We start from the raw sequence: 88626 nt of genomic DNA, 5'->3' as shown, positions 1-88626 counted from the left end.
GTTACGGGGTGGGGTGGGTGCAGGTGACGCACGGGCCCGCGGCCCACCACTCCCCGACCTCGGCCAGCGCTTCGTCACCGAACGGGTTCACCCCCGGACCGGCGGCGAGCGCGTGGGCAGCGTGCACGTGCAGGCACTTGACCCGACCGGGCATGCCGCCTGCGCTGACGTTGGTGCCGAGCGAGTCGATCGCGTCCCGCTCGGCCAGGTAGGCCTCGTGTGCCCGCTGGTAGGCCGCGGCCAGCTCGGGGTCCTGCGCGAGCCGTTCGGTCATCTCCCGCATCCGGCCCTCGGCCTCGAGCGTGCCGAGCCGGGCCGCGAGCCGGGAGCAGGTCAGGTAGTAGAGCGTGGGGAACGGCGTGCCGTCCTCGAGCCGCGGCGCGGTCTGCACGACCGACGGCAGTCCGCACGGGCAGCGGTGCGCGACCGCGCGGACCGCCCGCGGCGGGCGGCCGAGCTGCGCCGCGACGGCCGCGGCGTCGTCGGCGCCGAGGCCGGGGGTAGTGGGAGATTCGGGGGAAGTCATCGGGGACCTTCTGAGACGTCGCGCCACAACCGCCGGTACCAGGGCTCCTGCGCGAGCGGATCGACCGCCGGGGCGGTAGCGGCCGACGGCGGCAACTGCACGATGTAGGGCACCTCGCCCGGCCGCACGTATCCGAGTCGGGACCGCGCCTCCGCCGCGACCTGCTCCGGGTCGGACAGCTGTGCGCGCTGCCGGGTCAGGCTGTCGACCTCGGCGGCCAGCGCCCGCTGTTGCTCGGAGACCGCGGACAGCTCCTGGCGCTGGGCGACGTAGTTGCGCAGCGGCACGGCGACGGTCAGGGCGAGCGCGCACACGACGAGCGCGAGCACGGCGGCCCTGCGGGTCGAGGACAGCCCGAGCAGCCCGGTCGTCGCCGCCACCATCCCGGCGGCCCGCGACCGGGTCCGGCTCAGCTGTGGCTTCTCCCGGACGCGGCGCCCGGCGGCCGAGGACCGGGGGCGGGCCGAACCACGGCCCAGCCGGGCCCGGTCACCCCGGACCCGTCCGCGTTCCTCGGCCACGGGCACCGTCCTCAGGCCTCGGACTGCGGCACCGAGTAGCGCGGGAAGGCCAGCTCGCCGGCGTAGCGTGCGGCGTCGCCGAGGGCCTCCTCGATGCGCAGCAGCTGGTTGTACTTGGCCACCCGCTCGGACCGGGCCGGGGCGCCGGTCTTGATCTGGCCGCAGCCGGTGGCGACGGCGAGGTCGGCGATCGTGGTGTCCTCGGTCTCGCCGGAGCGGTGGCTCATCATGCAGCGGTAGCCGCAGGAGTGGGCCAGGGTCACCGCGTCGAGGGTCTCCGACAGCGTGCCGATCTGGTTGACCTTGACCAGCAGCGCGTTCGCGGCGCCGCGGGCGATGCCCTCCTCGAGCCGCTCCGGGTTGGTGACGAACAGGTCGTCGCCGACCAGCTGCACCTTGTCCCCGAGCGCCTCGGTGAGCGCCACCCAGCCGTCCCAGTCGTCCTCGGCCAGCGGGTCCTCGATCGACACCAGCGGGTAGGTCTCGACCAGCTCGGCGTAGACCTTGGCGAGGTCGGCGGAGGTGAGCTCCTTGCCCTCGTAGTGGTACTTGCCGTCCTTGTAGAACTCGGTAGCGGCGACGTCCAGCGCGAGGACGATGTCGCGGCCCAGCGCGAAGCCGGCCTTCTGGACGGCCTCGGCGATGAGGTCCAGCGCCGCCTTGGTGCCGCCCTCCAGGTCGGGGGCGAACCCGCCCTCGTCGCCGAGCCCGGTGGCCAGGCCCTTCTCCTTGAGCACCGCCTTGAGCGCGTGGTAGACCTCGGCGCCCCAGCGCACCGCCTCGCGGAACGACTCCGCGCCGATCGGGGCGATCATGAACTCCTGCACGTCGACGGACGTGTCGGCGTGCGCACCGCCGTTGAGGATGTTCATCATCGGCACCGGCAGCACGTGCGCGTTCGGCCCGCCGACGTAGCGGAACAGCTCCAGCCCGGACGACTCCGCGGCCGCCTTGGCCACCGCGAGGGACACCCCGAGCAGCGCGTTGGCGCCGAGCCGGGACTTGTCCGGAGTGCCGTCGAGGTCGACCAGACGCTGGTCGACCAGGCGCTGGTCGACCGCCTCCATGCCCGTCAGCTCGGGACCGATCTCGTCGAGCACCGCGGCGACGGCCTTCTCCACGCCCTTGCCGCCGTAGCGGGCCGCGTCGCCGTCACGCAGCTCGACCGCCTCGTGCTCACCGGTCGAGGCACCGGACGGGACGGCCGCCCGCGCCAGCGTCCCGTCGTCGAGTGCGACCTCGACCTCGACCGTCGGATTGCCCCGCGAATCGAGGATCTCGCGTGCCCCGACCTGCTCGATGACCGCCACCAGTGCTCCCGTCCAGCGTCCGATCTCCTGACCCGGTGCGCCAGCGTAACCGCCGTGCCCGACGACGCCGCGCAGGAACCCGCGTGACATCGCCCCGTCGCGTTGTCAACCCCTCGCGGATCTTGCGCTCGCCACCTAACGTAGGGACGACCATGACGAGCCAGCCGGGGTCCGACAACGTCTTCGAGCAGTTCCGCCGTGCCGAGATGCTGCTCGCCGACCGGCGCCCGCTCGACGCGTTGCAGGCCCTGCTCCCCGTGCTCGACAGCCAGCCCAACAGCGCCTCGGTGCACCTGCTCGCGGGTCGCGCCTACCTCAACTCCGCGCAGCTGCACCGGGCCGAGGAGGCGTTCGCCAAGGTGCTCGACCTGGACCCGGCCGACCACTACGCGCGGTTCGCGCTGGGCAAGGCGCTGCAACGGCAGAGCCGGCTCAGCGAGGCGCTGGCCCAGCTGAAGATGGCCGCTGCGATGGACCCGCGCCCGGAGTACCAGGAGGCCCTCGGGGAGGTCCTGGCCCGGATCGCCGTGGACCGCGCCGAACCGGCCTGACCCGCGAGTCGGCAGTTCCGGGCACCCGAGTCGGCGGTTCCGGGAGAGAGATTGGCTCTCCTGAAAAGGACGACTCACCCTCCGAAAAAGGGCGACTCGCGGGGTCAGGGAGTGGTCGTTGCGGCGGCGTAGCGGTCGGCGGCGGCCCAGACCAGCCGGGCGTAGTTCACCGACCGGTTGTAGGTGAGCACGCCGTCCCACCAGCCCTCGCCGCTGGCGATGTCGCGGCCCTCGGCGCACAGGTAGGCGGCGGCCGCGCGGGCGGCGTCGTCGATCTGGTGCGGGTCGGCGATACCGTCGCCGTTGCCGTCGGCGCCGTAGCGGGCCCAGGTCGCCGGCAGGAACTGCATCGGGCCGACCGCCCGGTCGTAGACGCTGTCCCCGTCAAGCCGGCCGCCGTCGGTGTCCCGGATCTCGGCGACGCCGTCCGAGCCGTCCAGCGGCACTCCGATGATCCTCGGCCGGACCACCCCGTCGGCGTCCAAGGCGGCCCCGCCGAAGCGGCCGTGGTCGGACTCGACGCGCCCGATGCCGGCCAGCGTCGTCCAGGACAGCCTGCAGCCCGGACCCGCCGCGCGCTGGGCCAGTTCGGCGGCGGCGTAGGCCTGCAACGCCCGGGCCGGGATCATCGTCCGGCCGGCGAGCTCGGTGGACCAGGTGCGCAGATCCACCGCCGCGGTCAGCGGCACGCCCTGCGCGACGGGGGTGTCGCGGTCGACCCGGGCCGGGCTCAACCCGTCACCGCGTTGGGAGCCGGCCCCGGAGCGCCGGTCCTGAGCCAGCACCACCACCGTCACCAGGAACACCGCGAACGCGGCGAGAGAACCCACCAAGATCGACGCCGGTCGCACCACTTCACCGTACGGACGGCGGCTGAGAACGATCTCAGCCTGCAAGACCGCGACTCGCACGCCGATTTCTGCCGACTCGCACGCCGACTTCTGCCGACTCGCGCGCCGATTTCCGCCGACTCGCGGGCGGCCTCAGCCCGGCTCGCGGGCGGGTTCGGACCGGCTCGCGGGCCAGTGCCGGTGCCAGGCCTCGGGGTCGAGCGCGTGCGGGTCGAGTCCCTCGTCGCGGGCCGCGCGCTCGGCGTCGCGGACCGTGTCGGCGAACCGGCGGGCCACGCCGCGCAGCGCCGCCTCCGGGTCGAGCCCGGCCAGCTTGGCTTTGGCCGCCAGCGCGAACAGCTGCTCCCCCACGGTGCAGCCGTCGGGTAGCAGGTCGGCGGGCAGCCCGGCGCGCGCCGTGCGGCTGGTGAGTTTCGCGGCCAGCGCGACCGCGGGCTGCCCGAGGGGGACGCCGTCGACGGACGACTCGCGCTGCTTCTCCACCCGCTTGAGCTCCTCCCAGCGGTGCTGCTGGCGCTCGGCGGTGTCGATGCGCTCCGTGCCGGCGAACACGTGCGGGTGCCGGCCGACCAGCTTGGCGACCAGCTCACCGGCGACGTCGTCGATGTCGAACGGCTTGCCGTCGGCCCCCTCGGCCGCGACCCGGGCATGGAACAGCACCTGGAGCAGCACGTCGCCGAGCTCCTCGCGGATCGCGTCCCGCTCGCCGTCCTCGATCGCCTGGTAGAGCTCGTAGGCCTCCTCGACCAGGTACTGCAGCAGCGAGGTGTGCGTCTGCTCGGCATCCCACGGGCAGCCACCCGGGGAGCGCAGCCGGTCCATCACCGCGACCGCGTCGAGCAGCGACGCACCGGCCGGCTCCGGCGTCGTGATCACCTCGGCGGCACCGGCGATGGCGGGATGGGCCGGATCGGTGGTGAGCAGCACGGCGTCGGCGGGCACCGGCCCGCCGAGCGGTTCCGCGCCCGCCGCGGCGACCAGGTCCGCGGGCACGTCCGCGGCGGCGAGCACGACCGGCGCGGTGCGCAGCGCCGGCAACGCCGCGGCCGGCAGCACGGCGCCCAGCCGCGGGGACAGGACAACGACGGTTCGGGACACGGATCAGCCGGCCGTCGGGGTCATGATCGTGCCGGCCTCCTGGCCCTGGGCGACGACGCGCAACTGGATCGGATCCCACACCCCGTAGCGCGGGTTGACCCGCACCCCGAGCTCATCGGCCATCGGCTGCAGCAGCCGCTCCCCGATCTTCACCAGGGTGGCCTGGTCGATCTGGTTGGCGACCGACGGGCCGGCCGGTGTCGCGTCGGTGCGGCGGTCGACCACCCGCATCACGATCCAGCTGCTCTGGGAGGGAGCCGGCTGGAAGACCGCGATCTTGCCTGCGGTGGTGCCGAACAACGCGCCCGATGCGGCCTCGGGGTCGGCGGCCGCGCTGAACTTCAGGCCCTTCTGGGCGTTGGTGCTGAAGACGGCGTCGGCCGCGGGCCCACCGGCTGCGATCGCGCGGGCTTTGGCCTCGGCGTCCGCGCGGGACGTCGCAGCGGCCACGTCCACGGTGACGGTCAGCCGGTCGACGTAGCGGCGGGCGAGCTCGGCCGCAGTGATCTCGTCACGGACCCGTTCGCGCAACGCGGAGAGGTTGTACAGCGAGGACTGGGTGGCCGCGTCGGCGCCGCCGATCGCGGCGAGCGCGGCGTCGACCTGCTGGTCGCCGACGACGATGCCCTCGTTGGCCGCGGCGCGCTGCAGCAGGTCGTGCACGACGGCTCGGGAGACGACGTCACGCGCGATGTCATCGGTGCCGACCCCTTGGTAAGCCAGCTGGGACACCGCCGCCGTCTTGCCGAGCGCGACGTCGAGCTGGGACTGGACCTGTGACAGCGGAACGGCATCCGACCCCACAATGACTGCGGAGCCGACCTGGCTGGGGCCGCTGCCACATCCGCTGACCACGGCGCCGACGACCGCAACGGCCCCGGCGACACGCCCCACCTGAGTGCGCACGATCACCACTTTCTCACGCTCAACGGTCACCACCTCCGGCGCCCGGCCCGTGCGACCGCCCGCGGCGGTGACCCGACCGCCCGCCGCAGTGACACAGGCCCCACCGCCCATCCCTGAGAACCCGGTGGCGCCACTCGGCCGAGCGGGGACGGCCGTCAGGCGGAGCGGGGCGGCCCGTCGTCGCGCCGGCCGGCACACCCGCCGCGGCCGCGCAACCCCCGTTCTCAGGACCGGAGCCCGGCCCGGTGTCGCTACCTAGCCTCGCCGGATGCGACGACACGTGAGCGCTGCGCCACCCGCCCGGGATGGACTGGCCCGTGCCTCGCAATCAGACCCGTGCAGCCGGCACGCCGCTCCCCACCCCGGTCCGTCGCCACGGACCTGCCGGCCACGGAGCGCCCCCGTCCCCGAGAGGTGATCCCACGTGCGCCCCCGCACACCGAGACCCACCCTGCTAGTCGTCCTGCTCGCCGCCGCACTGCTGATCGGCGGGGCGGGCGTCTACGCCGCACTGCCCAGTGCCGACGCCGCTCCCCAGGCCGCCGCGGCCGCGATGCAGGACCACCCGTCCGGCGCGGAGCGGGCGGAGAAGAAGGCCGTCGGCATGAACACCGCTCCCGCGGTGAACGCGAACTGCACCCTGATGGTTCCCCCGGCCCCGCTGACCGCAGCCGGGCTGGCCACGCCGTACCGCCTCACGGCCACCGATCGCAACGCCGGGCCGTGCCACGAGGCCAACATGAACCAGTCGGCCTTCGTCGAGGCGACGATCCTCGACCCGGCGACGGGCAAGTTGTCGATCTACCGGCCGCTCGTGATCGACGACCGCAGCACCCCGGCCGCCGCGCCCGTGCAGCCGACGCTGCCCGCCGGTGCCGTCGTCGGCATCTGGTTCGGCTTCCAGGGTGATGTGCTGACGCTGCGCACCCAGCAGGCCGACGCCGCGAGCTGCGTCAACGGTGTGCACGGCTCGCCGTTCGGGCAGTTCGGGTACTGCAACGCGCCGCAGTTCTTCGCCGCCGCCAACACCGCGATCCAGGCCGGCAAGCTCACTGTGCCCCCGCTCGGGACGGCCAAGGACGGGAAGCCGTGCCCCACGACCCGTGACTTCAGCGTGGTCGACCAGGACCAGAGTGACAACCTGGTGACGGAGTACCTGGCGACGCGTGACGGGCGCATCGCTCAGAACACGCCGGCCAACGCCGGAATGGGCGCGACCACGCTGCTGACGAACGCCTCGGACAACGGCCTGCTGGTGCAGCGGATCTACCCGACGCTGGGCTGCCAGCCCTTCACCGCCCCGGACATGACCTCCGGCGGGACCCCGGCGGCCTCGCTCGCACTCAACGAGTTGCAGGCCGCGGCCCACCAGCCGGCCCCGGTGGCGCTGGTGCCGCCGAACGACCCGATGGCGCAGGTCAACAAGAACCCGAACACCACCAAGGCGAACCTGTACCGGGCGGGTGTGGACCAGCCGCCGCTGAACCCGGCCGTCGACACCGGCAAGGCCTACTGCCAGAACATCGCCGACATCGCCCCCGCCCGGCTGCTCCTGGACAAGCCGTTCACGGCCGCCGCGGCCTCGCCGGACCCGGCCATGGCGACGACCCTGTTCGGGTTCCTCGCCCAGCGGCTGACGGCGACCTGGACGAACCTGGGCTGCCAGCAGCTGCTGCACCGGGGGCCGCCGCTGCAGACGATGGCCGACGGCACCGGCAAGGTCACCGACGCCAAGCAGGGTCAGGGCAACAACCAGGCCCAGCCCAACCAGGCCCAGCCCAACCAGGCCCAGCCCAACCAGGCCCAGCCCAACCAGGCCCAGGCGAACCAGAAGACCCCCGCGCAGACCAACCAGCGCCAGGGTCGCAACGGCGCGGGCAACCAGGGCAACCACGGCTGATCACCGGCCGTCCTCCCGAATCCGCCCGACCGCGGCGCCGGCCCACTTCGGGCGGGCGCCGCGGCGCGTTCAGCCGTCCGCGCGGACGACGAGGGTGTTGCAGACCTTGTCGGCGAACGTCTGGCGCCGCTCGTCCCAGAGCGGCCACAGGTAGCCGAGGTAGAACGGGAGCCCGTCGAGGATGTGCGCGAGCTGCCGGCCGATGGCGAGGCCGAACCCGACCGGCTGCCCGGTCGCGGCCGTGACCAGCCGGGTTCCGACGATCTTCTTTCCGACGCTTTGCCCGGTGGTGCCCTGCCGGTAGCCGCTGTTCCAGATCGTGAAGCCCAGCACGGCCAGGAACAGCAGCAACGATCCGATCAAGGTGACGCCCAGGTCGCCGGACATCGAGATCGGGATCGTCAGGATCGCTGCGATGGCGGTCGGGATGAGACCGTCGATGAGCGCGCTGCCCACCCGTGCACCCCAGGACGCGAAGGCGCCTCTCGGCGGGGCCGGGTAGCCGGGGAGCGGCGCCGGATACCCCGGCTGCCCGTACGGCGGCGGGCCGTACCCCGCGGGACCCGGCTGAGGGTGGGGCTGCTGGTTGTACTGCGGCCGGCCGTAGGGCTGCGGGCCGGGCTGGGCGTAGGGGTCGTGCGGCGGGGTCACGGTCACGGGGGCCTCCGGGGCGGGGTCGGTGAGCCTGCGCCCTGGGGCGACGCACGCGCTCACGATCTCCTCGCAGCGACGCCCGATTTGTTGCGGTTGTCACGGCTCGGAGCGGCTTGTGTCGGTCGTTCGCTCGACACCCGGGACGAGGGCCGGGCGCCGGCGTGCCAACGGGACCGGTGCGATCGGGGCGGGGGCGTGCATGGGGCACTGCCGTGCATGGGGCACTGCCGTGCATGGGGCACTGCCGTGCATGGGGCACTGCCGTGCATGGGGCACTGCCGTGCATGGGGCACTGCGCGGACAAGCCGCGGCGGCGACGGCCCGCTACGCCGGCGTCACAGCCCGGCGGGATCCACCAACCCGTCCTGCAGTGCCCGCGCCCGCCTTCGTGGTGGCCGGGCGGCCGGCCTCGGCGTACTTCGCGCGAACCCGCGGCGGAGGCGATCGCCGGGATCAGGTGCTCGGGGCCCTCGGCCTTGGTCAGGTAGGTGACGGCGCCGAGTTCCAGGAACCGCAGCGCGGTGTCGCTGTCGGCGTGCTGGGAGTGGACGACCACTCGGCGGCCGTCCGCCGCGAGCCGGGCCAGCTCCCGGAAAGCCGGTGGGCCCGGACCGAGCTGCAGGTCGAAGAGCACGACGTCGGCGCCCGCACCCCGTCGATGATGGCCGGATTGTCGTCCAGGATCACCAGTTGGAGCACGGTCAGCCCGACGAACGCGGCGAGGAACGCCAGCACGTCGCGGACGCCGGTCTCGGTGACCAGCAGCCCCGCCGCAGCTGAGTCGTTCGGTCGCGAGCGGCCGTTATGTCACTCGCACATCCGGGCACTCACCGTGACCTCGCGCGGTGCGCACACGCTCAGTCCCCGGCCGCCGCCGCGGCCGGCACCTTCGCGGGCGTCACCAGGTCGTTCAGCAGCCGGGTCACCCAGTCGAGCAGCGCGACGTCGCGCAGCGGCGCCCCGGCGATCCGGTTGCCCTCCACCGGCTTGGGCACCGTGACCAGCCGTGCGGCCGGCTTGTAGGTGCCCTTGGGGTGCAGCCGCTTGAACCGCATCTGCGCGGAGTCCGGCAGGTCGACCGGCCCGACCCGGATCAGGTTCCCGGCCGCCGCGACCTCGTTGATGCCGAGCCGGCGGCAGGCCTGCCGGAACGCGGCGACGGCGAGCAGGTTGCGCACCGGCGTGGGCGGCTCGCCGTAGCGGTCGGTGAGCTCCTCGACGATCGCGTCCAGCGCCGCCTGGTCACCCGCCTCGGCGATCTTGCGATACACCTCGAGGCGCAGCCGCTCGCCGGTCACGTAGTCGTGCGGCACGTGCGCGTCGACCGGCAGGTCGACCCGCACCTCGGCCAGCGCCTCCTCCTGAGGGGCGGTCGACCCGGCCTGCTGGCGGAACGCCGCGACGGCCTCGCCGACCAGCCGGATGTAGAGGTCGAACCCGACGCCCGCGATGTGCCCGGACTGCTCCGCACCGAGGATGTTGCCCGCGCCGCGGATCTCCAGGTCCTTCATCGCGACGGCGGCACCCGAGCCCAGCTCGGAGTGCTGGGCGATCGTGGCGAGCCGGTCGTGCGCGGTCTCGGTGAGCGGGTGCTCGGGCGGGAACAGGAAGTACGCGTACCCGCGCTCCCGGCCGCGGCCGACCCGGCCGCGCAGCTGGTGCAGCTGGGACAGGCCCAGGGTGTCGCTGCGCTCGACGATCAGAGTGTTCGCGTTGGAGATGTCGAGCCCGTTCTCGACGATCGTCGTGCAGACCAGCACGTCGAACTCGCGGTGCCAGAACCCGTTGACGGTGCGCTCGAGCACGTCCTCGTTCATCTGCCCGTGCGCGACGGCGATCCGCGCCTCGGGGACGAGCTCCTGGATCTTCCGCGCGGCCTTGTCGATCGTCGACACCCGGTTGTGCACGTAGAACACCTGGCCGTCGCGCAGCAGCTCACGACGAATGGACGCGGCGACCTGCTTGTCGTCGTGGGCGCCGACGTAGGTGAGGGTGGGGTGCCGGTCCTCCGGCGGGGTCGCGATCGTGGACATCTCGCGGATCCCGGCGAGGCTCATCTCCAGCGTCCGCGGGATCGGCGTGGCGGAGAGCGTGAGGACGTCGACGTGCGTGCGCAGCGCCGTGATGTGCTCCTTGTGCTCGACGCCGAAGCGCTGCTCCTCGTCGACGATCACCAGCCCGAGGTCCTTCCAGCGCACCCCGTTCTGCAGCAGCCGGTGGGTGCCGACGACGACGTCGACGGTGCCCTCGGCGAGCCCGGTGATCGTCTCCTTGGCCTCGCCCGGGTCGGTGAACCGGGACAGCCCGCGCACCGTCACCGGGAACGCCCGCATCCGGTCGGCGAAGGTCTGCAGGTGCTGGGTGGCCAGCAGCGTCGTCGGCACCAGCACGGCGACCTGCTTGCCGTCCTGCACCGCCTTGAACGCGGCGCGCACCGCGATCTCGGTCTTGCCGAACCCGACGTCTCCGGAGACCACCCGGTCCATCGGCACCGGGCGTTCCATGTCCGCCTTGACCTCGTCGATCGCGGCCAGCTGGTCGGGTGTCTCGGTGTAGGGGAAGGCGTCCTCGAGCTCGCGCTGCCACGGCGTGTCCGGCCCGAAGGCATGCCCGGGGGCGGACTGCCGCGCCGCGTAGAGCTGCACCAGCCCGGCGGCGATGTCGCGGACGGCCTTGCGGGCGCGGCCCTTGGTCTTCGCCCAGTCGGCGCCGCCCAGCTTGTTCAGCGTGGGCATCTCACCGCCGACGTAGCGGCTGACCTCGTCGAGCGCGTCGGTCGGGACGAACAGCCGGTCAGCCGGCTGGCCCCGCTTGCTCGACGCGTACTCGAGCACCAGGTACTCGCGCGTCGCGCCCTGGACGGTCCGCTCCCGCATCTCGATGAACTTGCCGATGCCGTGCTGGTTGTGCACGACGAAGTCACCGGGCTGGAGCACGGCAAGGTCGACGGCGTTGCGCCGCCGGGCCGGCATCTTGCGGGCGGCCCCGTCCATGCCCGCCCGGCTGCCGGTCAGGTCGGCCTCGCTCAGGACGACCAGCCCGATGTCCGTGGCGGTGAACCCGTCCGCGACCCGGCCGCAGGTGACGGTGACCAGGCCCTTCTCGGGTTCGTCGGTGAGCTCCTCGACGAACGTGGTCGCGACGTCTGCCTCGCGCAGCTGCTCCAGCGAACGCTGCGCGGTGCCCTGCCCGGCGACGATCAGCACGGCGGCGCCGCCCGCAGCGGTGTGCGCGCGCAGATCGACCAGGGCCCGGTCGGTGTCGCCGCGGTAGGACTCGATCTCGTGGACCGCCGGGACGATCGCGTCACCGTCACCGCTGATCAACGGGCTGAGGCTGATGACGGGCCGGCCGCTCGCCGCGGCGTGAGCCAGCACGTCGCCGAGGTCGCGGTAGGCGGAGGCGCCGACGTCGATGGGTGCCTGCCCACCGGTGCCGGCGGCCAGCCAGGACGCCTCGAGGAACTCCTGCCCGGTGCGGACGAGGTCGTGGGAGCGGGTGCGGATCCGCTCGGGGTCGGCGAGCAGCACCACGCTGCCGGCCGGCAGCAGATCGGTGAGCAGCTCCAGCTCCGACCCGACCAGGGCCGGGATCAACGACTCCATGCCCTCGGCCGGGATGCCCTCGGCGAGGTGCTGCAGCAGCTCCCGCAGCTGCGGGTTGTTCTCGTGCTCGCGGGCGAGCTCGGCGGCGCGGTTGCGCACCGGCTCGGTGAGCAGCAGCTCCCGGCAGGCCGGGGCGACAACCTCCTCGGCGGGCTCGACCGAGCGTTGGTCGGCGACCGCGAACGAGCGGATCTCGCTGACCTCGTCGCCCCAGAACTCGATGCGCACCGGGTGGTCGGCGGTGGGCGGGAAGACGTCGACGATGCCGCCGCGAACCGCGAACTCACCGCGCGCGGTGACCATCTCGACGCGGGTGTAGGCCAGCTCGACCAGGCGCACCAGCACCTGGTCGAAGTCGTGCTCCTCGCCGACGCGCAGCCGGATGGGGTCGAGCGAACCCAGGCCCGGCGCGATCGGCTGGATGAGGCTGCGCGCCGCCGCGACGACGACCCGCAGGCCGCTGTCCTGCTCGCTCAGCCTGCGGAGGATCGTCAGCCGTCGGCCGACGGTGTCCGGCCGCGGCGACAGCCGCTCGTGCGGCAGCGTCTCCCAGGAGGGCAGCACGACGACCGCTCCGTTGTCGCCGCCTCCGAGCAGGTCGGCGGCCGCGGAACCGAGGTCCTCGGCCTCGCGGTCGGTCGCGGTGACGGCGAGGACGGTGCGCCCGGCCCCGCCGGCCGCCTCGGGTGCGGCCAGCGCCGCCGCGAGGAAGGGCCGCAGCGCGGCCGGGCCCTCGACGCGGACGGACGGGACCTCGGCCCGGCCGGCCGGCGAACCGGCCGCCTCGGTGACGGCGCGGAGGCCGGGATCGGACAGGGTGGAGCCGAGCAGACCGGACAGGGTGGGCGGGCGAGTGGCCACGTCAGGGCATCCCTCGATAAGACAACGCATGCGGACAGACCCCGGCCCGGGACCTCGGCCCGTCGGGGGTACCTGACCCCAGAATACGCCGGACGGCCGATGTGCCGCCGGGCGCCGGCAACCCGACGCGCGCAGCGTAACGGCAGCCGCCGGGCCGTCGTTGTCGGGGACAAGGGCTCATCATCGGCGATGGCCGTCATCGCGATGCGGCAGAACTGCGGGGGACACCATGGTCAATGTCCATATCGACCCGTCTTTCGACGACGCGGAACGGCGCCGGCGCGTCTACGCCGGCGACATCGTCGTCTACTCGAATGTTCCCGAGGTCGCCGATTTCGCGGCCTTCACCCGCGGGCTGATCACCGACGTCTTCGCGCCGCACGAGCCCACCGGGATCCACGACGTGCACACGCCGGACGAACTGGCCGACACCCTGATCGACTTCAAGCCGCAGTTCATCCACCACCCGGAGTCGATCGGGCACGTGCGGCGCATCGTTGCCGCGCTGGGCGCCGATCCCGCGCAGGTACACGCCGACGTCCCCAAACTGCGCACCGCGTTCCCACAGGGTGGGCTGAGCACCGGCATCGCCTATGCGTTCCAGGCGCACCGCGACACCTGGTACGGCGCCCCGCCGCAGCAGATCAACTGGTGGATGCCGGTGTGGCCGGCCGCGGCCGACAATGTCATGGAGTTCTTCCCGCGCGGATTCGGCAATTGCGTGGAGAACAATTCGGCGGAGTACAACTACTACGTCGCCAACGCCTGGCGCGGCCGGATCAAGGACTTCAGCGGGGGCAAGGACGTCCGGGTGCACCCGGCGCCGGTCGAGCCGCTCGGCCCGGACGAGCCGCGGCTGACCCTGGTGCCGCCGGTGGGCGGCATCATGCTGTTCTCCGGCGACCAGCTGCACGCGAGCATCCCGAACACGAGCGGGCGCACGCGCTACAGCATCGACTTCCGCACCGTGGACGTCGCCGACGTGCACAGCGGGGTGGGCGCACCGCGCGCGGACGTGGCCTGCACCGGCACCGCGTTGCGGGACTTCCGCCGGCTGACCGACGGGGCCGAGTTCACCGAGGGCGAGGTCGCCCCCTACGACACCGAGGGCGCCGAGGGGATCAAGGTCTTCATCCCGAGCTGACCCCCGGTCCCGGGCTCAGCCGTGCGCCCAGGCGTGGGACGCGGCGACGACGCCGGCCACCGTGTCCAGCTCCGCGTCGTCGCGGGGGCCGAAGAGCATCACCATGCCCGGGGTGAGCCGGACACCGGCCAGCGGGTGCGCGACGCCCCAGCCCTGCGCGACGACGTCGGCCGCGAGGGCCGGCGGCAGCGCCAGGTGCAGCGACCCGTCGTGCTCCGGGTGCAGGTGTGCGAATTCCCGGGCCGCGGGCACGAGGAAGGCGTCGACCGGCCCGTTCGGAGTGCCGGAGTCCGCGAGCATGAACCCGCGCGCGCCCGGCACCGAGATCGCGGACTGGCGGCTCGTCACGCCGTCGAGCGCGGCGAGCCGGCCGAACAACCGCTCCTGCAGCGCCGCGGGGGCGTTCTGACCCCGCTGCTCCTGCGGGATGGTCGAACTGACGTCCGGCCGGGGCCCGCGCCGCGGGGGCAGCACGCCCCCTGGCAGCGTCGGCCACTGGACCTGTGCCACCGGCCCGACCGGTGCCGGTCCGTGCGCGGCCAGGTGGTCCAGCCGCTCCCGCAGCCACTGCGCGAGGTCGCCGACAGCGGCGGCAGCCGGCCCGTGCCCACCCGGGTAGCGCCCGGCGAGCGCGGGCGCCCCGGACTCACCCAGCAGCCAGCTCCAGGTCCGGTCGAGCAGCTCACGCGGGATCACGGTGTCCTGCTCGCCCTGGGCCACGAAGACGGGCAGCCCGGCGAGCCGCGCCGGGGTGAGCGGCACACCGGCGTCGAACGGCAGGGTGCCGTAGAGGACCGCGGCACCGGCGAAGCGGGCCGGCCCGCCCAGGATCAGGCCGCCGGCGAACGCGGCACCCCCGCTGAACCCGATGAGCACCACGGGCCGCCCGGGCGGCGCGACCTCGTCGAGCCAACGACGGAACCACGCCATCGTCTCGGCGAGCGACTCCGCGACGGGGCGCCCGATGCCCCGGTTGGCGAACCAGGCGTACCCGCCGCCCTCGCCGATCGGGGCGCGCACGGCCGCGAACGCGGTCGGCCGGCCGGTGGGCAGGTGTTCGGCCAGCGCGATGATGTCGTTCTCGTTCGAGCCGCGCCCGTGCAACAGGACGACGAGCGGCGCGTCCGGGTCGTCCGAACCGCGCCAGGTCACGGACGGTGCGGCGAACGGGGCGCTCACTGCGCCGCCGTCCCACCGGCCTGCGTGGCCGCGACCTCGGCGACGGTGCGCACGCCGGACCAGCGCCGCAGCTCGGCCGGCAGGTCCAGCGGCTCGACCGGCGCGGAATTCTCGTACTCGCCCCACGCCGCGCGCGGCAGCATCCACATGATCTCGAACTCGTTGCCGTCCGGGTCGGCCCCGTAGAGGCTCTTGGTGGCGCCGTGGCTGGAGGCGCCTGTCAGCGCACCGGCCTCGGCGAGCGACCGCATGGCTTCGGCCAGCTCATCGATGGTGTCCACCTGCCAGGCGAGGTGGTAGAGCCCGATCCCGCCCGGCCGCTTGGGGGCGGCGCCGGCACCGATGCCGAAGAGGCCGAGGTCGTGGTGGTTGCCCGAGCGGTCCAGCCGCAGGAACGCGGCGTTCGCCCGGGGCTCTCGCGCGGCCACGGTCATGTCGAAGGTGCCGGTGTAGAAGGCGACCGCCCGCTCCAGGTCGGACACGAAGAGCACGGCGTGGTTGAGGCGTACGGCGCGGACGGACATGGTCAACTCCCTGACGCAGCATTATCTGACTAATCAGATATTGCGCGCGCAGACACTTCCAGGTCAAGTAGTGTGGCGGGCATGACGGCGGAGGACCCGCTCATCGACGACGAGCGCATCACCGCCTTCGGGCGGCTGGTCGAGGTGCACGCCCGACTGGAACGGCTGCTGGGCCGCGAGCTCGAGGCCGACGCCGACCTGCCGTTGAGCTGGTTCGAGGCGCTGCTGCGGTTGGCCCGCTCGCCCGACGGCGAGCTGTCCTCCGGCGAGCTCTCCCGGCAGATCGCGCTCACCAGCGGCGGCGTCACCCGGCTGGTCGACCGGCTCAGCACGGCCGGACTCGTGGAGCGCCGCCCCTCCCCCGCGGACCGCCGCTCCCAGCTTGTCACGATCACCGAGCAGGGCCGCGCCGCGCTCGGCCGGGCCTGCGCCGTGCACGTCCGCGGCCTCGACGAGCACGTGTTCTCCCGGCTCACCGACCGCGACGTGCGCGACCTGGAGCGGGTACTGGACCGGCTGCGGCCGGACCGGTGACGCCGCGCCACGGCCCGTCCCGGTAGCCGCCCGGCCCGGGGCGCGACCCCGCGGCCGCGCCCCGGGCGCGACTACGGCCGCGGCGGCAGCTCCGGGCGGCGCCGCGACGGGCGCGTCGCCGGATCCGGCGGACGCACCGCGGGGCGCTCCCGCAGCGCCGCCAGCGCCAGCTCGATCGCCTTCTCCAGCTGCGGGTCGCGGCCGGCCACCCAGTCCTGCGGAGTGATCACGACCTCGACGTCGGGTTCGACACCGTGGTTCTCCACCTCCCACGCCACGTCGTCGAACCAGAACGAGTAGCGCGGCTGGGTCACCCGGGTGCCGTCGACGAGGCCGTAGCGGCTGTCGATCCCGATCACGCCGCCCCAGGTGCGGACCCCGACCACCGGGCCGATCTTCATCCGCCTGAACGCGGCGGTGACGATGTCGCCGTCGGAGCCGGAGTGCTCGTCGGCCAGCGCGACCACCGGCCCGCGCGGCGCGTCGGCGGGGTAGGTCTCCGGCTGCCGGTGCCGCACGACGTCCCAGCCGATCACCTTGCGGGCCAGCTTCTCGATCACCAGCTGCGAGGTGTGCCCGCCGCTGTTGCCGCGCACGTCGACGATCAGACCGTCGCGGCGGGTCTCGCGGCCCAGGTCACGGTGCAGCTGCGCCCAGCCGCTGGCCACCATGTCGGGCACGTGCAGGTAGCCCAGCCGCCCGCCGGAACGCTCGGCGACGAACGCGCGCCGACCGGCCACCCAGTCCTGGTAGCGCAGCGCGAGGTCGTCGGCCAGCGGCCGCACGACGATCCGCCGGACCTCACCGCCGTCGCGGCCGGGGCCGGTCTGCACCGTCAGCTCGACCAACTGCTCGGCGGTGCCCACCAGCAGCGGCGCGGGCCCGAGGTCGGGGTCGACCGGCTTCCCGGCGACCTCCAGGATCAGGTCGCCCTCCCGGACGTCGACGCCCGGCCCGGCCAGCGGGCTGCGGGCCCGGGCCGCGGACGTCTCCGGCGGCAGCACCCGGGCCACCCGCCAGTGCCCCGCGCCGTCGGGCTCGAGGTCGGCGCCGAGCAGGCCGGGCCGCCCCGACGGGTCGCCACCGTCACCGCCGCCGATCACGTAGGCGTGCGAGGATCCGAGCTCGCCCTGCAACTCCCACAGCAGGTCGACCAGGTCGTCGTGGCTGCCGACCGCGTCGACCAGCGGCCGGTAGCGGTCCAGCTCGCCGGCCCAGTCCACATCGGCCATGTCCTCGACCCAGAAGTGGTCGCGCATCAACCGGCCGGCCTCGTCGAACATCTGCCGCCACTCGGCCGTCGGGTCCACCGTCACGGTGATCCGGCGGGTGTCGATCTCGAACTCGTCGGCGTCGTTCTCGCCGGGGGCGCCGGAGCCGGCCCGGTCGGTGCGCAGTACCCGCAGCGTCGAGCCGTCCCGGACCACCAGCCGGGTCCCGTCGCCGCTGACCTCGTAGGCGCTGACCGGATCGGCGATCACGTCCAGCTTGCGGCGCACCAGGTCGTAGCGCTCCAGCACCGGCCGCGGCCCCCTGTCCCCGGTGATCGCCCGGCCCTCGCCGAGGATCCCGGCGACCGGCGAGCGGAACCACAGCAGGCAGTCCTTGGCCGCCCCGAGCCCGCTCAGCCGGCCCTCTGCGACGGGGACCGCGACGACCCGGGCCGCCAGCCCGTCGACGTCGACGACCACCTCCGGCGGCGCCTCCTTCTTCTTGTCCTCGGCCCCCTTGGCGTCCTTGGCGTCCTTGGCTTCCGTCACGTCGCCGTCGCCGCCCTCGGCGGTCGCCGCGTCGCCGTCCACGGCGGGCAGGTCCTCCGGGCCCTCGTCGGCGGCGGAGGTCGGCCGCCCGTCCGGGCTGGCCCCGAACGGCGACGGCGTTCGCGCGGCCAGTGGCACCAGGAACGGCCGCCACGACGCCGGGAAGGTGAGGTCGAACGAGTGCTGGTCGTAGATCGGGTCGAAGCTGCGCAGCGACAGGAACGCCAGGTACTTGCCGTCGGCGGTGAACACCGGGTGCTGGTCGACGAACCGGGGCGCGGTCACCTCGACCAGGGTCTCGTCGGCCAGCCGGGCGATCATGATGCGGCTCAGGCCGGCCTCGGCCGGGTCGGCGTAGGCCAGCCAGGCGCTGTCCGGGGAGTAGTTCAGCCCGGACATCTCACCGGCCGCCCCGCGTGCGAGCTCGCGCAGCGCGCCCGTGGCGGTGTCGAGGACCAGCAGCCGGCCGTCGTGCGTGGCCAGCGCGGCGGTCGTGCCGTCGGGCGCGGCGACCAGCTCGAGCACCCGGCCGATCTCACCGGCGCCGTGGCGGGCGGGTCCCGGCGCCCCATCGGCCCGGGAGTCGATCGGGGCGATGCACACGGCGTCCTCGCCCGCGGCGTCGTCGATCCAGACCGCGCGGTCCTCACCCAGCGGCTGGGCCAGCCGGGCCCGGACGCCGGGCTCGGCGAGCAGCGTGCGGGCCGGGCCGTCCCGATGGGTGAGCCGATGCACCGTGCCCCGGACCTGGGCGATGCTGGTCCGGCCGCTGCGGTCCGGAACGGCGCGGGTCAGCCAGCGCGCGGCGTCGACCCGGAACGGCTCGCGGGCGGTGCGCGGCCCGCCGAGGCGGATGTCGAGCCGGCGCGGCTGCGCGTCGTCGGACAGGTTCTCCAGCAGCCACAGCTCACCGGCGGACTCGTAGATCACCCGGGTGCCGTCGGTGGTGGCGTGCCGGGCGTAGAACGCGGGCGCGCCCGCTCCCCCGTGATCGGTGTGCCGGCGCAGCCCGGCGAGGTCGCCGTCGAAGGGGAGCGAGTAGAGATTGCCCCAGCCCTCGTGATCGGACAGGAACGCGATGCGGGCCGCGTCCCCGGCGCCGACGATCATCGGCGAGTCGAGCTGCCCGTTCAGCTCGGCCGCGAGCCGGCTGAACCGCCCCGATCCGGCCGGGTCCCACCACAGCTTGCCTGCGGTGCCCCCGCGGTAACGCTTCCACCAGGCCATGTCCCGCGACATCGTCGTGCCCAGGAGCACCGCCGGGCCACCGTCGACCGGCAGTGCCAGGTCCGAGACCGGCCCGTAGTCCAGCCGGCGCGGCGCCCCGGACGCGGCCGGGATCGCGTGCGCCCAGCTTCGCCGGGCCGACGCCTGCCCCGCCGCGGTCACGGCGAGGGCGTCGCCGCCGGGGGTCCAGCCGACCGTCCGTGTCCGCGGGTCGCCCCAGTAGGTCAGCCGGCGCGCACCGCCGCCCTCGGCCTCGGCCACGAACACCTCGGGCACGCCCTCCCGCCATGACGTCCACGCCACCTGGGCTCCATCCGGGGACAGTCGCGGGTTGGCGGCGGGCACACCGTCGGCGGTCAGCCGGTAGGCCCGCCCGCCGGACAGCGGCGCCGACCAGACGTCGTCCTCGGCCACGAAGACCGCGGTGTCGCCGTGCAGGTGAGGGAAGCGGAGGTAACTGCGGGGCATGGGCCAGACGGTATAAGGCCGGTCGGACATCCGGCCGTCGCGACGCGGGTCCGGGCCTGACCGGACATACTGCGTCTTCGCGGTCGTATCGGGGAGAATGCGGACCATGCTGCGATCGCGGGCACGCCGGTTCGTCTGGATCCCGGCGTCGATCGCGCTGGCGCTGGCCGGGTGCTCGGCCGATGCCGGATCGGTCGCAGACGGTGCCGCCGGGGCCGCCCCCGCCGCCCAGGGGGCCGCGTCGGCGCCCACCCGGACCGGCACCCCGCAGTTGCGCGTGAGCACCGTCGCCGCCGGCCTCGCCCACCCCTGGGACCTGGGGCTCCTGCCCGACGGCCAGGTACTGGTCAGCGAGCGCGGCGGCCGGCTCGCCCTGGTCTCCGGGACAGCCCCCGGAGCCATCGTCACGCCGGTCGCGGCCGACTTCGGCGACGTGCTGGTCCGCGGCGAGGGCGGGCTGATGGGACTCGTCGTGCACCCCGACTTCGCGCAGAGCCGGCGCTTCACCACCTGCCAGACGCACACCGGGGGCGGCGGGGACGTCCGGCTGATCACCTGGCAGCTCGCGGTCGACGGCCGGTCCGCGGCCCGGGTCGCCGACCCGCTGGTCGGCGGGCTGCCGGTGAGCCCCTCGGGCCGCCACTCCGGCTGCCGGCCCACACTGGCCGCCGACGGCGCGCTGCTCGTGGGCACCGGCGACACCGCCCGCAGCACCGTCCCCCAGGACCTCACCTCGATGGGCGGCAAGGTGTTGCGGGTGGACCTGGCGACGGGCGGCCCGGCGGCGGGCAACCCGTTCGCCGACGCCGCCGCCGCGGCCCAGCGGCTGATCTGGACCTACGGGCACCGCAACGTGCAGGGCGTCGCCGTCCGGCCCGGCACCGGCGAGGTCTACACCGCCGAGCACGGCCCGGGCACCGACGACGAGGTGAACCGGCTGCGGGCCGGCGGGAACTACGGCTGGGACCCGTCGCAGGGCGGCACGGTGGGCGGCTACGACGAGTCGGTGCCGATGACCGACCTGGCCCGCTTCCCGGACGCCGTCCCGGCGATGTGGAGCTCCGGTCGCCCGGTGGAGGCGATCGCGGGCGCGGCATTCATCGACGGGCCGCAGTGGGGCGCGCTGGACGGCGCACTGGCGGTCGCGGCGCTGCGCGGCAGCAAACTCCTGATCATGACGCTGGGCCGGGACGGCGCGGTCGCGTCGGTCGGTGTGCCCATTGAACTGGACGGCACCTTCGGTCGGCTGCGCGCGGTGCGCACCGGACCCGACGGCGCGTTGTTCGTCACCAGCTCGAACGGCTCCGGGGACGTTCTGCTCCGGATCACCCCGGTCTGACCGACTCATTCTACTAAGTCGATTAGTAGCTACTATCATTCCTAGTAGGCAGCGCAGAAGCTACTATTCTCGTTCGTAGGAAACCGCCCAGCTCTCATCAGGTAGCCTCGCCGCAGGGCCGAATAAGCGGACAGAGACGAGGAACAGGCGTTGATCACGCTCTACCTGAATCGACAGATCGCGGACGACGATCGGCGTGAATCGCTGTTCGCCGGGAACTTCTATCTGTACACCGGACTGGCCGGCGCCAACGCCCTCGCGGAGCACGCGAAGTCCCTCATCAGCGAGGCTTTTTCCGGACTGGACCCGGAGCGGGCGCAGTACGAGATGAGCGTCGACGAATTCGTGAAGCGGGTCGGCCCGCTGAAGTCCGAGTTCACCAACGGCCAGCGCACCAAGGAGCTGTGCCAGCAGTTCGCCGTCGAGCTGGGCGTCGACCCCGAGCTCACCTACTTCGACATCCCGCGACTGCGGGTTATTCCTGCGGACAACTATCTCTCCGCGGGCGTGAGCTACAACTACAAGGCGCACCGCGATATGTGGTACGGCCACCCGCAGCAGCTGGTGAACTACTGGGTTCCGGTGTTTCCCGTGGTCGGGGACAATGTTATGAGCATGTTCACCGACTATTTCGACAAGCCCGTGCGGAACGGTTCCAACGCCTACGACTACGACGAGTGGGTCGCCAAGCACCGGCACGCCGCGGCCGAGAAGACGACCAAGGACGACCGGCCGCACCCGCTGCCGCTGGAGGAGATCGACTCCCGCGGGGAGATCCGGATCGCCGGCGGCTCCGGGGACGTCATGATGTTCTCGTCGAACCACCTGCACGCCTCGGCCCCGAACCTGTCCGGCGTCACCCGGTTCTCCTACGACCTGCGGACGATCAACATCGAGGACGTCCGGGCCGGGCGCGGCCCGCGCAACGTCGACAGCGGCGCCACCGGCACCACGCTGGGCGACTTCCTGCGCGTCTGCGACCTCGCCCCGCTGCAGGCCGACGAGTTCAGCAGCGCGCTCTCCGGCGCCTGACCCGGAACACGGCGCCGGGCCGCCCCCGGAAGCGGGGACGGCCCGGCGCCGGGGCGATCGGCGTCAGCCGACGACGCGCATCGACCCGTCGAGCGTGCCCGCCTGCTGCCGCCCGGACAGCACCGCGAGGCGGGTGAAGCGCTTGTCGAACGCCTCCTGGGTGAGCCCGCGGGCGCGGTACTCGTCGGCCAGCTGCCGGGCGCCGGCCGGGATCGTCCACTGTGCCTCGAAGTCGAGCTCCTTGCGGGCCCGGGAGAAGTCCACCCGGTAGGAGCGGGGGTCGTTGCCCGCCTCGCCGGTGATCAGCAACTCGGAGCCCGGCACCGCCTCGACGACGGCCTGCGCGATCTCGGCGACGGTCCGGTTGTTCTTCTCGGTGCCGACGTTGTACGCCTTGCCTCGAACGACGTCCGCGGGGGCGGCCAGCGCAGCCACGACGGCACCGGCGATGTCCTCGGCGTGCGCCAGCGGGCGCCACGGGGTGCCGTCGGAGAGCACCTTGACGACGCCGGTGAGGATCGCGTGCCCGACCAGGTTGTTGAGCACGATGTCGGCGCGCAGCCGCGGCGAGAACCCGAACGCGGTGGCGTTGCGCAGCGAGACCGGCACGAAGCCGGAGTCGGCCAGCTCGGCGAGGTCGTCCTCCACACGCACCTTGGAGATCGCGTACGGGGTCACCGGCTTGAGCGGGGCATCCTCGTCGACCAGGTCGTCACCGGACTGGGCACCGTAGACCGAGCAGGTGGACGCGTACGCGAAGCGCTTGACCCCGGCCTCCTTGGCCAGCCTGGCCAGCCGCGTCGACGCGTGGTGGTTGATGTCGTAGGTGATCTCGGGGGCCAGCGAACCCAGCGGGTCGTTCGACAGCGCCGCCATGTGCACGACGGCGTCGAAGCCCGTCAGCTGCTCGACGGTGACGTCGCGCAGGTCGACGGCCAGGCCGGGCACGTCCGGCGCGTCGAGCGAGCCCAGCACGCAGTCGGCGAACAGCCCGCTGTCCAGACCCACCACGTCGTGCCCGGCGGCGGTCAGGATCGGCGCCATCACGGTACCCAGGTAACCCTGGTGGCCGGTCAGCAGAACACGCACGAGAGAAGTCCCCCTCTGATCGTCAGTCGACCGGGTCGAGCCCGGTCAGCGGTGCCACTCCGAGCACCATCTTGGACACGTGGAAAGCCTCGGCGTAGCGAGCGTGACACTGCACACCACGGATGCGGGCCAGGCCGCCGAAGGCCTCGGCGTCGAACCAGCTGCGGTCCCGCTGGGAGCCGTAGTGCTCGTGCAGCTTCGCGATCTTCTCCCGCAGCACGGGCTCGGCCAGCGGGAGGAACACCTGCGGCTGGACGAGGTCGCTCTCCCACTTCAGGATCTCGTACCCCAGCGTCAGGTGGTCGCGGAACACGGTCGGCACCATCCGGGCCAGCGTCCGGTGGTCCTGGTGGGCGTCGTGCGGGGACGGCGCGAAGATCAGGTCCGGCTCGCCGCGCTGGCGCAGGTCCTCGAGGGCCTGCTTGGCCCGCTCCCAGCGGGTCGGCACCCGGCCGTCGGGCAGGTCGAGGACGGCGATCTCCAGCTGCGCGCCGGGGCAGAACGCGGCCAGCGCGGCCCGTTCCTCCTCCTCACGCAGCGACCCGCCGCCGGTCAGGACCAGCGCCGAGACCCGGACGCCGGGGTGCGAACGGCACAGTTCGAGCAGCGAGCCGCCCGCCCCGATCGCGATGTCGTCACAGTGCGCGCCGAGCAGCAGCATCCGGTCCAGCCGCTCGGGCAGGAGGCTCAGCATCGTTATCGCACGCCTATCGCTCGAGGTGAGCCTGGTTGAGCGCCGCGATCGCGGCCTGCAGCGGGTCCCGGTCGGGGGCCTCCCAGAGCATCCACGGCCGGGTGCCGCCCTGGTAGGCCGCCTCCAGCGCGGTGCGCTCCTTGACGGTGTCGGCCGGCTGCCAGAAGCCGCGGTGCCGGTAGGCCATCATCCGGCCCTCCTTCGCGAGCGGGGCGCAGGCGTCGGCGATCAGGTCGCCGTTCTCCGGGAGGTACTCGAAGATCTCCGGCCGCAACACGAAGTAGCCGCCGTTCTCCCACAGCGGCATCTCCTGCAGCGTGGTGATCGAGGCGATCTTGTCGCCGTCCCCGACGTCGACGCAGTGGAACGCCGACTGCGGCGGCACCGCGAGCAGCGCGCCGACCGAATCGGTGCCCCGGAACTGCTCGATCATGTCGTTGAGCGGCATGTCGGTGAGCACGTCGGCGTAGTTGGCCAGGAACATCTCCTCGCCCTCCACCAGTGCCCGCACCCGGCGCAGCCGCTCGCCGATCGGCGAGTCCAGCCCGGTGTGCACGAACGTGATCGTCCAGTCCTGGATGTCGCTGCCGAGCAGCTCCACGTCGCCGCCGCGCAGCACGAAGTCGTTGGACGCCGTCTCGTCGTAGTTGAGGAAGAAGTCCTTGATGTGGTGCGCGCCGTAACCCAGACACAGCACGAAGTCCTTGTGCCCGAAGTGCGCGTAGTAGCGCATCACGTGCCAGATCAGCGGGCGCGGACCGACCGGGTGCATGGGCTTGGGCAGGTCGGACACGCCGTCGCGCATCCGCATGCCGTAGCCGCCGCAGAACAGGACGACCTTCACAGCGTCAGACCACCTCGAGCGTCGGGATCGGGAAGACCAGCCGCCCACCCCACTCGCGCACGTAGGCGAGCTGCTCGGTGAGCTCGGTGCGCAGGTTCCAGGGCAGGATCAGCACGTAGTCCGGGCGGTCCTCGGCGATCTGCACGGGGGCCAGCACGGGGACGCGCGTACCAGGGGTGTAGCGGCCGTGCTTGTAGGGGTTGCGGTCGACGGTGTACGCGAGCAGATCGGGCCGGATGCCGCAGTAGTTCAGCAGCGTGTTGCCCTTGCCCGGCGCGCCGTAGCCGACCACCTTCTTGCCCTCGCGGCGCGCATCGATCAGGAAGCTCACCAGGTCGTCGCGAACCCGGGAGACGGCGGCGGCGAACCCGTCGTGGCCCTCGGCGGTGTGCAGCCCGGCGGCCTCCTCGGCCGCGAGCACGTCGCGGACCGCCTGCGAGGGCTCCGCGGCGATCTCGGCCGGGCGCGCCCACAGCCGGATCGACCCGCCGTGGGTGTCGAGCAGTTCGACGTCGACCAGGGCCAGCCCACCGGAGGCGAGCGCGCGCTGCGCGGTGAGCACCGTGTAGTACTGGAAATGCTCGTGGTAGATCGTGTCGAACTGGGTGCGCTCGACCAGCGTGAGCAGGTGCTGCACCTCGATCGACACCCAGCCGTCGTCGGCGACCATGGACCGCAGGCCCTTGGTGAAGCCGATCACGTCAGGGATGTGCGCGTAGACGTTGTTCAGCGCGACCAGGTCGGCGGGCCCGTGCTCGGCGCGCACCTGCGCACCGGTCTCCGGGGTGAGGAACGCGGTGAGCGTCGGGACGCCCTTCTCACGCGCGGCCTCACCGACGTTCACCGACGGCTCGATACCCAGGCAACGGATTCCGCGGCCGACCACGTGCTGCAGCAGATAGCCGTCGTTACTGGCGACCTCGACGACGAACGAGTCCGGCCCCAGTCCGAGCCGCTCCACCGCGCCCGCGACGAACCGCTCCGCGTGCTGCACCCAGGACGTGGAGAACGAGGAGAAGTAGGCGTACTCGGTGAACGTCTCCTCGGGGGTGATCAACGGCGGCAACTGCGCGAGCAGGCACCGGTCGCACACCCGCACGTGCAGCGGGTATGTCGTCTCCGGCTGCTCCAGCGCCGCGGCCGGGAGGAAGAGCTCGCAGGGCGGGGTGGCGCCGAGATCGAGGAAGCTGCGCAGCTCTGCGGATCCACAGAGCCGGCAGGTCAGCAGGGGGTCGCCCACCGACGAGGCGTCGAGCGCCTGTGTCGCGCTGTCGGCCGCCGTCACGATGACCTCACCGACGCGTCGCGGGGCAGTCCGAGATCAGGGGTGAACACGGCGGTCAGTGTTCCACGAACGGCGCAGCGCTCACCCGGGGGTGGGTCACCCACCCGCGCCGAAGGCACCACTTGCCTCGTTTGCGCACCTCACGCCATTCGGGCGGCCCAAATGGGTCGAAGAGTGCCACTCGGATGGCTTCAACCGGTCATTTCGTGCATTTCCGGCGGGATCAGCTATTGCTGATCTTGGCGAGCCTGCGGGTCGTCGGCCAGCGCACCTCGTGGGCCCAGCCGAAGCGCTCGAACAGCCAGATCACCCGCGCCGAGATGTCGATCTGCCCGCGCAGCACGCCGTGCCGGGCACAGGTGGGGTCCGCGTGATGCAGGTTGTGCCAGGACTCGCCCATGGACAGGATCGCCAGCGGCCAGAAGTTGCGGGACTTGTCGCGGGAACGGAACGGGCGCTCGCCGACCATGTGGCAGACCGAGTTGATCGACCAGGTCACGTGGTGCAGTACACCCATACGGACCAGTCCGCCCCAGAAGAACCCGGTCAGCGCGCCGGCCCAGGACCACGTGATCAACCCGCCGAGTGCGGCGGGCAGCACCAGGCTCATCGCGACCCAGAGCCCGAACAGTTTGCTGACCCGGCGCACCGCCCGGTCGGCCAGCAGGTCGGGGATGAATCGCTCGTAGTTGGACTTCCGGCGGTCGAACAGCCACCCGATGTGCGCCCAGAAGAATCCCTTCGCCACCGCCAGCGGCGAGGTGCCGTAGCGCCACGGCGAATGCGGGTCGCCCTCCTTGTCGGAGAACGCGTGGTGGCGCCGATGATCGGCCACCCAGGCGAGCACCGAGCCCTGAATCGCCAGCGACCCGCTGATCGCGAGCGCCACGCGCAGCCACGGCCGGGCCTTGAACGACTTGTGCGTGAAATGCCGGTGGTAACCAACAGTCACACCCAGGATGCCGATCACGTAGAACGTCGCCGCGATCACGACGTCGTGCCAGCCCAGGCCCCATCCCCAGACCGCGGGCACCGACGCGACCAGCGCGAGCATCGGCACGATCACGAAAGCCCAGACGAGGCCCTGCTGCCAGTTCGTTCGGTTCAGTCCGAGCAGCGGTTTCGCACCTGCGGGCGCGGCCGCGCCGTCGGCACCGCGAGGGGTCGTAGGGTTGTCGACTGCAGCGGCCTCAGTGGGCATGCGGGGTCACCTCTGGGTCGGGAGCACTCGGTGCAGGGTGCGCTCGACGTGACCGCACCTCCCGGAGAGTAATCGAGCCGATGCGCAACGCGCAGCGCCGCATCCGGACATTTCCGGTCGTGGACCCCGCACGTTAATCACGCCGACAGGGATACCCGGACGGCGGTGGATGCAGGACCCGCATGACCGGCATGTCAGGATGGGGGCCTGTCCGCCGTGGTGTAACGGCAGCACCTCGGATTTTGGTTCCGATGGTCCAGGTTCGAATCCTGGCGGCGGAGCGCGTGCTCGATATCAGGTTCGGCCACACGTCCCGACATGACGACGGGGTGACCCACCGCAACGGTGGAATCACCCCGTGGTCGTCGATGCGGAACGGGGATGCCTCCCCGGCCGCGGCTGGGTCAGCGCCCGCCCGAGGGCTGCGGCTCCGGCTCAGGCCGGCCGTTCCCGGTGCACCTCACGTCGACTCCTCTCCCGACCGCTCGCCCCCGCTGCACGGGTGGAACTCACTCCAGCGCAGCGTCGAGCGTGATCGTCGTACCGGCCAGCGCCTTGCTGACCGGGCACTGCTCCTTGGCCGCCTCCGCGACCTGTTCGAAACCCGCGGCGTCGAGGCCGTTGACCTCGCCACGCACGGTGATGTTGATCCCGGTGATGGCGAACCCGCCCTTCGGGTCCGGGCCCAGCGAGACGGCCGCGGTGACGTCGAGCGCCTCCGGCGTGCCGCCCGCCTCCGCGATGAGCGCGGAGAGCTGCATCGCGTAGCAGGACGAGTGCGCGGCGGCGATGAGCTCCTCCGGGCTCGTCCAGCCGCCGGCGTCGTCAGCGGCCCGCTTGGGGAAGCTGACGTCGAACGTACCGACCTTGCTGCTGCTCAGTTCGACCTGCCCGGCCCCCTGCTCCAGGGTCCCGTTCCATGCCGTGCGAGCGGTGCGAGTGGGCATGTGGCCTCCTTCGGTTGCTCGATCCCGATCAACCCGTCAGACGCCCCGGCCATGCCCGCCCTCACAGATCTTGAGACGACCGGTCGGCAGCGAACGACGAGCGGGGCGACGGCGGGGTGGACGGCAACCGGCTCGCGACAACGATCAGCGGACCTGGACCCTGTCGTCGACCTGCAGGAAATCGTAGAACGCACTGGCGTCCGCGGTGGAGAGCCGAACGCAGCCGGCCGAGGGCGTCGAGAGGTTGCCCTCGTGGAATGCGATGCCCCCCGGCGCGAAGAACACCGCGAACGGCATCGGCGCGTCGTTGAACTCCGCGCTGCGGTGGCTCTTGTTCTTCCACTCGACCCGGAAGTCGCCCCGCGGCGTCTCGTGGCCGGGCCCGCCGGAACTCATCGGGACCGGCCCGCGCACGACCTTGCCGTCGCCGATCAGCCACGCCTTCTTGGCCCCGAGGTCCACACAGGCGCGTGCCGCCGCGGTACACGGGGTGCCCGCGACGGGCGCGGCCCCGGCCGGCGCCGGCGCGCTCTCCGCGTGCCCGACACCCGCCGAGCCGAGGGTGCCGGCGCCCACCAGACCGGCCGCGAACGCCGTCCGGACCCGGGGCCGCCGGGTCTTGCTGTGCTTGCCCATCCAGGTCCTTTGTCCGCTCCGCGTCGGCCGGGCGGATCAACGACCCCGGCCGGGGATGGTTACGAGCGGTACCGCGGGCACCCTGCGCAGGTCCGCCGGGCCTGCTCCAGGGGAGGGGCCGGGCCCGGTTCGGACACCGTAGGATCCGCGTCGTCGCCGACGCCGAGTCCGCCGAGTCACCGCAGAGCCACGAGCGGCCCCGCCGTTCCGGCGACGGTGCCGTCGCACGGACGCAACGAGCCAGGGAGTGGGGACGATGCCCGATCGTCACGGCGGGCCCGATCGCACCGGAGCAGCCTCCGGGCCCGGCGGAGTGACGGACCCGAGCGGGACGAACCGACCGGCGGCAGCGATCGTGCTCGCCGCCGGCGAGGGGACCCGAATGCGGTCTGCGATCCCCAAGGTCCTGCACCCCATCGGGGGGCGCAGCCTGCTGGGGCACGCCGTGTACGCCGCCGCGGCGCTGGAGCCCGAGCACCTGGTGGTGGTCGTCGGGCACGCCCGCGAGCAGGTCGGCGAGGCCGTCGACGGACTCGGCGCGGAGCTCGCCCGCCCGGTGCTGACCGCCGTGCAGGAGCAGCCGCTCGGCACCGGGGACGCGGTGCGCAGCGGGCTGGCGGCGCTGCCGGCCGACCTGACGGGCACCGTGCTCGTCAGCTGCGGCGACGTCCCGCTGCTGGACGCCGCGACGCTCGGCGCGCTGCTGGCCGAGCACGACACGGTCGGCGCGGCGGTCACCCTGCTGACCACCGACCTGGCCGACCCGACCGGCTACGGGCGCATCCTGCGCGAGGGCCCACGCGACGGCAGCGCCGCCGGGCGGGTCACCGGGATCGTCGAGCAGAACGACGCCGACCCGGCCCAGCTGGCGATCACCGAGGTGAACTCGGGCGTCTACGCGTTCGACGCGGCCTTCCTGGCCGCCGCGATCGGCCGGCTGGACACCGAGAACAGCAAGCGCGAGCTGTACCTGACCGACCTGATCGGGATCGCCGCCGCCGACGGCGCCCCGGTCGGCGCGGTCCGCTGCGCCGACCCGTGGCTGCTCCGCGGCGTGAACGACCGGGTGCAGCTCGCGGCCATCCGTGCCGAGCTGAACCGGCGGGTGCTGGAGCGGTGGATGCTCGCCGGGGTCACCGTGGTCGACCCGGCCACGACCTGGGTGGACGTCCAGGTCCGGCTGGGCGTCGACGTGCTGCTGCACCCGGGCACCCAGCTGCACGGCACCACGGTCGTCGCCGACGGCGCGCAGATCGGCCCGGACACCACGCTGACCGACACCGAGATCGGCGCCGGTGCCACCGTCATCCGCACGCACGGCAGCTCCGCGGTGATCGGGCCCGGCGCGTCGGTCGGCCCGTTCGCCTACCTGCGTCCCGGCGCCCGGCTCGGCGAGCGCGGCAAGATCGGCACTTTCGTCGAGGTGAAGAACGCCGACATCGGCGCGGGCAGCAAGGTGCCGCACCTGACCTACGTCGGCGACGCCTCGATCGGCGAGATGAGCAACATCGGCGCCTCGTCGGTGTTCGTCAACTACGACGGCGTCCGCAAGCACCGGACGGTGATCGGATCCCACGTGCGGACCGGCTCGGACACCATGTTCATCGCCCCCGTACAGGTCGGCGACGGTGCGTACACGGGCGCAGGCACCGTGTTACGCCAGGACGTACCACCGGGGGCGCTGGCCGTGTCGGCCGGGTCACAGCGGACCATTGAGGGCTGGGTCCGGAAGAACCGCCCGGGCACCCCGGCGGCCGAAGCCGCCGAGCGGGCCGACGACGCCTCGGTGTCGGCGACCGTCGCCTCGGCGCCCTCCGGCCCCGGCACACACGCAGCGGACGAGGCCGGCGACACCGGTCGAGGAGGCACAACACGGTGAGCGCGATCTCGGCCACCCCGAAGAAGAACCTCATGCTCTTCTCCGGACGGGCCCATCCCGAACTGGCCGAGCAGGTGGCCAAGGAGCTGGACGTCACCATCACCCCCCAGTCGGCGTACTCCTTCGCCAACGGGGAGATCTTCGTGCGTTTCGAGGAGTCGGTGCGTGGCTGCGACGCGTTCGTCCTGCAGTCGCACTCCGCCCCGATCAACGACGCGATCATGGAGCAGCTGATCATGGTCGACGCGCTCAAGCGCGCGTCGGCCAAGCGGATCACCGTGGTCATGCCGTTCTACGGCTACGCCCGGCAGGACAAGAAGCACCGCGGCCGGGAGCCGATCTCCGCGCGGCTGGTCGCCGACATGTTCAAGACCGCCGGTGCCGACCGGATCATGACGGTCGACCTGCACACCTCGCAGATCCAGGGCTTCTTCGACGGCCCGGTGGACCACCTGTTCGCGCTGCCGGTGCTCGCCGACTACATCAAGCGCACCTACTCCACCCGCGAGCTCGCGGTCGTCTCCCCCGACTCGGGGCGCGTGCGGCTGGCCGAGCGGTGGGCGGACACGCTCGGTGGCACACCGCTGGCGTTCATCCACAAGACGCGCGACCCGATGAAGCCGAACGAGGCGGTGGCCAACCGCGTCGTCGGCGACATCCAGGGCCGGCTCTGCGTGGTGATCGACGACATGATCGACACCGGTGGCACGGTGGCCAAGGCGGTCGAGGCACTGCTGGCGGAGGGTGCGTCCGACGTGATCGTCGCGGCGACGCACGGCGTGCTCTCGGGGCCGGCGACCGAGCGGCTCTCGACGTGCGGCGCCCGCGAGGTGATCTTCACCGACACGCTGCCGATCCCGGACGAGAAGCGGTTCCCGACCATGACGGTGCTGCCCATCGCGCCGCTGGTGGCCCGCGCGATCCACGAGGTCTTCGACGACGGATCGGTGACCAGCCTGTTCGACGGCAACGCCTGAGGCCCACCGGTCGGCGCCGGGGCATCGGCGCCGACCCCGGGGGCCGAGGGGCCCAGCCTCGTCGCGTATCCTCATCTGCAGTTCCGCGGCGAGGGCGGGCGTTGTTCAGCCCGCCGTGATCGACGCTGGGCCGGTCCCACCGGCTCCTCGCCGCGCGTCAATTTTCGCAGAACGCAGATCGAGGAGAAGTACCGTGGCCGAGGCCCGTATCGACGCCGAGACCCGCACGGAGTTCGGCAAGGGCGCCGCCCGCCGCGCCCGCCGTGCAGGCAAGATCCCCGCCGTGCTCTACGGGCACGGCACCGACCCGCAGCACCTCGCGCTCCCGTCGCTGGAGTTCGCCCGGGTCGTCCGTGAGCAGGGCCGCAACGCCGTGCTCGAGCTCAACATCGCCGGTGCCGCGCCGCAGCTGGCGCTGACCAAGACCGTGGTCGTGCACCCCATCCGCCCGTACATCGAGCACGTCGACCTGCTGGTGATCAAGCGCGGCGAGAAGGTCGTCGTGGAGATCCCGCTCGTGATCACCGGGGACGCCGCGCCCGGCACCCTGATCACCCAGGACCTCAACGCCGTCGAGGTCGAGGCCGACGTGCTGAACATCCCGGAGCACCTCGAGGTCTCCGTGGAGGGCGCCGAGGCGGGCACCCAGATCCTCGCCGGCCAGCTGCCCCTGCCGAGCGGCGTGGAGCTGCGCACCGACGCCGAGCACCTGGTGGTCAACGTCGTCGCCGCGCCGACCGCCGAGGAGCTGGAGGGCGAGGTCGACCTGGAGGGCGCCGGCGTGGTCGAGGAGGCCCCGGCGGCCGAGACCGGGGCCCCGGCTGCGGGCTCCGACGAGTCCGGTTCCTCGGGCAGCTGACCCATGGCGCCGGGCCCTGCCCTGGTGGTCGGGCTCGGCAACCCCGGGCCCGACTACGCCGAGACCCGGCACAACGTCGGCTTCCGCGTCGTCGACCTGTTGGCGGCGCGGGCCGGCGGTGGCCGGTTCAAGGGACACAAGACCAACGCCGACGTGCTCGAGGGCCGGCTGGCCGGGCGGCGCGTCATCCTGGCCAAGCCGCGGACGTACATGAACGTCTCCGGCGGGCCGGTCGCCGGGCTCCTGAAGTACTACGCGGTGCCACCGGAAGACCTCGTCGTGGTGCACGACGACCTCGACCTGGGCTTCGGCGTCGTCCGGCTCAAGCGGGGCGGCGGCGAGGGCGGCCACAACGGACTGCGCTCGATCAGCTCGGCGATCGGCACCAAGGACTACCTGCGGGTCCGGTTCGGCATCGGCCGCCCACCGGGCCGTCAGGACCCGGCCGACTTCGTGCTCAAGCGGTTCTCGGGCGCGGAGCGCAAGGACCTGGAGTTCGCCGTCGATCTCGCCGCGGACGCCGCCGAGGCGCTGCTGCACGACGGCCTCGAACCCACCCAGAACCGCTTCCACGCGCTGTCGGGCTGACCCCGATCCGCCATGAAGGGGGCTTTCGCTGCATCCAGCGCAGCGAAAGCCCCCTTCGCGTCGTTCAGGCGTGGGCGGCGAGCAGGTCCCGGGTCGCGGCGCGGCGGAGCTTTCCCGAGGGCGTCTTGGGCAGGCTGCCGGGCTTCAGCACGACGACCTCGGCGGGGCGCACCCCGACCGCCGACACCACCCGCGAGATCACGTCCTTGCGGATGAGCTGTTCGGCCTCCGCGTCGCCGGCCCGGCGCGACTCCACCGCCACCAGGAACGACTCGCGGTGCCGGCCCTCCCCTGCGGTCAGCCGCACCGCCACCGTGTTGCCGGCCCGCACGCCGTCGGTGCCGGCCGCGGCGCGCTCGATGTCGGTCGGGTAGATGTTGCGCCCGGCCATGATGATCACGTCCTTGCGCCGGCCGCAGACCACCACGGTGCCGCCGGCCAGGTAGCCCTCGTCCCCCGTGTCCAGCCAGCCGTCTGCGTCCTGTGTGGACTGCGGCCCGTGGACGGTCAGGTAGCCGGGGGTCACCGACTCGCCGCGCAGCTGCAGCACCCCGACCTCGCGCTCGCCGAGGACCGTCCCGTCGTCGCCGACCACCCGCACCTCGATACCGGGCAGCGGCGGGCCCAGCTTGGGGAAGCGGCGCACCGGGCCGTAGCTCGCGGGCACCGCGCGGCGATGTTTCTCGAGCTGCTCAGCGTCGACGTGGTCGATCTGCAGCCCGGTGTCGCACGGCGCGAACGACACTCCGAGGGCGGTCTCGGCCATCCCGTAGGCGCACACCACCGAGTCCGGGCTGAGCCCGTACCGGGCACCCGCCGTGGTGAACGCGACAACCGCGTCGGGGTCGATCGGCTCGGCGCCGTTGAGCGCGAACCGCATGCTCGACAGATCCAGCGTGCCCTCGGCCCGGGCGAGCTGGCGGGCGAGCACGGCATAGGCGAAGTTCGGCGCGGCGGTGACGGTGCCGCGGTACTTCGAGATCAGCTCGGCCCACAGCAGCGGCCGGGACAGGAAGTCCGACGGGGTCACGGTCACCAGCTCGAGCCCGGTCGCCATGGGCACGGTCAGGAACCCGACCATCCCCATGTCGTGGAACAGCGGCAGCCAGGACACCATCACGTCGCGGGAGATGTCGAGGCAGGCCGCCTCGACCATCGCGCCGATGTTGGCGAACAGGTTGCGGTGGGTGATCCGTACTGCCTTGGGCTCAGCGGTGGACCCGCTGGTCAGCTGCAGCAGCGCGGTGTCGTCCTCCCCCGCGACGTCCGCGGAGGGGGTGGCCAGGCCGCTCGGATCGGCGTCCAGGTCGGCCAGCCTGCGGAACGCGATGCCGCGCTCGGTGAGCACCGGGGCCAGCGCGTCGAACGGGGCGCCCAGCAGGATCAGTTGCGCGTCGATCATCTCCAGCACGGTGACCGTGTCCTCGGCCCACGCGGCCAGGTCGGTCCGCGGGGTCGGCTGGTGCAGCATCGTCACACTGCCGCCGGAGAGCCACACCGCCTGCGCGGCCGGGGCGATCGTGGCCGGCTCGCCGGCCAGCACGGCCACCGCCGCGCCGCGGCTCAGCCCCCGCACGCCGTCGCCGCCCGCCTGCAGCGCCGCGGCCATCCGCAGCGCCGTCGCGTGCACCTCGGGCCACGTACGGCGGACCGGATCGCCCGGTTCTCCTGTGGTCATCCCGCGGTCGGATCGGGTGGCCGTGTCCAGCAACATCGTGAGGAACCGGGACATGGGCGCGAGCCTACGTGTCGCCGGGTGGCCGATGGTGAAGACCGCTCGGCGTAGCATCTTCTGGCGTGCCGGACCCGCGTGAGAACCTCGCCGCCGCCGTGACCGATGCCCTGCCCGCCGCCCGGGCCGACCTCGAGCGACTGGTACGCATCCCGAGCATCTGGGCCGACCCCGCACACGCCGAGGACACCCGCCGCAGTGCCGAGACCGTGGCCGAGCTGGCCCGCGCGGCCGGCGCCGCGGCCGTGCAGATCGTCGCCGCCGAGGGCGGGGCACCGGCCGTCGTCGCGCAGTGGCCGGCGCCCGAGGGCCAGCCGACCGTGCTGCTCTACGCCCACCACGACGTCCAGCCCACCGGCGGCGACGAGCACTGGACCAGCCCGCCGTTCGAACCGACCGAGCGTGACGGCCGGCTCTACGGCCGCGGGGCCGCCGACGACAAGGCCGGCGTGATGACGCACCTGGCCGTGCTGCGCGCCTACCAGGGCCACCCGCCGGTCGGGGTCACGCTGTTCATCGAGGGCGAGGAGGAGTCCGGCTCCCCCACCCTGCCGGCGCTGTTGCGCTCCCACCACGAACTGCTCACCGCCGACGTCATCGTCATCGCCGACGCGGCCAACCCCGCCGTCGACGTCCCGGCCCTGACCACCAGCCTGCGCGGCCTGGTCGACGTCACCGTCGAGGTCGCGATGCTGGAGCGCCCGGTGCACTCCGGGGTCTACGGCGGGCCGGTCGGCGACGCCCTGACCGCGCTGTGCACGACGCTCGGTGCGCTGCACGACGCCAAGGGCGAGGTCGCGATCCCCGGCCTGGCCCGCGGGCACTCCGACGCCCCCGACATGGACGAGGCCACGTTCCGCTCCGACGCCGGCCTGCTCGACGGTGTCGAGCTGCTCGGCACCGGGACGCTTCCCGAGCGGACTTGGCTCAAGCCCGCCGTCGCGGTGCTCGGCATCGACGCGCCGCGGGTCGCGGAGGCGTCCAATGTGCTCGTCCCGCGGGCCCGGGCCATGGTCAGCATGCGGATCGCGCCGGGCGAGGACGCCCTCGCCGCCCAACGCGCGCTGGCTGCGCACCTGGAGTCGCACGTGCCGTGGGGCGCGCAGGTCACCGTCACCCCCGGCCCGGGGATCGCCGAGCCGTTCACCCTCGACGGCACCGGCGCCGCCTACGACGCCGCCCGCCGCGCGTTCTCCGAGGCCTACGGCAACGCCGCGGTGGAGACCGGGATCGGCGGCTCGATCCCGTTCATCGCCGAGTTCGCCCGGACCTTCCCGGGCGCCGCGGTGCTCGTCACCGGGGTCGGTGACCCGGCGAGTCGCTGGCACGGCATCGACGAGAGCCTGCACCTCGAGATGTTCGGCAAGGGCGTACTCGCCGAAGCCCTCCTCCTGGCCGAACTCACCCGCCCCTAACCCGCGAGTCGGCAGTTCCGGGACCGCGAGTCGGCAGTTCCGGAAGGCCGAGTCGGCGGTTCCGGGAGCTCCGGGTTGCGGGAGAACACGCATCGGCTCACCAGAAGTTGCCGACTCACCCTCCTGAAACTGCCGACTCGCGGGTCAGCTCTCGGCCAGTTCGGCGGCGGCCAGCCACTCCAGCTCGACGCTCTCCCGCTCGGCCACCACGGCCTTGAGCTCGGCATCGAGCTCGAGGAGCCGCTTGGGGTCGGTCGCGGCCTCGGCGAGCTTGGCGTGCAGCTTCTCCTCCTTGCCGGTCAGCGTCTCCATCCGCCGCTCCAGCCGGGCGGCCTCCTTGCGGGCCGCGCGCTGCTCGGCCGCCGACACCCCGGTCGACGCCGAGGGCGCCGCGGGGCGCACAGCGGTGGCCACCGGCGCACCGTTGCCCGCGGCCGCCCGCCGGGCCAGGTACTCCTCGATCCCGCCGGGCAGGTGCGTGATGCGGCCGTCGCCGAACAGCGCGACCACGGTGTCGCACACCCGCTCCACCAGATACCGGTCGTGACTGACGACGACCAGCGTCCCCGGCCATCCGTCGAGCAGGTCCTCCAGGTTGGCCAGCGTGTCGACGTCGAGATCGTTCGTCGGCTCGTCGAGCAGCAGCACGTTGGGCTCGGCCATGAGCAACCGGGTCAGCTGCAGCCGCCGCCGCTCGCCACCGGAGAGCTGGCCCACCGGCGTCCACTGGCGGGACGCGGGGAAGCCCAGCCGCTCCAACACCTGCGACGCCGTCATCTCCTGCTTGCCCAGGCGCACGTACTTCGCGACGGCCTCGGTCGCCTCGAGCACCCGCATGTCCTTCGGCAGGTCGACGAGCTCCTGCGTCAGCTCCGCGAGTTGCACCGTCGTGCCCTGCACGCGCTCACCGCCGGCGAGCGGCCGCTCCCCGGTCAGCGAACGCAGCAGGGTGGTCTTGCCCGAGCCGTTGACCCCGACGATCCCGATGCGGTCACCCGGCCCGAGCCGCCAGGTCACCCCGTCCAGCAGCACCCGGTCGCCGATCCGCACCGTGGCGTCCTCGAGCTCCAGTACGGTCTTGCCGAGCCGGTTGGTGGCGAACCCGAGCAGTTCGACGGTGTTGCGCGGCGGCGGCACGTCGGCGATCAGGGCCTCGGCGGCCTCGATCCGGAACCGCGGCTTGGACGTGCGGGCCGGGGCGCCGCGACGCAGCCAGGCCAGCTCCTTGCGCGCGAGGTTGCGCCGGCGGGCCTCCGCGGCGTCGACCTGCCGGGCCCGCTCGGCGCGGGCGTAGACCCAGTCGGCGTAGCCGCCCAGGTAGCTCTCGACGCGCCCGCCCGCGACCTCCCAGGTCCGCGTGCACACCGCATCGAGGAACCAGCGATCGTGCGTCACGACCACGACGCCGCACCGGCGGGACAGCAGATGCTGGGCCAGCCAGCCGACCCCCTCGACGTCGAGGTGGTTGGTCGGCTCGTCGAGCACGACGAGGTCGGGGTCGCCGACGAGCGCCGCGGCCAGCGCGACGCGGCGCTTCTCCCCGCCGGACAGCCCGTCGACGGTGCGGTCCAGGTCGTTGATGCCCAGCCCGGACAGCACGTCGCGAACCTTCGCGTCGGCCGCCCACTCGTGGTCGGCGGCACCGTCCCACTCGGCCAGCACGATGTCGCGGATCCGGGCACCGGCAGGCAGCGCGTCGCCCTGCGCGAGGTGCGCGAGCTTCAGCCCGCCGAGCCTGCTGACCCGGCCGCCCTGCGGCGCCCGGCGGCCGGACAGGATGTCGAGCAGCGTGGTCTTGCCGCCGCCGTTGAGCCCGACGACGCCGATCCGCTCGCCGCGCTCGACGCCGAGCGACACCGCGTCGAGCAGCACGCGCGAGGCGTCACCGGGAACGTGCGCGGTGACCGCCTCGAGATTGATCAGATTCTGCCCCGCCATCAGGCACGCACCGGGGGCCAGGAGCCGGTCGGCGGACCGGACGGGCCCGGCGGTGGATCGTGCGCGTCGACGACGCGAGCACCGGGCACGGGCCCGTGCGCGACCCGCACGGTGCGGCACACTCCGGCCCCGGCCAGTTCGGTGGCCACCTCGATCGCGGCATCGGCGTCGGTGCACAGGAACGCGCAGGTCGGCCCGGAACCGGACACGATGCCGGCCAGCGCGCCGGCGTTCACCCCGGCGCGCAGGGTGCGGCGCAACTCCGGTGCCATGCTCACCGCGGCCGCCTGCAGGTCGTTGCCCAGTGACAGCGCGAGCTGGCGCGGGTCCCCGCCCGCGAGCGCCTCGAGCACCGGTTCGACCGGGCGCTCCAGCGGCTCGGCGTCGCCGCGCAACCGGTCGAGCTCACCGAAGACTGCGGGTGTGGACAGGCCCTGGCGGTGCAGCGCGATCACCCAGTGCTGGTTGTGCCGGGACAGCACCGGAACGATCTGCTCGCCGCGGCCGGTGCCCAGCGCGGTCCCGCCGTGCAGGCCGAACGTGACGTCGCTGCCGAGTGCAGCGGCCATCTCGGAGAGTTCGTCGCGGGTCAGGTCGAGCTTCCACAGCGCAGACAGCGCGACGAGCGTGCCCGCCGCGTCGGCGCTGCCGCCGGCCATCCCACCGGCGACCGGGATGCCCTTGCGCAGCACCACCCGGACGTCCGGATCGCGGTCGGCGTGCCGGGCGAGCAACTGGACGGCGCGCCAGGCCAGGTTGGTGTCGTCGACGGGGACCTCTGCCACACCCTCGCCGTACACCTCGATCCCGGGTTCGTCGGCGGCGACCACGGTGATCTCGTCGAACAAGCTCACCGCGTGGAAGACGGTGACCAGGTCGTGGAACCCGTCCGGGCGCAGTCCGCCGACGGCCAGATGCAAGTTGATCTTCCCGGGGACGCGCACGGTGACGGGGGGCGGTACGGCGGACAGCACCTTTCAACCCTACGTGCGCCGACGCCGGACGGCCCGTGACCGTGGCCGACACCGCCCGTCGCGCCTGGGTGATCGGTCCGGAACCTCACTCGGGACGGGCCGCGGCGAGCCGGGCGAAGTCAGCGATGCCGAGCCGTTCGGCGCGGACCAGCGGGTCGATCCCGGCGGTGCGCAGCGCCTGCTCGGCCGCGGCCGGTGAGCCCGCCCAGCCCGACAACGCCGAGCGCAATGCCTTGCGGCGCTGGGCGAACGCGGCGTCGACGAGCGCGAACACAACGGCGCGCGACGGCCCGGCCGGCGGCTCCCGGCGGGTGAACGCCAGCAGCCCGGAATCGACATTGGGCACCGGCCAGAACACCGCGCGCGGGACCGGACCGGTCCGGCGCGCCTCGGCGAACCAGGCGAGCTTCGCGCTCGGCACCCCGTAGGTGCGGCTGCCGGGCGGGGCGGCGAGCCGTTCGGCCACCTCGGCCTGCACCATGACCAGCCCCCGGCGCAGCCCCGGCAACTCGGCGAGCAGGTGCAGCAGCACCGGCACCCCGACGTTGTAGGGCAGGTTGGCGACGATCGCGGTCGGCGACGGGAGCCCGTCGAGGTCCGCGGCCCGCACCCGCAGCGCGTCGGTGTTGATCACGGTAAGCCGGTCGGCCAGCGCCGGGGCCCGTTCGGCGGCGGTCCCGGGCAGCGCGGCCGCCAGCACCGGGTCGATCTCGACGGCGTGCACCGCGGCCACGGCAGGCAGCAGGGCCAGGGTCAGCGACCCGAGCCCGGGGCCGACCTCGAGCACCACGTCGTCGCTGGTGAGCTCGGCCGACCGCACGATCCGGCGGACCGTGTTCGGGTCGTGCACGAAGTTCTGCCCGAGGCGCTTGGTCGGCCGCAGGTCGAGCCGCTCGGCCAGCGCTCGGACCTCGGCAGGCCCGAGCAGCCGCGACGCCAACGCCTCCGGAGTGCTACTCACACCCCCATCATTCCGGGCGCTGACCAGCACTCACCGGGGCAGGCCCAGTTTCCTCGCGCAGGCCGGCCAGGCGCCGTACCCGCCGCGGTCGTCGCGGACCTTCGACGCCACCGTGATCTGCTCCTCGCGGCTGGCCTGGTTGGGCAGCGGCGCGTACTGGGTGCCGCCGTTGGCCGCCCAGGTCTGGGCGTCGAACTGCAGGCCACCGTAGTAACCGTTGCCGGAGCTGATCGCCCAGTTCCCGCCCGCCTCGCACTTGGCCAGCAGGTCCCAGACAGTGCCGTCGGAGATCACGGGCAGCTGCGGCTTGGCGTCGTTGGTCCCGACCTTGATCACCCGAGGAGTGGGCGGCGTGCTCGAACCGGCCCGGATCTGCTCGCGCCGGACCTCCTGGCCGTTCTGCACCCACACCCGCATCACGACGGTCTGCTCCCCGGCCTTGCCCGGGTCGACGACCTGCCTCGTACCGCGTGGCAGATCGGGGTCGTCGATGGTCTGCACGGGCGGGTCGATCGGGCGCACCTCGACGACCTCGCCGACGCCGTTGCGCACGATGTGCACGGCCAGGCCGTCGGTCAGTTCGGTCTCCGCGCTGGGCACCGAGACGTCGTCCGGGCCGAGCTGGATGCCCTTCTCGGCCAGCAGCCCGCCGACGGTGCCGGCCATTGTGGTGATCTGCTGCGGGGCGCCGTTCCCGTCGGTGAGCGCGACGGTGCGCGGCACGCGCAGCTCGACCTGCAGGCCGCTCAGCGGGATCGCCGTGTTCGGGGACGTCGACATCTGGATCGGCTGGGCCTCGATGCCCATGCTCTGCAGCGCCTCACCGACCGTCGGGGCGGTGGTCCAGACCCTCCGCTGTTCGCCGCCCTCGACCAGGGTGATCGGGCGGGCCCGGTTCAGGATGACCTGGTCGCCGTCGGCGAGGTCGGTGGACAGCGCGGGCTCCACGCGGTCCTGCGGGGCGGCGACCAGGCCGGCGGAGTCGAGCGCCCCGGCCACGTTCCCGGCGAAGGTGTGCAGGATCCGGTTCTGGCCGTCGACGGTGATCGTGATGGTCTTGTCCATGGCCAGCGCGGTGGCGCCGCTCGCGGTGAGCGTGAGCAGCGCGGCCAGCGCGGTCGCCTTGGCCAGCAGCCGCCGGCGCCCGGTGTGCGCCGGGCCGGGCGGGATGGGCTCCGGAGCCGGCTCGGCGACGCTCGCAGCGGTGGCGCCGACCGGCTCGGCCTCTGCGTCCTGCTGTGGCTCGGCCACCGGCTCGGACTCGGCGAGCGGTGGGGCCGTGACCGCGGAGGTCACGGCGGTGACCTCGGTGGCCTCGGTGGTCTCGGCCGCCGGGACGGCGGCGAAGGGTTCGGTCCGCGGCTCGTCCGGCACGATCGGGATGGGCCCGGTCGGCGTGTCGTCGGCGAACAGGTCCGCGGCGTGGCGGGTGATCCCCGCCGGCTGCCCGGCGAGCGCCGCATCGGCGCCGGGGCTCCGCAGCGGTCCGGTCGCCGGCTCGGCCGGCACGACGGTGATCGGTCCGGTCGCCGGCTCGGCCGGCACCACGGTGATCGGGCCGGTCGGTGGGTCGGTGGTGACGTCAGCGGGGAGGCCGACGCGGCCCGTGCCGCGCAGCTCCTCGACGGCGGGAAGCTCGGCCTGTTCCTGCGCCGCGGGCGCCGAGGGCGTCGGGAAGAACTCCGCCTCGGCGTTGCCGTACCAATCGGCGTACGGGTCGTCGGAGGGTGCAGCCACGACCGGGCTCGGGGTGGGGACCAATCCGAGCCGGGCGCGGGCGGCTCGGCGTTGCGCGCGCGCGGATACGTCGACCACTGGCATCCAGACCTCGTCGGACCGGGCAGGGGAGGAAGAGCGTCGACGGTGGCCGGAGCCGTGATGCGGGGAGTGCCCCGACCACCGTGTCCGCCGTGCTGGGGAGCGTCCCCACCCCGGCTTTAGCGATCACGGAACCGTAACGGGGGGCCGGGGACGGCACCCACTCGCGACACCCTGTGAGCGCTGAGTGGACTCTCAGCTACGCCGAGCGAGCATCTTCAGCGCCAGGCGTGACGCTGCGCACGACCGGCGGCAACTCCTCGAGCCGGAACACCCGCTCGGCGTTGCGTTCGGCGCTCTCGGCGATCCGCTCGTCGGAAACCCCTCGTAGAGCCGCCAACGCGCGCACGGTCCACGGCAGGCAGTACGGCTCGTTGGCCCGCCCGCGGTGGGGGTGCGGGGTCAGGAACGGCGCATCCGTCTCCACCAGCAGCAGGTCCTCGGGGACCACGACGGCCGCCTCCTGCAGCTCCCGGGCGTTGCGGAACGTGACCGGCCCGGCGAAGGACATGAGGTAACCGGCTTCGGCGCAGCGCCGGGCCATCTCCGCGTCCCCGGAGAAGCAGTGGAAGATCACCTCGTCCGGCGCCCCCTCCTCCGAGAGGATGCGCAGGACGTCCTCGTGGGCCTCCCGGTCGTGGATCATCAGCGGCTTGCCCAGCCGCTTGGCCAGATCGATGTGCCGGCGGAAGGACTCCTGCTGGGCCTGCGGCGGGGAGTGATCCCAGTAGTAGTCGAGGCCGGTCTCCCCGACCGCGACGACCCGCGGGTCCCGGGCGAGCCGCTCGATCTCGGCGTGATCGTCCTCGGTGAGCGCAGCGGTGCGGGTCGGGTGCAGCGCGACGGCAGCGGCAACCCGGTCGTCCCAGTGCGCGGCCTGGACCGCCCACCGGGCCGCGGGCAGGTCGTCGGCGATCGTCACCACCCGGGTGACCCCGACCGCGGCCGCCCGGTCCATGGCGGTGGCGACGTCGGCGGCCTCGACGCAACCGCACGCGTCGAGGTGGGTGTGCGCGTCGACCGTCGGCACCGGCAACGGCTCCGGCGGCTCCGGCCGCTCCCGGCGGTTCGCTGCGCTCACTGTGGCGGCTCCGCCGCTCGTGCGCGGAAATAGTCGCTGCAGCGACTATTTCCGCGCACAGGCGCGTCAGCGCTCAATGGGGGCCCATTCCGGGCCGGTCTCGCCCAACTCCGGGGGGAGCTTGGAGAAGATCGGCGTCGGCTTCTGCAACGGGCGGCCGACCTGGATCGGCGTGGAGACCCAGCGGGCCTGCTCCCGGGTGTAGTCGCCGGTCAGGATCGGATTGATCCGGCCCGGGATGTCGAGGTCGGGCACGTCGAGCAGCTCGGGCTGGGCGGCCCAGATCCCGGTTCCGCCCAGCGCCTCGTGCACCTTCTGCGCCGCGTGCGGCAGGAACGGGGTGAGCAGCGTGTTCGCGTCCTGCACGACCTGCAGCGCGGTGTGCAGGACCGTGTCCCGCCGCTCCGGGTCGTCCTTCAGCTTCCAGGGCTCCTGCTCGGACAGGTACTTGTTCGCCGCCCCGACGACCCGCATCGCCTCGGTGATCGCGGCCCGGAACCGTGACCGCTGCAGGTGCCCGCCGACCGTGTCGAACGCCGCGCGGGACAGCGCGAGCAGTTCCTCGTCGGCCGCCGTCGGCCTCGGCGCTGCAGGGATGGCGCCGTTGTTCTTGTACGCCATCGAGATCGACCGGTTGACGAGGTTGCCCCACTCGTTGTTCAGCTCGAAGTTCACCCGGCGGACGAACTCGTCCCAGGTGAAGTCGACGTCCTGGGTCTCCGGGCCGGCGGCGGAGATGAAGTACCGCAGGGAGTCCGGCCCGAACTCGCGCAGGAAGTCGTGCAGGTAGATCACCGTGCCGCGGGAGGTGGAGAACTTCGACCCGCTCATCGTGAGGAACTCGCTCGAGGCGATCTCGGTGGGCAGGTTCAGCAGGCCGTACGGGCCGGGCTCACCGCCGCGGTCGCCTTGCCCGTTGTGCCCGAGCAGCAGGGCCGGCCAGATCTGGGCGTGGAAGGTGATGTTGTCCTTGCCCATGAAGTGCACGACCTCCGCGTCCGGGTCGTTCCACCACGCCTTCCAGGCGTCCGGGTCGCCGCTGCGCCGGGCCCACTCGACGCTGGCCGAGAAGTAGCCGATCACCGCGTCGAACCACACGTAGAACCGCTTGAGGGGCTGGTCGCGCCAGCCGTCCAGCGGGATCGTCACACCCCAGTCGAGGTCGCGGGTGATCGGCCGCGGCCGCATGTCGTCGACCAGGTTCTTGGTGAAGTTCAGAACGTTGGGCCGCCAGCCGGTCTTGGTCGACAGCCACTTGCCCAGCGTCTCGGTGAACGCCGGCAGGTCGAGGAACAGGTGCTCGGTCTCGACGAACTTCGGCACCTCGCCGTTGATCCGCGAGCGCGGGTTGATCAGCTCGGCCGCGTCGAGCTGGTTGCCGCAGTTGTCGCACTGGTCGCCGCGCGCGCCGTCGTAGCCGCAGATGGGGCAGGTGCCCTCGACGTAGCGGTCGGGCAGCGTGCGCCCGGTCGACGGGCTGATCGCGCCGGTCGTGGTCTTCGGGATGACGTAGCCGTTGCGGTACAGCGCCTTGAAGATCTCCTGGACCACCTGGGCGTGGTTGCCGGTGGTGGTGCGGGTGTAGAGGTCGTAGGTGACCCCCAGCCCGCGCAGGTCCTCGGAGATGATCCGGTGGTACTTGTCGACGGTCTGCTGCGGCGTCAGGCCCTCCTTATCGGCCTGCACCGTGATCGGGGTCCCGTGCTCGTCGCTGCCGGAGACCATGAGCACCCGGTTGCCGGCCATCCGCTGGTAGCGGGAGAACACATCGGAGGGCACACCGATACCGGAGACATGGCCGATGTGCCGGGGGCCGTTGGCGTAGGGCCACGCCACGGCGGTCAGCACGTGGGAACTCATGGCTACCAGCGTATTCCAGTCCGCGAAGTACGTTTCCGCGCGGGCGCCGCCCCCGGCCGGGTGGGACGCGACTGCGCGCTCCCCGCGCGGGGAGATCGACCCCGGATCGACGCGGACCCCGGCGACGTCGCGCGGATGTCGGAGTCGATGTCAGCCGAGGCGGCTCGCCGCTGCCCCGGGCGCGCCGGCACCGCTGCGCGACCAGGCCGGAGGCTGCGGCAGCACGACCGGCTCCCCGGCGGCCCTGCGGAACGCGGCCGTCGCCCGCGGGTGGTAGCGCCACCGCCCGCGCGGCAGCCGCCACAGTGCGCGCAGCGCGCCGAGCAGCAGCCGCAGCCGGGCCGCGCGGGCCCGCGTCCACCGCTCGCCCAGCGTCGCGCGCACCGCGGGCGGCAGCGTGCCTACGGTGAGCAGCCAGTGCAGCCTCACCGCGGGCAGGCGCAGCAGCCGCCACAGCGGGGCCGGCAGCCCGCGCAGCGGCGGGGGCGGCGGCGGGTCGGCGAATGCGGCGACCAGCCGGCGGGCCGCCGGGGTCAGCTCCAGCACGTGCGCGCAGTGGCGCGAGAAGTACTCCTCGAACGCGCGCCGATCGGCCGGGACCGGTCGCATCGACATCCCGTAGAGCCGCCACCACTGCACGCCCTCGGCGTGCAGCCGGTCGAGTTCGTCGTCGCGCAACCGGCGGTGGAAGGTCTCGGCGTGGGTGCGCACGCCCTCGACGAACGTCGCGTGCGCCCAGTAGAACGTCGCCGGGTCGAGCGCGTGGTAGCGCGCGCCGTCGGGCCGTAAGCCCTTGATCGCGGTGTGGTGGCCGCGGACGGCGGCGGCGGTCGCCGCGGCGTCGGGGCCGTCGTAGACCACGCCGAAGATCTCGAACAGCGAGCGCCACAACCGCGCGAACGGCTCGTCGAACACCGCCGAGTGCTCGGCCACACCGGCTCCCAGCGCGGGATCCATGACCTGCAGCAGGGTGGCCCGCCCGGTGAACACGAACGCCACCCACTCGCCGAAGTACCGCCAGGTCAGGGAGTCCGGACCCAGCGGCTCCGGGGGCTGCGCCATGATCGCCAGTATCGATCCGGCGCCGGCCCCTGTCCACCGGCCGTGATCCGGGATGGGCTCACGAGTCGGGAATCCGCCAGCCGTACTTCCCGGGCAGCTGCAGCGCCTCGCGCGGCCCCCACGACCGCCGCGGATAGATCTTGGGCTTCGGCGGGCTGTGCAGCAGCGGGTCGACCAGCTCCCAGATCAACTCCACCTCTTCGGTGCTGGTGAACAGCGTCGGGTCACCGCGCATCACGTCGAGCAGCAGCCGCTCGTAGGCCTCCAGCGGCTCCGCGCCGGGGAACGCCTCCATGAGGTCGACCTTCATCCGGCCGCGGCCCAGCTTCAGCTCGGGCCCCGGGATCTTGGCACGCAGGTCCGCGAAGATCTTCGGATCGTCGGTGAGCTCCAGGACCAGCTCGTTGCACTGGTCGTCGACGTCCCCGGGGAACATCCTCAGCGGCGGTTCCTGGAACCCGAGGGTGACGGTCCGCCTGCTCTCGGCCATCGCCTTCCCCGTGCGCAGGTAGAAGGGGATGCCGTACCAGCGCCAGTCGTCGACGAAGACCTCCATCGCGACGAACGTCTCGACCTCTGAGGACTTGTTCACGCCCTCCTCGTCGCGGTACCCCTCGTACTGCCCGTACACGACGCGGTCCGGGGCCAGCGGCCGGATCGCCCGGAACACCTTGGTCTTCTCGTCGTGCAGGGACTCCGCGTCCAGGCGCACCGGCGGCTCCAGCGCCACGAATCCGAGCAGCTGGAACAGGTGTGTCACGATCATGTCACGGAACGTCCCGGTGGACTCCATGAAGTCCGCCCGGCCCTGGATGTCGATCTCCTCGGGCACGTCGATCTCCACATAGCAGACGTGCTGATGGTTCCACACCGGCTCGAAGATCCCGTTGGCGAAGCGCAGCGCGAGGATGTTCTGGACGGCTTCCTTGCCGAGAAAGTGATCGATTCGGAAGATCTGCCCCTCGTCGAACACCTCGTGCAACGTGGCGTCGAGCCGCTTCGCGGACCGCAGGTCGGTGCCGAACGGTTTCTCCAGCACCAGCCTGGCCCGCTCGTTCAGGTCGAACTTGCCCAACATGCGCACCATCGACTCGGTCGCCGACGGCGGAACCGCCATGTAGAGCAGCCGTCTGGTGTCCGGCCCCAGCTCCCGCTCGGCGCCCCGTACCGCATCGGCCAGCTCACCGCTGTCCTCGTCCGAGGCGACCACGAAGCTGATCCGCGCCGCGAACCGGCGCCACGCCTCGTGGTCGATCTCGCCGCGGAACATCTCCACGGCGTGGTGGACCATGTCCCGGAACTGCTCCTCGGTCCCGGGTGCGGTCCGGCTGGAGCCGATGATCCGGAACCGCTCCGGCATGAGGTCGCGCTGCCACAGGTGGAACAGGCCCGGGAACAGCTTGCGACGGGCCAGATCACCGGTGGCACCGAAGATGACGAACACGTGTGGGTCGAGATCAGTCGGCGCCATGGCGGCCCGGTTACCCATGTACGAGCGGCCGGAACCACATCACCGGCTACCGTTGGTCCGGTGAATGTCGAGGTGACGCCTTTGCCCGGGATCGGGGTGCGCAAGGACTTCGCGATCAAGGCCGGCCGTCGGATCGGCGTCGTGACCCACCGGGACGGGAAGATCGAGCTCATCGTGTCGAAGTCGGACGACCCGGACGCGGCGCTCGCCGCGCTGCCCCTGACCGTCGACGAGGCGAGCGCGCTGGCCAACCTGCTCGGCGCACCCCAGCTGGTGGCGCAGCTGACCGAGGAGCACCGCGACCTGCCGGGCATCCACACCCGCCAGCTGCCGATCTCGGACGGCTCGGTCTTCGACGGCCGCACCCTCGGCGACACCGCACTGCGCACCCGGACCGGCGTGTCCGTCGTGGCCGTGATGCGGGCCGGCCAGGTGCACGCGTCACCGACGCCGGAGTTCACCCTCACCGCCGGGGACCTGTTGGTGGCCGTCGGGACGTCGGAGGCTCTCGAGAACGCCGCGAAGATCCTCGCCCGCGGCTGATGGATCACACCGCCCTCGAACTCCTCGAACTCGGCGCCCTGTTCTTCGGGCTGGGCCTGCTGGGCAGGCTCGCCGCGCGGATCGGGATGTCGCCGATCCCGCTCTACCTGCTCGGTGGCCTCGCGTTCGGCCAGGGCGGTCTCTTCCCGCTCGGCGACATCGGCGACTTCACCTCGCTCGCCGGCGAGGTGGGCGTGGTGCTGCTGCTCCTGCTGCTGGGACTCGAGTACACCGCCCAGGAACTGATCACCGGGCTGAAACGCTCCTGGATGGCCGGCGTCGCCGACATCGTGCTCAACTCCGCCCCGGGCGCGGCGGTCGCGCTGATCCTCGGCTGGGGGCCGGTCGGGGCGCTGGTCATGGCCGGGGTCACCTACATCTCGTCGTCGGGCATCGTCGCCAAGGTGCTCAGCGACCTCGGCCGGCTGGGCAACCGCGAGACCCCGGTCGTGCTGTCGATCCTCGTGTTCGAGGACCTCGTGATGGCGCTGTACCTGCCGATCCTCACCGCGCTGCTGATCGGGGTGAGCTTCTTCGGCGGACTCGCCGCGGTCGGCATCTCGCTGACGGTGATCACCGTGGTGCTCGTCGTCGCACTGCGGTACGGCCGGTTCGTCTCCGCGATCGTCGACAGCCCGGACCGCGAGGTGTTCCTGCTCAAGGTGCTCGGTGCGGCTCTGCTGGTGGCCGGGTTCGCCTCGGCGATGCAGGTCTCCGCGGCGGTGGGCGCGTTCCTGCTGGGCATCGCGATCTCCGGATCCACCGCGGAGAACGCGACCAAGCTGCTGGAGCCGCTGCGCGACCTGTTCGCCGCGGTGTTCTTCGTGGTGTTCGGGCTGAACACCGACCCGCGCAGCATCCCGCCGGTACTGGGCTGGGCCGTCGCGCTGGCGGTTGTCACCTCCCTGACGAAGATCGCGACCGGATGGTGGGCCGCGCGCCGGGTGGGCATCGGCCCGCTCGGCCGGGCCCGCGCCGGTGCCGCGCTGGTGGCCCGCGGCGAGTTCTCGATCGTGATCGCCGGGCTGGCCGTCGGCTACGCGGCGGTGGACGACGAGCTGGCCGCGCTGGCCACCGCGTACGTGCTGATCATGGCCGTGCTCGGCCCCGTCGCAGCCCGCTTCGTGGAGCCGCTGGCCCGCAGACTCCGGCGCACCCCGAAGCAGACCCCCGCCGCCCTCGCCTCGAGTTCGGGCTGAGCGCCGGCGCCCAGGTCAGTCGCGGGCGGCCAGCGCGGCGTTGTAGAGCTCCCGCTTTCCGACCCCTGCGGCCTCCGCCACCGCGGCCACGGCGTCCTTGAGCCGCTCCCCCGCGTCGACGCGCTCCTGGACCGCCCCGACCAGCGACCCGACGGCCGGGGCCGCGGACGGTTCCGCCCCGGCCAGCACGACCGTGATCTCGCCCCGGACCGGGCCCTCCTGCGCCCACTCGGCCAGCTCGGACAGCGGCCCGCGGAGGACCTCCTCGTGCTTCTTCGTCAGCTCCCGGCAGACGGCGGCCTTGCGCGACGGGCCCAGCACCGCGACCGCCTCGGTCAACGTCTCGGCCAGCCGGTGCGGCGACTCGAAGAACACCGCCGCCCGCGGCTCGGCGACCAGCGTCTCCAGCCAGCGCCGCCGCTCCCCACCCTTGCGCGGCGCGAAGCCCTCGAAGCAGAACCGCTCACAGGGCAGCCCGGAGAGCACCAGCGCCGTGGTCACAGCGGACGGGCCGGGCAGGCACGTCACCGGCAGTCCCTCGGCCGCGGCGGCCGCCACCAGCCGGTAGCCGGGGTCCGACACCGCGGGCATCCCGGCGTCGGTGACCACGAGGACGGTCTTGCCGTCGCGGATGTCCGCGAGCAGCCCGGGCAGCCGGGTCGCCTCGACGGCGTCGTAGTGGCTGACCACCCGCCCGCTGACCGTCACCCCGAGCGCCGCGGCCAGCGCGCGCAGCCGGCGGGTGTCCTCCGCGGCGATGACGTCCGCGCCGGCCAGCGCCTCGAGCAGCCGCCCGGAGGCGTCCCTCGAGTCGCCCAGCGGGGTCGCGGCGAGCACCAGGCCACCGGCTCCGTCCGGATCGGTGTGCGGTGCTGCTCCAGTCGACATGCAGGGAGCCTACGATCGGCGCGCGTGGGACATCGCACCGTCGTCGCGGATCAGGCCTCCCGGGACGTCGCGGTCGACGACGACGCGCCCACCCCCGGCGCGGAACCGCTGGGCATGCGGCCCGCGCTGACGGCCCCGTCGTCGGAGCCGCTGCAGCGGCTGGGCACGCCGCCGCCGACCGACCGGCTTCGCGGCTGGCTGGTCGCGGTCGGGTTGGCGGTGCTCGGCGGGGTGTTGCGCTTCGTCGGTCTCGGCTACCCGACCGACGGGGGCACCCCGGTCTTCGACGAGAAGCACTACGTGCCGCAGGCGTGGCAGATGGTGCGCAACGGCGGGTTCGAGGACAACCCCGGCTACGAGCTCGTCGTGCACCCGCCGCTGGCCAAACAGCTCATCGCCATCAGCGAGATGCTCTTCGGCTACGACCCGGTCGGCTGGCGCGCGGCATCGGCGCTGGCCGGCACGCTGTGCATCCTGCTGATCGTCCGCTCGACCCGGCGGCTGACCCGCTCGACGCTGCTCGGCGGCATCGCCGGGGTCCTGCTGATCTGCGACGGCATGAGCCACGTGCAGTCCCGGATGGGCATGCTCGACGTGTTCTCCGCACTGTTCGTGCTGGCCGCGTTCGCGACGCTGCTCATCGACCGCGACGACGTGCGGGCCCGGATGGCCGTCGTGATCACCGAGGGCCGGGTGGGCGACTCACCGTACGGACCCCGGTTCGGGGTGCGCTGGTGGCGGCTGGCCACCGGGGTGCTGCTCGGGCTGGGCTGCGCGGTGAAGTGGTCCGGGGTGTACTGGCTCGTCGCGTTCGCCGTGCTCACCGTGCTGTGGGACGTCACCGCGCGCCGCGCCGCCGGGGTGCGGCGGCCCTGGGCCGGCACCCTCGTCCGCGACGTCGGCCCGGCCCTCTGGGCGCTCGTGCTCGTCCCGGTGCTGGCCTATCTGGCGGGCTGGTGGGCGTGGTTCGGCAGCGAGACCGGGATCGACCGGCACGAGGTCGGCATCGGGATCGGCACCGGCGGGCCCTGGTCGTTCGCGCCGGACGCGCTGCGCTCGCTGTGGTACTACAGCGGCCACGTGCTGGCCTTCCACGAGAGTCTCGACACCCCGCCCGGCAACCCGCACCCGTGGGAGTCCAAGCCCTGGACGTGGCCGATGGGGCTGCGCCCGATGCTCTACTACTACGCGTCCGGGCAGAACGTCAACGGCTGCGGCGGCCCGGACTGCGTGAGCGCGGTGATGCTCGTCGGCACCCCGGCGCTGTGGTGGCCGGCGATCCCGGTGCTGGGGTACTCGCTGTGGCGGCTCGTCACCCGGGCCGACTGGCGCTACGCCGCGGTGCTGGTCGGCTACGGCGCGGGCGTGCTGCCGTGGTTCCTCAACATCAACCGGCAGATGTACTTCTTCTACATGACGCCGGTGGCGCCGTTCCTCGTCATGGCGACGGTGCTGGTGATGGGCGAGATCATGGGCCCGGCCGGGGCGTCGAAGGAACGCCGGCAGACCGGGCTGCTCGTGGTCGCCCTGTGGGTCGGTGCGGTGGTCGCGAACTTCGTGTGGCTGTGGCCGATCCTGGTCGGGCTGCCGATCACCCCGGAGCACTGGAACGCCGAACTCTGGCTGCCGTCCTGGCGGTGAGCGGCGCCCGGGCGTTCAGTGCTCGTCGGGCAGCGCGAACAGCCCGCCGCGCTTGAGCGTCGCGGCGATCAGCGACGAGTCCAGCGCACTGACCTTCTCCAGCCACGGTGCGCCGGTCAGGAAGTCGTGCAGGGCGTCGACGCTGGGCAGCGCGACCTCGGCCATGAGCTGACGGTCGCCGGAGATGCAGCTGGCGTAGCGCACCCAGGGCTCACGGCCCAGGCCCGCCGCCACCGCGTCGACGTCGCGCGGGGCGGCCCGCGCCCACACCATCGCCCGCACCCCGAAGCCCAGCCGCACCGGGTCGACCACGGCCCGGATCAGCAACCGGCCCTCCCAACGCAGCCGTTCCACCCGGCGCCGCACCGCGGCCTCCGACAACCCGGTCACGTGCGCCAGCTCGGCGAAGTCACGGCGGGCGTCCCGCTGCAGCGACGCGAGCAGCATCTGGTCGGCCCGGTTGACCCCCTTGACCTCGCCGAAGGGCACGTGCTCGGGTGATGGCAGGTACGCGGTGAGCGCGTCGCGCTCCTCGGGACCGATCAGCCCGGGCTGCCACTGGTGCGAGGTGCGGATGTAGCGCAGCACGGTCCAGGTGACGCTGTCGACGAGCCCGGGCAGTGCCGGCAGCTCGTCGACGACGAGTTCCGCTAGACGCCGAGGCGGGCAGTCGATCTCCGCGACGCAGCCGAGGGGCCCGGCCAGCACGTGCGCGTAGCGGGTGTCGCGACGGCGGGCCAGAGCGAGGGCGACGAGCCGTTCCTGCCCGGGCCGGCAGCGGATCCCGACGATGGTGCCCGCCGCCGGGGCGGGCAGCCCGGTGACGCGCACGACGCCGGAGCCGAGCAGCCGCTCGCCGCGCTCGGTGACGGTGCGTTCGGGCTCGCCGAGCACCGCGGCGATGCGGGACCAGGAGGCGCGGCCGTCGACCTGCAGTGCCCCGACGATCCGGCGATCGAGCGCATCAAGGGTGCCGGCCACCGAACACCCCGCTGTTCTCGCTCGCGACACCCCCGTGCCGATCCCGGATCCGGTCGGGACAGTCTGCCGGATCGCCGGCATCGCGCCTGCGGCGCCACGCGGGACCGGGGCCGGGCGTCACCCACCCGAGGCCAGCAGGACGCTCGCGGTGAGCGCGAGGCCGACGCTGGTGAGCTGCAGCCCGGTCAGCCGCTCGCGCAGCACGATCCGGGCCAGCAGCACGACGACCACGGGGTAGAGCGAGACCAGCACGGCGCTGACGCTGAGTGAGCCGGTCCGGGTGGCCAGCAGGAACAGCACGTTGGCCCCGCTGTCCAGCACTCCGCTGGCGATCATCAGCCGCCGCCCGCGGAACGGCCCGCCGCGCTGCCCCCGGGCGGCGACGACGATCGCGAGCAGCGCCGTCGACAGCATCCGGCCGGCCAGCAACGGCCACAGCCCGGAGTCGGGTGGCGTGGCGTCGAGGGCGATGAAGAACAAGCCGAACCCGATCCCGGACCCCAGCCCCAGCGCGAGCCCGGTGCCGGCGGCGGCGTCCCGGCGGGTGCCCGCGGTGGCGAGCACGATCGCCACCAGGGCCACGAGCATCCCGATGAGCATCGCCGGGCCCGGTCGCTCGCCGAGCAGCACCCCGACGACCAGCGGCAGCCCCGCCCCGACCACCGCCGACAACGGGGCCACCACTCCCATCGGCCCGACCGCCAGGCCACGGAAGTACAGCAGCAGACCCGTGACACCCGCGAGGCCGGCGAGCATCCCGATCCCCAGCGCGGCCGCGGACGGGTGGCCCGGCAGCACCCACACGGCCGGGACGAGGGCGAGCAGGCCGGCGAACTGCGCGACCGCGGTGACCCGCAGGGCGGACGTACCGCGGGCGGCCAGCCCGCCGGCGAAGTCGGCCACGCCGTAGGCCAGCGCGGCCGGGCCCGCGAACACGGCGGGCATCAACGACGCACCGGACGTACCGCTGAACGTGGTGAGGAGATCATCGTGGTGGACGTTAACCGGCCCCGGGCCGATGATCCAGATCGAGACGACGGCGCGGTGCGCCGTCCCGGCCGGGCTCAGCAGCTGTCGAGACGCAGCGGGCGGTGCACCGGATCGACCGCGAGGGTCAGCCGGTCGACGTGCGACCGGTAGCCGCAGCCACCGCGGGCGACCACCTCGACCTCGTCGTCGCCGTGGAACCGGATGTCCGCCGGTGGGGCGCCGTTCCGCAGGCCTTGCCACACCAGCGCGTCCTGGGCGAACGGGCCGCTGCCGGTGCGCAGCCGCACCGCGTAGATCGGGTCGGCCGCGAACACCGCGCCCTGGACCGTCACGAGCCGATAGTCACCCGCCGCCGTCTCGCCCACCACCCGTTCCGGCCCGCGTAGCTGCGCGAGCAGCCAGACGAACGCACTCCAGCCCAGCACCAGGACCACGCCGGCCACCACGAGCAGCACCCGCATCGCCCGCCGCCGCAGCAGACCGGCCAGCCACACCGTGGCCAGCACGATCGTCACCGTGACGAGAACCCCGACGTACCAGGGCGCCAGCAGCAGGTGGAACGGGTCGGCGGCGGCCAGCACGGCCAGACCGGTGGCCACGACGGTGGCGATCCCCAGGGCCCGGCGCCGGCGAGTCGGCAACGTCACGACCTCCCGGAGAACGAGTCAGCCCCGACCGGATCCGGTCGGGGCTGATGGGTACCACCTGGGTGGTGGAGCTGAGGGGAATCGAACCCCTGACCTACTCGATGCGAACGAGTCGCGCTACCAACTGCGCCACAGCCCCTTGCCCTACCCGTCCTGTCGGCCGGGCAGGAACGACCTTATCAGGCCCTCATTGGCCCGCTGCACGGCGGTAGTCCGGTCGCACCGGGGCGTCGAGTTCGCTCAGCTCGGCGTCCTCCTCGTCGACCTCGACCAGCGTCGTTCCCGCAGGCAGCGGCGGCGGCGGGGCCGGCTGCAGCCGAGGCAGCGCGGAGTCCGGCTCGGCCGCCTCGTCGAGATCGTCGTCCTCTCCGTCACCGCCGGTCTTCACGGTGCGGCAGCGGGCCGGCAGCACCCCCAGCGGCTCCCCGGTGCCACGGACGCGGGCGGGGTCGTCGTCGGCGTCGTCCGCCCAGTTCCCGCCGTGCTCCTCGGCCTCGTCGGCCGCCTGCTCCCCGGCGGGGTCCTCCGCCTCGGGCTCGGCCTCGTCGGCGGCCGCGTCGGGCGCCTCGGCCACCACCTGCGGACGACCGGCCTCGCGACCGCGGTCGGCCCACTCGTCGAGCTCGGGGTCGTCGGCCGCGGGCGGACGGCGGGTGCCGGCCATCCGTGCAGCGCGGCGCGCCCGGATGGTCTCCTCCATGCGCACCTGGCGGCGCAGGTAGACGAGGTAGCCGACGAGCGCGAGATCGATGAGCGCGTGCAGCCACCACAGTGTGGGCATCGCGATCCCGGCCACCAGGGCGGTGATTCCGGCGAGCGCGAGCAGGCTGAGCACGATGCGCTGCCGGATGGCGTAGCGGGCCCGGGCGGCCAGCGCCGCGGCCTCCGGGTCGAAGCCGCCGCGGCCGGGACGGTAGCGGGCGGGCGGACGCTCCCAGTGCCGCTCGTCCTCGTCGGCCGGCACCCGGGCATCGGTGGTCCGGCCCGCCGTGCGGGTCTGCTCGGCGCGCTCGGGCTGGGTCGCCACCGGCCGGGGGTCCTCCGCCTGCTCCACCTGTCCCACCTCCTGGGTCCGGCGCCGCTGAATCGGCCGCTCGAGCACTCGTCCGGAGAGCGCGGCCGGGCTCAGCCGCGCCACCTCCTGCTGGCGCCGGGCGACCGCCGGGACGAGGATCAGCAGCCAGATCACCACCAGTCCCGCGAAGATCAGCGAGCTGGGCACGGCTGCCTCCTCCCCCCGTCGGCGCAGTCCGGACGCGACCCGGCCACCGGCCGAGATCGCGCCCGAGCAGACACGCTAGCCAGGGCGAACACGAGAATTCGAGGCGACGCGCCGTGACCGGTCAGATCACCGGAGTTTCGACCGGGACGGGTGTGACCTATGGGGTTTCCGTGGGTGGAAGGGCCGACGCGACCCGGTAGCTCTGGGTGGGCAGGCCCGGGTGCCCTCAGGACCGTTCGGCCCGTCCCCGCTCGACCAACCGGCCGACGAGCCCGCCGACCGGGACCTCCTCCACGGTCAGCGCGAAGCAGAGGTGGTCACGCCAGGCACCGTCGACGTCGAGGTATCGCTGGAACAGTCCCTCTTCGCGGAAGCCCAGCTTCTCGAGCACCCGCATGCTGGCCCGGTTCTCCGGGCGCACGGTGGCTTCCAGCCGGTGCAGCCCGACCGGGCCGAAGCAGTGGTCGGCCACCATCGCGACGGCCGCGGTCGTCACCCCGCAGCCGTTGACGCGCGCGTCGCACCAGTAGCCCACGTAGGCCGACAGCAGCGGCTCGCGCACGATGTTGCCGACCATCACCTGACCTACCAGCCGGCCGTCCAGGGTGATCGCGAACGGCAGCGCCACGCCGCGCCGCCCGGCCGCACGCAGCACCGCCCAGCGCCCGGGCCACTCGGTGACGGCATTGCGCTGCACCCAGCTGCCGGGCGCGCTGGGCTCCCAGGGGGCCAGGTTGCGCTCGTCGCGAATGCGGATCGCCGACCAGGCCGAGCCGTCGCGCAGGCGCACCGGCCGCAGTTCGACGACCCCCGCCGACACCCGCAGGGCACCGATCTTCGCCGGCCAGCCGGGATGCCGTCCGGTCCGCTGCGACAGCGCGTGCGCCACGTCGGGTCCGCCGGATCCGTCAGGGCGCTCAGCCGCGGGGGGGCGGCAGGAAGGCCACGCTGACCTGCTGGTCCACGGCGGCGTCGGTGACGTCGTCGGGCACGACGATCAACCCGTTCGCGTCGGCCAGCGACGAGAGCAGGTGCGTGCCGGAGGTGCCGAGCGGCTGCACCAGATAGTCGCCGGTGGCCTGCTCCCGCAGCAGCCGGCCGCGGACGTAGCCCCGCCGGCCCGCCCTGGACGCCACCGGCGCGGTCAGCCGGGCGCTGATCATCCGGCGGTACGGGTCGGTGCGGCCCAGCTCGAGCCGGATCAGCGGCCGGATGAGCACCTCGAACAGCACGAGCGCGGTGCCCGGGTGCGACGGGAACAGGAACGTCGGCACGGCGTCGGCGCCGAGCAGGCCGAACGCCTGCGTGGAGCCGGGATGCATGGCGACCCGGGTGAAGTCCAGCTCGCCGAGCCCGGCGAACGCGGCGCGCACCTCGGCGCCGGCCTTCCCGGCCACCCCGCCGCACACCACGATGATCTCGCTGAACGGCAGCAGGTCCTCGATCGCAGCGCACAGCTCCCGGGCGTCGCAGCGGACCAGCCGGGAACGCGCGGGCTCCGCACCGGCCTCGCGGGCGGCGGCGATGAGCGCGTGCGAGCACACGTCGGCGACCTGGCCGGCGCCCGGGGTGCGCGCGAGATCGACCAGTTCGTCGCCGACCGACAGCACCGAGACCCGGGGCCGCGGCTGCACGAGCAGCTTGTCGCGCCCGGCCGCGGCGAGCAGCCCGACCTGGGCCGCACCGACGATCTGGTCGCGGCGCACGGCGACGTCGCCGGGCTGGACGTCCTCGCCGACCCGCCGGACGAACGCGGCGGAGGGCACCCCGCGGTGCACCCGCAGCCGCGCGCTCCCGCCGTCGGTGTGGTCCACGGGCACCACGGCGTCGGCCAGCGTGGGCAGCGGCGCCCCGGCCACGACGCGGACGGCCTGGCCGGGCTGCAGCCGCAGCGGCTGCCGGGATCCGGCCGGGATCTCCCCCACCACCGGTATCGACACCGGATCGTCGTCGGTCGCACCGACGAGATCGACACTGCGTACGGCGTAGCCGTCGATCGCCGCCTGGTCGAAGCCCGGCAGTGGCCGCGACGCGACGACCTCCTCCGCGGACCGCAGACCCTGGGCATCGGAGATCGCCACCCGTACCGGTGCCGGCCGGACTGCGGCGTTCAGTACCCGGGCCAGTTGCTCGTCGACCGACCGCACGCCTGCCTATCCCTCCAGCCGAGCGGCGAGCCAGCTGCGCAGCTCGGGCCCATAGTCCGGGTGCTGCAGCGCGAAGTCCACGAAGGCCCGCACGTAGCCGCCGGGGTTGCCCAGGTCGTGCCGGCCACCGCGGTGGACGACCACGTGCACCGGGTGTCCCTCGGAGATCAGCAGCGCGACGGCGTCGGTGAGCTGCAGCTCGCCACCGGCACCGGGGGTGATGCGCTCGAGTGCGTCGAAGATCGCCCGGTCGAGGATGTAGCGCCCGGCCGCGGCGAAGGTGGACGGCGCCTGGTCGGCCGGCGGCTTCTCCACCATTCCGTGCACCTTCTTGACGTCCGGGTCGTCGGTGTCGCTGACGTCGAACACCCCGTAGGCGGAGATCTCCGCACGCGGGATGTCGAACGCGCACAGCACGCTGCCGCCGAACTCCGCGCGGACCGCGGCCATCCGGCTCAGCACTCCGGTGGGCAGCACCAGGTCGTCGGGCAGCAGCACCGCGACGGCCTGCTCGTCGTCCGCGAGCGCGTCGGCGGCGCACGCCACGGCGTGCCCGAGGCCCTTCGGCTCGTACTGGGTGACGGTCCGGACCGTGATCAGCTCAGCGGCGCGACGCACCTTGGCCAGCAGCGCGTCCTTGCCGCGCGCCGCCAGGGTCGCCTCGAGCTCGGGCTGCGGCGCGAAGTACGCCGCGACCGCATCCTTGCCCGGCGAGGTGACGATGAGCAGTTGGCTGGCCCCGGCCTCCGCGGCCTCGGCGGCGACCAGTTCGATCCCCGGCGTGTCGACCACCGGAAGGAGTTCCTTGGGGACCGACTTCGTGGTCGGCAGGAACCGGGTCCCCAGGCCGGCGGCGGGTACGACGGCGGAGCGGAACGGCAGCGACTCGCTCATGAGCGGCGAGCCTATCGGCGCCGGTAGCGTGCCCGCGTGACGGCTCGCGCTGAACCACCCGGTCCGGCAGCCGGGAGCACCCCCGGCGCGCCCGGCGGTGGCCCGGACGATCCCGCCGGGAAGCGCGCCTGGCGCCGGCGGCTGCTCGCGGCGCGCCGCGCACTGAGCGACGAGGAGCGCGCGGCGCGGGCAGCGGCGCTGGCGGCGGCCGGGGTGCGGCTGACGGCCGGGATCGACGCACCGGTGTGCGCCTACCTGCCGGTAGGGGTCGAACCCGGCTCGGTGGCCGGCCTCGACGCGCTGCGGGCGACCGGCCACGAGGTGCTGCTGCCGGTGGTCCCCGACGCCGACGGTCCGCTCGACTGGGCCCGTTACGACGGCCCGGACACGCTGGCCGACGGGCCGTTGGGACTGCGGCAGCCGACCGGCCCGCGCCTGGGTGTGAACAGCATCACCCGGGCGGGCATCGTGCTGATCCCGGCGCTGGCCGCGGACCGCCGGGGGGTGCGCCTCGGCCGTGGCGGCGGCTACTACGACCGGACATTGCCGCTGGCCCGGCCGGATACGCCGCTGGTGGTGCTGCTCAACGACGAGGAGCTCGTCCCGGAACTGCCGGCGGAGCCGCACGACGTCCGGGTGACCGCGGCGCTCCTGCCGGGCGCCGGTGTGGTGAGGCTCGGCGGCACGAACTGAACGGGCGAGCTAGACTGGCACTCTCTGTGTGGGAGTGCCAGTTGCGGAGGATTTCGTGCCGACCTACCAGTACGCCTGCACCGCCTGCGACCATCGGTTCGAGGCAGTGCAGTCCTTCTCCGACGACTCGTTGACGGTGTGCCCGGTGTGCGAGGGCCCGCTGCGCAAGGTCTTCTCGTCGGTCGGGATCGTGTTCAAGGGCAGCGGCTTCTACCGCACCGACAGCCGCTCGGGCGCCGGATCGGGCGTGGTCAGCAGCTCGTCGAACGGGAGCAAGGAGTCCGCCTCGACGTCCTCGTCGTCCAGCGACTCCGGCTCCTCCAGCAGCTCGAGCTCGACGAGCGGCTCGTCGAGCAGCGCCGCCCCGGCCGCCGCAGCGTCCTGACCCCGCCCCCGGGCATCCTGGCACGTCGGCCCGACGGTGGTCGGGCACGACGCCGCTGCGGCTGCCGGATTGTCCACATGCCCTCACCGTTGTCCACAGCCCGGGGCGAGAGTCCCGGCGCGGCACGCTGACCGCCCTACCGTCGAACCGGCATCCACCGGGACCGACGGGAGGCGCGGATGGTCGAGTCGACGCCGAACTCCGCACGGAACTCCACGCCGCCGCCCCGGGTGAGGCGCCGGCCGACGGCGCTGTCCCCGCGGTTGCGCCACCGCGTCGCCGACCTGCTGCACGGCCCCGGCTGGCGGCGGGTCGCCCTCGCCCGGCGAGCCGGCGCCGCCCTGCTCGCCGTTCTCGCGCTGGTCCTCGCCCTGTCCCCACGCGCCGACGGCGGAGTCGGGCTGCTGGTGGCCGCCCGTGATCTGGCCGCCGGCTCCACCCTGCGCACCGAGGACCTCGCCGTGCGCCAGTGGCCGGCGGACCTGGTGCCGGCGGGCGCACTGCGTGATCCGGAGCAGGCCGACGGGCGGATGCTGGCCGGCGCCGCGCGGGCCGGTGAGCCGATCACCGACCTGCGCCTCGCCGGCGCCGAGCTCGCCGTCCGGGCCACCGGCTCCCCCGATGCGGCGACCGTTCCGATCCGGCTCGCCGACGCGGGCGTCGCCGGCCTGCTCACGCCGGGCAGCACGGTCGACGTCGTGATGGCCGGCCCGAGCGCCGATGAGCCGGTCGTGCTGGCCAGCCGGGCCGTCGTGCTCGCCGTGCTGCCGCCCGAGACCGGGCCGGGGATCTCACCCGGGGGACGGGGCCGCCTCGTCCTGGTCGCGCTGCCCCGGGAGAGCGCGACGCGGGTGGCGGCGGCCGCACTGTCCGAACAGGTCGCCCTTACCCTGCGCTGACCGGCGTTCACCGGGCCGGCCGATCACGAGAGGAACGACGTGCTCAAGGGCTTCAATGGCTTCATCGACTCCAAAGGCCTCAAGGGCTTCAAGGACTTCATCCTGCGCGGCAACGTGGTCGACCTCGCGGTCGCCGTCGTCATCGGCGCCGCGTTCAGCACCATCGTGACCTCGTTCACGAACAAGGTCATCCAGCCACTGGTGAACTCCATCACGCCCCCGACCAGCCCCGGCCTGGGAATTCAGCTCATCGGCGGCAAGGAGAGCACCTACATCGACTTCGCAGCGGTGATCACGGCTGCGTTGAACTTCCTGATCGTCGCCGCGGTCGTCTACTTCGTGATCGTGCTCCCGCTGAACACCCTCAAGGCGCGGCGCAAGCGCGGCGAGGAGCCGGGCCCGGCCGAGCCCACCGACGTGGAGCTGCTGGCCGAGATCCGCGACCTGCTCAAGGTCGCGGCCGGCGACGGCACGCAGGTCACCAGCGACGGCAAGCACAAGGCCTGATGCTGCCGGGGGCGTGACGCCGGGCCGGCTCAGTCCCGGTCGTGATGCGGCGGGCGGTTGGCGCGCAGCCACTCCTCGTTCGACGGGGCCGCGCCGTCGTCGTCCGCGGTCGAGCCCCGTTCACCGATCTCGTCCCGGGTGACCGAGGGCAACACGTCGCCGAATATCTCGTCGATCTTGCGACGCACCCGGTCGGGGAGTTCTGCCACGGATCCATGGTGCCCGACCGGCCCGGAACGCCCAACGGTGCCACCATGGCGGGCGGGCGTCGCCCGGCGCTCGGGGCGGATCGGGGGTCGACATGGGATTCACCGAGAAGGCGAAAGACCTCGCCGACAAGGCGAAGGACAGGGCCGAGGCCTACACCGGGACGGCCCGGGAGAAGGCCGGTGAGTACGGCGGCACCGCCAGGGGGAAGGCAGGCGAGTACTCCGGCAGGGCCCGCGAGCTGGCCGAGGAGTACGGCGAGACCGCGAAGGAGAAGACCGTCGAGTTCGCCGAGAAGGCCGCCGAGCTCGCGGCCAGGAGTGTCGAACGCGCCGCGGCGGAGATCGACAAGGCCACCGGCGGGCGGTTCCACGACACGATCGAGACCGTGGCCACGAAGGTCGAGGAGGCCCTCGAGCGGGCCCGTCCGGCGCACGACGGCGGACACGCCCCGAGCGGGCCCGTCACCCCGGCTGCGCCCACCGGCGGCGCCGCGGGCACGACACCGGCCCGGCCCACGTCGACCGGGTCGCCGATCACCCCGGCAGCCCCGGCGAGCGGGGCGGCGGCGACGGACCCGACCGGGGGGAATCCGAGCCAGTAGGGCGCCTTGAGGCGCCCCGCACCGCTCAGTCGGAGTCGAGCCCGGACAGCTCGGCGATCACATGCGCGACCAGCGGGGTGAGCGTGGCCATGCCGTCACGGACGGCGGCGCGCGACGGGGCCAGGTTGACCACCAGCGTGCTCCCGGAGACCCCGACGAGACCGCGGGAGAGCCCGGCATCCACGGCACCGGCGGCGAGACCGGAGGCCCGGATCGCCTCGGCGATGCCCGGGATGGGACGGTCGAGCACTCCCGCGGTGGCGTCCGCGGTGACATCGCGCGGGGAGACCCCGGTGCCGCCGACTGTGATCACCAGGTCGACGCCACCGATCACCGCGGTGTTGAGCGCGTTGCGGATCGCGACCGACTCGCCGGGGACGACGACGACCGCGTCCACGACGAAGTGCGCTTCCTCGAGCAGTTCAATGACCAGCGGGCCGGTGTTGTCGTCGCGTTCACCGTGGCTCACCCGGTCGTCCACGATCACCACGAGGGCTCGGCCGATCTGGGGCGGCGCCATTTCCATGCGCTCACCGTAGCGGGGCGGCCACTGTCACGGTTCGTGCGCTCCCGTCATTCGCGCCATGGGAGGCCGCGCCGACGCTGGGAGGGGGTACCGGCGTCGACGCGGCCCTTGTGTCTCGGTCCACGGGGCACCACGAACCGAGACGGCCGGAACCACAGCAGATACCCACCAGCCGCGTCAACGAAACCGCGACGAAGGTCGCGTCGCGTGCGTCGACCGGTTGCGGTCGGCTCAGCCTGCCTCGCCCAGCGTCACCTCGACCGTCCGGTCGCTCAGCTGGACCTGGACGGCCTCGCCGGGCGCCCGCGAGCGGACCGCCGCCTGCAGTTCCAGGCCGGTCGCCACGCGCTTGTCCCCGAGCCGGATGACGACGTCGCCGGGCCGGATGCCCGCCGCCTGGGCGGCGCCACCGGGGACCACGCTCTGGATGCGGGCCCCGGTCACCTGCGGGTCGTCGATCAGCGCCACCCCGAGCACGGCGCGGGTGGCCTTCCCGGTGCGCTCGAGTTGCTCGGCGATGCGCTTGGCCTGGTTGATCGGGATCGAGAACCCGACGCCGATCGAGCCGCCCTGCGCGCCGGTCGTCGCGATGGCCGAGTTGATGCCGATCACCTTGCCGCCCATGTCCACCAGCGGGCCGCCGGAGTTGCCGGGGTTGATCGCGGCGTCGGTCTGCAGCGCGTTGAGCACGGTGGCTTCGCTCGCCTGCGAGTCGCCGCCCACGGTCACCGCGCGGTCCAGCGCGCTGATGATGCCGGTGGTCACCGTGCCGCCCAGCCCCAGCGGCGAGCCGAAGGCCACCACCTGCTGGCCGACCCGCACCGACGAGGAGTTGCCGAGCTCGACCGGGGTGAGCCCGGAGATGCCCTGCGCGCGGATGACGGCGAGATCGGAGTTCGGGTCGCGGCCGACGATGCGCGCGGGCGCGGTCCGGCCGTCCTGGAACACCGCGGCCACCGCGCCGCCGTCCGCCGCCGACTCGACGACGTGGTTGTTCGTCAGGATCAGCCCGTCGCCGCTGAGCACCATGCCCGAGCCCTCGCCGGTGGCCCCCCGGCCCTCGACCCGCAACTGCACGACGCTCGGCAGCACCCGCTGCGCGACCGCTTCGACCGGGCCGAGCGGCGTCGCCGCCGGGTCGACCTCGGGCAGCGGCTGGCTGAGCACGCCGCTGGAGCCACCGCTGCCGCTGCGCTCGGCGAGCGAGTAGCCGACCCCGCCGCCGACGAGACCACCCACCAGCGCGGTGGTCAGCGCGACGGCGACGATCCCGCCCAGGCCGCCGCGGCGCCGCTCCGGTGCCGCGGCGATGTGCTGCGTCGCAAGCCCCTGCCAGTGCGGCGCGCCCACCGGATAACCCCCGCCGTACGGCTGCGTGGTGTACGGGTGCGACTGCGGGACGCCATAGCCCTGGTCGGGGTTCCCCCAGGCCTGCGCAGGCCGGCTGTACCGGGCCCACGGGTCCGGATTCGCCCAGTGGGCGGCCGGACCGGTGGTGTCGGGCGCCGGCTCGACAGCACGCTCCGGCACGGGCGGGCTCGTCGCCGCGCCTGCGCCCGGCTCGGCACCGCGGTCCTGCGCGGCTGCGGGCTCGGCGACGGGCGGCGCCCACGGCGACCGTCCGGCACCGGCCGGATCCCCCGCGTTCGCCGGCCGGTCTCGAGCCTGCGCCGGTCCCTCGGGCGTCAGCTCGGCGGGGCCGTCGGGGGTGTCGTTCGCCATGACCTCACCGTGTTCGAAGGAGCGATTGCCGCATCTCGGACACCGAGCCTAGGAGGTGGGCCGGGGACGCGCCCTGGCGCCGGGCGTCGCCCGCGGCGGTCAACCGGTCGGGCGGCGGCCCGGCAGGCGCAGCGCGAGCAGCGCCCCGCCCTCGGGCGCGCGCCCGGCCCACACCGCACCGCCGTGCCGGCCCGCGACCTGCTTCACGATCGCCAGTCCCAGCCCGGAGCCGGGCATCGTCCGGGCGCCGTCGGCCCGGTAGAAGCGGTCGAACACCCGCGGCAGGTCCTCCTCGGCAATCCCGGGCCCCGCGTCGGCCACCTCGATGACGACCGTCCACTCGTCCAGCTGGATCATCTGCACGCGCACGGTGGCCCCGGGCGGGCTCCACTTGGCCGCGTTGTCCAGCAGGTTGAGCACAGCGCGTTCCAGCGCGGTCGCGTCGCCGATCAGCGTCCACGGGGTCAGCATGGCCACGAACTCGACGTCGCCGGCCCGGCGCCGGGCGCGCTCCAGCGCCCGCTCGACGACGTCGGTGAGCTCGACCGGCTCGTGCAGGACCATCGGCGGGTCCTCGCGGGCCAGCTCCACCAGGTCGCCGACGAGCTGGGACAGCTCCGCGACCTGCGCACGGACGTCGTCGAGGATCTCCGCGCGGTCCGACTCGGGCAGCGTGGGCGCGCCCGGCTGGTCGGCCGCGGCGAGCAGTTCGAGGTTCGTGCGCAGTGAGGTGAGCGGGGTTCGAAGCTCGTGGCCGGCGTCGGCGACGAGCCGCCGCTGTTGCTCCTGCGATGCGGCGAGCGCGCCGAGCATCTCGTTGAAGCTGTGGGTGAGCCGGCCCAGCTCGTCGGATCCGCTGCCGTGGATCGGGCGCAGATCGCCGGTGGCGGCGACCCGTTCGGTGGCCGCGGTGAGCCGCTGCACCGGCCGCAACCCGGCCCGGGCCACGGCGACGCCGGCGAGTGCGGCCAGGATCACCCCGATCCCCCCGACGATCGGCAGAGCTATCCCGAGCTTGGTCAGCGCCTGCTGGGTCGGTTCCAGCCGCTGCGCGATGACCAGCGCGCGCCCGCCGCCGGCCTGCACCGCCACGACCCGGTAGCTGCCGTCGGCCAGGTTCGCGGTCCGCGTCGAGTACACGCTGACGCCGCGGGCGACATCGAGCTCCTCGGTCCCCAGCGGCGGCGCCGAAGCCGCGCCCTCGGCGGAGCGGGCGACCCCGTTGGCCATCAGCAACGCGATCCGGATGTCCCCGGCGCCCAGTACCTCGGGGGGGATGGTGGCCAGCGACTGCGGGTCGGCGAGCTCGCTCTGCGCTGCCGCGGCGGCCCGCTGCAACAGGTTCTCGTCCAGCGTGTTGAGAATGTTGGCCCGGACGACGATGAACGCCGCAGCCGAGACGAGGATGACGGCGCCTGCAGCGACGAGCGCCGCGAGGATGCCGATCCGGGCGCGCAGTGTGATCCGGTCCAGGGCGGGGACCCGGCTGTGCATAGTGGCAGCATCCCCGCCCGGCAGGGCCACGCGATCCGTAGGGGGTGCCAGGTGGGCGGCCCGCCCGGTTGCGGTCATGCGGGCACCGTCACGGAGCCGACTCCCGCAGCACGTAACCGACCCCACGCACGGTGTGGATCAGCCGTGGCTCGTTCTCGGCCTCGGTCTTGCGGCGCAGGTACCCGATGTAGACCTCGAGTGCGTTGCCGGTGGTCGGGAAGTCGTAACCCCACACCTGCTCGAGGATCTGTGCGCGGGTGAGCACCCGCCGGGGGTGCGCGAGAAGCAGCTCGAGCAGCGAGAACTCGGTACGGGTCAGGCTGATCCGCCGGTTGCCGCGGCGCACCTCGCGGGTGTCGGGGTCCAGCGAGAGGTCCGCGAACTCCAGCGGCCGGCTCTGGCCCGCGGCGGCGGCGATGTCCTCGGGGCTGCGGCGGCGCAGCAGCGCCCGCAGCCGGGCGAGCAACTCCTCGAGGGCGAACGGCTTGGGCAGGTAGTCGTCGGCACCGGCGTCGAGCCCGGCGACCCGGTCGGAGACGGCGTCCCGGGCAGTCAGCACCAGGATCGGCAGCTCGTCGCCGCTCCCGCGCAGCCGGCGGCAGACCTCCAGCCCGTCCAGCCGAGGCATCATCACGTCGAGCACCATCGCGTCGGGGCGCTGGGTGGCCACCGAGTCCAGCGCGGCCTGTCCGTCGTTCGCGAGTTCGACCTGATAGCCGTTGAAGGCGAGCGAGCGGCGCAGCGACTCACGCACCGCCCGATCGTCGTCGACGACGAGGATTCGCATGAACCCAGTGTGAACGCGCCGTCTGAGAGGTCCCTGAGAGGTTCCTGTGCCGCCGCCCGGATTGTCGGTGATCGCTGGCGAAGGCCACCCGGATCCACGGTAGCGACGGCCCGGCAGCGGGGACGGCCACGGCAGGCGCGCACGCTCGGACCCGCGGAGGCTCGGCCGCTGCACCACGTCGGCTACCTGTGGCTGGCGTTGGTGCTCTACGCCTCGGCGGTCCGGCGGGTCGGCGAGCTGGCGCGGCTCGGCCTGCGGGCGGTCCGGCGGGCCCCGACCCCGAACGACGCCGGTTCCTGTCGCGGATGATCGCGGGTGGCGCGGGGTGCTGGCACTGGGCGTCCGTGACGTCCCGGCGATGGAGCGATCCAACGACGCGGTCGCGGCGATGCTGCAGGAGTACGCCGATCTGCTCGCCATCTCCGGCGGTGACCCGTTCAAGGGGCGCGCCTACGAGAAAGCGGCGCGTACCGTCGCCGGGTACGAGGGCGACGTCGGGTCGCTGGACGAGCGAGGACTCGACGCGATCCCCGGCATCGGCTCCTCCCTGGCGGCCAAGATCGCTGAGTTCAGCCGCACCGGCTCGGTGGACGAGCTCGAGACGCTCCGGGCCCGCCGCAACTTCTTCCAGGGCCGCCCCATCACCGGCGACGACATCAAGGACGTCTACCGGCTCGGTCCGACCGGCCAGGAGATGCAGCAGCGGGACTGGGCTACGCCGCTGTCCTGCCTCGGCGTGCTGCTGCTCAACGCCACCGACGCCCCGATCCACTTCGCCCTGCCGGACCGCCTGGCCCGGATCCCGATGCGCGTGGTGGTGGACACGGGTTCGAGTGCTCGGCAGGACCAGCCGGCCGTGGACCCGCACGAACTGAGCCCGCGCTCCTTCGCCGTGCTGCGGGCCGAGCGGCCGGGGGGAGCCGGCTCCGCCTGAGGCACACGCCAGCGAGCCTCGCATGATCTCGAGGATCGCGTGCACGAAAGGCGCGGTCCCGGGAGCCGGTGGGCACCGACACGCCACCCCCGCAGCGAGCAGACTGCGGACTTCGGTGATTCGAGCCGACCGGCGTGCAGCCTATGGTGGCAGGCACCGATCACCAGAGCGGGTTGCGAGCAAGGAGGCGCGGATCGGCCGAGCAACTCCCGAGCTGCCGTCCACCAGGCTCCGGCTCATCGATTCGACGACCGGACGACCACCTGGCGAGCCGGTCCGAGCTCGTGGAACACCCGGGCCGGCCGGGCTCTCACCGACGGTGCCACCGGCTCGCGGCCGGCGACGTCGGCACAGCAGGCCTGTCGCTGTGCGGAACGGAGGCAGACGATGAGCGCCCAGACCGCAGCGGAGCTCGTCAGATCGCTGCCCGGGCTGCCGGAGCGGGACAAGACCGTCACCGCCGACGAGGCGGTGAGGCTGATCCGCGATCGCGATGCTGTGGTGATCGGCGGATTCCTCGGTGCGTGCTTCCCGGAGGAGCTCACCCTCGCCCTCGAAGCGCGCTTTCTCGAGACAGGACGTCCCCGCGAGCTGACCGTCGTCTCCCCGGTCGCCGCAGGTGACCTGCGGGGCCGGGGGCTGGACCATCTGGCGCGGGAAGGGCTGCTGCGGCGCGCGGTCGGCGGTCACTTTGCCGCCGCACCGGCCATGCAGAAGCTCGCCGTCGAGGGTGCGATCGAGGCCTACAACCTCCCACTCGGCTGCTTGTCGCAGTTGTTCCGGGACATCGCGGCGCACAAGCCCGGCACCCTCTCGCGGGTCGGCCTGGGCACGTTCGTCGATCCCCGCCACGGCGGCGGCAAGATCAACCAGCGCACCACCGAGGACCTCATCGACCTCGTCACCCTGGGCGGCGAGGAGTACCTGCTCTACAAGTCCTTCGGCCTCGACGTCGCCCTCCTACGAGGCACGACGGCCGATCCCGACGGGAACGTGACGATGGAGCACGAGGCCCTCACGGTCGATTCGCTGGCCATCGCCACCGCGGTGCACAACGCCCGTGGCCTGGTGATCGTCCAGGTCGAGCAGGCGGCCGAGCGGAGGAGCCTCCACCCGCGCGCGGTGGAGATCCCCGGACCCATGGTGGACTGCGTCGTCGTCGCGTCGCCCGAGCACCACTGGCAGACCATGGGCGCGCGGCACACGCCCGCCTACAGCGGCGAGCTGCGCGCCCCGCTGCAGTCCGTCCCGCCTCTCCCTCTCACGGAGCGCAAGGTCATCGTTCGGCGGGCGGCGATGGAGCTGCGCCCCAACAGCGTCGTCAACCTCGGCGTCGGCATCCCCGAGGGGATCTCCAGCGTCGCCCACGAGGAGCGGATCCTCGACAGCCTCACCCTCACCGCCGAGCCCGGCGTCATCGGCGGGTTCCCGGCGGGCGGCCTGGACTTCGGTGCCGCCCTGAACCCCCGGGCGGTCATCGAGCAGGCCGCCCAGTTCGACTTCTACGACGGCGGCGGGCTCGACGCCGCCTTCCTCGGTCTCGCCCAGGTCGACCGAGAGGGCAACGTCGACGTCAGCCGTTTCGGCCCTCGCCTGGCCGGTGCCGGCGGGTTCATCAACATCAGCCAGAACGCCCGGCGCCTGGTCTTCCTCGGTACCTTCGTCGCCTTCAGCCGACCCGCCGTCGAGGACGGCAGGCTCGTGATCAGCGACGAACACCCCTGCCCCAAGTTCGTCACCGAGGTGGAGCAGCGGACCTTCAGCGGGCCCCATGCCGCCGCCGCCGACCAGCCGGTGCTCTACGTCACCGAGCGCTGCGTCTTCCGACTGACCCCCGGCGGACTGGAGCTCATCGAGATCGCCCCCGGCGTCGACCTGGAGCGAGACGTGCTCGACCGGATGGGTTTCGCGCCGATCGTGCGGCAGCCGGGGCTGATGGACGCCCGGATCTTCCGGCCCGAGATCATGGGCCTGAGAGACGACCTCCTCGCGATCCCGATGGCGGCACGGTTCAGCTACGACGAGGTGGAGAACCTCTTCTTCCTCAACCTCGAGGGCCTGTCCATCACCAGCACGTCCCAGCTGGAGGCGGTCCGCGCCGCCGTCGACGACCGCCTCGCCGCCATCGGCCACCGCGTCTACGCCATCGTCAACTACGACAACGTCTACATCGCGCCGCACCTCACGGACCAGTACACGGAGGCGGTCCGCAGCACCGCCGAACGCCATTACCTGGGCGCGACGCGGTACACCACCAGCGCGTTCATGCGACTCAAGCTCGGCACCGCGCTCGACGCCCGCGACGTCGCACCCCACATCCACGAGAGCCGCCAGGAAGCCACGGCCTGGCTGAGGCGCTCCCGCACATCCTGAGGGACGCCTCGTCAGCCGTTGGGGCAGGCACGTCGAGGGTTGCGGTGAGGCCGGCCGCCCCGAGGCTCGACACCGTGGCGGGAGCCGAGGACCGCTCCGATCACCCCGAGTCGCGTCGCGCGCTCGGGATGTCCTCGATGCCGGTGTCCTCCGAGAACCGGACGGTCCTGCCGGAGCGACGGACGAAAGGCACTGTGGGTCATCTGCGGGCTGCCCCTCCCGAACGATGGCCGGTTTGCGACGACGCCAGGAAAGCGCGCGCCGGCGCCGTCCCCGGAGTCGATGGTCCTCCATCCGGACGACGCCGAGCGAGCAGGAGCCGGTCCCAGCCGGTCCGTCAGGCGCCCTCGCGCGGGAGCGGTCGCGGCTGGCACCCGACCGGGCCCCCTCAGCCGGTGCCGAACAACCAGCGTTCGAGCCCGACGGTAACTCTCGGGTAGAGCCGGGGGGCGAGCCGGACGAGCAGGTCCGCGATCTTGGCATCGGTGCCCACGAGGATGCGCGGTCTACCGGCCTCGACCCCGTCGACGACGATGCGCGCGGCCTGCTGGGCGGACATCTTCAGCAACTTCTCGTTGTAGGTGCGGGTCCGCGCCTGCTGCTGCGCCGTCACGGCGCTGCCGTGCTGCTGCGCGTGCCCGAGCGCAGCGGTCGCGATGCCGGTCCGCACCCCGCCGGGGTGCACCACGCTGACCTGCACCGGGTGGCCGCCCGCCAGCATCTCGGCGCGCAGCGTCTCGGTGAAGCCGCGCACGCCGAACTTGGCGGCGCAGTAGTCGCTCAGCGAGGGCTGGGCCATGATCCCGTTGAGGCTGGAGACGTTGACCACGTGCCCGTCGCCGGAGGCGATCAGGCGAGGCAGGAACGCCTTCGTCCCGTGGATGACCCCGAAGAGATCGATCCCGATGGTCCGCTCGTACGCCGCCCAGTCGGTGTCGAGCACGCTGCGACCGCCGCCGGCGACCCCGGCATTGTTGTAGACCTGGTGCACCACCCCGAAGTGCCCGGCCACCGTCGCCGCGTACGCCTCGACGGCCGGCCGGTCGCGGACGTCGAGATGGGCGGTGTGCACGTCGGCGTCGAGAGCCCTGAGCTGCACGGCGGTCTCGGCCAGCCCGGGATCGTCGACGTCCGAGATGGCGAGCCGGGCCCCGCGCCGGGCGAGTTCCAAGGCCAGTTGCCGGCCGATGCCCGAGCCGGCCCCGGTGACGACGGCAACCTTGCCGCGAACACTGCTCATCCGGGACCTCCAGTCCTGGGAGTGGGCGCAACACCGGCGCCACCGGTGCGGGGATCGGTGGAGCGCTCCGGGAGGCGGCCGACGACCCGGGGTGCGAGCTGATCACCCAGGCCGGAGTTCTCGACGTGCCGGGTGGCCCGGAAGACCGTCGCCGGCACCGCGGTGACCGTGGCGGCGCCGCTGCGATCAACGTCTTCGCCGGCAGCTCGGTCCTGGGGTGGCGGCCGGTGCCGATCCCAGAGGTCCCCGCCCGCGGGCAGCACGTCGGGGTGCTCGACCGGCATCTGCGTGGTGGTCATGCGTCGCTCCCGGTAGGCCCGAATCCTACGGCCGGCTACGACGATGCGCACTACGACGATGCGCGCTACGGCCACCCGTCGCCACGACGAACTGCACGCCTGCCCCGTCGGCCGCTGCCGGGTGCTGCGGGCAGGGGCAGCTGGCCACGGTCGCCGCCGGCGGAGGACCTGTTCCGATGCCGCGTCGGATGGCACCGTGGGGTGGCACCGATGAGGAGAACGATGGGCCAGCGAGCGCAGCCGGGTACCAGTCACACCGTCGACTGGGACGGCCCCGTGCACTACGTCGACTTCGGTGGCGACGCCGAGGGGCCCACCGTCGTGCTGGTGCACGGCCTCGGCGGCTCGCACCTGAACTGGGAGCTGTGGACGCCGCTGCTCGCGCCGCACGCCCGCGTGCTCGCCCTGGACCTGCCCGGCTTCGGCCGCAGCGAGCCGTTCGGGCGGCGGACCACGGTGCAGGCCAACGTCGTCGTCCTGCGGCGGTTCCTCGGGGAGATCGCCCGCCGCCCGGCCGTGCTGGTCGGCAACTCGATGGGCGGGATGATCTCGATCTTCACCGCCGCGTCCACGCCGCAGGCGGTCAGCGGCCTGGTCCTGCTCGACCCGGCGCTGCCCGGGGGGCACCGGACGCCGGACCCGGTGGTCGCCGGCCACTTCCTGCTCTACGCGCTGCCCTTCGTCGGCGAGCGGTTCCTCTGGCTGCGCCGGCAGCGGCGCAGCGCGCTGCACCGGGTGAGGGAGCTGCTCGAGATCTGCGGGGTGGACCCGGGGGACGTCCCGGCAGAGCTCGTCGACCGCTCGGCCACCCTCGTCGAGGAGTGCCAGGACGTCGACGGCATGGACCGCGCCTTCCTCGCCGCCGCCCGCTCGCTGGTGCGGATCCTGATCGACCCGGCGGCATACCGCGACGCGATGGCCGCACTGACCGCGCCGGTCCTGCTGGTGCACGGCGCCCGCGACCGGCTGGTGCCGATCACCGCCGCCCGCGAGGCCGCCCGGCAGCACCCGCACTGGCGCTACGTCGAACTGGCCGACGTCGGCCACGTGCCCCAGCTGCAGGTGCCCGACGCGCTGGCGAGGCAGGTGCTCACCTGGCTCGACGAGGCGGTCGCCGGCGACGGGGCCTGACGAGGACCCCGGGAGCATCGAAGCGATGAGGTGCTCCCTTCGCCGCACCCCCGACTCCGCACCTCGCGGCCGGAGCCGTGACCCTCATCGGCCGCTCGAAAAGGGTCTAGGGTGCAGGATGGTCGCCACGACGCCCGTGCCCATCGCGCCGCTGCCCCTGCAGCGATTCGAGTCGGTGCTCGGCCCCGAGGCCTACCGCTGCGTGCGCGAGGAGGCCGAGCGCGTGCGGGACGTCTGCGCGGGCCGGATCCTCTGGAACATCAACTCGACGGCACGCGGCGGCGGGGTCGCCGAGATGCTGCAATCCCTGCTGGCCTACGGCCGGGGCTGCGGCGTGGACGTGCGGTGGGAGGTCATGGTCGGCGACGAGTCCTTCTTCGCCGTGACCAAGCGCCTGCACAACCACCTGCACGGGTCGCCCGGCGACGGGCTGCCCCTCGACCACGCGGCACGGGAGATCTACGAGGCGATGACCCGGAGGACGGCGGAGGGCCTGGCCGACCGGATCTCACCCGGCGACATCGTGCTGCTGCACGACCCGCAGACGGCCGGCATGATCCCCGTTCTCCGGGAGCTGGGGGGCTTCCTCATCTGGCGCTGCCACGTCGGCATCGACACTCCGAACCGCATCACCCAGCAGGCGTGGCGCTTCCTGCGCGGATACGTCGCGCAGGCTGATGCCTACGTCTTCTCCCGCCGGCAGTACGTCTGGGAGTCGCTGGACCCCGACCGCACGGTCCTGATCGCGCCGTCCATCGACGTCTTCTCCGCCAAGAACGAGGCCCTCACCGAGGTGCAGACGCACGCCATCCTCGCGGCGGCCGGGCTGCAGGAGGACGACCTCGACGCCGGTGCGGCGGTGTTCACCCGCATCGACGGTTCGCCCGCGCGCGTGGAGCGCCGGGCGGAGGTCGAGGAGGACCGTCGGCTCCGCCCCGATCACCAGTTGGTGGTGCAGGTCTCCCGGTGGGACCGGCTCAAGGACCCCGCGGGCGTGATCGACGGCTTCGTGCAGCACGTCGTCCCGCACTGCGACGCGCACCTGCTCTACGCCGGCCCGGCCGTGTCGGCGGTCGCCGACGACCCCGAGGGCCGGGCGGTCCTCGCCGAGGCCCGCACGCGCCGTGCCGCGCTCACTGCTGCGGCCCGGGAGCGGGTGCACCTCGTGGCGCTGCCCATGGCGGACCTGGAGGAGAACGCGGCGATCGTCAACGCGCTGCAACGCCGGGCGGACGTGGTCGTGCAGAAGTCCCTGGCCGAGGGGTTCGGGTTGACCGTCGCGGAGGCGATGTGGAAACGCCGCGCCGTGGTCGCCAGCCGCATCGGCGGCATCCAGGACCAGATCGACGACGGCCGCTCCGGGCTCCTGGTGGGACCGGGCGACCTCCGCGCCTACGGGCAGGCGGTCGTCGCGCTGCTCGGCGATCCGGCTCGCGCCACGGAGATGGGACGCCGGGCCGCCCGGCGGGTGGCGGAACGGTTCCTCGGCACGCGCTCGCTGACCCAGTACTTCCGGTTGTTCGGGCGGCTCCTGGACGGACGGCCCGCTGCCGAGCCGTCGTAGACCGGGGCGGCCTGCCCACCTGTGGAACCGACGTCGGGCCGCGGGCCGGGCGGACCTCGCCGGCCGCCCCGCGACCGGCACGCCGGGGCCGGAAGTCCCCGGCGCCTCCGGCCTTCCGGCCGGTGCGGCGGCCGGCGAACCCGACCAGACTTGCAGCCGACCGATCACTTGGCAGAGATGCAGGGAAGAGATGCCAGGAAGACAGGCGAGCGGGACCCGGCCGCAGGTGCCGACGGTCGCCTGCCTGATCGGGCCGGCGCCGCCGGCTGGTGAGCGCTCGCGGCGTCGTCCGCCCAGGAGAGGGCGGCACAGATCCACACCGTTGCCGGTCCACGGCCGCTGAGCCGTCCGGACCGCATCGGCCACCTCGGGAGCCGACCGTGGCGTTCAACCTGGCCACCATCCTGCGCGAGTCCGCCCGCACCCACCCGCAGCATCCCGCCCTGCTCTTCGACGGCAGTGTGGTCAGCTACGCCGAGCTGGACGCCGCCTCCGACCGGTTCGCCGTCGGCCTGCTGGCCCGCGGGCTGGTGCCCGGCGACGTGGTGGGGCTGCAGCTGCCCAATGTGCCGCAGTTCGTCGTGGCCTACTTCGGCATCCTCAAGGCCGGCTGCGTGGTCGTGCCGATGAACGTGCTGTTCAAGGCCGGCGAAATCGGCTACATCCTCGCGGACTCCGGCGCCCGGATGCTCATCACCTGGGCGGGGGCGGCCGAGGAGGCCGCCAAGGGGGCCGCCGACGCCGGCGTGCAGGGGCTGGTGGTGCTGAACCCGCCGGGCACGCCTCCGGCCGGCGTCGGGCGCCCGTTCGAGCAACTGCTCGCCAACCCTGTGCCCGGCCGGCCGCCGCTGCACCAGACCGACCCGGGTGACACCGCGGTCATCGTCTACACCGCGGGGACGACCGGCCGGCCGAAGGGCGCCGAGCTCACCCACTTCCAGCTGTTCATGAACGCCGACACCCCGGGCCGGCTGTTCGGCGCCCGGGACGACGACGTCGCCCTGGTCGTGCTGCCGCTCTTCCACGTCTTCGGCCTGGCCGTCCTCGTGAACGTCTTCACCCGGTTCGCTGCGACCATGTCGCTGCTGCCCCGCTTCGAGCCGGCGAAGGTGCTCGAGGCCGTCCAGCGCGACCGGGTCACCGTGTTCATGGGCGTGCCCACGATGTTCGTCACGCTGAACGGCCAGCCGGACAAGGACAGCTACGACCTGAGCTCGCTGCGGCTGTGCGTCTCCGGCGGCGCTCCGATCCCGGCCGAGGTGATCGACGAGTTCGAGCGCACCTTCGGCGTCGTCATCCTCGAGGGCTACGGGTTGTCGGAGACCGCGGCGACGGTGACGTTCAACGTCAGCGAGCAGGAGCGGCGGATCTACAGCGTCGGCAAGCCGATCTACGGCGTCGAGGTCGAGATCTGGGACGAGCAGAACGAGGTGCTGCCGCCAGGGCAGGAACACGTCGGCGAGGTCGTCGTGCGCGGCATCGACGTGATGCAGGGCTACCACGGCAAGCCGGAGGCGACCGCGGAGGTGTTCACCGACGGCTGGTTCCGCACCGGTGACCTGGGCTACGTCGACGAGGACGGCTTCTTCTTCGTCGTCGACCGGAAGAAGGACCTGATCATCCGTGGTGGCTACAACGTGTACCCGCGCGAGATCGAGAACGTGCTCTGCACCCATCCCGCGGTCGCCCAGGCCGCGGTGGTCGGTGTCCCCGATGAGCTGCTCGGGCAGGAGGTCAAGGCCTACCTCGAGCTGCGAGCCGGCCTGCGGGCCACCGAGGACGAGCTCATCCAGTTCGTCAAGGAACGGGTCGCCTCCTACAAGTACCCACGCTCGGTCGAGTTCCGGGAGCACCTGCCGATCAACGCCGCCGGCAAGATCGTCAAGCGGGAGCTGTGACCGCCGTGGACCGCATGAGCCCGCTGAGCGCCGCGTTCCTGCAGATGGAGGACGAGCAGCCAGGGACGTCGCTGGCCATCTCCTCGATCGCGGTCTTCGCCGGACCGGTGCCCGGCCAGGAGCAGTTCCGCGCCACGCTCGCCGGCCGGCTGCCGCTCATCCCCCGCTACCGGCAGAAGGCCCGACAGGTGCCGCTGGATCTCGGACCGCCGGTGTGGGTCGACGCGCCGGACTTCAACCTCGACTACCACCTGCGCCGCACCGCGCTGCCCGCGCCGGGTGGCGACCGGGAACTGGCCACGCTCATGGGCCGGATCATGTCCGCCCGGCTCGACCGCGACCGGCCGCTGTGGGAGTACTGGCTGGTCGAGGGCCTGGCCGGCGGCCGGTGGGCGCTGATCTCCAAGATCCACCACTGCATGGTCGACGGCATCGCCGGCACCGACCTCTACCGCGTGGTCCTCGACCCCACCCCCAAGCCGGGGCCCGGCGTACCGGACGACTGGCAGCCGAAGCCCGAGCCCTCCACCGCCGAGCTCACCCTGCTCGTCGCCCGCGACCTCGCGACGCTGCCGTGGCAGACCACCCGGGCGCTCGCGGGTACGGTCCGCCATCCCCGGACGCTGGGTCGGCTGGCCCGCGACGCGGTCCGTGGAGGGGTGGCCGCGTCGACGGCTTTGGTCCCGACGCGCGCGTCGTCGCTGACCGGCGAGCTGTCGGCCGAGCGGCGCTACGCCTTCGCCCGCAGCAGCGTCGCCGACGTCACCACCGTCCGGCACGCCCTCGCCGGCACGTTCAACGACGTCGTCATGGCCGCGGTCACCGCCGGCTTCCGCGCACTGCTGCAGTCTCGCGGCGAGCAACCGACCCGGCACCTCATCCGGTCGCTGGTGCCGGTCAGTCTGCGCGCGCCCGGCGAGGAGAGCATCCGGGACAACCGCGTCTCCGCGATGCTCGCCGAGCTGCCGGTGGAGATCGCCGACCCGGTCGAGCGGCTCGCCGCCGTCCGCGCGCTGTTCGACCGGCTCAAGGCCGAGCGCGAGGCCGAGGCGGGCGAGGTGCTGCTGCGCGTCGCCGGCCACGAACCGTTCCTGGCGATCGCGCCCGGCGTCCGGCTCACCTGGCACCTGCCGCAGCGCAGCATCACCACGGTCACCACCGACGTGCCCGGGCCGCGCCAGCCGCTGTACGCGCTCGGCCGCCGCTGCGTGGAGATGATCCCCTACGTGCCCATCGCCGCCCGGGTACGCGTCGGAGTCTCCATGCTCACCTACGCCGGGCGGCTGGCCTTCGGCATCACCGGCGACTACGACACGGCGGCAGACGTGTGGACCCTGGCCCGGGGCATCGAGACCGGGATGGCCGAGCTGGTGGCGGCCGCCCGCCGCGACGGTCAGCCCGCAGCGCCCACCGGTCAGCCCGCAGCCGGTCAGCCCGCAGCGCCCGGCGGCCGGCGCACGGCGGGTGGCTCCCGCAACACGTCGTCGCGCTGACGGCGGCCCCGCGGCGGCCGTCCGCGGCGGGCGTCCAGCTCGACGTCCTCGTCCCCGACGTCGTCCTTGTCCCCGACGTCCTCGAGCTGGATCCCCAGCCCACCGATCGCTGTCGCCAGGCCCTGGTAGTGCCCCACCAGCAGGCACAGCTCGATCACCTCACGGTCGGTGAGCACCGCCCGCGCGGGCGCCCAGGCGGTGTCCGACAGCGCCCGCTGCGCGAGCAACTCGTCGCTGACCGCGGTCAGCACCCGCTGGCGTGCGGACAGGGCTCCGCCCGGCGGTGCCTCTGCCACGGCCCCGACCTCGGCGGGCGTCAGTCCGACGCGCAGGGCGATCGGCACGTGGTGCCACCACTCGTAGGCCGCGCGGCACTGCCAGGCGACGCGCAGGATCACCAGCTCGGTGTCGCGCCGTGACAGCGTGCCGAACGGCATCAGCACAGCTGAGTAGTACAGCCAGGCGCGGAAGAGGCGTGGGTGCCGGCCAAGGGTGGCGAAGATCGTGAGCGGCCCGGTCCCGGCGAGGTGCCCGGTCACCCCGGCCACGATCCGAGGCAGCGGCCGCAACCGGCGCTGGGATGCCGGAGCGACGCGCGGGCTGCGACTCACCGGCGGCAGCAGCGCCTGCAGCGGCGCTGCCGCCGGATCCGCGGCGCGCAGCCCGCTCACCCCCGGTAGACGGCGGCGGCGACCGTGATCCCCGACCCCGCGGAGACCAGCAGCGCCGTGCCCGCGTCCGGAAGGGAGACGGAGTCCAGCGCCGCCGCGAGGGCCGCCGTGTGCGCCGAGGCGAGGCCGTCGGGAGGAGGGACCGCACGAGTCGGGGGAATCCCGAGCCGCTCGGCGAGCGCCGGGGCGAAGCCGGGAGTCGACGCGGCGGCGACGAGCGCACCGACCTCGCGCAGATCCAGCCCGTCGGCCGCGGCGAGTTCTCGTGCGGTCGCCTCCGCGCACTCGAGCGCGCGCGCGGGGTAGTCGTCGGCGATCTCGACGGTGAGCACGTTGCGTCCTCCCCCGTCCTCGGTGCGCCAGTCGATCTCGCTGGTGAAGCGGTCCCCGTACTCGGGGAAGGTCGCGAAGCGGAACCCGGTGAAGCCGGGGTGCGCGGCATCGGTGCTCAGCAGGATCGCGCCGCCGACCGGCGGGAAGCCGAACCCCTCGGTCTGACCCGGCTCGGGATCTGCGTCGGTGGCAACCACCATCCCCGCCTCGATCGTCCCCGACGCGAGCAGGCCGTGTACCAGCTCGATCCCGGTCAGCAGGCCACACGCCCCGTTGCGGACGTCGAAGGAGAGCGTTCCCTGACCCCCGCCGGGCTCCGGCTCGGGATTGGCGTCGATGTCCTCCTGGATCAGCGACGCGATCGCCGGCTCGGAGATGTTGCGATCGAGGTAGACACCGGCATTGATCAGCAGCTGCACGTCGTCGGGGGCCCGGTGCGCACGCTCCAGGCAGGCGCGGGCGGCGGCGTCCACGAGGTACACCGCGCCGACCGCCGGATCGCCGCCGGGGATCGCGGTGGCGGTGGCCTCAATCACGGTACCCATGGCTGCCCACCAGCTGTCCGTAGCGCTCCACCAACTGACCGACCGTGAAGATCACGATGCCGACCTCCAGCCCGGAGGCGAGGGCCAGGAGCAGGATCCGGTCCTCCCCGCGGAAGCGCCCCTCGTTCAGGTACTTCCACAGCGCGACGAAGTGCGTGGTCGACGCGGTGTTACCCAGCTCGTCGACGGTGACGACCATGTGCTTCGGCGCGGCGCCGAACTCCGCCGTGACCGCCGCCGCCCCCTTCGCGATGGCGCGCGTCGAGGTCTGATGCATGATCAGGTAGTCGACGTCGTCCATCGCGAGGCCGGCCGCGTCGAGCACCTCGCGCAGCCTCGGGACCGCCTCCGCGATCCCCGCCGCGTGGATCTCACGGGCCTGGGTGTGCATCGTCGTCCCCGGGCCGATCGTCGCCGGGAACGCCACGCACAGGCGGCTGTGCCCCGACAGCGTGGTGAACCCGGCCACGTCGATGCCGGGAGCGCCGTCGGGGGCCCGCTCGACGATCGCGGCGGCGCCGGCGTCGCCCAGGGTGAGTGAGGCCAGCTGATCGCTGGTCACGTCGCGGACCTCCTCCGCGGCGTTGCGCCCCAGCTCGGAGATGTACTCGCCGCTGACCACCATGCCCCGGCGGATCCGGCCCTGGCGCACCAGGTCGTTGAGCAGGAAGACGCCGGTCATCATCCCGGCGCACGCGTTGGAGAGGTCGAAGCTCAGCGCGCGGTCGGCGCCGAGCACGTGCTTGAGCCGCACGCTCACCGGTGGCTCGAGCTGGATCCGCATCCCGCCCACGTGCCGGCTGATGCTCGACACGATCAGCATGTCGAGGTCCTGCGCCTCGCAACCGGCGTGCGCGAGCGCATCCTGAGCCGCGGCGAGCGCGAGGGTGTAGGAGTCCTCCCCCGCGGCGACGACGTGCCGCTCGCGGACCCCGGTCAGCCGTTCGAGCTCGATGCCCGTGTCGTACCGGGTGCTCGCCATGAGCTCCTCGGTCGTCAGCCGCCTCTCGGGCAGCCGCGCCCCGATGCCGGCGAACCGGCTCCTGTAGGCCCGGCCTTCCGGGGAGCCACCGGTCCCGCCTTCCAGTGCCATCCAATGCCCCATGACCCATCCCAGCCACTCCCACGGCCGGGAGGGCAGATGCACAAGGCCCCGGTCACCGGTGACCGACGACCCCATCGGACCGGTGCCCGAAGGCCCACCGGTCGCGGGCGGCGGAACGGATGGCGCCCGCGTGCGAGCTCCCGGCCGCGGAACGGCCTGCGGGTCACCGCCGAAGAAGCGGGCGTTGTCGCGCCGCGTCTGCTCCGTGAGCGTCTTCAGCCGGGTCCGCGAGGCCAGCGACGAGCCGGGCTCGTTGAACCCGATGTGCCCGTCCCTGCCGATCCCGAGGATCTGCAGGTCGATGCCGCCGGCGTCGGCGATGGCCCGCTCGTGGTCGGCGCAGGCCTGCGGGGTCGACGGTCTGTCGGCCTCGGGGCCGTGGACGGCGTCCGCGGCGAAGTCGACGTGCGCCAACAGCTCCCGCTCGATGACCTTCCGGTAGCGCTGCGGATGGCCGGATCATCAGCGCGGTCGAGAAGGTGTTGAGCACCAGTTTCTGGGCGGTGCCGGCCTTCAGACGGGTCGAGCCGGCGATCGCCTCCGGCCCCGTCCACCGCGATCACGTGCGTGGCCAGGGGCGCCAGCGGTGCCTCCGGGTTGGACGTCACCAGCACGGTGACCGCACCCGCCTCCCGGGCCGCGCGGAGGGCACCTCCGACGTAGGGGGTGCGTCCCGAGGCGGTCAGGCCGATCACCACGTCGGCGGGCGCGACCCGCTCGGCCGCGTCGTCGACCAGCGCGGCGAGCTCCGGGAGCACCGCGGCGGGGACATGGGCGTCCTCGTCGTTGAGCATCTCGACCACGCGGATGGTCGGCACCTCGTCGATCACCAGGTGGCCGGGTTCACCTTCTCGGTCGGTGACGTGACACGAACGCCGTGACGCGGTCGGCTCACCGCGGCGCCTCCTCGGGGTAGGGGTCCGTCGTCGGACCGGGACTGGGCGAAGCGCCGGATGGCGACGGCCTGCCGGGTGGCGTCCAGCGCGGCGATGCGCGATGCCGTCGCGCCCGAGCGGAAGGTGGTCTCGCGAGCGCTGGTGACGAGAACGAGGTCGGCGACCCGGGCCAGCGTGGAGCGCGGGACGCTCGTCACCCCGATCGTGCGGGCGCCGCGGGACGTCGCCTCGGTCAGCGCCTCGACCGTGTCCCGCGTCTCACCGGTGTGCGCGATCCCGACGGCGACGTCCCGCGAGTCGAGCGCGCGGCAGCGGTCAGCGCGGCGTGGGTGTCGCTCCACTGGTAGGCGATCAACCCGATCCGGTGCAGCTTCTGCTGCAGGTCCAGGGCCACCACGGCGCTCGCACCGACGCCGAAGATGTCGATGCGGCGCGCTGCGGACGTGGCCGAGACGGCCTCGGCCAGCGCCGACCTGTCCAGGATCCGGGCGGTGTCGGCGATCGCCTGCTGGTCGGTGACCGTGACCGTCCCGACGATCGAGTCGAGGTCAGCGCGATCACCGTTCGGTGACGCCGTCGGCGGGCAGGCGAGACCGCCACGCCACCCCGCCCTGGGCGGCTGCGGCACCCGTGGCGGCGGGGCACCACCGCCACGCGGCTAGGATGCGGGGCGCAGCCCTCGTAGCTCAGGGGATAGAGCATCGGTTTCCTAAACCGTGCGTCGCAGGTTCGAATCCTGCCGGGGGCACCACGTCAGACCCGGTGTGATGACGTTGTCCGCACTGGTCGTGGGGTCATGCGTGGTGCGACGAGCATCGCAACCCACGCACGAAGGCAACGGTCGAGCAGCCGGCTCGCTCGGCCTCCGGATGCCGGCGCCCCCATCGAGCCGCGCGCTCACCCGCGCACAGCCGCGACCTCGGTGATGCACCGGATGAGCCGGCGCCGCCGTACAAGCGGATCGCCGCCGACATTCCCGGGGCGATCACCTGCGGTGCGCTGAAGCCGGGCGATCCAATCCCGACGGCCCGGCTGTCAACGGCAACTGAAGGAGCGCTACAGCGTCTCGGCGGGCACTGCGAACCGCGCTGCAGCTGAGCTCACGAGTCTGGGACTCGTCACGGCGAGCCGCGGCCGGCGTGCCCTCGTGAGCGGGCGACGGGCGGCCTGCACGTGGTGCGGACGAGACTCCAAGCGATGCGGATGAGACTCTTATGACTTCTACCAGCGACGACAGTGGCAGAAGCGCCGCTCTGTGACGGCCGTTGACCGGGCCGCGATGTGGGCTCGCGGCCATCGCGCCGCGCGCCCGCCGGCCCCGACATCACTGGGCCGGGATCGGCAGGGGAGCTTGGGTGATAGGGATGGGTGATGAACGGCTACGCCGATGACAAGGACGTGCTGCTGGCCCAGCTGCGCGGCATTGAGGGGCAGGTCGCCGACCTCGCCGGCATGATCGAGAGCGACACGTACTGCATCGACGTGCTGACACAGGTGGCGACGGCCACTCGGGCGCTGCGGGACGTCGCCCTGCAACTGCTCGACGCCCACCTCGCCCACTGCGTGACCGACGCCGCGGCGCAGGGCGGGGAACTGGCCACGCAAAAGGTTCGCGAGGCCAACGCCGCCATCGCCCGGCTGGTCAAGTCCTGACCGGGCAGGCCTGGCCGGTCCGGGTGTGCCGGGGCCGACCCCGGCCCACCCGGGCGCTCCACCGGCCCCGCGGGCGGGATCCGGTCGGCGGACGCAATCGGGCGTGAACCACTATGGCCGTCGTGGCGGCGGCCATCAGCGGACCGATCGGGCCGCGCGGTGAGGCTCGTTGGTCTACACGCGGGAACCGGAGCCGGTTCGCAGGTGACTGCGGATGCCGTCGATGGCCAGGAAGACCAGCAGCGAGCAGCCGAGCACGGGTTCGAACAGGCCCACACCGACGGCGAGGACGCCGATGACGATGACGGCTCCCAGGCTGGGCCGTTGGTTGCCGCCGGGGGCGCCGGCGAGGCCGCCGGGGGTCGGGCGGCGCAGCCACCACATGCGGTAGCCCCAGATCACCACGCAGATCAGGCCGAGGGCCAGTGCGGCGAGCAGGATCTGGTTGACCACTCCGAACAACAGGCCCATGTGGGTGTCGATGCCCCAGCGCGCCAGCTTCGCCGCGATCGGCCAGTCGGCGAAGCGCAGCACGTCGACGACGGTGCCGGTGTTCGGGTCGACGGCCACGGAGTCCTGCTTCTCCGGCCAGGACCGCTGCACCTGCGCGACGACCCAGGCCTGGCCCGGCTTGCTCGCCGGGGTGATCTGGACCGGATCGGTGAGGCCTTCCGAGCGGGCGGCGGCCAGCACCCGGTCCGCCGTGGCCCCGATGCCGACGGTCCCCGCCGCGGCAGCGGGCGGGGCGGCGGCAGTGGTAGGGGTGGGGGGCAGCGTCTTGGTGACCGACGGGGTGCTCCAGTGCAGCGCCGAGCGCAGCGCGCTGACGTTGTCGCCGGCGAAGTGCGACCAGGTCAGCCCGGTCGCGGACAGGAACAGCAGCCCGGCGCTCGCCCACAGCCCGACCGAACCGTGCCAGGAGCGCAACCGCACTCGCCTCGTCGCGGCGAACTCCGGGGCCAAGGTGCGGCGCAGCCGCTCGGCCCGGCGCCGGCGGATCACCCAGATCCCCAGCCCGCTGAGCGTCAGGACCCACAACCAGCTGGCAGCCAGCTCGCTGTAGACCCGTCCGACGTCGCCGAGGTGCAGGGTGCGGTGCAGCTCGTCGAACCAGGCACGCAGCGGGAGCCACTCCCCGTAGGTCGTCAGCGCGCCCCGGACCTGCGCGGTGTAGGGGTCGACGAACACCGTACGGGAGTATCCGTCGGCCAGCCCCGGCGCGGCGAACACGACACGGGTCGTGCCCCCCGGGGTACCCGGCGGGCGGATCGCGGTCAGCGTGCCCTGCGGCAGGGCCGCGGCCGCCGCCGCGACCTGCTGCTGCAGTGGCAGCGCCCGGGCCCCGACCGGCACGGTCAGCTCGTGGCGGTAGACCAGTTGCTCGAGCTGCGGGGTCAGCGTGTACAGCAACCCGGTCGTCGCCGCGACCAGCAGGAACGGGCCGACCAGCAGCCCGGCGTAGAAGTGCAGCCGCAGCACCAGCGGCCGCAGCCCCTGCCACCACCAGCTCCACGCGCCGGCCCGGGTCGTCGCCGCGGGCGCGGGGGGAGCCGGCGGGATCGCGGCGCCTTCGGCCGGCGCCTCCACCATCTCGTCGAGCCCGACCGGGCGGGTCTCGGTGGTATCGGACATGGGCGCTCCTCGCGGGCGTGCGGGTTCGACGGTCGGACCGCAGGAGCGCGGCCACCGCAGTCATCGGAGACGGGAGAAGGGCCGGCCGAACCGGCCGGCGACCTCTACAGCATCGCGAGCAACATCGCCGCCATGCCGAGACTCATCAGCAGATGACAGCCGGCCGAACCGCGGGCGCCGAGCAGCCGACGGGCCTGCGCCCCCGCCGCCGGCGGCGCCGAGCCAGGCGCGCCGGCCTGTGTGGGGGCGGTCCGTGTGGTGGCGGTCGGCTCAGCAGCGGCCGGGACGAGCGTGACGGCCGGTACCGGTTCGTGCGTGGCGTGCCGCAACACCCGGACGCCCCACATCACCGCAGCGCCCAGCAGAGCAGCGGACAGCAGCACGCTCAGCCCGACCGCCCACGCCGGCGTCGCCCCGGCGCTCATCGGCGTACCGGACATGGCAGCCGTGCTCATCGGCATGCCGGGCATGTCAGGCATGGAGGCCATGCCCGCAGAGCCGCTGTGCCCCGCGTGCGCAGCACCGCCCGAGGACGTGCCCATCAGCACCGGCATCCCGGCGACCATCCAGACCATCGCCGCGGCCATCAGCACGTGGTAGCCCAGCTCGATCCGGCCATGACCGGATCGGACACCTGTGCGCCCCGCGATCCCGAGCCGCCACAGGAAGTACACGCCGAACCCGGTGAACACGATGATCTGCACCCGGTCACCCAGCGAGCCGCTCCACGCCCACGTCATGGCAACCATGGCCACGCTCATCACGAGATGGAACAACTCGGTCAACGGGTCCCCACCGCGCACCGAGCGGGCCGACACCAACGATGCCCAGCGCACCAGCGAGTACGCCCCGGTGATGGCGAACAGGACGGTCAACGCCACCGCCAGCGGAAGCGGAAAGTTCACACGAGGCCCCTTCGTCGTCCTGCGGACGGTGCGCCGCAACGACCGGACCAGGCCCCGAGGGCATCGCCGCCGGAAGCCGGTCCCGGTGCCGCGAGCCCAGCCCGCAGAACCCGTTCCCGGATCCAGCCACGACACGCCCCGTTCATTGCCAGACCCCCGATCGTGTAGCACCAATCGCGGCGGAGGCTAACTCCTCGAGTCGATTTGATTCCATACGGTCACGGGGTAGGGGCAATGCGTTCCCGCCTGGGCCCGAAAGCGTGAGAGGGCACGGCGAGCACCTGACCGCGATCCGAACTTTACCGACATACCGGCGATTCCACCTTCTATCCTCGTCTCGCCGATGCCCGCACACAATCGCCGCCGACCACTGGCGCATCCCGGCGGTCACGGAGGACGGTTGCGTCCTGGTCGACGGTGAGGAGCAGACCAGTGACCGAGACTCTGCAGGTCATCGACAGCGCCGGAGCCGGACCGGTCCCGGCCCACGCCGAACTCGCCACGGTGCTCGACGCTCTCAGAGAGTGCGAGCAGGCCGCGAACGCCTGTGCGATGGCCATGGTCGAGGTCGGCGGCATGGTGACGGAGGTGCGCCGAGACCTCGACTGCGCGGACATGTGCGACGCGACCGAACACGTCCTGTCCCGAGGCCCGGCGACCGACCTGAACATCGTCGGATCCGTCGTGCACGCCTGTGCGCTGGCCTGCCAGGCCAGCGCAGCGGCCTGCGGGCCACACGCCGCTCAGTACGAGCACTGCCGCCTGCACTCCGAGAGCGCCAAGCGGTGCGCCGAGGCCCTCCAGCATCTGGAGAAATCCCTCAGCTTCTGAACCGCGTCCATCGCAGCCGGGCCGGCGCCCTGCCGATCATCGCCGGCGAACGGGTCAGGCTCGATCACTGCGGGCAGCGGGAGGAATACGGCCCCCGCCCGTGTCATCTGGTCAGGCGTCGCGAAGCCAGCCCAGTTCGTTACGATCCTGAACGGATTGTGATCAGCCCCAGAAGGCAAGCCGCCGGACGGCGACCCGTGGCACAACTGATCTTCTGGCACAACTGATCTTCGATACCGGAATGAGGACACGTCCCGGATTTCCCCCGGAACTGCTCGCTGCCGCCGGTTCGCCAAGAGGTACGCCTGCCCCGCATCATTGCGGCTTTGTCCGGCACGAAGTAGAAACGCCGATCTGCCGGGCAACGCGATTCTCGAACAGCATGAGGCATTTGCACCAAAGGGGATTGATTACGCATTATCTGGAGTCGTGTCCCATCCGGGAGGATTCGAGCCAGAGCGACATCAGGAACTGTAGGCCATCGGAGGGACAAGCCTAGCAGTGAGCTGCCCATGAGGCCATCATGAAGCCACAACTTATGGGTGATGGAGCTCGCCAGAACCGCGGCGCCGACCGCTGATAGCCCCTAGTCGATCTCGCTCGAGCGACTAGGAGGCTGCATGATCACCCAGAGAATCTCTTCCCCTCTCCTGATTCGCGAACCGCAGGTCGCTTTACTTCGAGCAGAGAGCTGCATTACCAGCCCTGTCGTCGGGGATGCGCGCGAAGATGTCCTTCGATGCCGGCCGCCGACAGTCGCTGCCACGATTACGGCGAGACCTCTCCACTTACTCATCTGTTATGCCGAAGCCGCGCTGCTCGCAATTGATATTCGGCGCGATTCCAGCGTTGGCGACAGCTTGGCCTACCGCTCCATCTTTCAGACGAATCGAATGCTCGAAATGTGCCGTTGCGTGATTCGGCATTGCGTGCCTCGCCCGCCCGACAGTGAGGGCAAGACCTGCTGGCACATTTTCGCAGATCGCGGTGTGCGCAAACTTGGATCGCGCTCATCTCTGAGAACTAATGTACGATCGGTGGTGGGACTCATGGCCCTGGAAAACCATGAATTGTCGGAGTTGAACAGGATCGGACTGGCCCTGCTTAAGGATGACCCAGAACTGGCGCGAAAGCTCAGCAAACCTATCCGGTGCACCTGCCATTTTTGGATGGCCCTGTCGTACGCGACCCTGGCCGTGTGCGCACTATTGCTGTGCATGGGGCTGGCTCTCCGTGATGTCACGGCTCCCATGGCGGGAGGACTGGCCTTGATGACCGCCTATCCGCTGTTTCTCGTCATGGCGAAAAGGCGAAGGCCCCTTACCGAATGAGCCGGCTGAGAGCAGACATCGGAGGTCACGAGCCCCTTGCAGGGCGGAACGACCCGAAGACCGAGGGGCCGGCCCGGGCGATTTGGGCGATCATCGACGTCGCCGAGCCGCCCCGGTCAGCGGTTGTGCCGGTGCCTGGTGAGCACGGCGGGACCGCGAGAGCCCGGCAGATCGACGCGCGTGGCCCACCCGTGGCGCAACTGTCGCGTGCACCGCTCCCCCATCCGCCGTTCGTCGCTGGTGCGCTACGCCGATCGACGATGTCCGAGTGCGAGGAAAGGAGGACCAGTAGGAGAGTGAGCCACGGCCGGCTCGGGCGACGATAAGGCTTGCCCTATCCGGGTAGGGCTCAAATACCTGACACTTGAGGATATCGGCAGGGGATCACTCCTGCCGCCAGGAAAGATGTGCGTGTTGTACCGTGCGCATTTTCCCGGGGGTCGTTTTTTTGTTTCGGGGGTATTGTTTGGATCGCTCTCCTGATGCACACTGCAAGTGTGCCTCGCCAGGCCACGACGGGTCCGGTGAAGGCTTGGCGGCCGCTGAGGCGGCACGATGCCCGCATCGGCCGCGCTCGGCGCAAGGGATGCGCTGGGCCCGCGCCTGGCCGGCGGCCGGCGGATTGTGGCCAAGGAGGTGTGCTCGCGTGGCAGCTGTCGGATTGCTCTTCGTCGGGGCTGTGCTCTTCATCAACGGGGCCATGCTGCTGGGGTGGATAGATGCGAGATCCGCTGCGCCGATGAACTTCTTCGTCGGCGCCCTCCAGATCATCACCCCCACCTATCTCATCTTCACCGCGAACGGTAACACGGACACTATTCTGCAGGCGGCGGGGCTGTACCTGTTCGCCTTCACGTACCTGTACGTCGGGCTCAACCTGTCGTTCGGGCTGGATGGGACAGGGCTCGGTTACTTCTGCTTCTTCGTCGTGCTGTCGGCTCTGGTCTACTCATGGCTGAATTTCACGCGCTTCCACGATCCCGCGTTCGGCGTTATCTGGCTGTACTGGGCATTCCTGTGGGCGCTGTTCTTCGTCGTGCTGGGATTGAAGGTCGAGAGCCTGACCAAGTACACAGGGGCGGTGTGTGCCATCGAGGGCTGGGTCACAGGCTGGGCGCCGGCGTTCCTGCTGCTGACCGGCTATTACAACGACTTCAAGACCCAGTTGGCGATCGCGCTCGCGGTCTTCGGCGTCGTCGTCTTCGGCCTGCTGGCCGTGACGCTGCGGCCCGGAAAGTACGTCACGGCCGAGCGGGTACCGACCGGGGCACCGGCCCCTGCCGGCTGAGCCCTCACAACTGCTGGCACCGCCGGTGTCCACGCAGCGAACTGATGGGTCGGGCCCGGCGCCGCGGGGCCTGACCCTCGTCCTCGACCGCCGCATCTATCACTGAGTAGGGAGTAGCTCGATGCCGCAAGTCGTGTTCCCGCTCGACAACACCAAGAAGTTCACCGACCAGAAGATCGTGGGCCACAATCGCTGGCACCCCGATATCCCGGCCCAGGTGCAGGTCA

General features: G+C 72.8%; 78 protein-coding genes, 3 tRNA genes, 2 pseudogenes and 1 riboswitch. Of the genes and pseudogenes, 32 read left to right on the top strand and 51 right to left on the bottom strand.

What is annotated here, in order from left to right; all coding sequences use genetic code 11:
* Nucleotide 1: 1 nt before the first annotated feature.
* From HF526_RS14585 to eno, 3 genes are read right to left on the bottom strand one after another with little or no spacing between them, the layout of a single operon-like run.
* On the bottom strand, nt 2-526 hold the full coding sequence (locus tag HF526_RS14585) for a DUF501 domain-containing protein (RefSeq protein ID WP_169381961.1): 525 nt from the start codon (nt 524-526) through the stop codon (nt 2-4).
* Nucleotides 523-1047 (bottom strand): FtsB family cell division protein, encoded by a 525-nt coding sequence (locus tag HF526_RS14580; RefSeq protein WP_338051478.1) that lies wholly within the window; start codon nt 1045-1047, stop codon nt 523-525. Before HF526_RS14580 ends, HF526_RS14585 begins: the two co-directional genes overlap by 4 nt.
* Before the next feature lie 11 nt (nt 1048-1058).
* A complete protein-coding gene (eno, locus tag HF526_RS14575) occupies nt 1059-2357 on the bottom strand; it encodes a phosphopyruvate hydratase (RefSeq protein WP_169381960.1) in 1299 nt (432 codons plus the stop codon).
* A gap of 152 nt (nt 2358-2509) precedes the next feature.
* Here eno and HF526_RS14570 point away from each other — a divergent pair, with 152 nt between their 5' ends.
* Nucleotides 2510-2908, top strand: a complete 399-nt coding sequence (locus HF526_RS14570; RefSeq protein WP_169381959.1) for a tetratricopeptide repeat protein — start codon at nt 2510-2512, stop codon at nt 2906-2908.
* A 104-nt stretch (nt 2909-3012) separates the two neighbouring features.
* Here the strand turns inward: HF526_RS14570 and HF526_RS14565 are convergent, their stop codons facing one another.
* The 3 genes from HF526_RS14565 to HF526_RS14555 all read right to left on the bottom strand — a co-directional run bounded on the left by HF526_RS14565 (nt 3013) and on the right by HF526_RS14555 (nt 5763).
* Nucleotides 3013-3759 (bottom strand): lytic transglycosylase domain-containing protein, encoded by a 747-nt coding sequence (locus HF526_RS14565; RefSeq protein ID WP_338051477.1) that lies wholly within the window; start codon nt 3757-3759, stop codon nt 3013-3015.
* A 132-nt stretch (nt 3760-3891) separates the two neighbouring features.
* Nucleotides 3892-4857, bottom strand: a complete 966-nt coding sequence (locus tag HF526_RS14560; RefSeq protein WP_169381958.1) for a MazG nucleotide pyrophosphohydrolase domain-containing protein — start codon at nt 4855-4857, stop codon at nt 3892-3894.
* Between the two features lie 3 nt (nt 4858-4860).
* Complete coding sequence (locus HF526_RS14555; protein WP_169381957.1) at nt 4861-5763, bottom strand: SurA N-terminal domain-containing protein; 903 nt, start codon at nt 5761-5763, stop codon at nt 4861-4863.
* A gap of 424 nt (nt 5764-6187) precedes the next feature.
* Between HF526_RS14555 and HF526_RS14550 the strand changes: the two genes are divergently transcribed.
* Nucleotides 6188-7663, top strand: coding sequence for a hypothetical protein (locus tag HF526_RS14550; protein ID WP_211177207.1), 1476 nt, complete (start codon nt 6188-6190; stop codon nt 7661-7663).
* A 69-nt stretch (nt 7664-7732) separates the two neighbouring features.
* Here HF526_RS14550 and HF526_RS36930 read toward each other — a convergent pair whose 3' ends face one another.
* Entirely contained in the window at nt 7733-8377 is a 645-nt protein-coding gene (locus HF526_RS36930) for an RDD family protein (RefSeq protein ID WP_211177206.1), read from the bottom strand.
* Between the two features lie 797 nt (nt 8378-9174).
* On the bottom strand, nt 9175-12813 hold the full coding sequence (gene mfd / locus HF526_RS14540) for a transcription-repair coupling factor (RefSeq protein WP_169381956.1): 3639 nt from the start codon (nt 12811-12813) through the stop codon (nt 9175-9177).
* 199 nt (nt 12814-13012) lie between these two features.
* On the opposite strand from mfd, the gene HF526_RS14535 reads away from it, so the two are divergent.
* Nucleotides 13013-13927: a phytanoyl-CoA dioxygenase family protein gene (locus HF526_RS14535; RefSeq protein ID WP_169381955.1), complete on the top strand. Its 915-nt coding sequence runs from the start codon at nt 13013-13015 to the stop codon at nt 13925-13927.
* Between the two features lie 15 nt (nt 13928-13942).
* Here HF526_RS14535 and HF526_RS14530 read toward each other — a convergent pair whose 3' ends face one another.
* The gene (locus HF526_RS14530; protein WP_169381954.1) at nt 13943-15106 is read right to left on the bottom strand and encodes a luciferase domain-containing protein; all 1164 of its coding nucleotides are present in this window, start codon (nt 15104-15106) and stop codon (nt 13943-13945) included.
* Nucleotides 15103-15630 carry a VOC family protein gene (locus tag HF526_RS14525; RefSeq protein WP_169381953.1) on the bottom strand — a complete coding sequence of 176 codons (528 nt, stop codon included), beginning with the start codon at nt 15628-15630 and terminating at the stop codon, nt 15103-15105. Before HF526_RS14525 ends, HF526_RS14530 begins: the two co-directional genes overlap by 4 nt.
* A gap of 81 nt (nt 15631-15711) precedes the next feature.
* Between HF526_RS14525 and HF526_RS14520 the strand changes: the two genes are divergently transcribed.
* A complete protein-coding gene (locus HF526_RS14520; RefSeq protein ID WP_169381952.1) occupies nt 15712-16164 on the top strand; it encodes a MarR family winged helix-turn-helix transcriptional regulator in 453 nt (150 codons plus the stop codon).
* 71 nt (nt 16165-16235) lie between these two features.
* Here the strand turns inward: HF526_RS14520 and HF526_RS14515 are convergent, their stop codons facing one another.
* Nucleotides 16236-19619, bottom strand: a complete 3384-nt coding sequence (locus HF526_RS14515) for a S41 family peptidase (RefSeq protein WP_169381951.1) — start codon at nt 19617-19619, stop codon at nt 16236-16238.
* Nucleotides 19620-19725: 106 nt separating this feature from the next.
* Between HF526_RS14515 and HF526_RS14510 the strand changes: the two genes are divergently transcribed.
* Entirely contained in the window at nt 19726-20958 is a 1233-nt protein-coding gene (locus HF526_RS14510) for a PQQ-dependent sugar dehydrogenase (RefSeq protein WP_169381950.1), read from the top strand.
* A gap of 150 nt (nt 20959-21108) precedes the next feature.
* Complete coding sequence (locus HF526_RS14505; protein WP_169381949.1) at nt 21109-21990, top strand: phytanoyl-CoA dioxygenase family protein; 882 nt, start codon at nt 21109-21111, stop codon at nt 21988-21990.
* A 63-nt stretch (nt 21991-22053) separates the two neighbouring features.
* Here HF526_RS14505 and HF526_RS14500 read toward each other — a convergent pair whose 3' ends face one another.
* The 5 genes from HF526_RS14500 to HF526_RS14480 all read right to left on the bottom strand — a co-directional run bounded on the left by HF526_RS14500 (nt 22054) and on the right by HF526_RS14480 (nt 27103).
* Nucleotides 22054-23079 (bottom strand): NAD-dependent epimerase/dehydratase family protein, encoded by a 1026-nt coding sequence (locus HF526_RS14500; protein ID WP_169381948.1) that lies wholly within the window; start codon nt 23077-23079, stop codon nt 22054-22056.
* Between the two features lie 22 nt (nt 23080-23101).
* A complete protein-coding gene (locus HF526_RS14495; protein WP_169381947.1) occupies nt 23102-23773 on the bottom strand; it encodes a PIG-L deacetylase family protein in 672 nt (223 codons plus the stop codon).
* Between the two features lie 13 nt (nt 23774-23786).
* The gene (locus HF526_RS14490) at nt 23787-24617 is read right to left on the bottom strand and encodes a sugar phosphate nucleotidyltransferase (protein WP_169381946.1); all 831 of its coding nucleotides are present in this window, start codon (nt 24615-24617) and stop codon (nt 23787-23789) included.
* A 4-nt stretch (nt 24618-24621) separates the two neighbouring features.
* Entirely contained in the window at nt 24622-25845 is a 1224-nt protein-coding gene (locus HF526_RS14485; RefSeq protein ID WP_169381968.1) for a class I SAM-dependent methyltransferase, read from the bottom strand.
* A gap of 280 nt (nt 25846-26125) precedes the next feature.
* Entirely contained in the window at nt 26126-27103 is a 978-nt protein-coding gene (locus HF526_RS14480) for an acyl-CoA desaturase (protein WP_169381945.1), read from the bottom strand.
* Nucleotides 27104-27313: 210 nt separating this feature from the next.
* On the opposite strand from HF526_RS14480, the gene HF526_RS14475 reads away from it, so the two are divergent.
* Nucleotides 27314-27384: transfer RNA gene (locus tag HF526_RS14475), tRNA-Gln, on the top strand.
* Between the two features lie 228 nt (nt 27385-27612).
* Here the strand turns inward: HF526_RS14475 and HF526_RS14470 are convergent.
* Nucleotides 27613-28050, bottom strand: coding sequence for an OsmC family peroxiredoxin (locus HF526_RS14470; RefSeq protein WP_169381944.1), 438 nt, complete (start codon nt 28048-28050; stop codon nt 27613-27615).
* Between the two features lie 144 nt (nt 28051-28194).
* A complete protein-coding gene (locus HF526_RS14465; protein WP_169381943.1) occupies nt 28195-28686 on the bottom strand; it encodes a L,D-transpeptidase in 492 nt (163 codons plus the stop codon).
* Nucleotides 28687-28942: 256 nt separating this feature from the next.
* Between HF526_RS14465 and glmU the strand changes: the two genes are divergently transcribed.
* The 4 genes from glmU to pth all read left to right on the top strand — a co-directional run bounded on the left by glmU (nt 28943) and on the right by pth (nt 32989).
* Nucleotides 28943-30565 carry a bifunctional UDP-N-acetylglucosamine diphosphorylase/glucosamine-1-phosphate N-acetyltransferase GlmU gene (gene glmU, locus HF526_RS14460; protein ID WP_169381942.1) on the top strand — a complete coding sequence of 541 codons (1623 nt, stop codon included), beginning with the start codon at nt 28943-28945 and terminating at the stop codon, nt 30563-30565.
* Complete coding sequence (locus tag HF526_RS14455; RefSeq protein WP_169381941.1) at nt 30562-31542, top strand: ribose-phosphate diphosphokinase; 981 nt, start codon at nt 30562-30564, stop codon at nt 31540-31542. Before glmU ends, HF526_RS14455 begins: the two co-directional genes overlap by 4 nt.
* Nucleotides 31543-31735: 193 nt before the next feature.
* Entirely contained in the window at nt 31736-32401 is a 666-nt protein-coding gene (locus HF526_RS14450; RefSeq protein WP_169381940.1) for a 50S ribosomal protein L25/general stress protein Ctc, read from the top strand.
* Nucleotides 32402-32404: 3 nt separating this feature from the next.
* Nucleotides 32405-32989 (top strand): aminoacyl-tRNA hydrolase, encoded by a 585-nt coding sequence (gene pth, locus HF526_RS14445; RefSeq protein WP_169381939.1) that lies wholly within the window; start codon nt 32405-32407, stop codon nt 32987-32989.
* A gap of 64 nt (nt 32990-33053) precedes the next feature.
* On the opposite strand, the gene HF526_RS14440 is transcribed toward pth, so the two are convergent.
* The gene (locus tag HF526_RS14440; protein WP_169381938.1) at nt 33054-34721 is read right to left on the bottom strand and encodes a fatty acyl-AMP ligase; all 1668 of its coding nucleotides are present in this window, start codon (nt 34719-34721) and stop codon (nt 33054-33056) included.
* A gap of 65 nt (nt 34722-34786) precedes the next feature.
* On the opposite strand from HF526_RS14440, the gene HF526_RS14435 reads away from it, so the two are divergent.
* The gene (locus HF526_RS14435) at nt 34787-36136 is read left to right on the top strand and encodes a M20/M25/M40 family metallo-hydrolase (RefSeq protein ID WP_169381937.1); all 1350 of its coding nucleotides are present in this window, start codon (nt 34787-34789) and stop codon (nt 36134-36136) included.
* Between the two features lie 144 nt (nt 36137-36280).
* On the opposite strand, the gene HF526_RS14430 is transcribed toward HF526_RS14435, so the two are convergent.
* From HF526_RS14430 to zwf, 8 genes are all read right to left on the bottom strand, one after another.
* Complete coding sequence (locus tag HF526_RS14430; RefSeq protein ID WP_169381936.1) at nt 36281-38074, bottom strand: ABC-F family ATP-binding cassette domain-containing protein; 1794 nt, start codon at nt 38072-38074, stop codon at nt 36281-36283.
* The gene (locus tag HF526_RS14425; protein WP_169381935.1) at nt 38074-39048 is read right to left on the bottom strand and encodes a 4-(cytidine 5'-diphospho)-2-C-methyl-D-erythritol kinase; all 975 of its coding nucleotides are present in this window, start codon (nt 39046-39048) and stop codon (nt 38074-38076) included. The genes HF526_RS14430 and HF526_RS14425 overlap by 1 nt, the downstream gene beginning before the upstream one ends.
* Nucleotides 39049-39133: 85 nt before the next feature.
* On the bottom strand, nt 39134-40009 hold the full coding sequence (gene rsmA / locus HF526_RS14420) for a 16S rRNA (adenine(1518)-N(6)/adenine(1519)-N(6))-dimethyltransferase RsmA (protein ID WP_338051476.1): 876 nt from the start codon (nt 40007-40009) through the stop codon (nt 39134-39136).
* 30 nt (nt 40010-40039) lie between these two features.
* On the bottom strand, nt 40040-41830 hold the full coding sequence (locus tag HF526_RS36370; protein WP_169381934.1) for a ubiquitin-like domain-containing protein: 1791 nt from the start codon (nt 41828-41830) through the stop codon (nt 40040-40042).
* Nucleotides 41831-42026: 196 nt separating this feature from the next.
* The gene (locus HF526_RS14410) at nt 42027-42908 is read right to left on the bottom strand and encodes a YchF/TatD family DNA exonuclease (protein ID WP_169381933.1); all 882 of its coding nucleotides are present in this window, start codon (nt 42906-42908) and stop codon (nt 42027-42029) included.
* A gap of 66 nt (nt 42909-42974) precedes the next feature.
* Nucleotides 42975-44768 (bottom strand): methionine--tRNA ligase, encoded by a 1794-nt coding sequence (gene metG, locus HF526_RS14405; RefSeq protein ID WP_169381932.1) that lies wholly within the window; start codon nt 44766-44768, stop codon nt 42975-42977.
* A 150-nt stretch (nt 44769-44918) separates the two neighbouring features.
* Nucleotides 44919-45830 carry an oxygenase MpaB family protein gene (locus tag HF526_RS14400; protein WP_169381931.1) on the bottom strand — a complete coding sequence of 304 codons (912 nt, stop codon included), beginning with the start codon at nt 45828-45830 and terminating at the stop codon, nt 44919-44921.
* A 58-nt stretch (nt 45831-45888) separates the two neighbouring features.
* Nucleotides 45889-47301 (bottom strand): glucose-6-phosphate dehydrogenase, encoded by a 1413-nt coding sequence (zwf, locus tag HF526_RS14395; protein ID WP_169381930.1) that lies wholly within the window; start codon nt 47299-47301, stop codon nt 45889-45891.
* 60 nt (nt 47302-47361) lie between these two features.
* Between zwf and HF526_RS14390 the strand changes: the two genes are divergently transcribed.
* Together HF526_RS14390 and HF526_RS14385 are read left to right on the top strand one after the other, a co-directional pair.
* Nucleotides 47362-47844, top strand: a complete 483-nt coding sequence (locus tag HF526_RS14390) for a cation:proton antiporter regulatory subunit (RefSeq protein WP_169381929.1) — start codon at nt 47362-47364, stop codon at nt 47842-47844.
* Nucleotides 47844-49043, top strand: coding sequence for a cation:proton antiporter (locus tag HF526_RS14385; protein ID WP_169381928.1), 1200 nt, complete (start codon nt 47844-47846; stop codon nt 49041-49043). The genes HF526_RS14390 and HF526_RS14385 overlap by 1 nt, the downstream gene beginning before the upstream one ends.
* Before the next feature lie 15 nt (nt 49044-49058).
* Here the strand turns inward: HF526_RS14385 and rsmI are convergent, their stop codons facing one another.
* A complete protein-coding gene (gene rsmI / locus HF526_RS14380) occupies nt 49059-49931 on the bottom strand; it encodes a 16S rRNA (cytidine(1402)-2'-O)-methyltransferase (RefSeq protein ID WP_169381927.1) in 873 nt (290 codons plus the stop codon).
* A 114-nt stretch (nt 49932-50045) separates the two neighbouring features.
* Here rsmI and HF526_RS14375 point away from each other — a divergent pair, with 114 nt between their 5' ends.
* On the top strand, nt 50046-51572 hold the full coding sequence (locus HF526_RS14375) for a dolichyl-phosphate-mannose--protein mannosyltransferase (RefSeq protein ID WP_169381966.1): 1527 nt from the start codon (nt 50046-50048) through the stop codon (nt 51570-51572).
* 15 nt (nt 51573-51587) lie between these two features.
* Here the strand turns inward: HF526_RS14375 and HF526_RS14370 are convergent, their stop codons facing one another.
* The 8 genes from HF526_RS14370 to HF526_RS14335 form a co-directional block, all read right to left on the bottom strand.
* Nucleotides 51588-52553, bottom strand: coding sequence for an AsnC family transcriptional regulator (locus HF526_RS14370; protein WP_169381926.1), 966 nt, complete (start codon nt 52551-52553; stop codon nt 51588-51590).
* Between the two features lie 117 nt (nt 52554-52670).
* Nucleotides 52671-53498: a DMT family transporter gene (locus HF526_RS14365; protein ID WP_169381925.1), complete on the bottom strand. Its 828-nt coding sequence runs from the start codon at nt 53496-53498 to the stop codon at nt 52671-52673.
* A gap of 119 nt (nt 53499-53617) precedes the next feature.
* Complete coding sequence (locus HF526_RS14360) at nt 53618-54190, bottom strand: hypothetical protein (RefSeq protein ID WP_169381924.1); 573 nt, start codon at nt 54188-54190, stop codon at nt 53618-53620.
* 63 nt (nt 54191-54253) lie between these two features.
* Nucleotides 54254-54329: transfer RNA gene (locus tag HF526_RS14355), tRNA-Ala, on the bottom strand.
* A 48-nt stretch (nt 54330-54377) separates the two neighbouring features.
* Nucleotides 54378-55412, bottom strand: coding sequence for a hypothetical protein (locus HF526_RS14350; protein ID WP_169381923.1), 1035 nt, complete (start codon nt 55410-55412; stop codon nt 54378-54380).
* A gap of 226 nt (nt 55413-55638) precedes the next feature.
* Nucleotides 55639-56301 carry a GNAT family N-acetyltransferase gene (locus HF526_RS14345; protein ID WP_169381922.1) on the bottom strand — a complete coding sequence of 221 codons (663 nt, stop codon included), beginning with the start codon at nt 56299-56301 and terminating at the stop codon, nt 55639-55641.
* Nucleotides 56302-56329: 28 nt separating this feature from the next.
* A complete protein-coding gene (gene glp, locus HF526_RS14340) occupies nt 56330-57559 on the bottom strand; it encodes a molybdotransferase-like divisome protein Glp (RefSeq protein WP_169381921.1) in 1230 nt (409 codons plus the stop codon).
* A 6-nt stretch (nt 57560-57565) separates the two neighbouring features.
* Nucleotides 57566-58453, bottom strand: a complete 888-nt coding sequence (locus tag HF526_RS14335) for a UTP--glucose-1-phosphate uridylyltransferase (RefSeq protein ID WP_169381920.1) — start codon at nt 58451-58453, stop codon at nt 57566-57568.
* A 36-nt stretch (nt 58454-58489) separates the two neighbouring features.
* Between HF526_RS14335 and HF526_RS14330 the strand changes: the two genes are divergently transcribed.
* The 4 genes from HF526_RS14330 to mscL all read left to right on the top strand — a co-directional run bounded on the left by HF526_RS14330 (nt 58490) and on the right by mscL (nt 60937).
* Nucleotides 58490-59146, top strand: a complete 657-nt coding sequence (locus HF526_RS14330; protein WP_169381919.1) for a 5-formyltetrahydrofolate cyclo-ligase — start codon at nt 58490-58492, stop codon at nt 59144-59146.
* 55 nt (nt 59147-59201) lie between these two features.
* A complete protein-coding gene (locus HF526_RS14325) occupies nt 59202-59531 on the top strand; it encodes an FmdB family zinc ribbon protein (RefSeq protein WP_169381918.1) in 330 nt (109 codons plus the stop codon).
* Nucleotides 59532-59710: 179 nt separating this feature from the next.
* The gene (locus tag HF526_RS14320) at nt 59711-60430 is read left to right on the top strand and encodes an SAF domain-containing protein (RefSeq protein ID WP_239028676.1); all 720 of its coding nucleotides are present in this window, start codon (nt 59711-59713) and stop codon (nt 60428-60430) included.
* Nucleotides 60431-60469: 39 nt separating this feature from the next.
* Nucleotides 60470-60937, top strand: a complete 468-nt coding sequence (mscL, locus tag HF526_RS14315; protein ID WP_338051475.1) for a large conductance mechanosensitive channel protein MscL — start codon at nt 60470-60472, stop codon at nt 60935-60937.
* A 29-nt stretch (nt 60938-60966) separates the two neighbouring features.
* Here the strand turns inward: mscL and HF526_RS14310 are convergent, their stop codons facing one another.
* Nucleotides 60967-61146, bottom strand: coding sequence for a hypothetical protein (locus tag HF526_RS14310; protein ID WP_169381917.1), 180 nt, complete (start codon nt 61144-61146; stop codon nt 60967-60969).
* Nucleotides 61147-61238: 92 nt separating this feature from the next.
* On the opposite strand from HF526_RS14310, the gene HF526_RS14305 reads away from it, so the two are divergent.
* A complete protein-coding gene (locus HF526_RS14305; RefSeq protein WP_169381916.1) occupies nt 61239-61748 on the top strand; it encodes an antitoxin in 510 nt (169 codons plus the stop codon).
* Between the two features lie 25 nt (nt 61749-61773).
* Here HF526_RS14305 and HF526_RS14300 read toward each other — a convergent pair whose 3' ends face one another.
* The 4 genes from HF526_RS14300 to HF526_RS14285 form a co-directional block, all read right to left on the bottom strand.
* The gene (locus tag HF526_RS14300) at nt 61774-62268 is read right to left on the bottom strand and encodes a MogA/MoaB family molybdenum cofactor biosynthesis protein (RefSeq protein WP_420821618.1); all 495 of its coding nucleotides are present in this window, start codon (nt 62266-62268) and stop codon (nt 61774-61776) included.
* Between the two features lie 237 nt (nt 62269-62505).
* The gene (locus HF526_RS14295; protein ID WP_169381914.1) at nt 62506-63996 is read right to left on the bottom strand and encodes a trypsin-like peptidase domain-containing protein; all 1491 of its coding nucleotides are present in this window, start codon (nt 63994-63996) and stop codon (nt 62506-62508) included.
* Between the two features lie 99 nt (nt 63997-64095).
* Nucleotides 64096-65490: a sensor histidine kinase gene (locus HF526_RS14290; protein WP_239028675.1), complete on the bottom strand. Its 1395-nt coding sequence runs from the start codon at nt 65488-65490 to the stop codon at nt 64096-64098.
* Between the two features lie 88 nt (nt 65491-65578).
* On the bottom strand, nt 65579-66277 hold the full coding sequence (locus HF526_RS14285; protein ID WP_169381912.1) for a response regulator transcription factor: 699 nt from the start codon (nt 66275-66277) through the stop codon (nt 65579-65581).
* A 325-nt stretch (nt 66278-66602) separates the two neighbouring features.
* On the opposite strand from HF526_RS14285, the gene HF526_RS14280 reads away from it, so the two are divergent.
* On the top strand, nt 66603-67211 hold the full coding sequence (locus tag HF526_RS14280; RefSeq protein ID WP_338051474.1) for a hypothetical protein: 609 nt from the start codon (nt 66603-66605) through the stop codon (nt 67209-67211).
* 387 nt (nt 67212-67598) lie between these two features.
* A complete protein-coding gene (locus HF526_RS14275) occupies nt 67599-69584 on the top strand; it encodes an acyl CoA:acetate/3-ketoacid CoA transferase (protein ID WP_169381911.1) in 1986 nt (661 codons plus the stop codon).
* Between the two features lie 388 nt (nt 69585-69972).
* Here HF526_RS14275 and HF526_RS14270 read toward each other — a convergent pair whose 3' ends face one another.
* Together HF526_RS14270 and HF526_RS14265 are read right to left on the bottom strand one after the other, a co-directional pair.
* Complete coding sequence (locus tag HF526_RS14270) at nt 69973-70824, bottom strand: SDR family NAD(P)-dependent oxidoreductase (protein ID WP_169381910.1); 852 nt, start codon at nt 70822-70824, stop codon at nt 69973-69975.
* On the bottom strand, nt 70821-71123 hold the full coding sequence (locus HF526_RS14265; protein ID WP_169381909.1) for a hypothetical protein: 303 nt from the start codon (nt 71121-71123) through the stop codon (nt 70821-70823). The genes HF526_RS14270 and HF526_RS14265 overlap by 4 nt, the downstream gene beginning before the upstream one ends.
* Nucleotides 71124-71345: 222 nt before the next feature.
* Here HF526_RS14265 and HF526_RS14260 point away from each other — a divergent pair, with 222 nt between their 5' ends.
* The 4 genes from HF526_RS14260 to HF526_RS14245 all read left to right on the top strand — a co-directional run bounded on the left by HF526_RS14260 (nt 71346) and on the right by HF526_RS14245 (nt 77209).
* Nucleotides 71346-72254 (top strand): alpha/beta fold hydrolase, encoded by a 909-nt coding sequence (locus HF526_RS14260; RefSeq protein WP_169381908.1) that lies wholly within the window; start codon nt 71346-71348, stop codon nt 72252-72254.
* A gap of 118 nt (nt 72255-72372) precedes the next feature.
* Nucleotides 72373-73818 carry a glycosyltransferase gene (locus tag HF526_RS14255; RefSeq protein WP_169381907.1) on the top strand — a complete coding sequence of 482 codons (1446 nt, stop codon included), beginning with the start codon at nt 72373-72375 and terminating at the stop codon, nt 73816-73818.
* 380 nt (nt 73819-74198) lie between these two features.
* Complete coding sequence (locus HF526_RS14250; protein WP_169381906.1) at nt 74199-75716, top strand: long-chain-fatty-acid--CoA ligase; 1518 nt, start codon at nt 74199-74201, stop codon at nt 75714-75716.
* A gap of 14 nt (nt 75717-75730) precedes the next feature.
* Nucleotides 75731-77209 (top strand): WS/DGAT/MGAT family O-acyltransferase, encoded by a 1479-nt coding sequence (locus HF526_RS14245; protein WP_211177204.1) that lies wholly within the window; start codon nt 75731-75733, stop codon nt 77207-77209.
* On the opposite strand, the gene HF526_RS14240 is transcribed toward HF526_RS14245, so the two are convergent.
* The 6 genes and pseudogenes from HF526_RS14240 to HF526_RS34620 form a co-directional block, all read right to left on the bottom strand.
* Nucleotides 77146-77880 (bottom strand): carboxymuconolactone decarboxylase family protein, encoded by a 735-nt coding sequence (locus HF526_RS14240; protein ID WP_169381904.1) that lies wholly within the window; start codon nt 77878-77880, stop codon nt 77146-77148. The genes HF526_RS14245 and HF526_RS14240 overlap by 64 nt on opposite strands.
* The gene (locus HF526_RS14235; protein ID WP_169381903.1) at nt 77877-78758 is read right to left on the bottom strand and encodes a beta-ketoacyl-[acyl-carrier-protein] synthase family protein; all 882 of its coding nucleotides are present in this window, start codon (nt 78756-78758) and stop codon (nt 77877-77879) included. The genes HF526_RS14240 and HF526_RS14235 overlap by 4 nt, the downstream gene beginning before the upstream one ends.
* A complete protein-coding gene (locus HF526_RS36925; protein WP_338051472.1) occupies nt 78742-80277 on the bottom strand; it encodes a 3-oxoacyl-[acyl-carrier-protein] synthase III C-terminal domain-containing protein in 1536 nt (511 codons plus the stop codon). Before HF526_RS36925 ends, HF526_RS14235 begins: the two co-directional genes overlap by 17 nt.
* A gap of 40 nt (nt 80278-80317) precedes the next feature.
* Nucleotides 80318-80758, bottom strand: a pseudogene (locus HF526_RS37425) (SIS domain-containing protein); the annotation flags it as partial.
* 126 nt (nt 80759-80884) lie between these two features.
* Nucleotides 80885-81034, bottom strand: a pseudogene (locus tag HF526_RS37420) (SIS domain-containing protein); the annotation flags it as partial.
* Nucleotides 80992-81387 (bottom strand): MurR/RpiR family transcriptional regulator, encoded by a 396-nt coding sequence (locus tag HF526_RS34620; protein WP_211177226.1) that lies wholly within the window; start codon nt 81385-81387, stop codon nt 80992-80994. The gene HF526_RS34620 and the pseudogene HF526_RS37420, both read right to left, overlap by 43 nt.
* Before the next feature lie 47 nt (nt 81388-81434).
* On the opposite strand from HF526_RS34620, the gene HF526_RS14210 reads away from it, so the two are divergent.
* Nucleotides 81435-81510, top strand: a tRNA-Arg gene (locus tag HF526_RS14210).
* A gap of 620 nt (nt 81511-82130) precedes the next feature.
* A complete protein-coding gene (locus HF526_RS14200; protein ID WP_169381901.1) occupies nt 82131-82412 on the top strand; it encodes a metal-sensitive transcriptional regulator in 282 nt (93 codons plus the stop codon).
* Nucleotides 82413-82586: 174 nt separating this feature from the next.
* Here the strand turns inward: HF526_RS14200 and HF526_RS14195 are convergent, their stop codons facing one another.
* Nucleotides 82587-84044, bottom strand: a complete 1458-nt coding sequence (locus tag HF526_RS14195) for a PepSY-associated TM helix domain-containing protein (RefSeq protein ID WP_169381900.1) — start codon at nt 84042-84044, stop codon at nt 82587-82589.
* A 104-nt stretch (nt 84045-84148) separates the two neighbouring features.
* Nucleotides 84149-84949: a DUF5134 domain-containing protein gene (locus HF526_RS14190; RefSeq protein WP_169381899.1), complete on the bottom strand. Its 801-nt coding sequence runs from the start codon at nt 84947-84949 to the stop codon at nt 84149-84151.
* A 432-nt stretch (nt 84950-85381) separates the two neighbouring features.
* Here HF526_RS14190 and HF526_RS14185 point away from each other — a divergent pair, with 432 nt between their 5' ends.
* From HF526_RS14185 to HF526_RS14170, 4 genes are all read left to right on the top strand, one after another.
* Nucleotides 85382-85780: a four-helix bundle copper-binding protein gene (locus tag HF526_RS14185; RefSeq protein ID WP_169381898.1), complete on the top strand. Its 399-nt coding sequence runs from the start codon at nt 85382-85384 to the stop codon at nt 85778-85780.
* Between the two features lie 532 nt (nt 85781-86312).
* Nucleotides 86313-86376, top strand: a riboswitch (Fluoride riboswitch).
* 24 nt (nt 86377-86400) lie between these two features.
* Nucleotides 86401-87111: a DUF3040 domain-containing protein gene (locus tag HF526_RS14180; RefSeq protein WP_169381897.1), complete on the top strand. Its 711-nt coding sequence runs from the start codon at nt 86401-86403 to the stop codon at nt 87109-87111.
* 646 nt (nt 87112-87757) lie between these two features.
* Nucleotides 87758-88399 (top strand): AmiS/UreI family transporter, encoded by a 642-nt coding sequence (locus tag HF526_RS14175; RefSeq protein ID WP_169381896.1) that lies wholly within the window; start codon nt 87758-87760, stop codon nt 88397-88399.
* Between the two features lie 121 nt (nt 88400-88520).
* The coding region (locus HF526_RS14170) for an acetamidase/formamidase family protein (RefSeq protein WP_169381895.1) at nt 88521-88626 on the top strand (106 nt) is incomplete at its 3' end.

The sequence above is a fragment of the Pseudonocardia acidicola genome, assembly GCF_012911935.1.
Taxonomy (GTDB): Bacteria; Actinomycetota; Actinomycetes; order Mycobacteriales; family Pseudonocardiaceae; genus Pseudonocardia; species Pseudonocardia acidicola.
This window is presented reverse-complemented; position numbering and strand designations above follow the sequence as displayed.

Bases quoted from the DNA above. Each gene is read 5' to 3' on its own strand.
- HF526_RS14285 (WP_169381912.1), bottom strand. From the start codon at position 66,277: ATGCGAATCCTCGTCGTCGACGACGATCGGGCGGTGCGTGAGTCGCTG.
- HF526_RS14365 (WP_169381925.1), bottom strand. From the start codon at position 53,498: ATGCCCGCCGTGTTCGCGGGCCCGGCCGCGCTGGCCTACGGCGTGGCC.
- HF526_RS14235 (WP_169381903.1), bottom strand. From the start codon at position 78,758: ATGGGTACCGTGATTGAGGCCACCGCCACCGCGATCCCCGGCGGCGAT.
- HF526_RS14200 (WP_169381901.1), top strand. From the start codon at position 82,131: ATGAACGGCTACGCCGATGACAAGGACGTGCTGCTGGCCCAGCTGCGC.
- HF526_RS14480 (WP_169381945.1), bottom strand. From the start codon at position 27,103: ATGCCCACTGAGGCCGCTGCAGTCGACAACCCTACGACCCCTCGCGGT.
- HF526_RS14510 (WP_169381950.1), top strand. From the start codon at position 19,726: ATGCTGCGATCGCGGGCACGCCGGTTCGTCTGGATCCCGGCGTCGATC.
- mfd (WP_169381956.1), bottom strand. From the start codon at position 12,813: ATGCGTTGTCTTATCGAGGGATGCCCTGACGTGGCCACTCGCCCGCCC.
- HF526_RS14290 (WP_239028675.1), bottom strand. From the start codon at position 65,490: ATGCACAGCCGGGTCCCCGCCCTGGACCGGATCACACTGCGCGCCCGG.
- glmU (WP_169381942.1), top strand. From the start codon at position 28,943: ATGCCCGATCGTCACGGCGGGCCCGATCGCACCGGAGCAGCCTCCGGG.
- HF526_RS14515 (WP_169381951.1), bottom strand. From the start codon at position 19,619: ATGCCCCGCAGTTACCTCCGCTTCCCTCACCTGCACGGCGACACCGCG.
- HF526_RS14270 (WP_169381910.1), bottom strand. From the start codon at position 70,824: ATGAGCAGTGTTCGCGGCAAGGTTGCCGTCGTCACCGGGGCCGGCTCG.
- HF526_RS14525 (WP_169381953.1), bottom strand. From the start codon at position 15,630: ATGTCCGTCCGCGCCGTACGCCTCAACCACGCCGTGCTCTTCGTGTCC.
- HF526_RS14265 (WP_169381909.1), bottom strand. From the start codon at position 71,123: ATGACCACCACGCAGATGCCGGTCGAGCACCCCGACGTGCTGCCCGCG.
- HF526_RS14570 (WP_169381959.1), top strand. From the start codon at position 2,510: ATGACGAGCCAGCCGGGGTCCGACAACGTCTTCGAGCAGTTCCGCCGT.
- zwf (WP_169381930.1), bottom strand. From the start codon at position 47,301: ATGGCGCCGACTGATCTCGACCCACACGTGTTCGTCATCTTCGGTGCC.
- HF526_RS14375 (WP_169381966.1), top strand. From the start codon at position 50,046: ATGCGGCCCGCGCTGACGGCCCCGTCGTCGGAGCCGCTGCAGCGGCTG.
- HF526_RS14585 (WP_169381961.1), bottom strand. From the start codon at position 526: ATGACTTCCCCCGAATCTCCCACTACCCCCGGCCTCGGCGCCGACGAC.
- HF526_RS14305 (WP_169381916.1), top strand. From the start codon at position 61,239: ATGGGATTCACCGAGAAGGCGAAAGACCTCGCCGACAAGGCGAAGGAC.
- HF526_RS14495 (WP_169381947.1), bottom strand. From the start codon at position 23,773: ATGCTGAGCCTCCTGCCCGAGCGGCTGGACCGGATGCTGCTGCTCGGC.
- HF526_RS14320 (WP_239028676.1), top strand. From the start codon at position 59,711: ATGGTCGAGTCGACGCCGAACTCCGCACGGAACTCCACGCCGCCGCCC.
- HF526_RS14260 (WP_169381908.1), top strand. From the start codon at position 71,346: ATGGGCCAGCGAGCGCAGCCGGGTACCAGTCACACCGTCGACTGGGAC.
- HF526_RS14255 (WP_169381907.1), top strand. From the start codon at position 72,373: ATGGTCGCCACGACGCCCGTGCCCATCGCGCCGCTGCCCCTGCAGCGA.
- metG (WP_169381932.1), bottom strand. From the start codon at position 44,768: ATGAGTTCCCACGTGCTGACCGCCGTGGCGTGGCCCTACGCCAACGGC.
- HF526_RS14295 (WP_169381914.1), bottom strand. From the start codon at position 63,996: ATGGCGAACGACACCCCCGACGGCCCCGCCGAGCTGACGCCCGAGGGA.
- HF526_RS14430 (WP_169381936.1), bottom strand. From the start codon at position 38,074: ATGGCGGGGCAGAATCTGATCAATCTCGAGGCGGTCACCGCGCACGTT.
- HF526_RS14245 (WP_211177204.1), top strand. From the start codon at position 75,731: ATGAGCCCGCTGAGCGCCGCGTTCCTGCAGATGGAGGACGAGCAGCCA.
- HF526_RS14195 (WP_169381900.1), bottom strand. From the start codon at position 84,044: ATGTCCGATACCACCGAGACCCGCCCGGTCGGGCTCGACGAGATGGTG.
- HF526_RS14300 (WP_420821618.1), bottom strand. From the start codon at position 62,268: ATGGCGCCGCCCCAGATCGGCCGAGCCCTCGTGGTGATCGTGGACGAC.
- HF526_RS14180 (WP_169381897.1), top strand. From the start codon at position 86,401: ATGATCACCCAGAGAATCTCTTCCCCTCTCCTGATTCGCGAACCGCAG.
- HF526_RS36370 (WP_169381934.1), bottom strand. From the start codon at position 41,830: ATGCCAGTGGTCGACGTATCCGCGCGCGCGCAACGCCGAGCCGCCCGC.
- HF526_RS14535 (WP_169381955.1), top strand. From the start codon at position 13,013: ATGGTCAATGTCCATATCGACCCGTCTTTCGACGACGCGGAACGGCGC.
- HF526_RS14335 (WP_169381920.1), bottom strand. From the start codon at position 58,453: ATGAGCGAGTCGCTGCCGTTCCGCTCCGCCGTCGTACCCGCCGCCGGC.
- HF526_RS14385 (WP_169381928.1), top strand. From the start codon at position 47,844: ATGGATCACACCGCCCTCGAACTCCTCGAACTCGGCGCCCTGTTCTTC.
- pth (WP_169381939.1), top strand. From the start codon at position 32,405: ATGGCGCCGGGCCCTGCCCTGGTGGTCGGGCTCGGCAACCCCGGGCCC.
- rsmI (WP_169381927.1), bottom strand. From the start codon at position 49,931: ATGTCGACTGGAGCAGCACCGCACACCGATCCGGACGGAGCCGGTGGC.
- HF526_RS14275 (WP_169381911.1), top strand. From the start codon at position 67,599: ATGAGCGCCCAGACCGCAGCGGAGCTCGTCAGATCGCTGCCCGGGCTG.
- HF526_RS14400 (WP_169381931.1), bottom strand. From the start codon at position 45,830: ATGGCGCAGCCCCCGGAGCCGCTGGGTCCGGACTCCCTGACCTGGCGG.
- HF526_RS14440 (WP_169381938.1), bottom strand. From the start codon at position 34,721: ATGTCCCGGTTCCTCACGATGTTGCTGGACACGGCCACCCGATCCGAC.
- HF526_RS14465 (WP_169381943.1), bottom strand. From the start codon at position 28,686: ATGGGCAAGCACAGCAAGACCCGGCGGCCCCGGGTCCGGACGGCGTTC.
- HF526_RS14470 (WP_169381944.1), bottom strand. From the start codon at position 28,050: ATGCCCACTCGCACCGCTCGCACGGCATGGAACGGGACCCTGGAGCAG.
- HF526_RS14520 (WP_169381952.1), top strand. From the start codon at position 15,712: ATGACGGCGGAGGACCCGCTCATCGACGACGAGCGCATCACCGCCTTC.